The sequence below is a fragment of the Streptomyces sp. NPDC058525 genome (assembly GCF_042719495.1).
In the GTDB taxonomy this organism is placed as follows: domain Bacteria; phylum Actinomycetota; class Actinomycetes; order Streptomycetales; family Streptomycetaceae; genus Streptomyces.
The window spans coordinates 1-113,581 of sequence record NZ_JBHXNP010000011.1 but is presented as its reverse complement, the minus strand read 5'-3'; the positions used below and the strand labels follow the sequence as shown (position 1 = coordinate 113,581).

Annotated in this window: 97 protein-coding genes and 1 tRNA gene (1 of these 98 cut by a window edge); 57 read left to right on the top strand and 41 right to left on the bottom strand. The window is 73.8% G+C overall.

All coding sequences use genetic code 11. The annotated features are described in order from the left end of the window. Nucleotides 1-967, top strand: the 3' portion of a protein-coding gene (locus ACFWP3_RS09015) for a TolB family protein (RefSeq protein WP_384217838.1). Its footprint begins 62 nt before the window's first position; only the last 967 of its 1,029 coding nucleotides appear in the window; its start codon lies off the left edge, out of view; its stop codon occupies nt 965-967. Between the two features lie 66 nt (nt 968-1,033). Here ACFWP3_RS09015 and ACFWP3_RS09010 read toward each other — a convergent pair whose 3' ends face one another. Next, a complete protein-coding gene (locus ACFWP3_RS09010; RefSeq protein ID WP_384217836.1) occupies nt 1,034-1,720 on the bottom strand; it encodes a GNAT family N-acetyltransferase in 687 nt (228 codons plus the stop codon). A 140-nt stretch (nt 1,721-1,860) separates the two neighbouring features. Between ACFWP3_RS09010 and ACFWP3_RS09005 the strand changes: the two genes are divergently transcribed. From ACFWP3_RS09005 to ACFWP3_RS08995, 3 genes are read left to right on the top strand one after another with little or no spacing between them, the layout of a single operon-like run. Beyond that, complete coding sequence (locus ACFWP3_RS09005; protein ID WP_384217834.1) at nt 1,861-2,661, top strand: alpha/beta fold hydrolase; 801 nt, start codon at nt 1,861-1,863, stop codon at nt 2,659-2,661. 56 nt (nt 2,662-2,717) lie between these two features. After that, nucleotides 2,718-3,275 (top strand): hypothetical protein, encoded by a 558-nt coding sequence (locus tag ACFWP3_RS09000; protein ID WP_384217832.1) that lies wholly within the window; start codon nt 2,718-2,720, stop codon nt 3,273-3,275. A gap of 50 nt (nt 3,276-3,325) precedes the next feature. Continuing rightward, entirely contained in the window at nt 3,326-3,997 is a 672-nt protein-coding gene (locus ACFWP3_RS08995) for a (2Fe-2S)-binding protein (protein WP_384217830.1), read from the top strand. Nucleotides 3,998-4,069: 72 nt separating this feature from the next. Here the strand turns inward: ACFWP3_RS08995 and ACFWP3_RS08990 are convergent, their stop codons facing one another. Further along, entirely contained in the window at nt 4,070-5,845 is a 1,776-nt protein-coding gene (locus ACFWP3_RS08990; RefSeq protein WP_384217828.1) for a S8 family serine peptidase, read from the bottom strand. Nucleotides 5,846-6,110: 265 nt separating this feature from the next. Beyond that, nucleotides 6,111-7,541, bottom strand: a complete 1,431-nt coding sequence (locus tag ACFWP3_RS08985) for a cation:dicarboxylate symporter family transporter (RefSeq protein ID WP_384217825.1) — start codon at nt 7,539-7,541, stop codon at nt 6,111-6,113. A 31-nt stretch (nt 7,542-7,572) separates the two neighbouring features. On the opposite strand from ACFWP3_RS08985, the gene ACFWP3_RS08980 reads away from it, so the two are divergent. Both ACFWP3_RS08980 and ACFWP3_RS08975 read left to right on the top strand, forming a co-directional pair. Then, entirely contained in the window at nt 7,573-9,273 is a 1,701-nt protein-coding gene (locus tag ACFWP3_RS08980) for an ATP-binding protein (RefSeq protein ID WP_384217823.1), read from the top strand. Then, nucleotides 9,270-9,974 carry a response regulator gene (locus ACFWP3_RS08975; RefSeq protein WP_384217820.1) on the top strand — a complete coding sequence of 235 codons (705 nt, stop codon included), beginning with the start codon at nt 9,270-9,272 and terminating at the stop codon, nt 9,972-9,974. Before ACFWP3_RS08980 ends, ACFWP3_RS08975 begins: the two co-directional genes overlap by 4 nt. Here the strand turns inward: ACFWP3_RS08975 and ACFWP3_RS08970 are convergent. Beyond that, nucleotides 9,929-10,777, bottom strand: a complete 849-nt coding sequence (locus ACFWP3_RS08970) for a tyrosinase family protein (RefSeq protein ID WP_384217818.1) — start codon at nt 10,775-10,777, stop codon at nt 9,929-9,931. The two genes, ACFWP3_RS08975 and ACFWP3_RS08970, sit on opposite strands and share 46 nt — an antisense overlap. Further along, nucleotides 10,774-11,166, bottom strand: coding sequence for a tyrosinase cofactor (locus tag ACFWP3_RS08965; RefSeq protein WP_384217870.1), 393 nt, complete (start codon nt 11,164-11,166; stop codon nt 10,774-10,776). The genes ACFWP3_RS08970 and ACFWP3_RS08965 overlap by 4 nt, the downstream gene beginning before the upstream one ends. A 263-nt stretch (nt 11,167-11,429) precedes the next feature. Here ACFWP3_RS08965 and ACFWP3_RS08960 point away from each other — a divergent pair, with 263 nt between their 5' ends. After that, a complete protein-coding gene (locus ACFWP3_RS08960) occupies nt 11,430-12,821 on the top strand; it encodes a glutamate decarboxylase (protein WP_384217815.1) in 1,392 nt (463 codons plus the stop codon). Between the two features lie 19 nt (nt 12,822-12,840). Here ACFWP3_RS08960 and ACFWP3_RS08955 read toward each other — a convergent pair whose 3' ends face one another. Further along, nucleotides 12,841-15,297 (bottom strand): Helicase associated domain protein, encoded by a 2,457-nt coding sequence (locus tag ACFWP3_RS08955; protein ID WP_384217813.1) that lies wholly within the window; start codon nt 15,295-15,297, stop codon nt 12,841-12,843. Nucleotides 15,298-15,430: 133 nt separating this feature from the next. On the opposite strand from ACFWP3_RS08955, the gene ACFWP3_RS08950 reads away from it, so the two are divergent. Then, nucleotides 15,431-16,285, top strand: a complete 855-nt coding sequence (locus tag ACFWP3_RS08950; protein WP_384217810.1) for an RNA polymerase sigma-70 factor — start codon at nt 15,431-15,433, stop codon at nt 16,283-16,285. 33 nt (nt 16,286-16,318) lie between these two features. Here the strand turns inward: ACFWP3_RS08950 and ACFWP3_RS08945 are convergent, their stop codons facing one another. The 5 genes from ACFWP3_RS08945 to ACFWP3_RS08925 form a co-directional block, all read right to left on the bottom strand. After that, on the bottom strand, nt 16,319-17,974 hold the full coding sequence (locus tag ACFWP3_RS08945; RefSeq protein WP_384217809.1) for a sigma-70 family RNA polymerase sigma factor: 1,656 nt from the start codon (nt 17,972-17,974) through the stop codon (nt 16,319-16,321). Nucleotides 17,975-18,214: 240 nt separating this feature from the next. After that, nucleotides 18,215-19,096 carry an aldo/keto reductase gene (locus ACFWP3_RS08940; protein ID WP_384217807.1) on the bottom strand — a complete coding sequence of 294 codons (882 nt, stop codon included), beginning with the start codon at nt 19,094-19,096 and terminating at the stop codon, nt 18,215-18,217. Further along, nucleotides 19,093-20,292: a serpin family protein gene (locus ACFWP3_RS08935; protein WP_384217804.1), complete on the bottom strand. Its 1,200-nt coding sequence runs from the start codon at nt 20,290-20,292 to the stop codon at nt 19,093-19,095. The genes ACFWP3_RS08940 and ACFWP3_RS08935 overlap by 4 nt, the downstream gene beginning before the upstream one ends. Before the next feature lie 107 nt (nt 20,293-20,399). Further along, a complete protein-coding gene (locus tag ACFWP3_RS08930; protein ID WP_384217802.1) occupies nt 20,400-21,734 on the bottom strand; it encodes a glycoside hydrolase family 18 protein in 1,335 nt (444 codons plus the stop codon). 287 nt (nt 21,735-22,021) lie between these two features. Beyond that, complete coding sequence (locus ACFWP3_RS08925) at nt 22,022-22,546, bottom strand: DUF4352 domain-containing protein (protein ID WP_384217799.1); 525 nt, start codon at nt 22,544-22,546, stop codon at nt 22,022-22,024. Nucleotides 22,547-22,649: 103 nt separating this feature from the next. Here ACFWP3_RS08925 and ACFWP3_RS08920 point away from each other — a divergent pair. After that, nucleotides 22,650-22,726, top strand: a tRNA-Trp gene (locus ACFWP3_RS08920). 58 nt (nt 22,727-22,784) lie between these two features. Here ACFWP3_RS08920 and ACFWP3_RS08915 read toward each other — a convergent pair. From ACFWP3_RS08915 to ACFWP3_RS08900, 4 genes are all read right to left on the bottom strand, one after another. Then, on the bottom strand, nt 22,785-23,216 hold the full coding sequence (locus ACFWP3_RS08915) for a VOC family protein (protein WP_384217796.1): 432 nt from the start codon (nt 23,214-23,216) through the stop codon (nt 22,785-22,787). Between the two features lie 296 nt (nt 23,217-23,512). After that, a complete protein-coding gene (locus ACFWP3_RS08910) occupies nt 23,513-24,358 on the bottom strand; it encodes a sugar phosphate isomerase/epimerase family protein (RefSeq protein ID WP_384217794.1) in 846 nt (281 codons plus the stop codon). Then, nucleotides 24,355-25,512, bottom strand: a complete 1,158-nt coding sequence (locus tag ACFWP3_RS08905; protein WP_384217791.1) for a dihydrodipicolinate synthase family protein — start codon at nt 25,510-25,512, stop codon at nt 24,355-24,357. Before ACFWP3_RS08905 ends, ACFWP3_RS08910 begins: the two co-directional genes overlap by 4 nt. Beyond that, on the bottom strand, nt 25,509-26,633 hold the full coding sequence (locus tag ACFWP3_RS08900; protein ID WP_384217868.1) for a Gfo/Idh/MocA family protein: 1,125 nt from the start codon (nt 26,631-26,633) through the stop codon (nt 25,509-25,511). The genes ACFWP3_RS08905 and ACFWP3_RS08900 overlap by 4 nt, the downstream gene beginning before the upstream one ends. 266 nt (nt 26,634-26,899) lie before the next feature. On the opposite strand from ACFWP3_RS08900, the gene ACFWP3_RS08895 reads away from it, so the two are divergent. Both ACFWP3_RS08895 and ACFWP3_RS08890 read left to right on the top strand, forming a co-directional pair. After that, nucleotides 26,900-27,988, top strand: a complete 1,089-nt coding sequence (locus ACFWP3_RS08895; protein WP_384217790.1) for a LacI family DNA-binding transcriptional regulator — start codon at nt 26,900-26,902, stop codon at nt 27,986-27,988. Continuing rightward, nucleotides 27,985-28,803 (top strand): sugar phosphate isomerase/epimerase family protein, encoded by an 819-nt coding sequence (locus tag ACFWP3_RS08890; protein ID WP_384217787.1) that lies wholly within the window; start codon nt 27,985-27,987, stop codon nt 28,801-28,803. The genes ACFWP3_RS08895 and ACFWP3_RS08890 overlap by 4 nt, the downstream gene beginning before the upstream one ends. Nucleotides 28,804-29,041: 238 nt before the next feature. On the opposite strand, the gene ACFWP3_RS08885 is transcribed toward ACFWP3_RS08890, so the two are convergent. Further along, entirely contained in the window at nt 29,042-30,193 is a 1,152-nt protein-coding gene (locus tag ACFWP3_RS08885) for a substrate-binding domain-containing protein (RefSeq protein ID WP_384217783.1), read from the bottom strand. A 168-nt stretch (nt 30,194-30,361) separates the two neighbouring features. On the opposite strand from ACFWP3_RS08885, the gene ACFWP3_RS08880 reads away from it, so the two are divergent. From ACFWP3_RS08880 to ACFWP3_RS08860, 5 genes are all read left to right on the top strand, one after another. Next, entirely contained in the window at nt 30,362-32,176 is a 1,815-nt protein-coding gene (locus tag ACFWP3_RS08880) for a beta-galactosidase family protein (protein ID WP_384217781.1), read from the top strand. 14 nt (nt 32,177-32,190) lie between these two features. Continuing rightward, nucleotides 32,191-33,234 (top strand): galactose-1-phosphate uridylyltransferase, encoded by a 1,044-nt coding sequence (gene galT / locus ACFWP3_RS08875; RefSeq protein ID WP_384217778.1) that lies wholly within the window; start codon nt 32,191-32,193, stop codon nt 33,232-33,234. Continuing rightward, entirely contained in the window at nt 33,231-34,388 is a 1,158-nt protein-coding gene (gene galK, locus ACFWP3_RS08870; RefSeq protein ID WP_384217775.1) for a galactokinase, read from the top strand. The genes galT and galK overlap by 4 nt, the downstream gene beginning before the upstream one ends. Nucleotides 34,389-34,518: 130 nt before the next feature. Next, entirely contained in the window at nt 34,519-35,469 is a 951-nt protein-coding gene (locus ACFWP3_RS08865) for an aldo/keto reductase (protein WP_384217773.1), read from the top strand. Next, entirely contained in the window at nt 35,466-36,431 is a 966-nt protein-coding gene (locus ACFWP3_RS08860; RefSeq protein WP_384217770.1) for a D-2-hydroxyacid dehydrogenase family protein, read from the top strand. Before ACFWP3_RS08865 ends, ACFWP3_RS08860 begins: the two co-directional genes overlap by 4 nt. A 25-nt stretch (nt 36,432-36,456) precedes the next feature. Here ACFWP3_RS08860 and ACFWP3_RS08855 read toward each other — a convergent pair whose 3' ends face one another. Continuing rightward, nucleotides 36,457-37,320 (bottom strand): ABC transporter permease, encoded by an 864-nt coding sequence (locus ACFWP3_RS08855; RefSeq protein WP_384217768.1) that lies wholly within the window; start codon nt 37,318-37,320, stop codon nt 36,457-36,459. Then, nucleotides 37,317-40,043 carry an alpha/beta fold hydrolase gene (locus ACFWP3_RS08850; RefSeq protein WP_384217766.1) on the bottom strand — a complete coding sequence of 909 codons (2,727 nt, stop codon included), beginning with the start codon at nt 40,041-40,043 and terminating at the stop codon, nt 37,317-37,319. Before ACFWP3_RS08850 ends, ACFWP3_RS08855 begins: the two co-directional genes overlap by 4 nt. A 162-nt stretch (nt 40,044-40,205) precedes the next feature. Here ACFWP3_RS08850 and ACFWP3_RS08845 point away from each other — a divergent pair, with 162 nt between their 5' ends. The 5 genes from ACFWP3_RS08845 to ACFWP3_RS08825 all read left to right on the top strand — a co-directional run bounded on the left by ACFWP3_RS08845 (nt 40,206) and on the right by ACFWP3_RS08825 (nt 44,264). After that, nucleotides 40,206-41,741, top strand: a complete 1,536-nt coding sequence (locus ACFWP3_RS08845) for an ATP-dependent DNA ligase (RefSeq protein ID WP_384217763.1) — start codon at nt 40,206-40,208, stop codon at nt 41,739-41,741. A gap of 81 nt (nt 41,742-41,822) precedes the next feature. Beyond that, nucleotides 41,823-42,446, top strand: a complete 624-nt coding sequence (locus tag ACFWP3_RS08840; protein WP_384217761.1) for a helix-turn-helix domain-containing protein — start codon at nt 41,823-41,825, stop codon at nt 42,444-42,446. Nucleotides 42,447-42,462: 16 nt separating this feature from the next. After that, a complete protein-coding gene (locus ACFWP3_RS08835) occupies nt 42,463-42,621 on the top strand; it encodes a DUF6126 family protein (protein WP_362301633.1) in 159 nt (52 codons plus the stop codon). A gap of 84 nt (nt 42,622-42,705) precedes the next feature. Continuing rightward, nucleotides 42,706-43,788, top strand: coding sequence for a dihydrodipicolinate reductase (locus ACFWP3_RS08830; protein ID WP_384217758.1), 1,083 nt, complete (start codon nt 42,706-42,708; stop codon nt 43,786-43,788). Beyond that, entirely contained in the window at nt 43,785-44,264 is a 480-nt protein-coding gene (locus ACFWP3_RS08825; RefSeq protein ID WP_384217755.1) for a carboxymuconolactone decarboxylase family protein, read from the top strand. The genes ACFWP3_RS08830 and ACFWP3_RS08825 overlap by 4 nt, the downstream gene beginning before the upstream one ends. 61 nt (nt 44,265-44,325) lie before the next feature. Here ACFWP3_RS08825 and ACFWP3_RS08820 read toward each other — a convergent pair whose 3' ends face one another. From ACFWP3_RS08820 to ACFWP3_RS08805, 4 genes are all read right to left on the bottom strand, one after another. Beyond that, entirely contained in the window at nt 44,326-45,984 is a 1,659-nt protein-coding gene (locus ACFWP3_RS08820; protein WP_384217753.1) for a GMC oxidoreductase, read from the bottom strand. Nucleotides 45,985-46,074: 90 nt separating this feature from the next. Then, nucleotides 46,075-46,719 (bottom strand): DUF6629 family protein, encoded by a 645-nt coding sequence (locus ACFWP3_RS08815; RefSeq protein ID WP_384217750.1) that lies wholly within the window; start codon nt 46,717-46,719, stop codon nt 46,075-46,077. A gap of 9 nt (nt 46,720-46,728) precedes the next feature. After that, on the bottom strand, nt 46,729-47,937 hold the full coding sequence (locus ACFWP3_RS08810; protein ID WP_384217748.1) for an agmatine/peptidylarginine deiminase: 1,209 nt from the start codon (nt 47,935-47,937) through the stop codon (nt 46,729-46,731). Nucleotides 47,938-48,000: 63 nt separating this feature from the next. Next, entirely contained in the window at nt 48,001-49,500 is a 1,500-nt protein-coding gene (locus ACFWP3_RS08805; RefSeq protein WP_384217745.1) for an MFS transporter, read from the bottom strand. A 192-nt stretch (nt 49,501-49,692) separates the two neighbouring features. Between ACFWP3_RS08805 and ACFWP3_RS08800 the strand changes: the two genes are divergently transcribed. The 3 genes from ACFWP3_RS08800 to ACFWP3_RS08790 all read left to right on the top strand — a co-directional run bounded on the left by ACFWP3_RS08800 (nt 49,693) and on the right by ACFWP3_RS08790 (nt 55,196). Beyond that, nucleotides 49,693-53,253 (top strand): S8 family serine peptidase, encoded by a 3,561-nt coding sequence (locus ACFWP3_RS08800; RefSeq protein WP_384217743.1) that lies wholly within the window; start codon nt 49,693-49,695, stop codon nt 53,251-53,253. A gap of 126 nt (nt 53,254-53,379) precedes the next feature. After that, nucleotides 53,380-54,123: a hypothetical protein gene (locus ACFWP3_RS08795; protein ID WP_384217741.1), complete on the top strand. Its 744-nt coding sequence runs from the start codon at nt 53,380-53,382 to the stop codon at nt 54,121-54,123. 86 nt (nt 54,124-54,209) lie between these two features. After that, nucleotides 54,210-55,196 (top strand): hypothetical protein, encoded by a 987-nt coding sequence (locus ACFWP3_RS08790; protein ID WP_384217739.1) that lies wholly within the window; start codon nt 54,210-54,212, stop codon nt 55,194-55,196. A 70-nt stretch (nt 55,197-55,266) separates the two neighbouring features. Here the strand turns inward: ACFWP3_RS08790 and ACFWP3_RS08785 are convergent, their stop codons facing one another. Further along, nucleotides 55,267-56,664, bottom strand: a complete 1,398-nt coding sequence (locus ACFWP3_RS08785) for a gluconate:H+ symporter (RefSeq protein WP_384217737.1) — start codon at nt 56,662-56,664, stop codon at nt 55,267-55,269. Between the two features lie 34 nt (nt 56,665-56,698). After that, nucleotides 56,699-57,247, bottom strand: a complete 549-nt coding sequence (locus tag ACFWP3_RS08780; RefSeq protein WP_384217735.1) for a gluconokinase — start codon at nt 57,245-57,247, stop codon at nt 56,699-56,701. Between the two features lie 108 nt (nt 57,248-57,355). On the opposite strand from ACFWP3_RS08780, the gene ACFWP3_RS08775 reads away from it, so the two are divergent. Beyond that, the gene (locus ACFWP3_RS08775) at nt 57,356-58,072 is read left to right on the top strand and encodes a FadR/GntR family transcriptional regulator (protein WP_384217732.1); all 717 of its coding nucleotides are present in this window, start codon (nt 57,356-57,358) and stop codon (nt 58,070-58,072) included. Nucleotides 58,073-58,129: 57 nt separating this feature from the next. On the opposite strand, the gene ACFWP3_RS08770 is transcribed toward ACFWP3_RS08775, so the two are convergent. After that, nucleotides 58,130-59,014 (bottom strand): sigma-70 family RNA polymerase sigma factor, encoded by an 885-nt coding sequence (locus ACFWP3_RS08770; protein ID WP_384217730.1) that lies wholly within the window; start codon nt 59,012-59,014, stop codon nt 58,130-58,132. Nucleotides 59,015-59,152: 138 nt separating this feature from the next. On the opposite strand from ACFWP3_RS08770, the gene ACFWP3_RS08765 reads away from it, so the two are divergent. After that, nucleotides 59,153-59,500 carry a hypothetical protein gene (locus ACFWP3_RS08765; protein ID WP_384217728.1) on the top strand — a complete coding sequence of 116 codons (348 nt, stop codon included), beginning with the start codon at nt 59,153-59,155 and terminating at the stop codon, nt 59,498-59,500. 29 nt (nt 59,501-59,529) lie between these two features. Here the strand turns inward: ACFWP3_RS08765 and ACFWP3_RS08760 are convergent, their stop codons facing one another. Beyond that, on the bottom strand, nt 59,530-59,907 hold the full coding sequence (locus ACFWP3_RS08760; RefSeq protein ID WP_384217726.1) for a VOC family protein: 378 nt from the start codon (nt 59,905-59,907) through the stop codon (nt 59,530-59,532). Nucleotides 59,908-59,914: 7 nt separating this feature from the next. Next, nucleotides 59,915-61,828 carry an ABC transporter ATP-binding protein gene (locus tag ACFWP3_RS08755; RefSeq protein WP_384217723.1) on the bottom strand — a complete coding sequence of 638 codons (1,914 nt, stop codon included), beginning with the start codon at nt 61,826-61,828 and terminating at the stop codon, nt 59,915-59,917. Between the two features lie 137 nt (nt 61,829-61,965). Here ACFWP3_RS08755 and ACFWP3_RS08750 point away from each other — a divergent pair, with 137 nt between their 5' ends. Beyond that, entirely contained in the window at nt 61,966-63,996 is a 2,031-nt protein-coding gene (locus tag ACFWP3_RS08750; RefSeq protein WP_384217721.1) for an AMP-binding protein, read from the top strand. Between the two features lie 67 nt (nt 63,997-64,063). Here the strand turns inward: ACFWP3_RS08750 and ACFWP3_RS08745 are convergent, their stop codons facing one another. Continuing rightward, complete coding sequence (locus ACFWP3_RS08745; RefSeq protein ID WP_384217719.1) at nt 64,064-65,827, bottom strand: GNAT family N-acetyltransferase; 1,764 nt, start codon at nt 65,825-65,827, stop codon at nt 64,064-64,066. A 95-nt stretch (nt 65,828-65,922) separates the two neighbouring features. On the opposite strand from ACFWP3_RS08745, the gene ACFWP3_RS08740 reads away from it, so the two are divergent. Beyond that, nucleotides 65,923-66,345 carry a DUF350 domain-containing protein gene (locus tag ACFWP3_RS08740; protein ID WP_384217716.1) on the top strand — a complete coding sequence of 141 codons (423 nt, stop codon included), beginning with the start codon at nt 65,923-65,925 and terminating at the stop codon, nt 66,343-66,345. Nucleotides 66,346-66,440: 95 nt separating this feature from the next. On the opposite strand, the gene ACFWP3_RS08735 is transcribed toward ACFWP3_RS08740, so the two are convergent. From ACFWP3_RS08735 to ACFWP3_RS08720, 4 genes are all read right to left on the bottom strand, one after another. Then, on the bottom strand, nt 66,441-67,679 hold the full coding sequence (locus tag ACFWP3_RS08735; protein WP_384217714.1) for an acyltransferase: 1,239 nt from the start codon (nt 67,677-67,679) through the stop codon (nt 66,441-66,443). Continuing rightward, nucleotides 67,676-68,719 carry an alpha/beta hydrolase gene (locus tag ACFWP3_RS08730; protein ID WP_384217713.1) on the bottom strand — a complete coding sequence of 348 codons (1,044 nt, stop codon included), beginning with the start codon at nt 68,717-68,719 and terminating at the stop codon, nt 67,676-67,678. Before ACFWP3_RS08730 ends, ACFWP3_RS08735 begins: the two co-directional genes overlap by 4 nt. 122 nt (nt 68,720-68,841) lie before the next feature. Continuing rightward, the gene (locus tag ACFWP3_RS08725; protein WP_384217710.1) at nt 68,842-69,522 is read right to left on the bottom strand and encodes a response regulator; all 681 of its coding nucleotides are present in this window, start codon (nt 69,520-69,522) and stop codon (nt 68,842-68,844) included. Further along, complete coding sequence (locus ACFWP3_RS08720) at nt 69,519-70,880, bottom strand: histidine kinase (RefSeq protein WP_384217708.1); 1,362 nt, start codon at nt 70,878-70,880, stop codon at nt 69,519-69,521. The genes ACFWP3_RS08725 and ACFWP3_RS08720 overlap by 4 nt, the downstream gene beginning before the upstream one ends. A gap of 80 nt (nt 70,881-70,960) precedes the next feature. Between ACFWP3_RS08720 and ACFWP3_RS08715 the strand changes: the two genes are divergently transcribed. Then, entirely contained in the window at nt 70,961-71,905 is a 945-nt protein-coding gene (locus ACFWP3_RS08715; RefSeq protein ID WP_384217705.1) for an AEC family transporter, read from the top strand. A 25-nt stretch (nt 71,906-71,930) separates the two neighbouring features. Further along, nucleotides 71,931-72,323 (top strand): hypothetical protein, encoded by a 393-nt coding sequence (locus tag ACFWP3_RS08710; protein WP_384217703.1) that lies wholly within the window; start codon nt 71,931-71,933, stop codon nt 72,321-72,323. Here the strand turns inward: ACFWP3_RS08710 and ACFWP3_RS08705 are convergent. The 5 genes from ACFWP3_RS08705 to ACFWP3_RS08685 all read right to left on the bottom strand — a co-directional run bounded on the left by ACFWP3_RS08705 (nt 72,277) and on the right by ACFWP3_RS08685 (nt 78,689). Then, the gene (locus ACFWP3_RS08705; RefSeq protein WP_384217700.1) at nt 72,277-73,287 is read right to left on the bottom strand and encodes a trypsin-like peptidase domain-containing protein; all 1,011 of its coding nucleotides are present in this window, start codon (nt 73,285-73,287) and stop codon (nt 72,277-72,279) included. The genes ACFWP3_RS08710 and ACFWP3_RS08705 overlap by 47 nt on opposite strands. A gap of 8 nt (nt 73,288-73,295) precedes the next feature. Then, nucleotides 73,296-74,807: an FAD-binding oxidoreductase gene (locus tag ACFWP3_RS08700; RefSeq protein ID WP_384217698.1), complete on the bottom strand. Its 1,512-nt coding sequence runs from the start codon at nt 74,805-74,807 to the stop codon at nt 73,296-73,298. A 240-nt stretch (nt 74,808-75,047) separates the two neighbouring features. Then, nucleotides 75,048-76,499, bottom strand: coding sequence for an argininosuccinate synthase (gene argG, locus ACFWP3_RS08695; RefSeq protein ID WP_384217695.1), 1,452 nt, complete (start codon nt 76,497-76,499; stop codon nt 75,048-75,050). 96 nt (nt 76,500-76,595) lie between these two features. After that, a complete protein-coding gene (locus tag ACFWP3_RS08690; protein WP_384217693.1) occupies nt 76,596-77,117 on the bottom strand; it encodes a class I SAM-dependent methyltransferase in 522 nt (173 codons plus the stop codon). Between the two features lie 33 nt (nt 77,118-77,150). After that, complete coding sequence (locus ACFWP3_RS08685; RefSeq protein ID WP_384217691.1) at nt 77,151-78,689, bottom strand: IucA/IucC family protein; 1,539 nt, start codon at nt 78,687-78,689, stop codon at nt 77,151-77,153. A gap of 117 nt (nt 78,690-78,806) precedes the next feature. On the opposite strand from ACFWP3_RS08685, the gene ACFWP3_RS08680 reads away from it, so the two are divergent. Together ACFWP3_RS08680 and ACFWP3_RS08675 are read left to right on the top strand one after the other, a co-directional pair. Further along, nucleotides 78,807-80,459 (top strand): IucA/IucC family protein, encoded by a 1,653-nt coding sequence (locus ACFWP3_RS08680; RefSeq protein ID WP_384217689.1) that lies wholly within the window; start codon nt 78,807-78,809, stop codon nt 80,457-80,459. Nucleotides 80,460-80,573: 114 nt separating this feature from the next. Continuing rightward, complete coding sequence (locus ACFWP3_RS08675) at nt 80,574-81,398, top strand: GntR family transcriptional regulator (protein WP_384217687.1); 825 nt, start codon at nt 80,574-80,576, stop codon at nt 81,396-81,398. On the opposite strand, the gene ACFWP3_RS08670 is transcribed toward ACFWP3_RS08675, so the two are convergent. After that, entirely contained in the window at nt 81,391-81,780 is a 390-nt protein-coding gene (locus tag ACFWP3_RS08670) for a MarR family transcriptional regulator (protein ID WP_384217684.1), read from the bottom strand. The two genes, ACFWP3_RS08675 and ACFWP3_RS08670, sit on opposite strands and share 8 nt — an antisense overlap. Nucleotides 81,781-81,926: 146 nt before the next feature. Here ACFWP3_RS08670 and ACFWP3_RS08665 point away from each other — a divergent pair, with 146 nt between their 5' ends. The 22 genes from ACFWP3_RS08665 (at nt 81,927) to ACFWP3_RS08560 (ending at nt 106,673) form a co-directional block, all read left to right on the top strand. Next, the gene (locus ACFWP3_RS08665; RefSeq protein ID WP_384217682.1) at nt 81,927-82,919 is read left to right on the top strand and encodes a SigB/SigF/SigG family RNA polymerase sigma factor; all 993 of its coding nucleotides are present in this window, start codon (nt 81,927-81,929) and stop codon (nt 82,917-82,919) included. A gap of 177 nt (nt 82,920-83,096) precedes the next feature. After that, nucleotides 83,097-84,158: a glycine betaine/L-proline ABC transporter ATP-binding protein gene (locus ACFWP3_RS08660; protein WP_384217680.1), complete on the top strand. Its 1,062-nt coding sequence runs from the start codon at nt 83,097-83,099 to the stop codon at nt 84,156-84,158. Beyond that, nucleotides 84,158-85,951 (top strand): ABC transporter permease/substrate binding protein, encoded by a 1,794-nt coding sequence (locus ACFWP3_RS08655; RefSeq protein WP_384217678.1) that lies wholly within the window; start codon nt 84,158-84,160, stop codon nt 85,949-85,951. Before ACFWP3_RS08660 ends, ACFWP3_RS08655 begins: the two co-directional genes overlap by 1 nt. A gap of 293 nt (nt 85,952-86,244) precedes the next feature. Then, the gene (locus ACFWP3_RS08650; RefSeq protein ID WP_384217676.1) at nt 86,245-86,451 is read left to right on the top strand and encodes a hypothetical protein; all 207 of its coding nucleotides are present in this window, start codon (nt 86,245-86,247) and stop codon (nt 86,449-86,451) included. A 278-nt stretch (nt 86,452-86,729) separates the two neighbouring features. Then, on the top strand, nt 86,730-89,909 hold the full coding sequence (locus ACFWP3_RS08645) for a TIM-barrel domain-containing protein (protein ID WP_384217673.1): 3,180 nt from the start codon (nt 86,730-86,732) through the stop codon (nt 89,907-89,909). Between the two features lie 261 nt (nt 89,910-90,170). Continuing rightward, nucleotides 90,171-91,076 carry a LysR substrate-binding domain-containing protein gene (locus ACFWP3_RS08640; protein ID WP_384217671.1) on the top strand — a complete coding sequence of 302 codons (906 nt, stop codon included), beginning with the start codon at nt 90,171-90,173 and terminating at the stop codon, nt 91,074-91,076. 196 nt (nt 91,077-91,272) lie between these two features. After that, a complete protein-coding gene (locus ACFWP3_RS08635) occupies nt 91,273-93,042 on the top strand; it encodes an enoyl-CoA hydratase-related protein (protein WP_384217669.1) in 1,770 nt (589 codons plus the stop codon). Between the two features lie 73 nt (nt 93,043-93,115). After that, nucleotides 93,116-94,171: a hydrogenase expression protein HypE gene (locus ACFWP3_RS08630; protein WP_384217666.1), complete on the top strand. Its 1,056-nt coding sequence runs from the start codon at nt 93,116-93,118 to the stop codon at nt 94,169-94,171. Nucleotides 94,172-94,244: 73 nt separating this feature from the next. Continuing rightward, nucleotides 94,245-96,029 (top strand): nickel-dependent hydrogenase large subunit, encoded by a 1,785-nt coding sequence (locus ACFWP3_RS08625; RefSeq protein WP_384217664.1) that lies wholly within the window; start codon nt 94,245-94,247, stop codon nt 96,027-96,029. Then, nucleotides 96,026-96,547 carry a hypothetical protein gene (locus tag ACFWP3_RS08620; protein ID WP_384217662.1) on the top strand — a complete coding sequence of 174 codons (522 nt, stop codon included), beginning with the start codon at nt 96,026-96,028 and terminating at the stop codon, nt 96,545-96,547. The genes ACFWP3_RS08625 and ACFWP3_RS08620 overlap by 4 nt, the downstream gene beginning before the upstream one ends. Beyond that, nucleotides 96,544-97,203 (top strand): DUF5947 family protein, encoded by a 660-nt coding sequence (locus ACFWP3_RS08615; RefSeq protein ID WP_384217660.1) that lies wholly within the window; start codon nt 96,544-96,546, stop codon nt 97,201-97,203. The genes ACFWP3_RS08620 and ACFWP3_RS08615 overlap by 4 nt, the downstream gene beginning before the upstream one ends. Beyond that, nucleotides 97,200-97,898, top strand: coding sequence for a DUF6084 family protein (locus tag ACFWP3_RS08610; RefSeq protein WP_384217657.1), 699 nt, complete (start codon nt 97,200-97,202; stop codon nt 97,896-97,898). Before ACFWP3_RS08615 ends, ACFWP3_RS08610 begins: the two co-directional genes overlap by 4 nt. Continuing rightward, complete coding sequence (locus ACFWP3_RS08605) at nt 97,895-99,325, top strand: hypothetical protein (RefSeq protein WP_384217655.1); 1,431 nt, start codon at nt 97,895-97,897, stop codon at nt 99,323-99,325. The genes ACFWP3_RS08610 and ACFWP3_RS08605 overlap by 4 nt, the downstream gene beginning before the upstream one ends. Next, on the top strand, nt 99,322-99,837 hold the full coding sequence (locus ACFWP3_RS08600; RefSeq protein ID WP_384217652.1) for a hydrogenase maturation protease: 516 nt from the start codon (nt 99,322-99,324) through the stop codon (nt 99,835-99,837). Before ACFWP3_RS08605 ends, ACFWP3_RS08600 begins: the two co-directional genes overlap by 4 nt. After that, complete coding sequence (locus ACFWP3_RS08595; RefSeq protein WP_384217651.1) at nt 99,834-99,938, top strand: DUF6893 family small protein; 105 nt, start codon at nt 99,834-99,836, stop codon at nt 99,936-99,938. The genes ACFWP3_RS08600 and ACFWP3_RS08595 overlap by 4 nt, the downstream gene beginning before the upstream one ends. A 161-nt stretch (nt 99,939-100,099) precedes the next feature. Beyond that, a complete protein-coding gene (locus tag ACFWP3_RS08590) occupies nt 100,100-100,501 on the top strand; it encodes a hydrogenase maturation nickel metallochaperone HypA (RefSeq protein WP_384217648.1) in 402 nt (133 codons plus the stop codon). Between the two features lie 3 nt (nt 100,502-100,504). Beyond that, nucleotides 100,505-101,362 (top strand): hydrogenase nickel incorporation protein HypB, encoded by an 858-nt coding sequence (hypB, locus tag ACFWP3_RS08585; protein WP_384217646.1) that lies wholly within the window; start codon nt 100,505-100,507, stop codon nt 101,360-101,362. Then, on the top strand, nt 101,362-103,719 hold the full coding sequence (hypF, locus tag ACFWP3_RS08580; protein ID WP_384217644.1) for a carbamoyltransferase HypF: 2,358 nt from the start codon (nt 101,362-101,364) through the stop codon (nt 103,717-103,719). Before hypB ends, hypF begins: the two co-directional genes overlap by 1 nt. Before the next feature lie 13 nt (nt 103,720-103,732). Next, a complete protein-coding gene (gene hypC, locus ACFWP3_RS08575) occupies nt 103,733-104,068 on the top strand; it encodes a HypC/HybG/HupF family hydrogenase formation chaperone (protein WP_384217641.1) in 336 nt (111 codons plus the stop codon). Beyond that, nucleotides 104,065-105,201 carry a hydrogenase formation protein HypD gene (gene hypD / locus ACFWP3_RS08570; RefSeq protein ID WP_384217639.1) on the top strand — a complete coding sequence of 379 codons (1,137 nt, stop codon included), beginning with the start codon at nt 104,065-104,067 and terminating at the stop codon, nt 105,199-105,201. The genes hypC and hypD overlap by 4 nt, the downstream gene beginning before the upstream one ends. 148 nt (nt 105,202-105,349) lie before the next feature. Next, a complete protein-coding gene (gene hypE, locus ACFWP3_RS08565) occupies nt 105,350-106,339 on the top strand; it encodes a hydrogenase expression/formation protein HypE (RefSeq protein ID WP_384217866.1) in 990 nt (329 codons plus the stop codon). 79 nt (nt 106,340-106,418) lie between these two features. Beyond that, entirely contained in the window at nt 106,419-106,673 is a 255-nt protein-coding gene (locus tag ACFWP3_RS08560) for a DUF6158 family protein (RefSeq protein WP_384217637.1), read from the top strand. Between the two features lie 179 nt (nt 106,674-106,852). On the opposite strand, the gene ACFWP3_RS08555 is transcribed toward ACFWP3_RS08560, so the two are convergent. Beyond that, nucleotides 106,853-107,353 (bottom strand): DUF6328 family protein, encoded by a 501-nt coding sequence (locus ACFWP3_RS08555; protein WP_384217635.1) that lies wholly within the window; start codon nt 107,351-107,353, stop codon nt 106,853-106,855. 180 nt (nt 107,354-107,533) lie between these two features. On the opposite strand from ACFWP3_RS08555, the gene ACFWP3_RS08550 reads away from it, so the two are divergent. Further along, nucleotides 107,534-108,100 (top strand): TetR/AcrR family transcriptional regulator, encoded by a 567-nt coding sequence (locus ACFWP3_RS08550; protein WP_384217632.1) that lies wholly within the window; start codon nt 107,534-107,536, stop codon nt 108,098-108,100. 44 nt (nt 108,101-108,144) lie between these two features. Next, the gene (locus tag ACFWP3_RS08545) at nt 108,145-109,668 is read left to right on the top strand and encodes an MFS transporter (protein ID WP_384217630.1); all 1,524 of its coding nucleotides are present in this window, start codon (nt 108,145-108,147) and stop codon (nt 109,666-109,668) included. Here ACFWP3_RS08545 and ACFWP3_RS08540 read toward each other — a convergent pair. Continuing rightward, entirely contained in the window at nt 109,631-111,010 is a 1,380-nt protein-coding gene (locus ACFWP3_RS08540; protein WP_384217628.1) for a tetratricopeptide repeat protein, read from the bottom strand. The two genes, ACFWP3_RS08545 and ACFWP3_RS08540, sit on opposite strands and share 38 nt — an antisense overlap. A gap of 151 nt (nt 111,011-111,161) precedes the next feature. Between ACFWP3_RS08540 and ACFWP3_RS08535 the strand changes: the two genes are divergently transcribed. After that, nucleotides 111,162-112,520: a M64 family metallopeptidase gene (locus ACFWP3_RS08535; protein ID WP_384217625.1), complete on the top strand. Its 1,359-nt coding sequence runs from the start codon at nt 111,162-111,164 to the stop codon at nt 112,518-112,520. An 18-nt stretch (nt 112,521-112,538) separates the two neighbouring features. On the opposite strand, the gene ACFWP3_RS08530 is transcribed toward ACFWP3_RS08535, so the two are convergent. Continuing rightward, a complete protein-coding gene (locus ACFWP3_RS08530; RefSeq protein WP_384217623.1) occupies nt 112,539-113,381 on the bottom strand; it encodes a DUF1206 domain-containing protein in 843 nt (280 codons plus the stop codon). Nucleotides 113,382-113,581: the final 200 nt, after the last annotated feature.

Genomic DNA, 113,581 nt, shown 5'->3' with positions numbered 1-113,581 from the left:
CGTGACGGCCCTCGTCCGGGCCTCCTCCGCGGCCGACGAGAAGAACCGGCCACAGGCCGAGGGCCCTCGGACCACCCGGGGCGCGGTCTCCCTGGACCCGGCCGACGGCGGTCCGCGCATCGTGTTCCGGAACATGGCCTGGGGCCCGCACCGCGACGAGCTCGCCACCGTCCGGGCCGCCGCGCCGGACGGGGACCGTACCGCCTCCGGCGTCTCCTGCCTGCGCTTCCACGCAGCGGCGGGCACCGGGATCTGCCTCCAGGCCGAGAAGGGCGGGGTCCCGGACCGCTACCGGGCCGTCCTGCTCGACGCCCGCCTCCAGGAGGTCGCCGCGCACGCCGTGACCGGCATCCCCACCCGCGCCCGGGTCTCACCGGGCGGCCGGCTCGCGGCCTGGACGGTCTTCGTCGGCGGGGACTCGTACGCCGGAACCGACTTCTCCACCCGGACCTCGGTGCTCGACCTGCGCACCGGCAGGCTCGAGGCCTCGCTGGAGGAGTTCACGGTCCTCAAGGACGGCAAGCCGTACCGCAGCGCCGACGTGAACTTCTGGGGCGTGACCTTCACCGCCGACGAACGGACCTTCTACGCCACGCTGGGCACCGCGGGCCGCACCCACCTGGTCCGCGGGGACCTGGCGGCGCGGACCGTGACCACACTGCGCGAGAACGTCGAGTGCCCGTCCCTGTCGCCCGACGGGACCCGGGTGGTGTTCAAGAAGCGGGTGCCGGGCCTGCCGGCCGAGGCGCCGTGGCGGCTGCACGTCCTGGACCTGGCCTCCGGCACGGAGACCCCGCTCGCGGAGGAGCGGAGCGTGGACGACCAGGTGGTGTGGACGGACGACCGCACGGTCGTCTACTCGCTGCCGGGGGACTTCGGAGCCGACCTGCACTCCGTACCGGCCGACGGGAGCGGCGCCCCCGCCCGGCTCATGGCATCGGCCCTCGCCCCGGCCTTCCTCGGATGAGCCGACGGATCGACGCGTCCGGAGAAGCCGGGGGAGGGCCGGTGCAGGAGCGTTACGCCAGGCGGGCTAGGCGGGGATCAGCGTGCGGCGGCGCCGCTTGCGCTGCGCACCGGCCGACAGCCTCAGCTCGATGATCGACCGCACGGCCGGCCACTCCTCGTCGAGGATCGAGTAGAAGGCCGTACTGCGGACCGCCCCGTCGAGCCCCCGCGAATGCGCCCGGCGGACGCCCTCGCAGGTGAAGCCGAGACGTTCCATCGCGGCCCGCGAGCGGCCGTTGCGGGCGTCCGCCCGCAGCGAGATCCGCCGCACCCCCCAGGTCTCGAAGGCATGGCGGAGCATGAGCAGCTTCGCCTCGGTGTTGATGCCGGTCCCCTGGGCGCCCGGGGACAGCCAGGTATTGCCGATCTCGGCGGCATCGGGGATCGCCGTCGCCGGATCGCCGAACGGAACGCCGGGTACTGCGGGCCACACCAGCGGCCCCTGCCAGTAGTCGAGTTCCAGGAACCGGGTCGAACCGACGACCCGCCCGTCCTTGGCTCTGATGACCGCGAACGGGAGCGATCGGCCCGCCGCCTGATCGGCGAGGGCACGGTCGATGTACTCGTGGGACGCCTGAACCCCATGGGGTACGGGGGTGAAGGCGTAAGTCGTACGATCCTCGGCACCGGCCACGGCCAGGGCCTCGGTGTGGTGGGGTGCGAGGGGCTCGAGCCGCACGGTGCGGCCGGCGAGGAGTACGGGTACGGGCACGGAGCCTTCGGTCCTTCTGGGCGGTGGGGTGGTTGCACAGTCTGCGTCCCTGACGTCGCCCCCAGTGCAAAACACGGGTGAAAGGCAACGGGCTGTCAGGTGAACGCGAGTGGCTCAATGTAGCCCCTTAAAGTCCTCTCATGAACCCCCAATTTGGCAATGGCGTGAACCTCTTTTTCGATGACTTGGGTCCCCGGGGCGGAGCGCCCGTAATCCTGATCCACGGACATCCGTTCAACCGCACCATGTGGGCCCCCCAGACGGCCGCGCTGACGTCCGCCGGATACCGGGTTATCGCCCCTGACCTGCGAGGATACGGAGAGAGCCCGGTGCTCCCGGGCAAGGCGCTGCTTGCCGATTTCGCCGATGACCTCGCCGGTCTCCTGGCCCGCCTGGGAATCGAACAAGTGGTCGTCGGGGGTGTGTCCATGGGCGGGCAGATCGCCATGGAGATGCGGCTGCGCCACCCGGGTCTGGTGAGGGCCCTCGTCCTGTCCGACACGACCGCCTTTCCGGAGACCGCGGAGGCGCGCAAGGCCCGTCTCGAGACCGCCGACCGGCTGGTCGCCGAGGGGATGGGGCCGTACGCGGAAAGCGTCATCGACAAGATGCTGGCGCCCTACAACGTGACCGGCATGCCGGAGGCCGCCGCGCGGGTGACCGCCATGATGCGCGCGACGGATCCGCAGGGCGCCGCGGCCGCCCTGCGCGGCCGCGCCGAGTGCCCCGACTACCGGCCCGTGCTCGCGCGGACCGCCGAGCCCTGCCTGGTCGTGGTCGGCGCCGACGACGTGTACACCCCGGTCGCGGCGGCCGAGGCCCTGCACGCGCTGCTGCCGGACTCGGTGCTCGCGGTCATCGAGCGCGCCGGGCACCTGCCGGGTGTGGAGCAGCCGGAGGCCTTCAACCGGGCGCTGCTGGAGTTCCTCGCCCGCCTCTGACCGGGGGTACGGCGCCCGCCGGCGGCCCGGCGGGCGCAGCGGCCGAAGAGGGGTCTATGTCCGGATCCCGCATCACCTTCCTCCAGGGCCAGGCCGGCCAGGGCGCGGCCCTCGCCCGGATCGCCGCCCGCGTCCGGGCGCGCGGTGCCCGCTGCGTCGCCTCCGACGGTGTGGCCGCCGGAGCCTCCCGCGCCTCGGCCGAGGAGGGCGCGCTGCTGCTGCGCGAGGTGGTCCGGATGACGGCCGCCGCCTCGGCGACCCGCAACTACCTGCACGGCGAGATGGAGTCGGCGGGCAACACCCTGCACCTCGTGTACGGCGACGGCCGCGAGCTCGAGCCGGCCCGCTCCCTGGCCGGCGCGGGCCATCTGACGCTGCTGATCACCACGGCGGAGACGGAGCCCGCCGAGAACCTGTACACGGTCCGGCTGCCGCGCTGCGCCGACGCGGTCCGCGTCGTGCTGGAGACGGTGGTCCTCCAGGAACTCGTGGCCCGGCTCAGCGCGGAAGGGGGCGTGCCGATCGAGTCCTTCGTCTTCGCGAACGACGACACGAAGGAGGGCGGGCTCGACATGTCCGACTTCGAGGTGGCCGCCTCCACTCCGTCGGGCTGATCCGCCCACCGCCCTCCGTGCCCGGCCCGGCGGCCGATACGGTGACCGACGTGGACGACGTATTGAGGCAACTGGGATCCGTGGGGCCCTTCTTCACCGTGGCCTATGGGAAGGAGCCGCCGCCCGGGCCCGGGTTCCGGCCGCTGACCGTGCTGTACGGGGAGCAGCTCGCGCCGTACGTCGCGGAGGTGGGGCGGCGCAACCGCAGCGGGCCGGGGCGGGTGGCGGCCTCGACCGCCCAGTTCGGCATCGCCGCCAGGCTCTGGTCGATCGGGCTGGGCTGCGCGGCGCTGGCCGGCCGGGTGCCGGACCTCGCCGCCGACCGGCTGTGGTGGCGGCTGCCGGGCGCGGGATCGCTGGAGCTGTGGCTGCCCGAGGCCGAGGAGCTGCCGGCCGGGGAGCTCGGCGAGAACGTGCTCGGCCATCTGGAGCTGCTCGACTCCGCGGTGCGCGAGCGGTTCGGGGTGTCGCCCAAGGTGCTGCGGGGCAACACCGCGTCGGGGCTGGTCGGGGCCCTGCGGGTACTGCTGGACCGGGTGCCCGGCAGCACGGCCGTGGAACTGGCGGCCGCGCTGCTCGCCGACGGCGGCGCCCTCGCCGGGACCGGCACCTTCGTCCACGAGGAAGGGCTCGGGGTGGCCTTCGTACGGCGCAGCTGCTGCCTCTACTACCGGGTGCCGGGCGGCGGCTACTGCGGGGACTGCGTGCTGCGGACCCGGTGAACGGCGAGGGCCCCCGGGAGCACGTGCTCCCGGGGGCCCCGCGGTGTTCCGGAACAGTCGGAACCACCGGAACTAGAAGGTGAGGTTCCAGGCGTCGATCTTGCCGGTGTCGCCGCCGGCGTTGTCGTTCACCCGGAGCTTCCAGGTGCCGTTCGCGACCTCCGAGGAGGCGTTGACGGTGTACGTCTGGTTGATGTTGTCGGTGCTGCCGCCGGTCCGGTTGTGCAGGCTGTACACGGTGCCGTCGGGGGCGATCAGGTCGACCTTCAGGTCACCGATGTAGGTGTGCACGATGTTCACGCCCACCTTGAGGGTGGCCGGGGCGTTGCCGGTGACCCCGGTGACGGTGACCGGGCTCTCCACGGTGGTGTTGTCGCCGATGGCGAAGTCACCGGTGTTCTCGAAGTACTTGCCGGGCGGCGGGGTGCTGCCGACGGCCTTGAGCGCGTCGACCTGGCCCTCGCCGAAGAAGCCGTTCTTCGTCGTGGTGCCCTTGCAGCGGCTGTCCGACGGGCAGGCGACGTCGTTGGCCTGGGTGGCCAGCTTGTCGCGCAGCTGCGCCGGGGTGATGCCCGGGTTGGTGCTCGCCAGCAGCGCGGCCACGCCGGCCACGTGCGGGGAGGCCATCGAGGTGCCGCTCATGCTGCCGTACTTGCCGCCCGGCAGCGTGCTGTAGATGCCGGTCGCGTCGCCGCCCGGGGCCGTCACGTCGATGACGTTCAGGCCGTAGTTGGAGTACGAGGCCTTCGCGGTGGTGCCCATCGCCGAGACCGTGACCACGCCCGGGAGCTCGGTCGGGATGTCCAGGCAGGCGTTGGTGATGGTGCGGGTGACCGGCGTCGAGTCGTTCGGGCTCTCGGTGTCGGTCGTCTTGTTGGCCAGGTCCAGGTTGGAGTTCCCGGCCGCCGCGACCTGGAGCGAGCCCTTGCCCTCCGCGTACTCCTGGGCGCGCTTGACGCCCTCGATGATCGCGGCCTGGTCGGCGTTGTCCGGGCAGTTGAACTGCCACGGGTCCGTGTAGTAGCTGTTGTTGGTGACCTTGAAGCCGTGGTCACCGGCCCACATGAACCCGCAGACGGTGTTCTCGGGGAAGAAGAGCGAGGTGTTCGGCTCGGCGATGCGCACCGAGGAGATCTTCACGCCCGGGGCCACGCCGATGACGCCCTTGCCGTTCTTGGCGGCGGCGACCGTACCGGCCACGTGTGTGCCGTGGGTGCCGACATCGCGCCAGGCGCCGGCGCGGGTGTCCGCCTTGCCGTAGGCGCAGGACGCGGAGTCCGCCGCGTTGAAGTTCGGCGCCAGGTCCTGGTGCTGGTCGTCCACACCGGTGTCCAGGATGCCGACCTTGACGGTGGCGGAGCCGGTGGTGACGGCCCACGCCTGGTCGGCCTTGATCTGGGTCATGTCGGCGCGGACCGGCTCGCCCGCCGGGGTGGTGGACTGGGCCGGGTTGGCGGGGAGCGCCGGGTTGTAGGCGTCCGCCGGGATGTCCGAGGTGCGGGTGGCGCCGACCTGCTGGACCCCGCTCACACCGCGCATGGTGGCGGCGAAGGTGCCGGAGGCGGAGTGGGCGACGATGACGCCGATGGCGTCGTACGAAGCGAAGACCGAGCCGCCGTTGGAGGCGATGGCGGTGCGGACCGCGGAGGTGTCACCGGGGGTGGTGATCACGAAGTAGGCACGGGTGCCGGCAACCCAGGTCGCACTCTGGGAAGTCGGGGCCGCGGCCTGCGGAGCCGCCGCGGCCGCCGGAGCGGACGCGGGGCCGGACGGGCCCACGGGGTCGGTGCCGGCGAGCGCGGCAGGAGTCCCGAAAGCCAGTGCGGCGCCGAGGGTGGCGGCCAGCACGAGGGTACGTCGAGGTCGGCTGGATATGTGGGGTATCAATGCGTCCTCCGATGACCCGGCGGTGCGGATGACACCTACCGGGCCGTACGAAACGAGTGGTGGACGCAAGATGTCAGACGCGTGCCCCGATATGGAAGTACCTTTTACCGCACGCATGTTCTCCGGCCCATGGCCGAAAATCGCCCCTACCGGGAGTAGTCGGGACCGACCGGGCTGGGCACCGTGGGGGCGAGCCCTGCCCGGCCGGCCCGAGCGGGCCCGCCGGCTACACCGGCACGCCGTCCTTGGCGGCTTCGGGCTGGGGCGGTACGGCGCCGGCAGGCTCGTGCGGCGCGTCGTCGACCAGGGTGGTCTCGTCGAACGGCAGCCGTCCGGCGAGCACCTCGCCGGCCCGTTCGCGGTCGAACTCCTTGGTCCACGTGCCGATGAGCACCGTGGCGACGGCGTTGCCCGCGAAGTTGGTCAGCGCCCGGGCCTCGCTCATGAACCGGTCGATGCCGACGATCAGGCCGACCCCGTCCACCAGCTCCGGCCGGTGGGACTGGAGTCCGCCGGCGAGCGTGGCCAGACCGGCGCCGGTGACCCCGGCCGCGCCCTTCGAGGCGATGACCATGAACAGCAGCAGCGAGATCTGCTCGCCCAGCGCGAGCGGCTGGCCCATCGCCTCCGCGACGAACAGGGAGGCCATCGTCAGGTAGATCGCGGTCCCGTCCAGGTTGAAGGAGTAGCCGGTCGGCACCGTGATGCCGGTGACGGGCCGCGAGACGCCCAGGTGCTCCATCTTCGCGATGAGCCGCGGCAGCGCCGACTCCGAGGAGGAGGTGGACAGGATCAGCAGGAACTCCCGCCCGAGGTAGCGCAGCAGGGCGAACACGCTGACCCCGGTGCACACCCGCAGCAGCGTGCCGAGCACCAGGAAGACGAAGATCAGACAGGTCGCGTAGAAGCCGATCATGATGACGGCGAGTGACTTGAGCGCGTCGATGCCGGTCGCCCCGACCACCGCGGCGATCGCCCCGAAGGCGCCCACCGGGGCCGCCCACATGATCATCGCCAGGATCCGGAACACCAGCTTCTGTAGGTGCCCGATCCCGCGCAGCACCGGTTCGCCCGCCGCGCCCATCGCCTGCAGCGCGAACCCGCACAGCAGCGCCACCAGCAGCGTCTGGAGCACCTCGCCGCCGGTGAAGGCGGAGACCAGGGTGGTGGGGATGATCCCCAGCAGGAACTCCGGCGTGCTCTCGGCCCCGCCCGCCTTGGCCTGCGCCTCGCCGGCCTGCTTGGCCGCCTCGGTCAGGTGCAGGCCGCTGCCCGGCTCCAGCAGGTTGCCCACGAGCAGGCCGATGGCGAGGGCCACGGTGGACATCACCATGAAGTAGCCGAGGGCGAGCCCGCCCACCGCCCCCACCTTGGCAGCCTTGCGGACCGAGCCGATGCCCAGCACGATCGTGCAAAAGATCACGGGCGAGATCATCATCTTGATGAGGTTCACGAAGCCGGTGCCCAGCGGCTTGAGCTCCACGGCCACGCCGGGTGCGGCGAAGCCGACGGCGATGCCGAGGAGCACCGCGGCGATCACCGCGATGTAGAGATAGTGCGTTCTGTCGCGCGTGGCGGCCACGATGCCTCCTGGTGGTGAATACGTTCCGGGAGGACCATGGCCCGGCGATGTGACCCCGGTCACCCTTGCGTTCATTGAGTTCACGAGCCGGTGCACACTGAGCGCCATGTTCCGTTTGCCCCGTCCGCCGCGCAGCCTCGCCGGCCAGCTCTTCGCCATGCAGGTGCTGCTGGTCGCCGTGGTCGTGGCCGGGTGCGCCGTCTTCGCGTACGCCACCGCCCGCGGCCAGGCCGAGGACGCGGCCCGCCGGCAGGCCGGTGCGGTGGCCCGCGCGGTCGCCGACTCCCCGTCGGTGCTGGAAGCCGTACGGGAGGGCCTGCGCGGCGGGGACCCCGCGGCCCGGCTCCAGCCGTACGCCGAGCGGGTGCGCGTCGACTCGGGCGTGGACTTCGTGACGATCATGGACCCGGCCGGCCGGCGCTGGACCCACCCCGACCCGCGCCGGATCGGCGAGCCCTTCCTGGGCAACACCGCCGCGGCCCTGCGCGGCCAGACCTTCAGCGAGACCTACACCGGCACCCTCGGACCCTCGATCCGGGTGGTCACCCCGCTCGTGGACGACGGCCGCGTGGTCGGCCTGGTCAGCGCCGGCATCACCGTCCGCGCGATCAGCGCGCGCCTCGCCGAGCAGCTCGCCGCCCTCCTGTGGGTCGCGGCCGCGGCCCTGGCCCTCGGCGGAGCGGGCACCTACATCGCCAACGCCCGGCTGCGCCGCCACACCCACGGGATGAACGCGGCCGAGCTCAGCCGGATGTACGACTACCACCAGGCGGCCCTGCACGGCGTGCGCGAGGGCCTGCTGATGCTCGACGGCCAACGCCGGATCACGCTGATCAACGACGCGGGACGCGAGCTGCTGGGACTGCGGGGCGCGGTCACCGGCACCGGTGTCGCCGACCTGGGGCTGCCCGCGCCGCTCACCGGAGCGCTGCTCGCCGACCGGCCCCGGGTGGACGAGGTGCACCTGGCCGCCGACCGGGTGCTCGTCGTCAACAGCTCACCCGTTGCGGGCGGCGGCCGCCGGGGCACCGTGGTCACCCTGCGCGACCACACCGAACTCCAGGTGCTGGCGGGGGAGTTGGACCACGAACGCGGATTCACCCAGGCCCTGCGGTCCCAGGCGCACGAGGCGGCGAACCGGCTGCACACGGTGGTCTCGCTCATCGAGCTCGGCCGGGCGGACGAGGCGGTGGAGTTCGCCACCGCCGAACTGGAGCTGGCGCAGGCCCTCACCGACGAGGTGGTCACCGCGGTCGGCGAGCCGGTGCTCGTGGCGCTGCTCCTCGGCAAGGCCGCGCAGGCCCACGAGCGGGGCGTCGAGCTGGTGGTCACCCCCGACAGCTCGGCCATCGACGGCGTGCCGGGGACCCCGCCGGCCCGGGACCTGGTCACCGTGGTCGGCAATCTCGTGGACAACGCCATGGACGCGCTCACCGGCGTCCCGGGCGGCCGGATCGCGGTCACCGTGCGCGGCGACGGGGAAGGGATCCTGCTGCGGGTGGCGGACAGCGGGCCCGGGCTCCCGGAGGGGGTGGACGTGTTCCGGCGCGGCTGGTCGGGCAAGGGCGAGGACCGCGGGCTGGGCCTGGCCCTCGTACGGCAGGTGGCGCAGCGGCACGGCGGCACCGCGGAGGCCGCCTCGGGCCCGTCCGGCGGAGCCGAGTTCACCGTACGGCTGCCGGCGCCCGTGCGGCCGGCGCTGGAAGGGCCATCGTCGGAAGGGCCATCGTCGGAAGGGTCGGCGTCTGACGGACCCGCGCTCGGCGGACCCGCGCTCGGCGGACCCGCGCTCGGAGGGTCGGCGTGAGCGGGCCCGAGGTGCGGGTCCTGATCGTCGAGGACGACCCGGTCGCCGCCGACGCGCACGCCCTCTACGTCGGCCGCGTCCCCGGATTCACCGCCGTCGGCACCGTGCACTCACTCGCGGAGGCCACCCGGGCCCTGGAGCGGACCCACGTCGACCTGCTGCTGCTCGACCTGACCCTGCCCGACGGGCACGGCCTGCGCTTCGCGCGCGGGCTGCGGGCGGCCGGGCACCCCGTCGACGTGATCGTGGTGACCTCGGCACGGGACCTGGCCGTGGTCCGCGAGAGCGTCTCGCTCGGCGTGGTCCAGTACGTGCTGAAGCCCTTCGCCTTCCCCACCCTGCGCGAACGGCTCCTGCGGTACGCCGAGTTCCGCGCGACGGCGGGGGAGGCGGCCGGCCAGGACGACGTGGACCGGGCGATGGCCGCCCTGCGCGCCCCGCGCCCGGCGGAACTCCCCAAGGGGCTGAGCGCGCCGACCCTGGACCGGGTCGCCGTGCTGCTGCGGTCGGCCCCCGAGGGGCTGACCGCAGCGGGGGCGGCCGAGGCGGCGGGGATCTCGCGGATCACCGCCCGCCGCTACCTGGAACACCTGGTGGACACCGGCCGGGCGGACCGCACCCCCCGGTACGGCCAGGTCGGCCGCCCCGAACTGCACTACCGCTGGCTGGCGGCGGCGACCGGCTCGGTGTCGAACGTGTAGAACTTCCGGTGGTCCAGCATGTCCGCCGGGGTCACGTCGTTCCACGGCCGCATGGTGTCGTGCAGGTCCACGACGTTCGCGGTGCCGGCCGCCGGCAGGTAGCCGGACTGCGGGTGGCGGGCCTGCCAGTCGGCCCACAGCTTGTCCACGAAGGCGTGGTGCATCCAGAACACCGGGTCGTTCGGCGAGACCCCGGTGGCCATCTGGCCGCCGACCCACACGTGCACCCGGTTGTGCAGGTTGGCGCCCCGCCAGCCCTCCAGGTTGTTGCGGAAGCCGCTGGAGGAGCTGTTCCAGGGGGCAGCGTCGTACACCGGCATGGCGAGTACGGCGTCCACCTCGGCCTTGGTCGGCAGTTCGGCGACGCTCTGGCCGAGCGCCCGGCGCAGGTACGCGCGCCCGTCGACCCGTACGCCTATGTTCCACTTGCCCGTCGCGTAGGCGAAGGGCCCGTCGAGGACCTGCCCGTCGCGGGCCCGGCCGGTGCCGCCGAGGAAGTCGGCGGCCCAGAGGGAGGAGCGGGCGGTGCGGTCGGCGGTCCAGTCCCAGTACGGGAGCGTGACGTTCGCGTCCACCTCCTGGAGAGCAGCCTCGAACTCCAGGAGAAACCGGCGGTGCCAGGGCAGGAAGGAGGGGGAGCGGTGGCCCACCCGGTCGCCCGAGTCGGTGTCGGCCATGATGAAGCCGTTGTGGGTGGTGACGAAGCGGTCGTACCGGCCGGTGCGCTTCAGCTCCAGCAGCGCGTTGGTGAAGGCGCGCTTCTCCTCGGGAGTGAGCGCGGCCTGGTTCTTGCGGACGGTCATGCCGTGCCTCCCATCGGGGCGAACGGGGCGAGCACGGCGCCCTGGAGCTCGCGCACGGCGGCGCGGGCCAGCGAGGTCGGGTCTGCGAAGGTTTCGTAGTGGTTGACCACGCTGATCCAGGTGCCGTCGGCGTTCCGCATCACGTGCAGTTCGCGGCCGTCTATCCGGACGGTGGGCATGCCGGGGGAGTGGTGGCCGCCGTGGTGGCCGCCCTGGCCGGGGGTTATCTGGATGCGTCGGCCCTTGTACACCTCGTCGACCGTGCCGGCGGGGGTGGCGGCGGCCCGGGAGTCGGTGGAGGCGGCGCGCGCGGTGGCGCCCGCCAGTCCGAGGACGGTGAGTGCACCGGCAGTGGTGCCCAAGGCCTGCCGGCGGGTGATCTTGTTCATGACCGAAGAAGTATCAGGGGTGCGCGGGTAGTTGACCGGTATCCGGACATCGGTGGATAAGTTGCGCATAAAACGAATTGCACGATCTTTCGATTCGGGCCGGCCTGCACGGCGTCGGCGGGAAGATCTGCGGCCCTCATGCTACTCGGCAGTAATTTCTTCGGTCCACCCCGGCGGCTATGGAGGGGGTCACACTGTGGAGTCGGCCGGAAGTGTGGCGTGACATCGGGGGGATATATCCCTTATTCACCTATAGTGCCGACATGGCTCTTCATGAGACGAAGGACGCACACGCCCCCGACGCCGACACGGACGTGTTCGCGTCCGCGCTGAGCGGCCAGATCCTCCCCAAGTACCGGATGCCGCAAGACTCCGCGCCCACCGAGGTCGTCTACGAACTCATCCACAACGAACTCCTGTTGGACGGGAACGCGGCGCAGAACCTGGCCACCTTCTGCACCACCTGGTCCGACGACGGCGTCCACCGCCTGATGAACGAGTGCCTCGACAAGAACATGATCGACAAGGACGAGTACCCGCAGACCGCCGAGATCGAGGAACGCTGCGTCAACATCCTGGCCGACCTGTGGAACGCCCCCGCCGGCGCCACCGCGGCCGGCTGCTCCACCACCGGTTCCAGCGAGGCCGCCATGCTCGGCGGACTCGCCCTCAAATGGCGCTGGCGCGCCCGCCGCCAGGCCCAGGGACTCCCCGCGGATCGCCCCAACCTGGTCTGCGGCCCCGTCCAGATCTGCTGGGAGAAGTTCGCCCGCTACTTCGACGTCGAGCTGCGCCAGGTCCCCCTGGAGCCCGGCGCCACCGGCCTGACGCCCCACCAGCTCGCCGCGTACGTCGACGAGAACACCATCGGCGTCGTCGCCATCCTCGGCGTCACCTACACCTGCGACTACGAGCCCGTCGCCGAGATCGCCGCCGAACTCGACCGCATCCAGGCCGAGCACGGCTGGGACGTCCCCATCCACGTCGACGGCGCGAGCGGCGCCTTCGTCGCGCCCTTCCTCCACCCCGACGTGGTCTGGGACTTCCGGCTGCCCCGGGTCGCCTCCGTCAACACCTCGGGCCACAAGTACGGCCTCGCGCCCCTCGGCGTCGGCTGGATCGTCTGGCGCACCGCCGACCTGCTCCCCGCGGACCTCGTCTTCGACGTGGACTACCTGGGCGGCGACATGCCGACCTTCGCCCTCAACTTCTCCCGCCCCGGCGGCGAGGTCGTCGCCCAGTACTACCTGTTCCTGCGCCTGGGCCGGGGCGGCTACCGGCGCGTACAGCAGGCCTGCGCCGACACCGCCCAGTACCTGGCCGCCGAGATCGCCGCGATGGGCCCGTTCACCCTCCTCTACGACGGCCGCGGCGCCCTGCCCGCCGTCTCCTACACCCTCGCCGACCCGGCCGGAGCGGGCTTCACCCTCTACGACCTCTCCGACCGGCTGCGGATGCGCGGCTGGCAGGTGCCCTCGTACCCGCTGCCCGCCGACCGGCAGGACACCGTCATCCAGCGGGTCCTCGTCCGGCACGGGGTGACCCGCGATCAGATCGCCCTGCTCGTCTCCGACCTGCGCCGCGCGGTGGAGCACCTCCAGGCCGCACCGCCCCCCGCGCCCGCGACCGAACCGCGGTCCGGCTTCCACCACTAGGCCCTTCGCCGGGCGTTGTCTACCAGCGCATGCCCAGCGCTTCGAGTGCCTCCACCCGGTCGTGGGTGAGGGAGTCCGCGCGGGAGCGCTGGTTGGCGATCCAGGAGCCCAGGCGCAGCTCCCGGTCCCCGACGCGCTCCACGTGCGTACGGGGGACCTTGAGATGGCCCTCGCGGTCCCGGAACCGCCGGGCCGCCTCCAGCTGCTCCGCCCAGGCGGCCGCGTGGCTGCGGCGCGGCGGCGGACGCTCCGCCGCCGTCGCCGGGGTCACCCCGAGCGCGTGCTCCAGGAGCCAGCGCTGGGCCCACGACAGCCCCTCCTGGCTGAGCCGCTGGCCGCGGACCCACCCGCCCAGGTCCTCGCCCTGGACCACCAGCTCGCCGGGGGAGAGCGGCAGCCGGCCGCCCGCGTCCAGATGCACCCGCGTCAGGTGGAAGGCACGCTGCCAGGAGATCTCCCACGCGGGACACCAGGACGGGTCCAGCGCCTCCAGCGCCTCGCGCCGCTCCTCCGACAGGGCCCCCGGACCCTCGCGGCGGGCCGCCGCCCGCTGGTTCTTGACCCACACCCCGACCGGCGCCCCGCGCCACGTGGCGTCCACCGGCGGCAGCAGGTGGCCGTGTTCCGCCGCCCAGCCGGCCGCCGCCGCCAGGCCCTCCTCGAAGGCCACGTCGAAGTGGCTCCACACCATGCCGAGCGCGTCGAGCGCGGCCACGCGCTCCCGGCCGAGCGCGCCCCGGCGGTACGTGCGCCGCGCGTCCGCGATCCACTGGCCGAGCGGGAACCGGGCCAGCCCCGGCGGCCACGCCGCGTCGCCCGCCGGCACCTTGAAGCCGAACGGCACCTTGAGGTCCCGGGCCGTGGCGGCGTAGACCCGGGCGGCCTCCACCCCGCGCCGCCAGTGCGCGTGCTCCGGATGCAGCACGCGCAGCCGTACGAATGCGGCCAGCAGCGCGGGATCCCGGGGGGTGGAGAAGCTCAGCAGCTCCTGCGCGCCCGAGGCCGCCGCCGGGGCCGCGGTCCGGCTCGCCGCCTGCGGCTGGGCCAGCGACTCCACCAGCCGCGCGTCGTGCGCCCGCAGCGCCTCCAGCAGCCGCGCGAGGTCCCCGTACGCCCGGGAGGTGAGCATCGCCTCCGGAGTCTCACCCGGCTCCAGCAGCACGGGCACCACCAGGGAGGCGACCTTCCCCTCCCCGGGGTGGATCCGCAGGGCCCGCCCGACTGCCTGGACCAGGTCGGGCATGGACCCCCGTACGTCGGCCCAGTAGACGGAGTCGCACTCCTTGGTGTCCACGCCCTCGCCGAGGACCCGCACACTGCCGAGGAAGGCCTTCTCCGCGATCCGGTCGTCCGCGAAGGCGGACAGTACCCGCCGGCGGTGCGCCGCGGAATGCTGCCCCGCCAGCCAGTCCGCCCAGACGGTACGGGGATACGCCGGCCCGCTGCTGCGGCTGCTGCGGCTCCCGCTCCCGCTGCCCGCACTGGCCCGCAGGCGCCGCGCGACGGCCGGGAGGCCCGCCGAGAAGGCCTCGGCCTCCTTGGTCAGGTGGTGGAACACGAGCGTCCGCCGGAACCCCTCCTGGGCGGCCGCCTTCACCAGCGCGGTCTGCAGCGCCGCCATCCGGGCCCCGCGCACCGCGTCCGAGCGCCCGTCGCGGCCCACCAGCACGGCCGCCCGGAACTGCGGATCGGTGACGTCCACGCACACCACCCGGTACGGGGCGCAGATCCCGCGGTCGATGGCCTCGGACAGGGTGAGTGTGTAGCAGCGCGCGCCGAACGGGCCGTGCGGGTCGTCCTCCATGGACGCGACCAGCTCCCCCCGCCCCCGCGGCCCGCCCGCGCGCCCCGCCTCAGCCGTCTCAGCCGCCTCACCGGCCGCTCCGCCCTCCCCTTCCTCGCCGTCCTGCCAGACCCGGGGCGTGGCCGTCAGGTACAGCCGCCGCACGGCGGGGATCCGGGTGTTGTCGTGCGCCACCGCCCAGGGCTTCCCGATCCGCCCGGAGGTCCGGTGCGCCTCGTCGACCACGACCAGGTCCCAGCCGGGGAGGCCGGCGAGGTGCGCGCGCTCGATGGTGCCCAGGCCCAGCGAGGCGTAGGTGGCGAACACCGTGGCCCGGCCCGCGGACTCGCCTCCCCAGCGGGCCAGTTCGGCCGGGTCGGTGGTGGTCCGCATGCCCGCGTCCTCGGCGCGCAGGGAGCACACGGCCAGCGACCGTCCGGCGCGGCCGCCCTCCCGCCAGGCGTCGGCGGTCTGCACCAGCAGGTCCAGGGAGGGCACGAGCACCAGGACCCGCCCGGCCCGCAGTTCCTCCGCCGAGCGGACGGCGACCAGGGACTTCCCCGAGCCGGTGGCCATGATCACCTGGGTGCGCAGCCCGCGCTCGGGCACCCGGCCCCCGGCGGGCACCTCCAGCGCCCGCACCACGGCATCGACGGCCTCGCGCTGGTGCGGACGAAGGTCCTTCCTCGCCATCTGTTCCGCTCCACCCTTGTGATCAGCAGATTCTTCTCCAGCTCCTATCCTGCCCCTCCTTTGAGGCAAACGCGTGCGGCTCGCCGAAGGGCCGATCTTGATCGACTGCCATGCGGATGCGACGGTGGGACCCATGACCGACACGTTCGAGGACAACCGGCGACTGCTGTTCGGCACCGCCTACCGGATGCTCGGCAGCGTGGCCGACGCCGAGGACATCGTGCAGGACGCCTGGCTCGCCTGGAACCGGACGGACCGGGCGTCCGTCGAGCACCCCAAGGCCTATCTGGTGCGCACCGTCACCAACCTGAGCCTGAACCGGCTGACGTCGGCCCAAGCCGTCCGCGAGGCGTACGTCGGCCCGTGGCTCCCCGAGCCGCTCCTGACCTCGCCCGACGTCGCCGAGGAGGCCGAACTGGCCGACACCGTCTCGATGGCGGTCCTGGTGGTGCTGGAGACCCTCACTCCGGTCGAACGCGCGGTGTTCCTGCTCCGCGAGGTGTTCGGGTACGCGTACGCGGAGATCGCCGAGGTCGTCGGCAAGTCGGAGGCCGCCGTCCGCCAGTCCGCGCACCGGGCCCGCGAGCACGTACGGGCCCGCCGCCCCCGGTTCACCGCCGACGCGTCCGAACAGCGCGAGATCGCCGAGAAGTTCCTTGCGGCGTGCGCGGGCGGCGACCTGCGCGAGGTCCTCGCGCTCCTCGCCCCCGACGTCGTCTCCTGGTCGGACGGCGGCGGCGTCGTCACGGCCGCCCGCCGCCCCCTGCACGGACCCGACCACGTCGCCCGCTGGCTCCTGGGCGTCCTGGCCAAACCCGAGGTGCAGGGCGTGGAGATGCGCATCACCGAGATCAACGGCGAGCCCGGACTGCTCATGGACCTCGACGGCGAACACGTCGGCGCGGTCACCTTCGAGGCGGTCGAAGGCCGGATCACCGCGCTGCGCTTCGTCGTCAACCCGCAGAAGCTGCGCGGCGTCCGGCCCTGAACCGTCCGAGCCCGGACCGGCCCCTCCCGTCGGCTACTTCGCCCCGAAGTTCTGCGTCCACCAGGGACCGCCCGCACCCTGGTGGATGCCGACGCCGATGTCCTTGAAGGAGCAGTTGAGGATGTTCGCGCGGTGCCCCGGGCTCTTCATCCAGGCGTCCATGACCGACTGGGCCGTCTGCTGGCCCTTCGCGATGTTCTCCCCGTACGTCGACCAGCGGTAGCCCGCGGCGGTGGTCCGCTGGCCCGGGTCCGTCCCGTCCGGGCTGGTGTGCGCGAAGAAGTCCCGCCGCGCCATGTCGTCGGAGTGGTTCTGGGCGGCCGTGCGCAGCTGGGCGTCCTCCTTCAGCGGACCGCAGCCCGCCGCCGCCCGCTCGGAGTTGACCAGGGCCACGACCTGGCCGGCCATGCCCGGCGGGGCGGGCGCCGGCGCCGGGGGCTTCGGGCTCGGGGAACTGCTGCGGCTCGGCGTCGGGGTCGGGCTCGGGGCCGCGCTCGGCGATGCGGACGCCGAGGGCGACGGGGACGCGGAGGGCGAGGGGGACGCGGAGGCGGACGGCGAGGCCGGCTGGGAGGGGAGGGCGGACTCGGAGGCCGAGAGCGCGGCCAGCGGGGCCGGGGCGGCGGCCTCGGCCGGCTTCGTCCCCTCGGAGCCGGGGAGCGTGCCGAGGTACACCAGGCCGCCGCCCGCCACACAGGCGGCGAGGACCGCGCCTCCGATCACCCGGCGGCGGTTCTGCCGGCGCTTGCGCAGCGCGCCGCGGCCCCCGCCCGCCGCCTCCACGTCCGGGGCCAGGTGCGCGTGGGCCGCCGTGTCCTCGAAGCCCGAGCCCGAGCCTGAGCCCGTGCCCGTGCCTTCTCCGAAGGCGGAGGCGGACGCCACGAGGTCGAAGTCGGCCGCACCGGCCGCGCGGACCCCTGCCAGCAGGGCCGCCGAGACGGGTACCAGGGCCAGACCGGCCAGCAGTCCCTCCGCAGGCACCAGGCCGCTCCACAGGCCGGAGCACCGTACGCATTCGCGCGCGTGGCGGGCTATTCGCTTGCGCCACAGCGCCGAGGGCCGGCCGTCCCAGCCCGCCGTCAGCGTCCGCAGCTCCTCGCACACCGGCCGGGCTTCCAGGGCGCGCTCCACCACCCGGGCCGCCTCCAACTGCGCCTTCATCCGCTGCACCCGTACCGCCGTGTGCTGCGGGGACAGCTCCAGCGCGGTCGCCACCTCGGCCCGGGTGAGCTCCCCGGCGCACTCCAGCCACCAGAGCGACAGCAGCGCCCGGTCGTCGGGCTCCAGCCAGCGGGTGGCGCGGGCCGTCTCGCGCCGCTGACCCGCCAGGTTGAGGCGGGCCACGGTCAGGTCGACGAAGTCGGCCCCCGGGTCGGCGACCTCGCCCGCCGCCTCCAGGGTGCTCTCGCCGTAGCCGCTCTGCCGGGCCTGCCAGTACGCCCGCACCCGGTTCATCGCGATCGCCACCAGCCAGGACCGGAAGCTCTCGTCGGCGCGCAGGCCGCCCAGCCCGTCGAGGGCCCGCAGCATCGTGTCCTGCACCACGTCGTCCACGTCACAGGACCCGTTGAGGGCCCGGCCCACGATGTTGTAGACGAGCGGCAGGTGGGTCCCGACGAGTTCGTCCTGCGCGCGGGGATCGCCCGCGCGGGCCGCTGCCACCAGCGCTGCCGTGTGCTGAGTGCTCATGTGATGTTCCCTGTCCGTACCGGCGGTCGATGATGCCCAATGACTGGGAGACCGTCGAGAGGGGTCTCGATAACACTTATCCGAAGGATGATTTCCCGGCATCCGCCGCGGGCGAAAGGGGGCGGTGCCGCGACGGGGCGTGTTCCGGCCGGACCGCCGCGCCGCAGCGAGCATCGCATCCCCCGGTCCGGCGTCCGACACCACCCGGCACGACCCTGCTCCGCCCTGCCCGCCGCGGGCTCACAGGGAGTCCAGGAGCGCGGCCTCCTCGGGGGTGAGGCGCAGGGATCCCGCTTCGATGTTCTCGACGAGGTGGTCCGGATTGCCCGTGCCCGGGATCGCCAGGACGTGCGGGCCGCGGTTCAGCGTCCACGCCAGGCGCAGCTGGGCCGCCGACACCCCGTGGGCCTCGGCCACGGCGCGCACCCCGGGGCTGTCCTCGGCCGTCGCGCCCGACTCCTTGCCTGCGCCGGCGATCGCGAAGAACGGCACGAAGGCGATGCCCTGCTTCCCGCACTCGTCCAGGAACGCGTGGTCCTCGGCCGGGGAGCCGATCCCGTACGGGTTCTGCACGCAGACCACCGGAGCGATGGCCCGCGCCTCCGCCAGGTGGTCGGGGCGGGCGTTGGAGATGCCCAGGTGGCGGATCAGGCCGGCGGTGCGGAGCTCGGCGAGCGCCCCGAAGTGCTCGGCCACCGACCCGGTCGTCTCCCGGCGCGGGACGCGGAGGTTGACCACGTCGAGGTGGTCGCGGCCCAGCTGGCGCAGGTTCTCCTCCACCTGGCCGCGCAACTGCCCGGGCTCCGCCCACCACCACTGCCCGGCGGCGTCGCGGCCCGGCCCGACCTTGGTGGTGATGACCAGGTCGTCGGCGTACGGGGCCAGCGCCCGGTTGATGAGCTCGTTGGCGGAGCGCAGCGGGGAGAAGTAGAAGGCGGCGGTGTCGATGTGGTTCACGCCGAGCTCCACGGCCCGGCGCAGTACACCGGTCACCCGCTCCCGGTTGCTGGGGGAGCCGTCGGCCAGGTGGGTGAGCCGCATCGCGCCGAAGCCGAGCCGGTTGACGGTGAGGTCGCCCAGGCGCCAGGTGCCCGCCGAGGACGCAGTGATCGCTTCTGTCATTCGGAGACCGTACCGGGCTCGCTGATCCAGCCTGCCGCCAGGACCAGCCGGGAGGCGCGGTGAACGGCGAGGAAGCCGAAGGGCCGGTCGAAGCGGACCTCCGCCCACCGGACCCGGTACCGAAGAGCAGGCGGGGCGCTGCCGGCCACGGCCATGAGGGCGGTGACGGCGGCGGCCTCGAAGCCCTCGGCGCCGAAACGGGCCAGCGCCGCCTGGCGGGCCGAGCCGATGGCCAGCGGTTCGGCGCTGATGCCGGGGAAGTGCCCGCGGCTGCTGTCGGACGCGGACTCCAGCCCGAACAGCCGCGCCTGCTCCAGCAGATCGTGCTCCGCGCGGACGTCGAACGCGACGGTCCGGGCCGTCAGCCGGGGGCGGCGGGACACGGCCGGCACGGTCGTGACGGACAGCCCCGGACCGGGCTTGCCTTCGGGGAGCAGGTCCGCGCCCGTGGCCGGCAGGGCCCTGGTGACCACGTCGATCCCGGCGCCCAGGGTCTCGCCGGCCGGCGCGTCGGGCTCGCCCAGCACGAGGTGGACGTCCACCCCGGTGTCCCCGACCACCTCCAGCAGGGTGACCGGACCGGCCGGACCGTGTGCGACCCGGACCCGGTCGAGGAGGGAGGTGCTGCGGACCAGCAGGGGCAGGAGCCGATCGGCCCAGGGTCCCTCCGCGACATGGCCGGGCTCCTCATAGAACGGACGGATCCACTTCAGGCGCAGCGCGAGCGCGGAGGCCAGGACGAACCGGGTGTCCTCCTGAAGGCTCACCGGCATCCGCTCGATCAGCCCGCCGGTACGGTCCGACGCCCACGCGTCCAGGACCGCGGTTTCGGCGCCCGCATCGCCGGTCAGCGTTCCCAGGGCGCCGGCCGGGAGCTTCGCACGCCACGCCTCCTCCAGCGGGAGGGCGTCCCGGGCCCAGAGCCCGGTCGCCGTCCGAAGACCCCGTACCCCGGCCAGCGCGGCCAGCAGCTCCCGCGCGGCCCCGGCCGCGGCCCCGGCCGCGGCCCCGGCGGGTATGCCCACGGCCCGGGCCAGCTCCTCGCGGGCGGCGCCGCCTGCGCCGTCCGCCAGCAGGGCGAGCAGCGGCCAGACTCCGGCGGCGGTGAACACCGTGCCGGTGCCCCCGTCCGGGGGTTGCGCCGCGGCCCAGCGCTTCGTGAGGCGGTTGACCGCCCGTACGGTCGAGATCGTCATGCGCGGGAGCGTACGTGGTGGGACGCCGCCGGGCCGGAGCATTTTCCGCGGCCCGGCGGCGCCGGTCAGGAGGGTCCCGCGGGCGCGGGGGGTCCCGCGGGCGCGGGTCAGCGGCCGCGCAGGCCCCGGTCCACGGCCGTCATCAGCTCGCCGTCGGACGTGTCCGCGTCCAGGGACCAGAACATCGCGCCGCCGAGGCCGTGTTCGCGGATGTAGCCGGTCTTGGCGCGCAGCACCTGCGGGTCGTCGTACGTCCACAGGGTCGTGCCGTCGAAGAGCCAGGCGTGCCCGCCGCGCCGGTCCCGGTGGACCTGGTAGGTGCCGGAGTCGGCCAGCTTCTTCAGCGCCTTGTAGTCCTCGTACCCCGCCGCCCAGGTGGCCGGAGCCGGCCCGGTGGCGGGCTGGCCCATGCCGTCCCCGCCGCCGCTGACGCCCGTCCAGCCCTGCCCGTAGAACGGCATGCCCATCACCAGCTTGTGCGCGGGCGCGCCGCGCTCGCGCCATGCGTCGACCGTGCCGTGCACGCTGAAGTCGCCCCGGGCGTAGAGCGCCGACTGCTGGGCCGTCGTGGACTCGCCGGAGACGTGGAAGTCGTAGCCCTGGAGGGTCACGAAGTCGAGGTCGCGCATGATCCGGCGGACGTCGAAGCCCGCGTCGATCTTGGCGGGCGCGGTCGGGACGAAGGCCGTCAGCTCGTACGGCGACTTCCGCTTCTGGCTGCGCCCGTACGCGTCGAGCTGCGTGCGGAACTCCTTCACCAGCTCCGTGAAGTTGCGCTTGTCCTCGGGCCGGAACTTCGTGTCCGTGTCACCGGCGGAGCCCGGCCACTCCCAGTCGAGGTCGATCCCGTCGAACACCCCGGCCGCCGCGCCCGCGCCGCCGCGGGTGCCGTCCTGCGGCAGGTTGCCCTTGATGTAGAGGTCGATGCACGACTGGACGAACGCCTTGCGGGAGGCGGGGGTCAGCGCGGCGTCCGAGAAGTGCGTGGACCAGCTCCAACCGCCGAGCGAGATCATCACCTTGAGACCGGGGTGCTTGGCCTTGAGCTCGCGGAGCTGGTTGAAGTTGCCGGCGAGCGGCTGGTCCCAGGTGTCGGCGACCCCGTCCACGGAGTTCTCGGCGTCGAGCGGGCGGGCGTAGTCGGCCCAGGCGTCGGCCTCGCCGGGCACGTTTCCGGTGAAGCACTTGCCCTCGGCGCTGACGTTGCCGAAGGCGTAGTTGATGTGGGTGAGCTTGTCGGCGGAGCCGTTCGCCTCCAGGTCCTGGACCTGGAAGTCCCGTCCGTAGACGCCCCATTGGGTGAAGTAGCCGACCTTCTTGTACGAGCGGTGGTGGCCGCCTGCCGCCTCGCCTTGCGCGGCGCCGGCGGCGGGCGCGAAGGCGGCCAGCAGGGAGAGGGAACAGGCGGCGACGGCCAGTCTGCCGAGCATGCTGCGGCGCATGGGCTTCCTTTGCGGATGCGGGAGCGGGGCGTGAGCGCGTGCGCGGTGCATGCCGGAAACTATTGGTCTGGACCAGGCCGGTCAAGGGGGCGGCGGAAACTCGCGCACCGCGGGCCGTGCCATGAGCCGTGTCACGGGTGGCGTCGGGCGCGTGGCACCACTGGTCTCGCGGCCGGTCCCAGGGCCGGTCTCACGGCCGGGGTTCGCGGTCGGTCCCACGGCCGGTCCCATGGCCGGGGTTCGCGGTCGGTCCCACGGCCGGTCCCACGATCGGCCTCACGGTCGGGTTACGGGAGGCTCCACTGGCCGACGTCGTCGGCGAGGCCGCCGTTCAGCGCGAACTGGACCGCCGCCGGGGTGGCGTCCTGCGGCAGCCGGAAGGTGACGAAGCCCTCGGCCGAGCCGCCGGGGTCCAGGGTGACGGTGTCCGGGAAGGACTCCCCGGCCGTCGTCGGGCTGTTGAGGCCGGAGAACCGCTTCCCGGCGGTGTCCAGCAGGTGCGCGGCCGGAGCGGGGGAGTCCTTGTACACGGCCGTCCCGGTGTTCTCCAGGCGGAACCGGACCGCCAGCAGCCGCGTCGAGGCGTCGGGCGCCGGACCTTGTGCATCGGCCGGGCTCGCCGGGTCCACCACCTGGACCAGGGTGACGTCGAGCCGCTGGCCGGGCTCGCTCCCGGCGAGGGAGACGGTCTCGCCCGAGCCACCGGGCGCCGCGCCGAGCAGCGCCGGGCCGAACACCGCGAGCACGAGCGCGGCCGCAGCGCCGCGCAGACGGCGCCGGGCCAGCGGGGCACGCGCTGATCCACCGATCACCCTCTCCACGATCCTCCCCGGCCCAGGGTCCCGCCACCTGCACGGTAGGCCCGGTAATTCGATGGAGCCCGGGGCAGGGCCCATGACATGTTTGGTCCACCGAAGGGGCGTAGCTCAGCCGGCCAGAGCAACGGTCTCCAAAACCGTCTGTCGCAGGTTCGAATCCTGCCGCCCCTGCCACCGGTCCCCGCGGACCTGCGTCGGGCCGGACCTCTCAGGGGTCCGGCCCGACGGCATGTCAGGCCTGGTCCGCGCCCGGCCCGTCCGAGGTCTGGGCGGCCCCGTCCTCCTGGTACCCGTACGGGCGGGTGATGATCTCCATCCAGTGCCCGGCCGGGTCCGCGAAGTACACGCCGCGGCCCCCGTCGTTGTGGTTGATCTCGCCGGGGTGCTTCCGGTGCGGATCGGCGTAGTACGCGACCCCCGCCGCCCGGATCTTCTCGAAGGCGGGGTCGAACTCCTCCTCGGAGAGGAGGAACGCGTAGTGCTGCGGGGTGATGGACTCAGCGGGGATGGTCGCGAAGTCCAGGGTGACGCCGTTGGCGGTCTCAACCGGGATGAAGGGGCCCGCCTCGGCCCCGACGCGCAGACCGAGGACGTGCGCCAGGAATTCCGCGGACTCCCGGTTGTCACGGGAGTGGACGATCGTGTGATTCAGTGCGACGGACATGGGTGAATGCCTCCGAAAGGCACTTCGCGGCGACCTCCATGCCTCACCCAGCCGGTGACCGACACGCGATGCCGCGCTCACGATGCTAGACAGCCCTCCCTCTCCAAGTCCACCCGGCCCCGGCTCCGCCCCCGGCCCCGGCCCCGGCCCCCGGACCCGGCTCCACCCGACGGCGGTCGCCTCCACGCAGCTCCACCCGGCCCCGGCCCCGGCCCCCGTACCCGGCTCCGCCCGGCGCCGGCCGCCTCCACGCAGCTCCACCCGGCCCCGGTCGGGGCCGCCCGCTGCCTCGCTCTTCAGTCGACGTGCTCGCGGTAGCGGTCGATCACCTCCCGTAGGACCTCCGCGCCGTCCCGGGCCCACAGGCCCGGGCTGAATATCTCCACCTCGACCGGGCCCCGGTATCCGGCCGCGTCCGCCATCCGGCGAAAGCCCCGCAGGTCGATGGAGCCGTCGCCCAGCTGTCCGCGCCCCAGCAGCACGCCTTCGGGGAGCGGAGTCACCCAGTCGGCCACCTGGACGGACACGATCTGCCCGCCCTCGCCCGCCCGGAGCAGATCCGCCGGCAGTCGCTCGTCCCACCACAGGTGGTACGAGTCGGCCACCACCCCCACCTGCTCCGCGGGGAACTGCTCGGCCAGGTCCAGGGCCTGCCCGAGCGTGGAGACCACGCACCGGTCCGAGGCGAACATCGGGTGCAGCGGTTCGATCCCCAGCCGTATCCCGTGCGCGGCGGCCCACGGCGCCAGCTCGCCGAGGATCCCGGCGATCCGCCCACGCGCCCCCACCAGGTCCCGGTCGCCCGCGGGCAGGCTGCCCGAGACCAGGACCAGTGTGTCCGCGCCCAGTTCGGCCGCCTCCTCCACGGCCCGGCGGTTGTCCTCGAGCGCGGCGGCCCGACCGGCGGGGTCAGCCGCGGTGAAGAAGCCGCCCCGGCAGAGCGAGCTGACCCGCAGCCCCGCACCGGCGACCAGCTTCGCCGTCTCCCGCACCCCGAACGCCCGCACCGGATCCCGCCACAGCCCGACCGCGCCCACCCCCGCCGCCGTGCACCCGGCGACCAGCTCCGGCAGCGACCACTGGCGGATCGTCTCCTGGTTGAGGCTCAGCCGCGCCGGAGCCGGCGCCGCCACGGGCCTCACGACGCCACCCCGTGCACCGCGAGCAGTCCCCGCATCCGGTCCTCGGCACGCTCCGGATCCGGGAACAGCCCCAGCCCGTCGGCCAGTTCGTACGCGGTCGCCAGATGGGCCAGGGGCCGCGCCGTCTCCAGCCCGCCGACCATCCTGAACTCCTCCTGGTACCCGGCCAGCCAGGCCAGCAGCACCACACCCGTCTTGTAGAACCGGGTCGGAGGGGCGAAGAGATGTCTCGACAGGGGGACCGTCGGATCCAGCAGCTCCCGGAAGCCCGCGGCATCCCCCCGGTCCAGGGCCAGCGCCGCCCGGGCCGCTATCGGGGCGATCGGGTCGAAGATGCCCAGCAGCGCGTCGCTGGCCAGCTCCCCGTCCCCCGCTATCAGTTGCGGGTAGTGGTAGTCGTCCCCCGTGTAGCAGCGCACGCCCGCCGGCAGCCGCCGACGGATGTCCACCTCACGCTCGGCGTCCAGCAGCGAGACCTTGATCCCGTCCACCTTCTCCGGACAGTCGGCGATGACCTTCAGGAAGACTTCCGTGGCCGCGTCGAGGTCGTCGTGGCCCCAGTAGCCGGCCAGCGCCGGGTCGAACATCGGCCCCAGCCAGTGCAGTACGACCGGCCGCGCGCTCTGCCGCAGCAGCCGCCCGTACACCTCCAGGTAGTCCTCGGGACCGCGGGCCGAGGCCGCCAGCGCCCGCGAGGCCATCAGGACGGAGCCCGCCCCGCAGGCCTCGACGTGCGCGAGCTGCTCTTCGTACGCGGCGGTGATGGCCGTCAGCGGGTGCGCCCCGTCCGGGGAGAGCTGGTCGGTGCCCGCCCCGCAGACGATCCGGCCGCCGACGGCTCTGGCCTCGGCCGCCGCGCGCCGGATCAGCTCCGCCGCGGCCGGCCAGTCCAGGCCCATGCCGCGCTGCGCCGTGTCCATGGCCTCGGCGACCCCGAGGCCCTGCGACCACAGCCGGTGGCGGAAGGCTAGCGTCGCGTCCCAGTCCACCCCGGGCCCTGCCGCGCCCGGCGGGGTCCGGGGATCGGCGACCACGTGCGCGGCCGAGTAGAACCGCCGGCTGTGCGCCGGGTCGCTGCGCAGCTGTGCGAAGGGATCGGTTTTCGGCGTGTGCAGGCGGTACCCGCCGTCCGCCGAGGGGAGTCGGATGCTCACAGGGTCACCTCCGGCACCGTCAGCCGCCGGCCCTCCGCCGAGGAGCGCAGGCCGAGATCGGCGAGCTGGACCCCGCGGGCCCCGGCCAGCAGGTCCCACCGCCAGGGGTCGCCGAGGACGACATGGCGCAGGAAGAGCTCCCACTGGGCTTTGAAGCCGTTGTCGGCGGGGGCGTTGTCCGGTACCTCCTGCCATTGGGAGCGGAAGGGCTCGGTCTGCGGCAGGTCCGGATTCCACACGGGCCTCGGCGTCGCCCCGCGGTGCTGGATGCGGCAGCTCCGCAGCCCGGCGACGGCCGACCCGTGCGTACCGTCCACCTGGAACTCCACCAGCTCGTCGCGGTGCACCCGCACCGCCCAGGAGGAGTTGACCTGGGCGACCGCGCCGCCCTCCAGCTCGAATATTCCGTACGCGGAGTCATCGGCCGTCGCCTCGTACGGCTTGCCGTCCTCGTCCCATCTGCGGCCGATGTGCGTGCGGGTGAGGGCCTGCACCGTACGGACCCGGCCGAACAGCTCGTGCAGCAGGTACTCCCAGTGCGGGAACATGTCGGCGACGATGCCCCCGCCGTCCTGCGCGCGGTAGTTCCACGAGGGCCGCTGGGCGGGCTGCCAGTCCCCCTCGAAGACCCAGTACCCGAACTCCCCGCGCACGGAGAGGATCTCGCCGAAGAACCCGCCCTCGATCAGCCGCCTCAGCTTGAGCAGCCCGGGCAGGAAGAGCTTGTCCTGCACCACGCCGTGCTTGACCCCGGCGGCCGCGGCCAGCCGAGCCAGCTCGAGCGAGGACTCGAAGGTCAGGGAGGTCGGCTTCTCGCAGTAGACGTGCTTTCCGGCCGCTATGGCCTGCCGGACCGCCGTCTCGCGGGCGCTGGTGACCTGGGCGTCGAAGTAGATCTCCACCTCGGGATCGGCCAGGACCGCCGCCAGGTCGGTGCTGACGTGCTCCAGGCCGTGCCGTTCGGCGATCTCCCGCAGGGCCGGCTCCCGGCGCCCCACGAGCACCGGCTCAGGCCACAGCACCGTGCCGTCCCCCAGCGGAAGGCCGCCCTGCTCGCGCAGGGCCAGCAGTGACCTGACCAGGTGCTGCCGGTAGCCCATGCGCCCGGTCACGCCGTTCATCGCGATCTTGATCGTCCTGCGGTCCACGGTGTCCTCCCCGTTCGATATCGTTCGGTGCCGTTCGATGGAAAGCGATAGAAAGCGCTTTCACTCCATTCAGGCTAGAGCCGCGATCGTCTCCAGTGCAAGACACGAACGAGTGATAGAAAGCGCTTGCCGAATCAGGCACCATGGAGATCCACGCACCGGATGAGACGATGATCCGGGAGCAGCAGACACAGCCCGGAGCAGAAGACCGGGAGACAGCAGGAAGGGGGCGGTGCGCCATGGCGGTGACCCTGGCCGAGGTCGCGGTGCGGGCGGGGGTGTCGCCCGCCACGGTCTCGCGCGTGCTCAACGGCGGATATCCGGTGGCGGGCGGCACCCGCACCAGGGTGGAGCGAGCCGTGGAAGAGCTCGGCTACATCGCCAACGGGCCGGCCCGCGCCCTCGCGGCCGCGACCTCCGACCTCGTCGGCGTGCTCGTCCACGATGTCGCGGACAGCTTCTTCGGGATCCTCGCCGGGTCCCTCCAGGGCGCCCTCGCGCCCACCGGCCGCGGTGACGCCCGCCGCCTCGCGGTCGTCTGCAACACCGAAGGGGACCCCGCGGCCGAACTGGCCTACCTGGCCCTGCTGGAAGGCCAGCGGGCCGGCGGGGTCGTCCTCACCGGCGGCGCCGTCGAGGAGCCCGAGCACACCGCCGCGCTCGCCGCCCGCGTGGCCCGGATCGCCGCGACCGGCGCGCCCGTGGTCCTGTGCGGGCGGCCCCCGCTGCCCCTGCCCGCCGACGCCCCGGCCGGACTGCCCGTCGCCACCGTGACGTTCGACGACCACGGCGGCGCCTTCCGTCTCGCCGGGCATCTGCTGGCACTGGGGCACCGGCGCATCGCCTCCGTCGCGGGCCCGCCCGGTCTGAGCTCCACCCGCGAGCGCCTCGCCGGACACCGCGACGCCCTGCTGCGGCACGACCCCGGTCTCGCAGCAGCCTGCGCCGACCTCACCGTGCACGCCCCCTTCACCCGCTCCGCGGGCTACGACGCCACCCGCGAACTGCTGCGCCGCGGCGCCCCCTTCACCGCCGTCACCGCGGCCAACGACACCGTCGCCACCGGAGTCGCCGCAGCCCTGCGCGAGGCCGGTCTGCGCATTCCCGAGGACGTGTCCGTCGCAGGATTCGACGACCTGCCGTTCTGTGTGGACACCGCCCCTGCCCTCACCACCGTCCGCGTGCCCCTGCGCGAGGCGGGCGCGCTCGCCGCCCACCTGGTCACCGGCCGCAGACCGCTGCCCCCGGGCGGGATCACCACCCTGCCCACCGAGCTGATGGTCCGCGCCTCCACCGGTCCCGCCCCCGCCGAGAGGAGCGGCCCGTGAAGTACGCCTTCTCCACCCTCGGCCTGCCCGGGACCGGCCTCGACCGGAGCGCGGCCCTCGCGGCCCACCACGGGTTCGACGGCTTGGAGCTGCGCGCGCATCCCGAGGAGCCCCTGCACCCGGGCAGCCCGCCGGCCGAGCGCACCGCCGGCCGTCGCACCCTCACCGCCGCCGGGGTCCGCGTCCTCGGAGTCGCGGGCTACGCCAAGGTGGCCGCGGCCGGCGCCGACGAGCCGGTCCTCGCCGAATTGCGCGCGCTGGTCCGGCTCGCCGCCGACCTCGAAGCCCCCTACATACGGGTCTTCCCGGGCGGCCGGGACCTGCCCGAGGCGGCCGCCGACGCCAACGCCGTGCGCAGGCTGCGGGCCGCGGCCCCGTTCGCCGAGCGGCACGGCGTGCGGATCCTGCTGGAGACGCACGACTCCCACCGCACCGGGGCGGCCGCCGCCCGGGTCCTGGACCGGGTCGGGCATCCCGGCGCGGGCGCGCTGTGGGACGTACTGCACACCTGGCTCGGTGGCGAGACCCCCGAGCGGTCACGGCAGGCCCTGGCCGCGCACCTCGGCTACGTCCAGGTGAAGGACGTGGCCTCGGCGCAGGAGCTCACCCCGCTCGGGCTCGGCGCCGGAGTGCTGCCGCTGGCCGAGGCGGTGGCCCAGGCCGTGGCCGCGACGGCCGGCGAGGGCTGGCTCTGCTGGGAGTACGAGAAACGCTGGTACCCCGAGGCGGCCGAGCTGCCCGGCCGCCTCGCCCGGGGGCGCGAGCAGCTGGGGCTGCTGGTGGCGGCCGCAGCCCCGGGAGGCCGGCCGGGGTAGGCAGCCCGGGGTAGGCCGGCTGCTCCCGTACGCGACGGCGGCTGGTGGCGGCCGCAGCCCCGGGAGGCCGGCCGGGGTAGGCAGGCCGGGGTAGGCAGGCCGGGGTGGGCAGGCGGCTCCCGTACGCGACGGCCCGCGGACCGGACGGGACCTGACCGAGGCGCGACCAAGATCGAATGTGCAATCCGATCGAAGTAATCAGTTCGGGGCGAGATCCGCGGACCGACCCGGGGTTCCGCTAGGTGCGGATGGTCAGCCGCGGCAGCAGTTCCAGGTGCTGGCGGGGGCTGCCCTGCGGGTTCTCGCCCGACAGGCGTTCCAGCAGCCGGTCCAGCAGCAGGTCCGCCGCACGGGCGCCGACCTCGCGCTTGGCCGGTGCCACCGCCGACAGGGGTACGTCGGCCAGGCCCGCGACCTCGTCGTCGTACGTGATCAGGGCCAGGTCCTCGGGAACCCGCACCCCCCGTGCCTGGAGCCGAGGGATCAGCATGATCGCGTCGGTGTCGCTGTGGATCAGGGCCGCGGTCACCCCGCCCGCCGTCACCGCGTCGCACAGGTACTCCAGCGTCCGGGCGAAGGTGTCCGCGTCCGAGAGCGGGCCCGGCCCGGCGGGCGGCCACGGCGGCGCGGGTTCCAGCCCGAGCGCGGCCACGGCCGCCTCGTACCCGGCCCGCAGCCGCGCCGTGGTCGGCGTGGTCCGGCTGGCCAGCGCGATCCGCCGGTGCCCCAGCCCCACCAGGTGCTGCACCGCCCGGGCCGCGCCGTGCGCATGGTCGGAGGCCACCCGGTCCAGCGCCGCCGCCGGATGTCCCGGCGGCGCCCACCGCTCCACCAGCACGGTCGGAACGGGCAGCTCCACCGTCCAGGCCCCCTCCCCGGGCCCGGGCGACCCGGCCTCCCAGTTCGGGGTCAGCAGCAGCCCGTGCGCCCCGGTGGACAGCAGCCGGTCCGCCTGGGTCCGGTCCTCGCCCGGCAGGTACCGGGTCAGCCCCACCGTCAGCCGCGCACCGCGCGCCTCCACGGCCGCGCGGGCCCCGCGTACGACATCGGCGTAGTAGTACTCGGTGGTCGGCACCACCATCCCGATCACCAGCCCCTCGCCGGCACCGGCCGGAGCCCCCTGCCCGGCGGCGGTGGACAGGGCCGCGGCCGAGGCGCCGGCCTCACCCGCGCCCGCCCGGCCGCCCGCCGGCGCCGATCCCGGCTCCACCCGGCTGATCACCCCGTGCATCCGCTGGATCTCACCCCGCGCCGCCATCGCCTCGATGTCCCGCCGCAGGGTGACGGGGGAGATGCCCAGCTCCTGGGCCAGCTCCGCGACGCGCACACTGCCCCGCGCCCGGACGAGTGCGAGCACCTGGGCCTGACGCTGGTCTACGTGTGGTCTCAAGGGGTCCCCCTGCGGTCTGCCGCTGCCGTCAGCGCCATCATAGACATTCGAACCGATCGATTCGATCGATTCCGATCAACTTGTCATTGACGGCGTGGTCAGAGCGTTCATATATTCGGCGGCGTCCCGCATCTCACGGCCTCACGACCCTCTCTCGGGAGTCAGCGCATGCTCACGCACGACCAGGACGGATTCCGGCGCGCAGACCGCCCCCACCGCATCGTCTCGGGGGCCCTCCACTACTTCCGGGTCCACCCGGACCTGTGGGAGGACCGGCTGAAGCGGCTGCGCGCGATGGGCGCGAACACCGTGGACACCTACGTCCCCTGGAACTTCCACGAGACCGCCCCCGGCAAGGCCGACTTCTCCGGCCCGCGCGACCTCGCCCGCTTCCTGCGCACCGCCCAGGACCTCGGCCTCGACGCCATCGTCCGCCCCGGCCCGTACATCTGCGCCGAATGGGACTTCGGCGGCCTGCCCGCCCGCCTCCTCGCCGTCGACGGCCTCCACCTGCGCTGCTCCGACCCCCGGTTCGAGGCCGAGGTGGACGGCTGGTTCGACCTGGTCGTCCCCGAGCTGCTGCCCCTCCTCGCGAGCCGCGGCGGCCCGGTCGTCGCCGTCCAGATCGAGAACGAGTACGGCTCGTACGGCAACGACAGCCGCTACCGCGCCCACGTCGAGCAGGCGCTGGTCGAACGCGGCGTGGACTGCCTGCTGTTCACCGCCGACGGCCCCGAGGACGCCATGCTCCAGGGCGGCATGCTCCCCGGCCGGCTCGCCACCGCCACCTTCGGAGCCCGGCCCGCCGAACGGCTCGAGGCCCTGCGCCGCTACCAGAAGACCGGCCCGCTCGCCGCGATGGAGTTCTGGATCGGCTGGTTCGACCACTGGGGCGAGGACCACCACGTCCGCTCCGTCGAAGACGCCGCCGCCTCGCTCGACGAACTCCTCGCCACCGGCGCCTCCGTCAACCTCTACATGGCCCACGGCGGCACCAACTTCGGCTTCTGGGCCGGCGCCAACCACACCGGATCCCGCCCGGGGGAGGCCGGCTACCAGCCCACCGTCACCAGCTACGACTACGACGCGCCCATCGGCGAAGCCGGCGAACTCACCGCCAAGTTCCACGCGTTCCGCGAGGTCATAGGCAAGTACGTCCCGCTGCCCGACGTCCCGCTGCCCGAGCCGCCGCCGCGGATCACCCCCGCCCTCGCCAGCCCCGCGGGCACCGCCCCGCTGCTCACCTCCCTCGACCCGCTCGCCGGCCCGCCGGTGCTGCGCCCGGCTCCCGAGTCCATGGAGCGCCTCGGCCAGAGCCACGGCATGATCCACTACCGCACCACCATCACCGGCCCGCGCCCCGTCATGCCCGTGAAGATCGACGGCCTCGGCGACCGCGCGTACGTCTTCGCCGACGGAGTGCCGCTGGGCGTGCTCGACCGCAACGCCCCCGACGAGGGACTGGACCTGCCCGTCGGCGAGGCCGGAGTGGTCCTCGACGTCCTGGTCAGGGCGCAGGGCCGGGTCAACTACGGTCCGCTGCTCGACGACCGCAAGGGCATCTGGCGGGGCGTGCGCCACGGCCACCAGCAGCTGTTCGAGTGGGAGATCCGCCCGCTGCCGCTCACGGACCTCACCGGACTCGACTTCGACGCCCCGGCGCCGAGCGCCGCCGCGGAACCCGGCGCCGCCGAAGAGGGCCGGCCCGTCTTCCACCGCTTCACCCACGACCTCGCCGGCGCACCGGCCGACGCCTTCGTGGACATGTCCGACTGGGGGACCGGCCTGGTCTGGCTGAACGGCTTCCTCCTCGGCCACCACGACACCCCGCGCGGCCCGCAGCGCACGCTCTACGCCCCCGGCCCCCTGTGGCGCACGGGACACAACGAGATCATCGTCCTCGAACTGCAGCGCCCCGGCGCCGGACTGCCGCTGCGCGACCGGCCCGACCTGGGCCGCCAGACCGTCGTCACCCTCCAGTGAGAGAGGATCCCCACGTGAAGCGCACGAGCACCCGCCTGGCCGACGGCCGCGAGATCCTCTACTACGACACCGGCGACGGCGCGGCCCGCGCCTTCCCCGACACCCGTCCGCTCGGAGCGCGGGCCACCGCGAGCACCTCCGAGGTCCGCCGCGATCCGCTGCTCGGCGACAGCGTCGTCATCGCCTCCCACCGGCAGGACCGCACCTACCACCCGCCCGCCGACGACTGCCCGCTGTGCCCCTCCACCGAAGGGCGCGCCGGCGAGATCCCGGCCCCCGACTACGAAGTGGCCGTCTTCGAGAACCGGTTCCCCTCCCTCGCCGGAGAGACCGGCCGCTGCGAGGTCATCTGCTTCACCCCAGACCACCGGACCTCCTTCGCCCAGCTCGACGAGGAGCGGGCTGCGCTGGTGCTGGCCGCCTGGACGGACCGCACCGCCGAACTCTCCGCCCGCGACGGAGTCCGGCAGGTCTACTGCTTCGAGAACCGGGGCACCGAGATCGGCGTCACCCTCGCGCACCCGCACGGCCAGATCTACGCCTTCCCCTTCGTCACCCCGCGCACCACCCGGATGCTCGCCACGGTCGCCGCCCACCGGACGCGCACCGGCGGCAACCTCTTCGAGGAGGTGCTGGCCGCCGAACGCGCCGACGGCTCGCGGATCGTCCTGACCGGGGAGCACTGGACCGCCTTCGTGCCCTACGCGGCGCGCTGGCCGTACGAGGTCCACCTCTACCCGCACCAGCGGGTCCCCGACCTGCCCGCCCTGGGCGACGCGGCCCGCGCCGAGTTCCCCCGGATCTACCTCGAACTGCTGCGCCGCTTCGACCGGCTCTTCGGCCGGACCGACCCCACCCCTTACATCTCCGCCTGGCACCAGGCCCCGCTCGGCGCAGGGCGCGAGGACTTCGCGCTGCACCTGGAGCTGTTCACGGTCCGGCGCACCGCGGACAAGCTGAAGTACCTCGCCGGGACCGAATCGGGCATGGAGGCCTATATGAACGACGTCCGGCCCGAGGACGCGGCCGCGCGCCTGCGGGAGGTGGCGACCCCGTGACCGGGACCGCCGAGGAGTTCCGGGAGCTGTACGGCAGCCCGCCCGAGGGGGTCTGGGCGGCGCCGGGGCGGGTCAACCTGATCGGCGAACACACCGACTACAACGACGGCTTCGCCCTGCCCTTCGCGCTCCCGCAGCGCACCGAGGTGGCCGCGGCCCCGCGCACTGACGGGATCATCAGGCTCCACTCCGCCAACACCCGGGCCGGCGTGGTGACCCTCGACCTCGCCGCGCTCGACCCGGCGCACCCTCCGCAGGGCGCGGACAGCTGGGCCGCGTACCCGGCCGGGGTCTTCTGGGCCCTGCTGGATGCTGAGCTTCCGGTCAGGGGAGCCGATCTGCACGTACGGTCCGACGTGCCGACCGGAGCCGGGCTGTCCTCCTCCGCCGCCCTGGAGGTGGCCACCGCACTGGCCCTCGCCGACCTGTACGGGCTCCCGCTCACCCGGCCCGAACTGGCCGCGCTCGCCCGGCGCGCCGAGAACGCGTACGTCGGCGTCCCCTGCGGGGTGATGGACCAGATGGCCTCGGCGTGCGCGACCGAAGGCCACGCCCTCCACCTGGACACCCGCAGCCTCGAACAGCGGCACATCCCCTTCGACTGCGAGGCGGCGGGCCTGCGCCTCCTCGTCATCGACACCCGCGTCAAGCACGCCCTGGCGGACGGGGCCTACGCCCAGCGCCTGGCCTCCTGCCACCGGGCAGCCGAGGCACTCGGCGTACCGGCCCTGCGCGACCTCCCGTACGAGGACCTCGAGGCCGCGCTGGCCCGCCTCGCCGATCCGGTGGTGCGCCGCCGCGTCCGGCACGTGGTCACGGAGAACGAGCGGGTGCTGCGGACCGAGGAGTTGCTGCGGGCCGGGCGGCTGCGGGAGACGGGCCCGCTGCTCACCGAGGGGCACGCCTCGCTGCGCGACGACTACGAGGTCTCCTGCCCGGAACTCGACCTGGCGGTGGCCACGGCCGACGCGGCCGGGGCCCACGGGTCCCGGATGACCGGCGGCGGCTTCGGCGGCTCGGCCCTGGCCCTGATCGACGCGGCCGCCGAACCCACGGTGAGACGAGCCGTCACGGACGCCTTCCGCCGGGCGGGCCACACGCCGCCCCGCATCACCTCGGCGTCCCCTTCGGCGGGAGCCACCCGCCTGGCATAGACCCCGCCCTCGCGCCCTGTACCGCGGACGAGGCCCGGGGCATCGGGGCATCGGGGAGCGGCTCGTCGGCCTCTTCTAGACTGGGCCGACGGCCGGTCAGGCATCGCACGAGTGCGGAGGCACCAATCGCATGCGCTATCTCTCCCTGGGCAGTTCGGGTCTTCAGGTCTCCGCCGTCGGGCTCGGCTGCAACAACTTCGGCGGCCGGCTCGACGCCCAGGCCACCCGCGCCGTCGTCGACGCCGCGCTCGACGCGGGCATCACCCTCCTCGACACCGCCGACATCTACGGCGACCTCGGCGGCTCCGAGAACCACCTCGGGCAGGCCCTCAAGGGCCGCCGGGACCAGGTCGTCCTCGCCACCAAGTTCGGCTACGCGGGCATGGACATGAAGTACGGGCCCGCCGCCGGGTCACGTGGCGGCCGCGCCTACATCCGCAGGGCCCTCGAGGAGTCGCTGCGCCGCCTGCGCACCGACCACATCGACCTGTACCAGCTGCACAGCCCCGACCCGGCCACCCCGATCGCGGAGACCCTCGCCGCGCTCACCGAACTCGTCGCCGAGGGCAAGATCCGCTACATCGGCCACTCGAACCTCACCGGCTGGCAGCTCGCCGAAGCCGCCCACGCCGCCCGCGAGACCGGCTCGGTGCCCTTCGTCTCCGCGCAGAACCAGTGGTCGCTACTGGAGCGCTCGGCCGAGCGCGAACTCGTCCCGGCGGCCCGGCACTACGGCGTCGGCGTGCTCCCGTACTTCCCGCTGGCCAACGGCCTGCTCACCGGCAAGATCCGCCGGGGCGCACCCGTCCCGGCCGGCTCCCGCCTCGAAGGCCGCGACTCCTACCTCACCGACGAGCGCCTCGACGTGGTCGAGGCCCTAGCCGCCCTCGCCGAGAAGCACGACCGCACCGTCCTCGAACTCGCCGTCGGCTGGCTCTCCGCCCAGCCCGGCTGCGCCTCCGTCATTGCCGGAGCCACCTCTCCCGAGCAGGTCCGCGCCAATGCGGCCGTGGCCGACCGCCCGCTGGACGCCGCACTGCTCGCCGAGATCGACGCCGTGGCGCCGGGCGTCCCGGCGTGAAGGGCGTGCTGCGCTGCGCGGTCCTCGACGACTACCAGGAGGCCGCGACCTCGCTCGCCGACTGGTCGCCGGTCGCGGACCGGGTGGAGGTGGTCACGTACTCCGACCACCTCTCCCACGAGGATTGGCTCGCGGCCCGCCTGGCCGACTTCGACATCGTCGTCACCCTGCGCGAACGCCTGGCCTTCCCGGCCTCGCTGCTCGACCGGCTGCCGCGCCTCAAGCTCCTCGTCGCCAGCGGCATGCGCAATTCGGTGATCGACTACGCCGCCGCCGCGCGCAACGGCGTCACCGTCTGCGGCACCGCCAGCTCCTCCACCCCGCCCGTCGAGCTGACCTGGGCCCTGCTGCTGGGCCTGGCCCGCGGGATCGTCCAGGAGAACAACGCCCTGCGCGCGTACGGCCCCTGGCAGAGCACGGTCGGCGCCGACCTCCACGGCCGCCGGCTGGGCCTGCTCGGCCTCGGCAAGATCGGCGGCCGCGTCGCCCGGATCGGGCTCGCCTTCGGCATGGAGGTGGTGGCCTGGAGCCAGAACCTCACCAAGGAGCGGGCCGCGGAGGCCGGCGTCGAGCTCGCCGCCTCCAAGGAGGAACTGATGGCGCGCAGCGACTTCGTCTCCGTCCACCTGGCCCTCGGCGAACGCACCCGCGGCCTGATCGGCGCCGCCGAACTGGCGCTGATGAAGCAGAGCGCCTACCTCGTCAACACCTCCCGCGCGGCCATCGTCGACCAGGACGCGCTCCTCGCGGCCCTGCGCGCGGGCCGCATCGCGGGCGCCGCCCTGGACGTCTTCGACACCGAACCGCTGCCGGGGGACCATCCGCTGCGCACCGCCCCGAGGCTCCTGGCGACCCCGCACCTCGGCTACGTCACCCGGGCCAACTACGCCACGTACTACGGCGAAGCCGTCGAGGACATCCAAGCGTTCCTCGACGGCTCACCCGTACGCGTACTGCCGTAGGCCGGCGCCTCCGTGGTTCTTCCGCTCAGGACGTGATGTCCTTGCGGGAGAACCCCCGGAAGGCGAGGGCGAAGAGCACCAGCGCGTACGACACCGACACCGCCGCCCCCTTGACCATCCCGCCCCACTCCAGCTGCGGCTGCAGGGCGTCCGCCCACGCGAACTGCCAGTGCGCCGGCAGGAACTCGCGCCAGGACCCGAGGGCCGTCACCGCGTCCAGCACGTTGCCGACGATCGTCAGACCGACCGCACCGCCCACCGCGCCCAGCGGCGCGTCCGTCCGCGTGGACAGCCAGAACGCGAGCCCCGCCGTGACCAGCTGCGACACGAAGACGAAGGCAACCGCCAGCGCCAGCCGCGGCACGGTGTCCCCGGCGGCCAGCGCCCCGCCCGTCGGGATCTTCAGCGGCCCCCACCCGTACGCGACCGTGCCCGCCGCCAGCGCCACCACCGGCAGCAGCACCATCGCCGCGAGACTGAAGCCGAGCGCCACCACCAGCTTGCTCCACAGCAGCCGCGCCCGCGGCACCGGTGAGGCCAGCAGATAGCGCAGCGAGGACCAGCTCGCCTCCGAGGCCACCGTGTCCCCGCAGAACAGCGCCACCGGCACCACCAGCAGGAAGCCCGCCGAGACGAACAGGCAGGTCGCCGCGAAGTTCGCGCCGGAGGCCGTCGCGGTGTCGATCAGCGTGATCCGGCCGTTGCCCCCGTCGGGGCCGTCCGGTCCGCCGCCCACCGCGAAGGCGATGAGCATGATGAACGGCAGTGCGGCCAGCACCCCGAACATCACCAGCGTCCGCCGCCTGCGCCACTGCCGCAGCGCCTCCACGCGCAGCGGCAGCGTCCGCCCGGCCTGGTAGCCGGGGGCCACCTCTTGTACGGCGCTCATGCCGAACCTCCGATCAGGGTGAGGAACGCGTCCTCGAGCCGCCGGTGCGGACCCACTCCGCTCACCGGCACCTCCAGCCGCACGAGTTCGGCGATCAGCCCGGCGGCCGTCGCGCCTTCGAGCCGTACGAGGAGCCCGTCGTCGGCGGCCACCACGGAACCCACTCCCTCCAGCGCCGCCACCTTCTCGACGGCCATGTCGTCGACCGGCCCCGCGAGCGACACCAGCAGGGTGTGCCCGCCGCCGGTGATCTCGGCGACCTCTCCGGCCTGCACCAGCCTGCCGCGGTCCATGACCACCAGGTGCGTGCAGGACTGCTCCACCTCGGACAGCAGGTGGCTGGAGACGATGACCGTCCGCCCGCCCGCCGCGTAGCGGATCATCACGTCCCGCATCTCGCGGATCTGCGGCGGGTCCAGACCGTTCGTCGGCTCGTCGAGGATCAGCAGGTCCGGCATGCCGAGCATGGCCTGGGCGATCGCCAGGCGCTGCCGCATGCCCTGCGAGTACGTGCGCACCGCGCGCTCCAGCGCGTCGCCGAGCCCGGCGATCTCCAGGGCCTCCGCCAGGTGCGCGTCCTCGGCCGGGCGGCCGGTGGCCTGCCAGTACAGCTCCAGGTTCGCGCGGCCCGTCAGGTGCGGCAGGAAGCCCGCGCCCTCCACGAAGGCCCCGACCCGCGACAGCACCGGCGCACCGGCCCGCACCGCGTGCCCGAACACCCGGATCTCCCCGGCGTCCGGCGAGATCAGGCCCATCAGCATCCGCAGCGTGGTGGTCTTCCCGGCCCCGTTGGGTCCGAGGAGCCCCAGCACCTGCCCCTTCTCCACCCGGAACGACAGGTCCCGGACCGCGTACCGGTCCTCCGCCTTCGCGTACCGCTTCGTCAGACCGGTGATCTCCAGCGGTACGTCGGCCAGCGCGGGGTCCGGCTGCGCTCCCCGGCCGCCCGTGCCCGCACCGCCCCGGCCGGTCCTGCGGATCCCCAGCAGGGCCGCGGCCAGCGCCGCCGCGCCGAGCGGCAGCCCCCAGGTCCAGGCGGGCAGGCCGGCGGTGGCGGTCCGGACCTCCAGGGCGACGGGCACGGCCAGCGGGCCCTGCGCCGAGACCGTGTAGACGGCCGGGGCCGCCGGGCTCGCGTAGCCCAGGTCGGTCGCGGCGACCACCAGCCGCAGCCGGTGCCCGGCCTCGACGGCGTGGTCGATCGCCGGCAGCCGCAGCTCGACCGAGGTCTCCTGCTGCGCGTTCTCCACCCGGAACGGGGCCACCAGCTGACTCGGCAGCACCTGCGTGCGGCCGTCCGGGCCGACGTCGTACACCTTGCCGAAGAGCACGGCCGAACCGTCCGCGGCCGTCGACCTCACCTTCAGGTTGACGGTCGGCGCCCCGGTGATCCGTACCTCCTCGGCCAGCGGCTGCGATTCGAAGCGGGCGTTCTGCCCGGGGAAGTCCAGTGAGAGCCCGGCTCCGAAGGAGGCGAGCTGCCCGCCGATGCCCGGCAGCGAGGACAGCGCGGGAGGCGCGCCGCCCGCCGGATTGGCGAAGCTCTGCTCGGGGCCGGCCAGGGCGAACTCCCGCGGGTCCGAAGCGAGCCCCGGGTACCGGTCGCCGGTGGCGCCGCGCAGCTGCACCTGGCCGTCGGTCGAGTCGATGCCGCCGGAGCGCGAGACGCGGAAGGCCGGCCCGGTGTCGGCGCCTTCGTCGTCCTTGAGGTGGCGGTCGAACCAGGCCGCCGTCCGGGCCGCCGTCCGGTCGGCCTCGCGCGTGCCGCCGTCGTGTCCGCCCGACGCCCAGTCCACGGAGACGGGCGCGCCGTTCGCCGCGATGGCCTTGGCCATGGAATCGGCCTGGTCCAGCGGGAAGAGGGAGTCGTCCTGGCCCTGCACGATGAGGGTCGGCACCTTGATCCGGGCGCCGACGGCCGACGGGCTGCGCTGCTCCAGCAGCGCCCGGGCTTCGGCATCGGGCTTCCCGGCCACCGCGACCCGCTCGTACATGGCGCACAGCTCGGGCTGGAAGCGCCCGCAGCCGGGGGCGGCGGGCGGTTCGGCCGCCTGCGGGCCCTGCTGCGCGGGCCGCATGCCGCCCGCGGAGCCCGTGGTGAAGAACATCCCGGCCCAGAGCTTCTTGAAGACGCCGTTCGGGAAGAGGGAGTCGGCCAGGTTCCAGTAGGTGATCTGCGGGGCGATGGCGTCCACCCGCCGGTCGTACCCGGCGGCGAGCAGGGCGACCGCCCCGCCGTAGGAGGCGCCGGCCACGCCGACGTGCGGGTCGCCCTCCGCGTCGAGCCGCACCTCGGGCCGGGTGGCGAGCCAGTCGATGAGCCGGGACACGTCCTTGACCTCGTACTCGGGGTCGTTCAGCCCGATCCGGCCGCCGGAGCGGCCGAAGCCGCGGGCCGACCAGGTCAGCACGGCGTACCCGTCGCGGGCCAGCTGCTCGGCCTGGGCGCGCACGTCCTCCTTGCTGCCGCCGAATCCGTGGCCGAGGAGCACAGCGGGACGTTTCTTCGCCCCGCTTCCGCCGTCGCCGGAGCCCTCCGCCGTGAAGTAGGAGGTGTCGATCGCGGCGCCTGGCATGTCCACCACGCGGTCCTCGCGGTGCACGGCAGCGGTGTCGCCGGACGCGGCCGACACGAGCCAGGGCCCGGCTCCCGCGACGACGGCGAGGGCGGCGGCGCCGGCGAACAGGCGGACCCGGCGGCGCCTGGGCAGTCGGAGCTTCATACGGGAACCCTAAACGCACGCCGCCCCGCACCCGAGCCTCCCCAGGGGGATGTCCCCACCTTCCGAAGGAGTACGCCGGCCGCCGCGCATACCGCGTCTGCGGTATGCGGGGTGACCGGATCCCGACCTGCGGGGCGCGCGCCGGGGCGGGAGGATGGCCGCATGCTGCTGGCCGAGGTCGCGCGCGTGTCCCGGGAGGTCGCCGAGACCTCCGCCCGCTCCGGGAAGACCGCCCTGCTCGCGGAGCTGTTCGCCGCCGCGCCCCCGGAGGAGGCCGCGCTGGTGATCTCGTACCTCGCCGGGCGCCTCCCGCAGGGCCGGCCGGGCATCGGCTGGCGCGCGCTGGGGCAGGACGTGGCGCCCGCCCCGGATCCCACCCTGACCGTCCGGGCCGTGGACGCCGCGGTCACCGAGCTGGCCGCCGTCGCGGGCGCGGGATCGCAGGCGGGGCGCCGCCGCATCCTCCAGGACCTGCTGGGCGCGGCCACCGAACCCGAGCAGCGGTTCCTGCGCAGCCTGCTGTCGGGGGAGGTGCGCCAGGGCGCGCTGGACGCGGTGGCCCTGGAGGGCGTGGCCGCGGCCGCCGCGGTGCCGGCCGCGGACCTGCGCCGGGCGGTGATGCTGGACGGCTCGCTGCCCCGGGTCGCGGCGGCCGTGCTGGCCGGGGGCGCGGCGGCGCTCGGCGGGTTCACCCTGCGCGTCGGACAGCCGGTGCAGCCCATGCTGGCGAGCACCGCGAAGTCCGTCGCAGAGGCACTGGCCGCGCTCGGGCCCTGCGCGGTGGAGGAGAAGCTCGACGGGATCCGGGTGCAGGTCCACCGGGAGGGGGACGAGGTACGGGTGTACACGCGCTCCCTCGACGAGATCACCGACCGGCTGCCGGAGGTGGCCGAGCTGGCCCGGTCGCTGCCGGGGGAGCGGTTCATCCTCGACGGAGAGGTCATCGGCCGGTCCGCGGACGGCCGCCCGGTGCCCTTCCAGGAGATCGCGAGCCGGGTCGGCTCCCGCGTGGACGTCGAGGCGGCCCGGCGGACGCTGCCCGTGGCCGCGTACTTCTTCGACGTGCTGGCCGCCGGACCGGACGTGCTGCTCGACCGTCCGGTCCGCGAGCGGTACGAGACCCTCGCCGCCCTGGTGCCCGAGAGCGCCCGGGTACGGCGCCTGGTGGTCGAGGATCCGGCGGCGCAGGGCGCGCAGGCGCAGGAGTTCTGGGCCGAGACCCTGCGCCGCGGCCACGAGGGGGTGATGGCCAAGGGCCTCGACTCGGCCTACGCGGCGGGCCGGCGCGGCAAGAACTGGCTCAAGGTGAAACCGGTGCACACCCTGGACCTGGTCGTCCTCGCCGCCGAATGGGGCCACGGGCGGCGCACCGGGCTGCTGTCGAACCTGCACCTGGGCGCCCGGGCCGCCGACGGCGGCTACGCGATGCTCGGCAAGACCTTCAAGGGGCTCACCGACGAGATGCTGCGCTGGCAGACCCGCGCGCTGACCGCCCTCGCCACCTCGGACGACGGCTTCACCGTGCGGGTGCGGCCCGAACTCGTGGTGGAGATCGCCTACGACGGCCTGCAGCGCTCCTCCCGCTATCCCGCCGGGGTCGCGCTGCGCTTCGCACGGGTGCTCAGGCACCGCCCGGACAAGAGCGCGGGGCAGGCCGACACGGTGGACACGGTGCTCGCGGGCGGCAGCGCGGGCTAGGAGAGCGGGCCGGAGGAGGGGGGTTTTGCCTCAGAGGCAACACGGATTGCCTTGTAGGCAAGTCTCTGGCTCAATCGTGGCATGAACCCCGGTCCTGCCCCCGAGGAAGCGGGCGACGAGCTGCCCGCCGTGGCCCCGCAACTGCGTGACCTGCGCCGCCGCGCCGGACTCACCCTGGAAGCGGCCGCCGCGCGGGCCAGACTCTCGCCCGCCCACCTGTCCCGCCTGGAGACCGGCCGGCGCCAGCCCTCGCTGCCGTTGCTGCTCGCGCTCGCCCGCACCTACGGTACGACGGTCTCCGAGCTGCTCGGCGAGACCCCGGCCGTCGCCGACCCCATCGTACGGGCCGGCGGTCCCGGGGCCCGCGAGGCCGACGGCTGGACGTACTGGCAGGCGGGCGGCTCCGGGCGCGGGATGCAGGCCCTGCGCGTGCACGTCCCGCAGGGCCGCGGCCCGGGCGAGCTGGTGCGCGTACATCCCGGCGAGGAGTGGCTGTACGTGCTCGGCGGCCGGCTGCGGCTGCACCTGGGGGAGGCCGAGCACCTCCTGGACCCCGGTGACAGCGCCCACTTCGACTCGCTGACCCCGCACCGCATCGCGGGGGCCGACCCCGGCGGCGCGGACCTGCTGTTCGTCCACACCCTGCTGCAGAGCAGCCTCGCCGGGCTGTGCCTGGGCGGCGCGGCCACCACACACCACCGATAGCCGAGGAGACGCATCCATGTCAGAGGGACAGGAGCCCGTCACCACCGTGCGGGCGCGCATCGAGAGCAAGTTCCCGCGCGGTCTGGTGATCCGGCTGATCGCCTACTTGTTCGTGGGCCATCTTTTCGCCTTCTTCGTCTACCTGCTCTTCGTCCTGGGCGCCGAGAACCAGTGACGCCGCCGGGCGCCGGGGCCCGGGCCGTACGACTGCGGCCGCACGACTATGGAAACGTCCAGGTCCTGTGGCTACCCTCCGCGCATGATTTCCACGGTTGTCTGGGGTACCGGCAACGTCGGCCGTTTGGCCATCCGCGCCGTCGAGGCCCATCCAGCGCTGAAACTCTCCGCAGTCATCGTCCACAATCCAGCCAAGGTCGGCCGCGACGCGGGTGAACTCGGCGGACTCGACCACCTGTCGGGGGTCAAGGCCACCGACGACATCGACGCCGTCCTGGCCGCCCGGCCCCGGGCCGTGGTGTACGCCGCGTCCGGCGACGTCCGGCCCGACGACGCCCTCGCCGACATCACCCGCGCGATCCGGGCCGGCGCGGTCGTCGTCAGCCCGGCGCTCTACCCGCTGTACGACCACCGCAGCGCCCCGCCCGAGTTCCGCGATCCCGTCCTGGCGGCCATCGCGGAGGGCGGCGGCTCGCTCTTCGCCTCCGGCGTCGACCCCGGCTGGGGCAACGACGTCCTCCCGCTCCTGCTCAGCGGCCTGGGCACGACGATCGACGCCATCCGCTGCCAGGAGATCTTCGACTACTCCACCTACGACCAGCCGGACTCCGTCCGCTACCTCGTCGGCATGGGCCAGCCCATGGACTACGAGCCGATGATGCTCATGCCCTCGATCCCGACCATGGTGTGGGGCGGGCAGATACGCATGATGGCCCGCGCCCTCGGCGTGGAACTGGACGAGATCCGCGAGACGGTGGACCGGCGCGCCCTCGACACCACCGTCACCACCCGCACGATGGGCGCGTTCGAGGCCGGCACCCAGGGAGCCATCCGCTTCGAGGTGCAGGGCATCGTCGAGGGCGAACCGCGCATCGTCATCGAGCACGTCACCCGCATCCACGCCTCGTGCGCCCCGGACTGGCCCACCCCGCCCGACGGCGGCGACGGCGCCCACCGGGTCGTCATCGAGGGCCGCCCGCGCATCGAGGTCACCGTCGAGGCCGCGGACGAGGGGGAGAACCGCTCGGCGGGCGGCAACGCCACCGCCGTCGGACGCCTGGTGGGCGCCATCGACTGGCTCACCGAGGCGGAACCCGGGCTCTACGACGCCCTGGACGTCCCGCTGCGCCCTGCCATCGGCAAACTCGGAAGGAAGCAGTCATGAGGATCGACATTCCCGAAGGCCAGCACGCGATCGAGTACGTGTGGGGCGACCTGGTCCCCGGCATCGGCATGGCCGCCGCCAACTTCTCGCTGTCCGTGTACGCCCACACCACCCTGGGGCTGCGCGAGTTCGAGGCCGCCCGGCTGCGGGTCGCGCAGATCAACGGCTGCGTCTTCTGCCTGGACTGGCGCACGGAGCTGAAGGGGGAGAAGGTCGAGGAGGAGTTCTCCGACGCCGTCACCGAGTGGCGGACCACGGACCGCTTCGACGAGCGCACCCGGATGTCGGCGGAGTACGCCGAGCGGTTCACCTTGGACCACCACGGGCTCGACGACGAGTTCTGGGAGCGGATGAACGCGCACTACACGCAGCTCGAGATCGTGGAGCTGACGATGAGCATCGGGTCCTGGCTGGTCTTCGGCCGGCTCAACCACGTGCTCGGCCTCGACAGCGTCTGTATGCTGCCGGGTCACTGACATGGGTCCGGGGTCGATCGGATCATCCGATCGGCCCCGGCTGTCGTGCGTGCGGACCTGGCTACAGGTCGGTGGCGATGATCTTCTCGATGTTCCGTTCGGCGAGTGCCGTGATGGTGACGAACGGGTTGACGGTGGTGTTGCCGGGGATCAGCGCGCCGTCGATGACGTACAGGCCGCTGTAGCCGTGCAGGCGGCCGTAGTTGTCGGTGGCCTTGTTCAGGACCGCGCCGCCGAGCGGGTGGTAGGTGAGGTGGTCGCCCCAGATCTTGTTGGTGCCGAACAGGTCGGTCCGGTAGATCGTCCCCTCCTTCGAGTTGATCTTGTCGAAGATGGTCTTGGCCATGTCGATGGACGGCTGCTTCCAGGCCGTCTGCCAGTTGAGGTCGACCTTGCCCGCGGCCGCGTTCCAGGAGAACTGGGCGCGGTGCGGGTTCTTGGTGATCGAGAGGTAGAAGGAGGCGTACGTCTCGATGCCGGTCGGGAGCGGGGCCACCTCGGCGAACGCACCGCCCGCGTCCCAGTTGTCGATGCCGCCGCAGGGGATGGCCGCCTGCACCTTGCCGGTCGCGTCCCACATGTGGTTGGCGCGGCCGCACATGACGTTGCCGTTCTCGCCCCAGCCCTTGCCGATCTCGTCGTTCAGGTTCGGCAGGACGCCGGTGGCCTTGAGCCTGACGAGGAGCTTGCTGGTGCCGACGCTGCCGGCGGCGAAGAAGACCCGGTCGGAGGTCACGGTCTTGGTGGCGGTGACGCTGCCGTCGGTGGACAGCTGGTTGATGGTGACGGTGTAGCCGCCGCCGGAGGCCGGGGCGACCGAGGTGACCTGGTGCAGGGGGGAGATGGAGACCTTGCCCGTGGCCTTGGCGGCCGCGATGTAGGTCTGCTGGAGCGACTTCTTGCCGTGGTTGTTGCCGTAGAGGATCTCGCCGTCTACCGCGGACTTGGGGACGGTGCCGGCCGCTTCCTGCTTCATGTAGTCCCAGTCATACACGTCGGGGACGAAGACGAAGGGGAATCCGGAGCGCTGGGCGTGCTTGCGGCCGACGCGGGCGTACTGGTAGCAGGCGACGGTGTCGAACCAGGCCGGGTCGATCAGGCCCACGCCGAGCCCCGCGTTGGCGCGGGGGTAGTAGGTGTCGTACATCTCGTCGGCGTTCACCGACGGCAGGACGGAGCTGAAGTTCGCCCGCTTGGGGGTGACGGCCATGCCTCCGTTGACGAGCGAGCCACCGCCGACCCCGCGGCCCTGGTAGACGATGATGCCGCCCATTTCCTCGGCGTCGAGGATGCCCGTGTACTTGGGGACGTTCTTGTCGATCGGGAATCCGAGGAAATTGCTGAGCGGCGCCTTGGTCTTGGTGCGCAGCCAGTAGGAGCGGTAGTCGGGTTTGGTGGTGTGGGCGAAGATCTTGCCGTCGGTGCCCGGGGTGTCCCAGGCCATGCCCATCTCGATCATGTGGACGTCGACACCGGCCTGGGCCAGGCGCAGGGCGGCGACGGATCCGCCGTATCCGGTGCCGATGATCAGGACCGGGACGCGGGCCCCGTCGCCGATGGCGGCGGCTGTGGTGGCGGAGGTGTGCGCCGCATGAGCGGAAGTGACTTGTGCAGAGAGGGCCACGGCCCCCAAAATAGAACCTGTTCTCGCAAGGAATCCGCGACGGGAAAATCCGTCGGAGCCGTTGGAACCGTTTCTGGGCACGCCATTGTCACTCATGTGACGTTCCTCACTCTCGGCTGAATGAGAACGAGTTCTACTGCTAGGTGCGTGTGAAGTCACTAGATACCTCGGGGTAACTTCGTAACTTCAAGCCGGTCGTGTCACAGAAGTCGCGGCCTCGGGGCGCCGTACCCAGCCCAGGACCAGCAAGGATGCGACCGCGGCGAACGCGCACCAGGTGGAGGCGAATTCCAGCCTCCACAGCGCCGCGCAGACCACGGCGCCCGCGCCCAGCACGGCCCCGAGCAGCCGCAGCCGCCGGTCGCCGGCGAGCAGCAGGGCGCCGAGCGTCGCGAACAGATAGCCCGCCACGACGAGCGGGGCGTAGGGGACGTCCACGCCGTAGCCGACCGTGCGACCGCGGATCTCCGCGGTCACCGGCCGGGTCGCGAGGCCGTACGCGAGGACCGCACCGGTGGCGAGGCCGACCGCCACCGGCCCCCACAGGCGGCGCCGGGACCCAGGCGCGGCCGCGAGCAGTACCCCGAGCGGCACCCAGACGGCCAGCAGCGGGAAGGCGACCACGGCCCAGGCGGTGGCCGCCGGTGAACAGCCGCCGCCCGAACTCCAGACGGCGGCCTCGATCAGCTGGTGTGCGCCCAGCAGCAGCGGGAGCGCGGCGACGGGCAGGTCGCGGGCCCGCCCGGCGCGTGCGGTGCGCGCCACGCACACGACGCCCGCGGCGGCGATGACCGTGCCCGCCGTCAGATCGGCCGTCGCGCTCCAGCACATGGCGTCACATCACGGGGCGGCCGGCTGCTGCATGGTCGAGCAGTGGATGCCCCCGCCGCCGCCCATCAGGCGGTCCACGTCGAGCTGGACGACGGTGCGGCCCGGGAAGGCCGCGGCCAGGGCCTGCCGGGCCCCCGCGTCCGTGGCCTGGTCCCCGAACTGGGAGGTGATCACCGCGCCGTTGACGAGGTGGAAGTTCAGGTACGAGTCCACGAAGTCGGGGTTGTCGGAGCGCAGGGTCCGCGGCCCGTCCACCCGGATGACCTGGAGCCGGCGGCCCTTGGCGTCGGTGGCGGCGGAGAGGATGGCGAGCTGCTGGCGGGCGTCCTTCGCCCAGATGTCGGTGCGGTCCGCGGGCGGCACCTGGACCATCACCACGCCGGGCCGCACGAACCGGGAGGTGACGTCGATGTGGTCGTCGGTGATGTCCTGCCCCTTGATGCCGGGCGCCCAGATCATCTTGTCGGCGCCGTAGGCGGCGAGCACCTTGGCCTCGACCTGGGCCCGGCTCAGTCCGGGATTGCGGTTCTTGTTGACCAGGCTGCTCTCGGTGGCCATCACGGTCCCGTCGCCGTCGGTCTCCACCGCGCCGCCCTCGCCCACGAAGTCGGCGACGGTGAAGGGCAGGGACTCGTGTGCGGCGAGCAGCCGGGCCACCTTGGCGTCCTTGCGGTGGGTCTGCTTGCCGCCCCAGCCGTTGAAGTTCAGGCCGATCGCGTCCATGGCCCCGGCTCCGTCGAGGCGGAACACGGCGGCGGAGTCCCGCATCCAGAGGTCGTCGACCGGTATCGAGGAGATGACGGTGACGGCGGAGCCGCACCGGGCCCGCGCGGTGGCGGCCGCGCTCTCGTCCGCCGCGCACATCAGCACCGGCTCGTAGCGGGCGGCGGTGCGGGCGATCAGGGCGATGTCCTGCTGGATGCCGGCGAGGTCGCGCCCCCAGATCGTGCGGCTGGAGGGCCAGGCCATCCAGGTGCGGACGTGCCGTACGTCGTCGAGCGGCACGCGCATCCGCCCGGCGACGCTCGCGGCGGACTGAGCGGACTGAGCGGACTGAGCGGACTGAGCGGACTGAGCGGACTGAGCGGACTGAGCGAACTGAGCGGACTGGGCGGGCTGAGCGGCGTGGGCGGCCTGCCCGCCGGCGAGGGTTCCGAGGGCGAGTCCGGCCGCCCCGGCGCCCGCCGATCGCAGCACGGTTCTACGGCTTGGGTTCATGCGAACCTCCGAAGGAGGGATGGATGAGAGGCAGCGGCACTGTGGCATTGACTGAAAATTCAGTCAAGCCTCCCGGGGTCCGGACTCCGCCCTCCGCGGAGGCTCCAGGGGCGGCGCGCCCACCGCGCACTGGGTGCGGCACTGCGGGTGCGCCGCGCCGGGCGCGGGGGTCCGTACGGTCGCCCACGCCACCGCCGCCCCGACCACCAGCACCCCCGCGCACCAGGGCATGGCCCGCCCGAAGGCCGCGTCGAACTGCTCCGCCGAGCGGTACGCCTCGGGTCCCATTGCGGCCAGCAGCGGGAGCGCGGCCACCGCGAGCAGCCCGGCCGCCCGCGCCGCGGCGTTGTTGATGCCGCTCGCCAGCCCCGCCCGGCCCGGGTCCACCGAGGCCAGCACGGTCGCCGTGAGCGGGGCCACCAGGATCACCATGCCCGCGCCCATCACCAGCATCGCGGGCAGCACGTCCGCCGCGTACGAGGCGTCCGGCCCCACCCGCAGCATCAGCAGCGTCCCGGCCGCGCACATCAGAGGCCCCACGGTGAGCGGGATGCGCGGCCCGATCCGCTCCCCGATCTCCCCGGAGCGGGCGGACAGCAGCAGCATCAGCACGGTCGTCGGCAGCAGCGCGGCGCCGGCTGCCAGCGCGGAGTACCCGGACACCACCTGGAGCTGGAGCACGACGAGGAAGAAGAACCCGCCGAAGGCCGCGTACACGCACAGGGTGACCAGGTTGACGGCGGTGAACTGCCGGGAGGCGAACATCTCCGGCGGCACCATCGGATCGGCCCGCCGCCGCTCCACGTACACGAACGATCCGGCCAGCAGTACGCCGCCCACCGCCGCGGCGATCACCGGCGCGGAGGCGGTCCGGGCCTCGATCAGCGCGTAGGTGAGCAGGGCGAGGGAGGCCGCGCCCAGCAGCGCGCCGGCCACGTCGAACCGCCCGTGCGCCTGCGGATCGCGCGATTCCGGTACGTGCCGCAGTGCCACCGGGACGCACAGCGCGGCCAGCGGCACGTTCAGCAGGAACACCCAGCGCCAGCCGGGCCCGTCCACCAGCCAGCCGCCGAGGAACGGCCCCACGGCCGCCCCCACCCCGCCCAGCCCCGACCACAGGCCCACCGCCCGGGCCCGGTCCTCCGAGCGGATCGAGCCCTGGATCAGGGCGAGCGAACCGGGTGTCAGGAGGGCCCCGCCGATGCCCTGCAGGGCCCGGGAGGCCACCAGCACCCCGGCGTTGGGCGCGATGCCGCACAGCAGCGAGCCCACCGCGAACCACACCACGCCGAGGACGAAGATCCGCCGGCGCCCGAAGCGGTCGCCGAGCGCCCCGCCGACCAGGATCAGCCCCGCCAGGGTCAGCAGATAGGCGTTGACCGTCCACTGGAGGACGGCGAGATCGGCGTCGAGGTCCTCGCCGATCCGGGGGAGGGCGACGTTGACCACGGTCGAGTCGAGCATGGCCATGCTCGACCCGAGCACCGTGGTGAGCAGGATCCAGCGGCCCCGCGCGGACGCGAGCGGGACACCGGGCTCGGCCGGCCGGGCGGGTGTGCTCATGACTCAAGGCTGGCCCTGGCGGAAGCCGGGGGCCACCGGGCGGGGACCGGCGCCAAGGTGCGGCGCCACGGTACGGCTCAATAGGCACTCTTGTAATGGACATGCCGTTGATTCACCATGACCCGCGCACATCACGCACATCACGCACCCTCTTCCCGCACAACCTGCACACGGCGTACGAGGAGACAACACGTGGCTCAACGCAACAGGCGTTCCTTACGCGCGGCGCTCGCCGCCCTCACCTCGATCCTGCTCTTACCCCTCGGCGCGGGCGTCGCCGCGGCCGCGCCCGAACCCGGTCCCACCCCCGGCGCGGCCGAACGCAAGATCGAACCCAAGCTCCGCGCCCAGCTCGACGGCTCCGACAAGGCCGCCTTCTGGGTCTACCTCGACAGCGCCGCCGACCTCACCGCCGCGGCCAGGCAGCAGACCCGCGCCGCCAAGGCCGAGACCGTGCTCCGGACCAAGCAGGAGCACGCCGCGCGCAGCCAGGCCGACGTGGTCAAGGCCCTCGAAGGCGCGAAGGCCGAGTACACCTCGTACTGGATCGTGAACGCCGTCCGCGTCGTCGGCACCCAGAAGCTCGCCGGGGCCCTCGCGCAGCGCCCCGAGGTGTCCCGGATCGCCGCCGACGACAAGATCGAGCTGCCCAAGCCCGCCGAGGGCAAGCGGGAGCAGGCCCTCGCCGACGCCGTCGAATGGAACATCGACCGCATCAAGGCCCCGCAGTTCTGGGAGCAGGCCGGAGTGCGCGGCGAGGGCATCGTCGTCGCCAACATCGACAGCGGCGTGGACTACACCCACCCCGCCGTGAACGGCCAGTACCGCGGCAAGAACGCCGACGGCAGCTACAGCCACGCCTACAACTGGTTCGACCCCGCCGGGATCTGCGCCGCGGCCGCGCCGTGCGACAACAACGACCACGGCACCCACACGATGGGCACGATGGTCGGCGACGACGGCGGCGCCAACAAGATCGGTGTCGCCCCGGGCGCCAAGTGGATCGCCGCCAAGGGCTGCGAGTCCAACTCCTGCTCCGAGGCCTCCCTGCTCGCCTCCGGCCAGTGGATCGTCGCCCCGACCGACGCGAACGGCCAGAACCCGCGGCCCGACCTCGCCCCGCACGTCGTCAACAACTCCTGGGGCGGCCCGGGCGGCGACACCTGGTACCAGGAGATCGTCGACACCTGGCGGGCGGCCGGCATCTTCCCGGCCTTCTCCAACGGCAACTCCGGACCCGGCTGCTCCACCAGCGGCTCACCCGGTGACTACGCGAGCTCCTACAGCTCCGGCGCCTTCGACATCAACAACGCGATCGCCTCGTTCTCCTCGCGCGGCGCCGCCGCCGGCGGCCTCGTCAAGCCGAACATCGCCGCCCCGGGCGTGAACGTGCGCTCCTCCGTCCCCGGCGGCGCCTACGAGGCCTTCTCCGGCACCTCCATGGCCTCGCCGCACACCGCGGCCACCGTGGCCCTGCTCTGGTCCGCCGCGCCCGCCCTCGAAGGCGACATCGCGCAGACCGAGGCACTGCTCGACGGCACCGCCCAGGACACCGACAGCGCCCAGTGCGGCGGCACCGCCGCCGACAACAACGTCTTCGGCGAGGGCAGGCTCGACGCCCTCGCGGCCCTGAACGCCGCCCCGCGCGGCGCGATCGGCGCGCTCGCCGGCACCGTCCGCTCCGACGGCGCGCCGGTCGCGGGCGCAACGGTCACCGCCGACGGGCCGATCGACCGTACGACGACCACCGCCGCCGACGGCACCTACCGGTTCACCGCCCTCTCGGTGGGCGACTACAGCCTGACCGCCGCCAAGTTCGGCTACGGACCGCAGACCGCCACGGCCACGGTCACCGAGAACTCCACGGCCACCGGCGACTTCACCCTCGTCCAGGCCGCCTCCGGCAAGCTCACCGGCACGGTCACCGCCGCCTCCGGACCCGCGGCGGGCGCCTCCGTCACCATCGCGGACACCCCCGTGACCGCGACCACCGACGCACAGGGCCGCTTCGAGGTCACCCTGCCGCACGGCAGCTACGACGTGCGGGCCACCCACCCGTCCCGCTGCGTCACCGGCGGCTCCGCCCGGGCCACCGTCGCGGGTGACACCACCGTCACGGTGAACCTGCCCGAACGCACCGACGGCTACGGCTACGCCTGCGCCACCACGACCGACCGCCCGTACACCCCGGGCAGCCGGCAGCTCGCGCTGACCGGCGACAACACCACCGAGCGCGTCGACCTGCCCTTCCCGCTGCCGCTGTACGGCAAGACGTACGGGCAGGCCTGGATCGGCACCAACGGCACCGTCAGCTTCGGCGGCAACAACACCGCCGACATCAACGGCGACCTGCCGAGCACCGCCACCCCGAACGCCGCCCTCTACCCCTTCTGGGACGACCTGGTCGTCGGCGCGGCGGGCAGTGGATCCGGTGTCTTCACCGCCGTCACGGGCACCGCCCCGCACCGCAGCTACGTCATCGAGTGGCGCGAGGTGTCCCACTGGTCCGCCCAGGCCGACAAGTTCTCCTTCTCGGCGTCCATCGGCGAGGACGGCAGCGTCTCCTACGCCTACAAGGGCACCGGCGGCACCGGCATCAAGGGCGGCTCCACGGCCACGGTCGGCGTGGAGAACGCCACCGGCACCGACGCCTTCAAGTACTCCTTCAACACGGCGGTCATCACCGACGGCCTGGGCATCGCCTTCCGCACCACCAAGAGCGGCGTGGTCGCGGGCCGCGTCCTCGACGCCAACGACGGCAACGGAGTCGCGGGCGCCACGGTGACCGTCGGCACCGGCGACTCGGCCGTCTCCGCCACCACGGCGGCGGACGGCGGCTACGTGGTCCAGAGCCCGTCGGGCTCGCGGGCCGTCGCCCTGTCCGCGCCGCAGTACGAGTCCGGGCAGGCGACCGTCGACGTCAAGGCGGCCGACGTGACCACGGTGACGCAGTCCCTGCGCACCGGCCGGGTGACGCCGTCCAAGCCCGCCGTGGAGGTGGTCCTCCAGGCGAACCAGCAGCGGACCCGGACCCTGGACCTGACCAACCCGGGCCTCGGCACGGCCTTCACGGCCACCGAGGACGCGGCCTGGCTGACGGCCACGCCGGGGACCGGGAACCTCCCGACGGGCGCCAAGGCCCCGATCACCCTCGCGGTGGACACGAAGGGACTGACCCCCGGGACGGTCCTGACCGCCGACCTGAAGATCACCTCGGCCAGCGGCCGGACCCCGGTCCTGACCGTCCCGGTCAAGGTCGTCGTACCGCGCTACCAGGTCGCCCTGGACGCGGGCTCCGACTCCGCGGGCACGGACGTCCTCGGCGACGCCTGGTCCCCGGACCGCAAGTACACCGCGGGATCGTACGGCTACCAGGGCAACAGCTCCGCCCGCAGCACCAGCCGCACCATCGCCGGCACGCAGGATCAGCGGCTCTTCCGCAACGCCCGTGAGGGCATGTACGAGTACCGCTTCGACAACGTGCCGAACGGCACCTACACCGTGGAGCTGGGCTTCGCCGAGCTCTCCTCCACCCGGCCCAACAAGCGCGTCTTCGACGTCCTGGCCGAGGGCCAGCAGGTCCTGCCCTCCCTGGACATCGCGCTGGAGGCGGGCACGTACACGGCCCTGACCCGTACCTACACGGTCAAGGTGACGGACGGGGTGCTCAACCTCCGCTTCGTCACGCACAGCGGATTCGGCAAGCCGCTGCTCAACAGCCTGCGGGTGACCGACCGGCCCGACCAGAGCTGACCGCACCACGCGCGGGGCGGGGCGCTCCAGGGCGCCCCGCCCTCCGCGGCGCATTCGGGTGGGCGGCACCCGACTCCGCACCGACGCGCCGGAGAAGCCGCAGCGCCCTCGCTAGCCTGAACGACCATGCAGCTCCTGAGCGACCAGGCCGACGACATCCGGGCCCTCGTGGGCTCCGCGGACCCCGGGGCGGTCTGGGCCGTCGGCGGTCCCGGCGGCGTCCACGCGGCTTCGCACACCTGCGACGGCACGGCCTTCGACGTCGGCGCACTCGCCGCCGTCCTCGCCCTCTGGCCCGCCCTCGGCAGCCTCGTCGAGGAAGGCGCGCTCCGGCTGCACACGCCGCTCTCCGCCTACGGGGACGAGGCCGCAGCCGGGACACCCGCCGGCACCACCGCCCACCACCTGCTCACCCACGCCGACGGGGCCGCCGTCCTCACCCGTCTCGCCGAGCACCTCTCGGGCAGCCCCCTCGCCGAACTCGCCGCGGCCCGGGTCTGGCACCCGCTGGGCATGACCCGCACCCGGTTCGCCGAAGGCGCCGCCCTGCACGCGCCGCTCACCGACCTCGTCCGCTTCCTGAGCCACCTGGCGGCCCCCGCGGACACGGACGGCCCGACGGGCATCACCCGCGCCTGGACGGCCGAGTCCCTGCGCATCCGCACCGGCGAACTGACCCCCGCCCGCGGACTCCTGTGGCACCCAGCCCCGCACGGCGTCTGGGCCCACACCGCCCCCGCGGCCACCGGCCCGGCCCTGTGGGTCTGCCCGGGCCGCCACCGCTGGGCACTGCTCCTGCCGACCCTCCCGCCCGGACGGCCCACCACCCTGCGCTCCACCTTCCGGGACGCGGCCTTCGCCCTGCCCTAGGACCTCTCCGGCGCTCGGAGCGCGGGGTCCGCGGGAGCGACGTACGGTGAAGCCGATGTCACCGCCGCTGACCACGCGAGGACCCCATGCCCGACGCCGTGACCTCCACGCTCGACGCCACGGATGTCGACCTGCTCGACGACCTGTGCCGCGAACTCGCCGAGGCCGCCGACGCGGTCGGTGAGGCCGCCGGCTACGCCTCCGGGCTGGCCCTCGGCGCCCGCCTGCCCGCCACGGCCCTCACCCGGGGCGGTCCGCGCCGGCACGGCTGGCGCACACTGCTGCGGACCCTCAGCGACCCGGCCGGCCTCGGCTGGGCGCCGCGCGGCCGGGGCGTCGCAGCACGGGCCGGGCGGCTGGCGGGGGCGCTGACGGGCCGTGAGAGCCTCGCCGTCAGTGTCGCCGTCTGCGGGCTCAGGGCCCGGATCCGCGCCACGAAGGCCCGCCGCCCCGAACTCCTGCGGGACCCCGCCGCCGCGGCGGTACTCGCGGCCGTCGCGGCGGGCCGCCAGGCCGAGGCCGTCGGCCTCTTCCGGCGGATCGTGCGCGACCGGGGCGCCGAGCACGCCTTCGCCCTGCTGACCCCGGCCTTCGCCGACATCCTGGCCTGGCACGCCCTGACCGACGCCAACCCGTTCAACGACCATGCGGGCTGGCAGGTCGCCACGGGCCGGGCCGTGCCCGCCGCACCGCTCCTCGGACTGGGCGCGGCCTTCCTGGCCTTCTGCGACCGGGGCCCCGGCCTGCCCCCCGGCGGGGCCCGCGAAGCGGCGGCCGACGGGGACATGGCGGAGCCGCCGGGGCCGGCGCCCCGACGGCTGCGCGCGGTCCAGCCGATCGGACCGGACCCGTACCGGCACCCGTACCGGCCCGGCAGCCTGCGCGGCCACGCCGCCGCGCTCCGCTCCCACGCGGTGCGGCTGCGCACGGCGACGGCCGCACCCGCCTGGCGGGTCCCGGACGACGACGCCCTGCGGGCCGAGGTCGCCACCCTCGCCGGCCGCTGCGCCACCGCGGCGAACGGCTTCACGCTGGCGGCGGCCCAGCTCGGCGAGGAGCGCGCGCCGGGCTGAACCGCCGGGCTGAACCGCCGTGCTGGACCGCCGTGCTGGACCGCCGGGCCGCCGGCGCGCCGCGCGGCGGCTAGAGCACCAGGGACAGCAGCAGGACGAAGCCCAGGCCGACCACCGAGATGATGGTCTCCATCACCGACCAGGTCTTCAGGGTCTGCCCGACGGTCATCCCGAAGTACTCCTTGACCAGCCAGAACCCGGCGTCGTTGACATGGCTGAAGAACAGCGAGCCCGCCCCGATCGCCAGGACCAGCAGCGCGGTCTCGGTGGTGGACATGCCCGCGGCGAGCGGGGCCACCAGCCCGGCGGCCGAGATCGTCGCCACCGTCGCGGAGCCCGTGGCGAGGCGGATGGCCACGGCGATCAGCCAGGCCAGCAGGAGGGTCGGGATGGCCCAGTTCTTCGACAGGTCCAGGATCATCTGGCCCACGCCCACGTCGATCAGCGTCTGCTTGAAGCCGCCGCCCGCGCCGACGATCAGCAGGATGCCGGCGATCGGAGCCAGCGACTTCTCGACCGTGGAAGACAGCCGCTCCCTGGTGAACCCGGCCGCCCGGCCCAGGGTGAACATGCCCACCAGCACCGCCGCGAGCAGGGCGATCAGCGGGGAGCCCGCGACGTCGGTGACGCGCTGCACGGCGTTCGCCGGGTCGTTGACCACGATGTCGACCAGGGCCTTGACCAGCATCAGCGCCACCGGCAGCAGTACGGTGAAGACGGTCGCACCGAACCGCGGCCGGTGTTCCAGATCGGCCGAGGGCCGCTGCGGAATCATGTGCTCCGGCGCCGGGATGTCCACCCACCGCGCCGCGTACCGGGCGAACAGCGGCCCGGCGATGATCACGGTGGGTATGGCCACGAGGACACCGAGGCCGAGGGTGACGCCCAGGTTCGCGTGCAGCGCGTCGATGGCGACGAGCGGCCCGGGGTGCGGCGGGATCAGCCCGTGCATCACGGACAGGCCGGCCAGCGCCGGAATGCCGATCCGCATCAGGGAGTAGTTGCCCCGCTTGGCCACCAGCAGCACCACAGGGATCAGCAGCACGATGCCGACCTCGAAGAAGAGCGGCAGCCCGATCACCGAGGCGATCAGCACCATGGCCCAGGGCATGGCCCGGCCCTTGGCCTTGGCCAGGATCGTGTCGACGATCTCGTCCGCGCCGCCCGAGTCCGCCAGCAGTTTGCCGAGGATCGCGCCGAGGGCGATGAGGACGCCCACGCCCGCGACCGTCGAGCCGAGCCCGGCGGTGAAGCTGGTGATCGTCTTGCCCAACGGCGCGCCCGCGAACACCCCGAGGGCGAGCGAGCCGACCGTCAGCGCCAGGAAGGCGTGCAGCTTGAGGCGGGTGATGAGCAGGACGATGACGGCGATGCCCGCGAGCACGGCGATGCCCAGCTGGGTGTTCCCGGCCGAGGTGATCGGTCCGGTGCCTGCCGCCGCCAGTGTCTCGACGCTGAGACCGGTCACGGTGACGTTCCTTCGTTAGTTCTCGGGTGTTTCGTCAGTTCTCGGGCGTGGGGAGCCGGCGCAGGGCGGCCAGTGCCCGTTCGGTGATCTCTTCGGGGGAGCCGGACACGTCGACGGCGAGGCCGAGTTCGTCCTCCTGGAGGGGCTCCAGGGTGGCGAACTGCGAATCCAGCAGCACGGGCGGCATGAAGTGGCCGGTGCGGGCCGCCATCCGGCGCTCGATCAGCGGGCGCTCGCCGGTCAGGTGGACGAAGACCGCCCCGGGAGCCGCGGCGCGCAGCCGGTCGCGGTAGGAGCGCTTGAGCGCCGAGGCCGCGACGAGGCCCCCGTCGAGCCCGGCCCGGGCGCCGATCCAGTCGCCGATGGCGTCGAGCCACGGCCAGCGGTCGGCGTCGTCCAGCGGGGTGCCGGCCGACATCTTGGCGACGTTGGCCGGGGGATGGAACGCGTCGCCCTCCGCGTACGGAAGGGCCAGGGCCTCCGCGAGCAGCCGACCCACGGTCGTCTTGCCCGTACCGGCCACGCCCATCACCACAATGACGCGCTGGGAGCTCACGTCGTACCTCGCTGTCCTCGTCGACATCGGTCCGTGCGGGCACCACTGAAGCCTATTAAGTAGTACTTATTCAAGAGGCGGCCGGTAAAACATCGCATCTTTTGTTCGCCGGGGCGTCACCGTACGCTTACGCCCATGACCACCGAAGGCAGTCCTGGACCGGGACAGGGGCTCCACTCCCACGTACTGGACACCCTCGGGCTCGCGATCACGGCGGGGGAGTACCCGCCCGGCAGCGTGCTGCGCACGGACGAGATCGCCGGGCGTTTCGACGCCTCCCGCACCGTGGTGCGCGAGGTCGTCCGGGTACTGGAGTCCATGAGCCTGGTCGAGTCCCGCCGCAGGGTCGGCGTCACGGTGCGTCCCACCGAGGAGTGGAACGTCTACGACCCCCGGGTCATCCGCTGGCGGCTGGCCGGCACCGACCGGCCCCGGCAGCTGCGCTCCCTCACCGTGCTGCGGTCCGCGATCGAGCCGGTCGCCGCCGGGCTCGCGGCGGCCCGGGCCACGCCCGAGCAGTGCGCCGAGCTGACCGAGGCGGCCCTCGGCATGGTCCGCACCTCGCGCGGCCACCAGCTCGACGGCTACCTGCGCCACGACATCGCCTTCCATCGCGTCGTGCTGAACGCCTCCGGCAACGAGATGTTCGCCCGCCTCGGCGACGTCGTGGCCGAGGTGCTGACCGGGCGCACCGAGCACGCGGTGATGTTCCACGATCCCGATCCGGCGGCCGTCACCCTGCACGTACAGGTGGCCGAGGCGGTCCGGGAGGGCGACGCGGCGCGCGCCGAGGCCCTGACCCGGCAGATCGCCGTCGGCGCCCTCGAAGAGCTGGACGTACTCGCCCCGTAGGGCGCCGCGGCGGACTCACGGATACGACGGGTCGTGCGGGTCGTGCGCGTCGCGCGGTCAGGCGTCGAGCACGGCCAGGTCGAGCTCGCGCAGCCGCTCCGGTTCGGCGACCACGTCGATCTCCGTGATCAGGCCGTCCTCGATGGTGAAGCCGAGGACCAGGAACAGCCGTCCCAGCGGGGCCATCACCAGGCCGGCCGCGCCGCCCACCAGGGCCGGCTGCGTGGCCCGCGCCCGCTGCATGGCCGCCATCGCGCCCCGCGCGACGGTGACCGCGCCGCTGATGAGGACCGGGGCGGGGCTGGGTATGACGGCCTTGTCGGCGCGGAGCACCACGTCGGGGTGGAGCAGCGCGACCAGCGCCTCGAAGTCCCCGCCGCGGGTGGCGGCGAGGAAGGCGTCCACCACGTGGCGCCGGCGGGACGGATCGGCTCCGGCTTGCGGCGCAGCGCCCTTGACCCGGCGGCGGGCGCGGCTCGCGAGCTGCCGGGTGGCGGCCGCGGACCGGTCGAGCATCGGGGCTATGTCCTCGAAGGGCACGGCGAACAGGTCGTGCAGCACGAACGCGAGCCGCTCGGCCGGAGTCAGCCGGTCGAGCACCACCAGCAGCGCCAGCCCGACCGAGTCGGCCAGTACGGCCTCCTGTTCGGGGTCGACCGCCTCCTCGCGGCCGGCCGACGGGTCGGCGGAGTACGTCTCCAGGGAGTCCTCGCGCCGGGTCTCGCGCGTACGCAGCATGTTGAGGCAGATGCGCGCCACGACGGTCGTCAGCCACCCGCCGAGGTTCTCGACCTCACGGGTGTCGGCCCGGTTCAGGCGCAGCCACGCCTCCTGCACCGCGTCCTCGGCCTCGCTGAGCGAGCCGAGCATCCGGTAGGACACCGCTCTGAGATGGGAGCGGTGCTCTTCGAATCGCTCCGTCAGCCGGGACGCGTCGTCCACGGGGCGGGTTCCTTCCTCACGGACGGCCGGCAACGCGGATCAACGGGAAACGCCGCTGCTGGATAATGGCGCTGAGCAGCATAGGCACATGGAGACGCCGGGCACACGTGGTGGTCCGGCAGGAGAGACGGAGCACCGATGGACGTGCAGCACTTCGAGCGGATCACCGCCTTCATCGAGGCGCGGCTCACCCCGCTGTTCGACGCGGAGACGGGCAGCGAGTACGGCTTCGGGATGGACGACACCTCCCGCGCCCTGCGCGCGCTGCGCAACTCCGTGCTCGAAGCCTCCGCCGTCAAGGGCCTCATCGCACAGCGGGAGTCGGCCGAGGCTGCCACGCGGCGCGTCATCGACCAGTCGGTGGAGCACAACTGGGACGTGCTGCGCGGCATCGCCCGCCAGTGGGAGGACCACGCCGACTTCCGCCACGAGTTCAAGCACCACGCGTGGGAACTCGACCACCACCCCGTCGCCGTGGAGAACTGACCGCGCAGGGACCAGGGACGCCCGCAGGACTACTCCGCCGTCTTGCGCGGAACCGTCTGCTGGACCGCCCAGCCGTTGCCGTCGGGGTCGGAGAAGTAGACGAACGAGCCCCAGGGCAGGTCCTGGATCTCCGTGACCTCGATACCGCGGCCGCGCAGGTCCTCGTACGCCTCCTCGATGTCGGTGACGACGACCTGCATGTTGTCCAGGGAGCCCGGGGTCATCCGGGTCAGGCCCTTGCCGATCGCGATCGAACAGGCCGAGCCGGGCGGGGTCAGCTGTACGAAGCGGACGTCGTCGCTGACGGTGTGGTCGTGGTCGGCGTTGAAGCCGATCTTCTCGTAGAAGGCTTTGGCCCGGTCGACATCGGTGACGGGCACGGCGACCAGCTCAAGTTTGATGTCCATACCGGCATCATGCTCCAGAGGGGGTCGTCGCGCCGTCCGTAGCCACGTCGGCGGGCGTGTCCGAGGTCGCGAACTGGGTGCGGTACAGCTCCTCGTACCGGCCGCCCGCCGCCAGCAGTTCGGTGTGCGTGCCGCGTTCCACGACCCGGCCGCCCTCGACCACCAGGATCAGATCGGCGGCCTGCACCGTCGACAGCCGGTGCGCGATCACCACCGCGGTCCGGCCCGCCAGGGCCTCGCCCAGCGCCTCCTGCACCGCCGCCTCCGAGGTCGAGTCCAGGTGCGCGGTCGCCTCGTCGAGGATCACCACCCGCTGCCGGGCCAGCAGCAGCCGTGCGATGGTCAGCCGTTGCCGCTCCCCGCCCGACAGGCGGTAGCCGCGCTCCCCGACGACCGTGTCCAGCCCGTCCGGCAGCGAGGCGACGAGGCCGTCCAGACGGGAGCGGCGCAGCGCCTCCCAGACCTCCTCCTCGGAGGCTTCCGGCCGGGCCAGCAGCAGGTTGGCGCGCACCGACTCGTGGAAGAGGTGCCCGTCCTGGGTGACCATGCCGAGCGTCTCGCGGATCGAGTCCGCCGTCAGGTCCCGTACGTCGACCCCGCCGATGCGGACCGCGCCCGCGTCGGCGTCGTACAGCCGCGGCAGCAGCTGCGCGATCGTCGACTTGCCGGCGCCCGAGGAGCCGACCAGGGCGATCATGCGGCCGGGTTCGGCGCGGAACGAGACCTCGTGCAGGACCCGCGTACCGCCCCGGGCGTCGAGGGTGGCGACCTCCTCCAGGGAGGCGAGCGAGACCTTGTCGGGGGAGGGGTAGGCGAAGGAGACCTTGTCGAACTCCACGGCCACCGGCCCGTCCGGCACCGTACGGGCGTCCGGCTTCTGCGCGATGAGCGGCTTCAGGTCGAGGATCTCGAAGACCCGCTCGAAGCTCACCAGCGCGCTCATCACCTCGACGCGGGCCCCGGCGAGCGAGGTCAGCGGCGCGTACAGCCGGGTCAGCAGCAGGGCGAGGGCCACGACGGAACCGGCGTCCAGGCTCCCGCGCAGGGCGTAGTACCCGCCCAGCCCATAGACGAGGGCGAGGGCCAGGGCCGAGACCAGGGTGAGGGCGGTGATGAAGGCGGACTGGGCCATCGCCGTGCGGATCCCGATGTCCCGCACCCGCGCGGCCCGGGCCGCGAACTCCGCGGACTCGTCGGCGGGCCGCCCGAACAGCTTGACCAGCGTCGCGCCGGGCGCGGAGAACCGCTCGGTCATCTGCGTGCCCATCGCCGCGTCCAGCGTCGCGGCCTCCCGCTGCATGGCCGCCATCCGCACGCCCATCCGGCGGGCCGGCAGCACGAACACCGGCAGCAGTACGAGCGCCAGCAGGGTGATCTGCCAGGAGATGCTCAGCATCACCACGAGGGTCAGCAGCAGGGTCACGGTGTTGGAGACGACCCCGGACAGGGTGTTGCTGAACGCCCGCTGGGCGCCGATCACATCGTTGTTGAGCCGGCTGACCAGGGCCCCGGTGCGGGTCCGGGTGAAGAAGGCGACCGGCATCCGCTGCACGTGGTCGAAGACCGCCGTCCGCAGATCGAGGATGAGCCCCTCGCCGAGGGTGGCGGAGAGCCGGCGGGTCAGCAGCGCCAGGCCCGCCTCGGCCACCGCGATCAGCGCGATGAGCAGGGCGAGCCGGGTGACGGTACCGCTGTCCCGGCCGCCGACGATGGCGTCGACGATCCGGCTGGCGAGCACCGGGGTCGCCACCGCGAGCAGCGCCGTGACGATGCTGAGCAGCAGGAAGAGGATGAGCCCGCGGCGGTGCGGGCGGGCGAAGGATGCGACCCGGCGCAGGCTCGCCCGGGATACCGGGCGGCGGTCCTGCTGGGCGTTGATCGCACTGTGCAGCGAGGTCCAGGCGGTGACTTCCATGTCCATGTCCGGAACGTTATGACCTCAACCTAAGTCGAGGTCAAGCATGCCGGCCCTGCGCTCCGACGGGCGTCAACTCCGGCTCGAGCGGCGGAATTTCACGACCTCCGGCCGCTGTCGGTGCCCGGTGTCATCATCGGTCCATGACGCAGGGACCCGAGTCCGTACGCTTCGGCACACATCCCACCGACACCGTCCTGCACCGCTTCGAGCGCTGGGCCCGGGACACCCCCGACGCCCCCGCCCTCGTCGCGGGCCCGGACAGCCTCACCTACGGGCAGCTGGACGCGCGGGCCGGCCGGCTCGCCCGCCGCCTGCTCGCCGAGGGCCTGGCCCCCGGCGCCCGCGTGGCCGTCGGCACCGTCCGCCAGGCCGAGCTGGTCACCGCCCTCCTCGCCGTCCTCAAGGCCGGCGGTGTCTACGCCGTCGTCGACGCCGAGGACCCGCGCACCGGGCGGCGCCAGCTCGCCCGCACCGAGCCCGACCTCCTGCTCACCCGCGCCGCCCACCGGGCAGCCCTCGACGGCGGAACCGGCCTGCGGGTGGTCCGGTTCGGCGCGGAGGAGGCCGACGCGGGCGACGAGCGGTCCGAGGGGGCGCCCGGGCTCCCGGGGGCCGGGCTCGCCGCGCCCGGCCGTACCGCGGCGGTCCTGTTCACCGGGGCCGCCGAGCCGCGCGCCGTCCCCGTGGGCCACGGCCTGCTGCTCGCCGCGTACGAGGCCTGGGCGGAGGCCGTCCGGCCGACCCCGCGCGACCGGCACCTGATCACGGCCCGTACGGACGTCACCGCCTTCGCCGCGGGCTGGACCAGGGCCCTGTGCTCGGGCGGCGCGCTCGTCCTGCCCGCACGCGCGCCCTGGAAGGGCGAGGAGCTCACGGAGACGGTCCGGGCCGAGCAGGTCACCGTGCTCCACGCGGGCCCCGCCGACGTCGTCCACCTGCTGGCCCCGCCGGAGACGCCGCCGCGCCCGTCCGTCCCGCAGCCCCGCCGGGCGCGGGGCGCGGACCTCCCGTCGCTGCGGCTGCTCGCCGTCTCCGGAGACCGGCTCCACCTCGACGACATGGCCGCCCTGCAGACCGTGCTCCGGCCCGGCGTGCGCGTGCTGAACGTGTACGGCACCACCGAGACCGCCGGCACCGGCACCCGGTTCGAACTCCCGCAGCTGCCGGGCCCGCTCGACGGCCCCGAGGAGCGCTCCCTGCTCGGCATCCCCTTCCGCGGCTGCCGGGCCGAGCTGCGGAACGGGGAGATACACCTCACGCCGCCCGGCGGCGGGGACCCGGTGCCCACCGGGGACCTCGGACTGCTCCGCGAGGACGGACTGCTGGAGTTCCGGGGCCGGCTCCGCGACCGGATCGCCCTGCCCGGCCGTTCGCTCGACCCGCACCCCGTCGAATCCGCGATCCGCGGCCACGAGGGCATCGGCGCGGTGATCGTCAACGGCGTGGACGGGGCCCGCGGCCCGCGCAGGCTCGTCGCCTACGCGGCACCGCGGCCCGGAGCACCCGAGTGGCCCCCGGGCCGAGGGCTCCCGGACGTCGAGGAGCTGCGCGAGCACCTGGCGGGGAAAGTGCCCCGGGAGGACATCCCGCTGCGGGTGGTCTCGGTGCGCGCCCTGCCGCGCACCCGGGGCGGGCAGGAGGACCGGGCCGCCCTGCCCCTGCCGATCCTGAGCGCCCCCGCGGCGCGGCCCGCCGGGAGCAAGTCCGTCCGGCCGGCGGCCGGTCCGACCGGTCCGTTCCCCGGCTTCTGGGCCGCGGGCTGCGGGGGCCTGGCGGTGGGCTTGGCCGGCCTGATCCTGACGAAGGTCTTCTGGCCGGGATCGACGGACCTCACCGGCGTACCGCAGCCCTGGGCGTTCCTCTTCTTCCTGCTCTACCTCTTCGAGTGCGTGTCCTTCGGCATCGGCCTGGTCTTCCTGCTCGGCGGCCGCGCCCGGATGCCGCGCCGGGGCCGCGGCCGCAGGCTCACCTCCGCCGCGCATCTGGCGGTGGCGTACCTGCTGATGGCGTGGTGGCCGCAGGACAACTTCTACCGGCTCGCGGCCAAACAGGACTGGCCGCGGCAGGCCGCGCTCGTCTACACCTTCAACATCCCCCTGATGATCGCGGCGGCCGTCGTCGCCGCCTACGTCGTCGCCAAACCGCCGAACCCCTTCGACTTCGACGACTGACCGTGCGCCCGGGCCGCGAACGGCCCGGGCCGCCTACGGGCTCGGCCCGCCGGCGACCCGGTACCGCCTACGGGCTCGGCTCGGGCGGGCCGAACAGCTCGCCGCCCGCCCGGGCCCCGGCCCGGACCAGCGCCTCGGCCGCGTCCAGCGTCCCCGCGTCGTGCGCGGCGACCAGGAAGCCCAGCCACGGCGCGGGTTCGAAGGCGGCCGTCGGGATCGCCGGGACGAACACCGCGCCCAGCGCGGCGCACTCCCGCGCCAGCCCCGCGCACAGCTCGTCCAGCTGGGGCTCGGGCAGCCGCATGCCGAGCTCCACCCGGTCGGCGATCCGTACGAGGTGCCCGGCGCCCCGCAGCTCGTCGAGCCGGGCCGCCACCATGAAGGCGACGGACGGCCCGGTCAGGCGCAGGTTGGCCTCGGTCGGCGCGAGCCGCCCCTCGCCGGCGGTCACGAAGTCCACGTCGAACCAGCCCCGGTAGCCGCCGGCCGCCAGCTCCCGGCCCACCGCCGCTCCGAAGGCGCCGAGCGGCTTCTCCGCCCAGGCGGGCACCACCCCGGGCCCCACCGTGGCCCCCGCGTAGCAGCCGTCCCGTACGTCCATCACCGCCCCGCCGACCTCGTGCACCCGGCCGTCGGCGGCCACGAACCCGTCGTACGTGAGGTCGCGCGGCCCCTCGTCCCCCGCCGGGCCGTGCACGTACTCCTCCACCAGCAGCGGCCCGCGCGGCAGCCGCCGCAGCAGGGCCCGCGACCCGCCCGCCGCCCGGAGCTGCCCGGGACTGACCACCGTGGTGCCCGAACCCCCGACCCCGTGCTCCGACTTGAGCACGCTGCTCTCGCCCGCCCCGGCCCGGGCGGACAGCAGCCGGGCCGCCGCCCACCGGGTGGCGGGCCGCCACTGCGCGGGGAGCACGATGTCCGGATGCCCGCCCTCCGCCAGGATCCGGCCGAACAGCCCGTGCGCCGCCGACTTCGACTCGTACCGCAGCTCCGCGGGCTCCCACGGCCGCCCGGCCAGCCGCCCGAACGGCCGGGTCAGCCCCCACGGTACGAGCGGCAGCCCGGCCCCCGTCAGCCGCGCGGCGAGCGCCGGCCGCTCCCGTACGCGGTCCAGCAGCCCCGGACCCCGCTCGACCAGCCCGTCGTACACCTCCACCCCGGTCCAGCCGAGCTGGCGGCAGACCAGCTCGGTCCAGCCCCGCGGCACCGGCCGGGGCAGCACCAGGGCAGCCGGGCGGGGACTGTAGAAGGCGGCCAGGCAGGCGTAGTGGTGCGCGGCCGCCTGCTCCCGGTCCAGCGTGGCGTCGGCGAACTGGGCGTTGAACTCGGCCACGTTGCCCAGGTGCACGGCCTTGCCGCCCCCGGTCCAGGCTCGTGCCCAGGCGGCGAGCGGGGCGGGGGACACCTCGAAGCGCACCAGCCCGTCGGGGCCACCCGGCGCGGCCACCGCCCCCATCGCCCGGTAGAAGCCGGCCGCGTGCGGATCGGAGTCGATCACCAGCCGGCGCACCCCCAGCTCCGCCGCCCGGCGCAGTACGTCCCGGTACAGCAGCTGCCCCACGCCCCGCCCGATGGCCCGCGGCTCCACGAACAGCAGCCCCAGCGAGGCGTGCGGGGCGGTCCCGTCCAGGGAGGCCAGCCCGAGCACCGTCCCCGCGTCGTCCTCGGCCACGGCGATCCGGCAGGACGCCACGTCAGCGGGCCGGATCCGCAGTTCCCCGGCCCAGGCGGCGAGGGCCTCCGGCCGGTACCCCCAGTACGCCTTCGACCGCATCACCAGCCCCGTCAGAGCCTCCGCCTCGGCCGCCCGCGCGCCCCTGACCTTTGCCAATTGCCGACCTCCCCATGGTCCGCGACAGGGCCGTGCGATAGATTCGGCCAGCCCACGGCACATCATTTCCCACCTACGCGGAGACAGGCTTCTCAATGAGCGACATCATCAACGGACTTGGCCGCACCAGCGCGTACGGCGCCCTCGGCCTCGTGCTGCTGATCCTCGGCATAGTCCTCGTGGACGTGCTGACGCCCGGGAAGCTCCCCAAGCAGATCTGGGAGGAGCGCAACCGGAACGCGGCCCTCTTCCTCAGCTCCGCGCTCCTCGGCATCGGCGGGATCGTGTTCACCTCGATCTGGACCACCTACGAGGACTTCGGCAAGGGCCTGCTGTCGACCGCGGCCTTCGGCCTGCTCGGCCTGATCCTGATGGCCGTGGCCTTCCTGGTGCTCGACCTGGTGACCCCGGGCAAGCTCGGCGCCATCGTCGTCGACCCGGAGCCCCACCCGGCGGTCTGGGTCTCCTCGGCCTGCAACCTGGCCGTGGCCGCGATCGTGGCGGCCTCGATCGCCTGACACCGGCACGAAAGAGAGCGCCGCTCCCCACCGGGAGCGGCGCTCTCTTCCGTGATCGGCGAGGCACGGCTCGGCGCGGCAGGGCACGGCACCCTCTACGCCAGCCCCAGCGCGAACACCGCGAACCCCGCCGCCAGCAGCCCCGCCACGGTCCTGCGCACCGCCGGAGCCGTGCGCCCCTCCCGCGCCGGACCCTCGAACCGCTTCGCGTAGCGGGCGATGACGACCAGCAGCACCGCGAACACCGGCATCCACGCCAGCCGCCCCGCGATCCAGCCCAGGCTGTCCGGCGCCGTCGTCAGCCCCGTCACCCCCGCCACCCCGCCCAGGAACGAACCGGGAACGGCCGCGGCCAGCATGGCCGTCTGGTGCCAGCACAGGATCGTCATCGCGCACAGGTTGACCACGACCACCGGCGCCCACAGGGCGGGCCGCGCCAGCAGCCTCGCCAGCCGGTCGCGCAGCAGGATCGCGGCGCCCGACTGGGCCGCCGCCAGGGCCAGTACGAGCAGCGACGGCGGATGCGAGTTGGTCCGCGCCTCACCCGGCACGCCGACCATCGACGCCGGGTAGTGGAAGACCACGAGCAGCGCCGTGAACAGCAGCGTCCCGCCGACCAGCAGCAGCCGGCCCCCGCGCCGCCCGATCCGCCCCTCACCCCAGCCGACACCCAGCTGGTAGGCGAACAGCCAGCCCGGCAGGATGTTGAGCAGCGACACCCAGCCCGGCACCGAGCCGGCGAGCGGCCCGTAGCGCAGGAAGTCCACCACGGCGACCGAGGCGAGCAGCGGAGCCGCCGCCCAGCCGCCGAGCCGGCCCGCGGCCCGCACGCAGTACGGGGTCAGCGCGGTGATCACCACATACACCCCGACGAACCACAACGGCTGGATCACCAGAGTCGCCCCGGTCCGCAGCGTCGCCTCCGGCACCCCGGCCGCGTACAGCACGGGCGCGGCCAGCGCCCACACCGCCGTGACCCCGAGCACCGGCCGCCCCAGCCGGACGACCCGACCCTTCAGCCACGCACCGGCCGAGCCCGTGCGGCGCCGGAAGGACAGCGCCGAGGCGTAGCCGCCGACCAGGAAGAAGATGCCGAGCATCTGGAGCACCCAGCTCGCCGGGGCCAGTGCGCCGAACTCCGACAGCGGACTGGCGTTGTGCAGGCCGCCGTCGGCGTCGAGGGTGAACCCGCCGAGCAGCCAGTGGCCCGTCGGCACGGCCAGCAGCGCCAGGGCGCGCAGCCCGTCGACCGCCCGGTCGCGATGGGCCGGTGTCCGCCGCTCGATCCGCTCCGCGCCCTGCTTCAGCAGGGTGAGCGTGCCCGTCGCCGTCATCGGACCTCTCCCGCCGCGATCGCGGCGAACGCCGCCAGGGACTGGGTGCCCGGTGCGAAGTAGCCGGTGTGGCCCCGCACATCGGAGGCGGGCACCCGGCGGGCGCCGAAGGCCGCTGAGGTGGGGTCGGCGCCGTGGCCGATCCCGGCGAGCTCGACGTTCGGCACGTCGGCGATCCAGTCGGAGGGTCCGCGGGCCGCCCATACCCGGGCGCCGGTGTGCAGTCCGGCCGCGGTGGCGGCGCGCATGCCGGGCGAGCCGAAGGCCACGATGTCGGCGGCGTCCGTGTGCCGGGCCGCCAGCCCGCAGACCACGGAGCCGTAGCTGTGGCAGAACAGCACCGGGTCGGGTGCGCCGACCGCGTCCAGCCCCGCCGTGAACCGGGCCAGGCGGACCGCCCCGGCCTCGGCCAGCCGGCCGTCGGCCGCGTCCAGGCCGACCCCGACCGGGGTGGTGTATCCGGTCCACGCGATGACCGCGGTGGATGCGCCGGCCGCCGTGCGCAGCGCCCGGGCCATCCCGGCCGGGCCGCTGGCGGCCCCGCGCCGGGCGTCGTGGCGGGTGGCGTCGTTGTCCGACCCCGGCACGATCACCGAGACGTGCGCCGCCCGCTCCAGGTCCCCGAACACCTCGGCGACCTGGCCCCGGCCGCGCGGGTCGAAGGCCAGGATCTGCCGGTCCGGCGCGCCGAGCGAGGCGTAGCGGGCCTCACCCATCGCGGCGATCGCGATGCGATTGGCCTCGTACCGCAGGGGGAGCGGAGCCCCGTCCAGGTTCCCGACCACCAGCGGGTGGGACCGTACGAGCTCCCGCCGCGCGGCCCCGTCCAGCCCGGCGAAGAACCGGGCCACCTCGTACGGGGTCGCGGTCGCCGGATCGGGCAGCGCCCGGCCGGACACCGTGTCGGCCCGCCAGGCGGCGGCGCCGGGCGGCGGCCCGGTGACCGCCCGCTGACTGTCGCCGGAGGCCCACCCCGCGGTCCCCCCGACGACGGCGACCGCCAGCGCGGCCGCGACCATCGTCCTTCCGAAGCGGCGCATGCCCCTTCTCCTCTCCTCGTGACGAGGTGGAAGGTAGGAAGGAGGTACCGGACCGTACGTCGGACCGTGGAGCCAAGTCGGATGTCATACCCCGGTAGGGGGTGGAGGAGAAGCCGCCGTGCTCAGCCGGAGTCGCCCGGCCGCACCACGCCCGCCTCGTACGCGAAGATCACCGCCTGCGCCCGGTCGCGCAGGTCGAGCTTGGCCAGCACCCGCCCGATGTGCGTCTTGACCGTCTGCTCCGCGAGCACCAGATGGCCCGCGATCTCCTGGTTCGACAGCCCGCGCGCGATGAGCTCCAGCACCTCGGTCTCCCGGGGAGTGAGGCCGTTCAGCCGCAGCGCCGGATCCTTGCGCGGCGCAGGACGCTGCTGCACGAAGTCGGCGATCAGCCGCCGCGTCACCGAGGGCGCCAGCAGCGCCTCGCCCGAGGCGACGACCCGTACGGCGGCGATCAGGTCGGCCGGGGGCGCGTCCTTGAGCAGGAACCCGGAGGCGCCGGCGCGCAGCGCCTCGTACACGTAGTCGTCGATGTCGAAGGTGGTCAGCATCAGCACCTTCGGCCGGTGCACCACCCCGGGCGGCGGGTCGAGGAGCTCCCGGGCCGCCGTGAGCCCGTCCATCTCCGGCATCCGCACGTCCATCAGCACCACGTCGGGGTGCGTGGAGCGGGAGACCTGCACTCCCTGCCGGCCGTCGGGCGCCTCGCCCACCACGTCGATGTCGGCCTGCGCCGACAGCAGTGCGGCGAAACCGGCCCGCACCATGGCCTGGTCGTCGACGATGATCACGCGGATGGTCAACTCAAGTCCTCGTCAGGGGTGTTCAGGGGCAGGCGGGCGGCGACCCGGAAGCCGCCGTCGGGCAGCGGACCGGTGTCCAGCGTCCCGCCGGTCAACCGTACGCGCTCCCGCATCCCCACCAGGCCGTGCCCGGTGCCCGAACTCTCCAGCGCCACCACGGCGTCCGGGGCCGGGCCGTTGACCACGAGCACCAGTACCTCGTCCTCGTCCACGGTCACCGAGACCCGGGCCGCGGCCCCGGGCGCGTGCCGGACCACATTGGCGAGCGCCTCCTGCACGATCCGGTACGCCGACAGGTCCACGGCGGGCGGGGCCGCCTCGGCCGCGCCGGTCGCCAGCGACAACTCCACCGGCTGCCCGGCCCGTACGGTCGCCTCCACCAGCTGCTGGATCCGGCCGATCCCCGGCTGCGGGGCCTTCTCGCCCTCGGCCCGCTCCGTACCGTCCCCGCGCAGCACGGTCAGCAGCCGGCGCATTTCGCCCAGCGACTCCCGGGCACTGGCCGCGATCGCCTCGAACTCCTCCCGTACCGGCTCCGGCATGCCCGGCAGCCGGTACGGCGCGGAATCGGCCTGCACGGTGATCACCGACATGTGGTGGGCCACCACGTCGTGCAACTCCCGGGCGATGCGGGTCCGTTCCTCCAGCAGCGTCCGCCGGGCCCGCTCCGCGTCGCTGATGCTCTCCTGCTCGGCGATCCGCTGCTGCGCGTCGCCCAGCCCGCGCAGCGCGCCCGTCAGCGCCAGCACGACCCCGCCGAGCACGAACATCAGCGCGGCGGTGTTCATCGAGCCCGTCGGCTGGAAGAAGCCCAGCACCGCCCCGACCGCGCCGGTGGCCAGCCACACCCCGACCAGGGTCCGGATGGACTCGCGCAGCCCCAGGCACGCCATCAGCAGCAGATAGCCGACGATGACCATCGGCGGCCACGGCCAGACCTGCGACCCCACCCGTTCGGCGTGGGTCAGCAGCATCGCGCCGATGGTGTCGGCGAGCAGGATCACGGCCCAGGCGTGCACGGGCCGGGTCACGGCGAGCAGCAGCGGCACGGTCTGCGCCACGCCCAGCGCGCCCGCCCAGCCGCCGCTCAGCCCGTAGTCGTTGGACAGCACGGTGATGGTCACCGGCAGCAGGGTGACCACGAAGATGCCGACCACGGCGAACGGCAGCATCCGCTGCCAGGCCCTGGGCGCCCGCGCGAACAGGGGCTGGGCCGCCCCGGCGGGCGAGCGCAGCACCACGGCCAGCTGCGCCAGCGCCCCGGGCACCCGGGGCCGGGGCCCGGGGGAGGACGGCGGGACGGTACGGCCGCGTTCGCGGGTCCGGCGCGGCAGCCGGAAACGGGCTTTGTCGCTCATGATCGGGCCAGCCTATGCGCAACGGAACGGGGGGATAGGCTGCTCGCCGGACGATCACGGGGGACGGGGAGCCGGTACGGATGGGTGGGGCGGCCGCGCTGGAGAAGCTGGTCCCGGTGCTGCTGGCCTTCGGCGGCGGGGTCCTGCTGGCCCGCCGAAAGGCCGTTCCGGCCGAGGCCTCCAAGGCGTTCTCCGACTACGCCTTCCTGTTCGCCGTGCCCTGCTACCTCTTCGGCAACATCTACGCCGGCGACCTGGCGGCCCTGTTCGACTGGCGGGCGATCGGCGGCTACGCCGGGGCGGCCGCCCTCGCGGTGGCGGCGGTCGCGGCGACGGCCGTGGCCCACGGGATCCGGGAACCCAGGGCCGTGGCCCTGCGCGTCATGGCGGGGGTCCAGGTGAACACCGCGTACTTCGCCGTCCCCGTCTTCATCACCGTGTTCGGGACGGCGGCCCCGATCTTCCCGATCCTGCTGTTCCAGGTGTGCGTGCTGTCCCTGTCGGTCATCTGCGTGATGGAGCTGGGCCGGGCGGGCGCCGCCGCGGGCGGCCCGGGACGGCGCCTGGCCCGCGCCGTCGGCGCCTCGCTCGCCACCCCGCTGGTCCTCGCCTGCAACGCGGGCATCGTGCTCAACCTGCTGTCCGTGCACGTCCCGGCCGTGGTCCTGGACGGTGCCGCCTTCGTCGGCGACAGCGCCTCCCCGGTGGCCCTGTTCGCCCTAGGCCTCCACCTCGGCGGCCTCGGCCTGCACCTGCGGGGCACCACCCGCGAGGAACTGTCCCTGATCGCCTTCAAATGCCTGGCCTTCCCCCTGCTGACCTGGGTGGTGTGCGGGGCGCTGGTCGGCTTACGGGGCGAGTGGCTCGCGTACCTCGTCCTGCTGGCCGCGATGCCGACCCCGCAGAACCTGTTCATCTTCGCCCAGCGCTACGACGTGGGCGTCGAACTCTCCGCGTCAATAGTGATCAAAACCTCCCTGGCCTCCCTCCTCCTGCTCCCCTTGTGGCTCCACACCGTGGCCTGACGGCGACCCCGGTCGTTGAGGCGGTATGGAACTGCCGACCATCGCGGCGCCGGGCGTCGGGGAACGGGCCGATGCCGTGGCCGATGCCGCGTGCCACCTCTACGACACCGTCGCGCCCTGGCGGACCGGTGCGCCGGGAGGGTGGAGCCGGACCGCCGCCGAGGATGCCGCCGAGGCCATCGAGACCACCGCGCACGCCCTCGCGCACATCGACCCGGAGGCCGAGGTGGTGCTCGCGCCGGTCCATGCCGCGCTCGCCGACCTGCGTCGCAGGCTCGGACTCGCGCCCGCCGACCCGCTGACCGCCGCCGGACTCCCGGCGACCCCGCGCACCGTCGGCAATCCGCGCCGGACGCGGTGGGTCCGGGTGCTCACCCCGCCTTTGCCCCGGCAACCGCCTTCGCGTACAACTTCCTGATGTCGGCGCCGAAGTAGGAGCTGTACGAGGTGTCGGCGGTGTCCCCGCCCGTCTTCCAGCCGCCGATCACCCCGATCACGTCACCGGTCCTGGTGCGGGCGTCGTAGCGGATCAGGAACGGGCCGCCGCTGGTCCCGCCGGGATAGCCCGTGCAGTGGATCCGCAGGAACGAGCCCGGGATCCGGGCGTCCTTGCTGGTGAACTTCGTCGTGCGGTTGACGCACCGGCGCGGGCGGGCCGCCGAGGACGGGTGGCCGATCAGCGTGACCTGCGGATGTGCGTAAGCGGCCCCGGTGACCAGGCGGTTCCCGCCGACCACGCTCTGCACCGGCACTCCGCGGGCGTTCGGCCCCACCTGCGCGAAGGCCACGTCCAGCGCCGCCGCGCGGTCGGGGCCCTGCGACCGGTAGCGCGGGTCGATCCAGATCCGGGAGCGCCCGGCGGCGTCCCGCAGGACGGGGAACATCCCGTACGGCTGGGGTTTCGCGCGCGTGTAGCGCGGTACGAACGCCACCCGCTGGGCGTCCGCGCCGAGCAGGCAGTGTGCCGCGCTGAGGACCAGGTTGCGGCCCGGGGAGGCGACCACGCTCGCGGTGCAGAAGTACCGCCCGGCGCCCTTGACCACGAACATCCGGCCGACGACCGGGATGCCGTCGAAGTTCTGGCCGACGCCGGGCGCCGCGGCGGCCGGCCTCCGGACAGGAGGAGGGGTGGGGGGAGGGGTGGGCGGGGTGGGCGTTGACGGGGGTGCGGGGGCCGGTGGGGTTCCGGTCGTCGGCACGGCGGCCGGCGGGGCCGGCTCCGGCGGGGGCAGCGGGGCGGCCGATGCCATCCGCTCGGGGGTCCAGTAGGCCTGCGCCTCCCGGGCCGACCACCCGCCCGCCGCCGCCTCGGCGCCGGGCAGCGGCCCGGCCGGCAGCAGCAGGGCGGCGACCGCCGCCGCCATCGTCAACGTACGTCGCATGCGGTCTCCTAGAGCGCCTGGGGGAAGCGGAACAACCGGTCGGGGTCGTAGGCACGGCGGACGTCTTGCAGCCGGGAGAGGTTCGGCCCGTAGTAGGCCCCGCGCCAGCCGTCGAGCCGCGGATCGGTGTAGTTCTGGTACGCCCGGCCGCTCGCCCAGGGGCGCAGGTCCTGCCAGAGCCCGTCGAGCCAGGCCCGGTGCCGGTCCACGTCGGCGGCCGTCGCGGACCGCGGCCAGTAGGCGAGGTACTGGGCGAGGAAGGCGCTGTCGCGGTGGACGAAGGCGGTGTCGGAGGGCGCGACCCGGTTCAGGGCGCCGCCGCAGACCCCGTCGAACTGCACCACTCCCATGCCGCCGTGGGGAACCGCGGAGCCGTACCGCCGGACGGCGGCCAGCACCGCGCCGATCGCGGCGTCCGGCAGCCCGGCTCCCGTCCAGAAGTCGGAGCGCGCCGCGTACGAGTCCCGGCCCAGCAGGCCCCGCGGGTCGCGGCCGGGCAGGGTGCCCGGCAGCCGGCACTGCTCGGCGCTGCGCTCCAGGCAGCCGGACAGGGTCCGTACGGTGTCCCCGTAGCTCCGTACGACGCTCCGGCCGTCCCGCACCGGCCGGCCGACCAGGTCCGACAGACGGGTCAGCTGCCGGTCCAGCTCGGCGCGCCCGTCGAGGCAGACCACCCGCACCGCCGGGGGCGGCGCCGCGGATCCGGCCTCGACCGTGAACTCGACCTGGCTCCAGAACGGGTCCGGGAGTCCGGACAGCCAGCGCTGCCAGCCGCGCAGGACCGCCGCCGAGTCCCCGTCGGGCCAGTGGAGTTCCGCGAAGGCGCAGTCGCCCGCCGGGTGGGTGCGCAGCCGGAATTCGGTGACCACCCCGAAGTTGCCGCCCCCGCCGCCCCGCAGGGCCCAGAACAGGTCCGGGTCGCGGTCCCCGGACACCTCGCGGACGGCCCCGTCGGGGGTGACCACCCGGGCGGCGGTGAGCCGGTCGCAGGTGGCCCCGTACGCCCGCGAGGCCAGTCCCAGGCCGCCGCCGAGGGTGAGTCCGGCGATGCCGACGGAGGGGCAGAGCCCGGTCGGGACGGCGAGCCCGCGCCCGGCGAGGGCGGCGTTCACGTCCCCGAGCCGGGCCCCCGCGCCGATCCGTACGCCGTCCCCGTCGACCCCGACCGCGGCCATCGCCCCGACGTCGAGGACCAGCCCGCCGGCGCGGGTCGACCAGCCCGCATAGCCGTGCCCGCCGCCCCGGGCGACCACGGGCGCGGCCGTGCGCCGGGCGAAGTCCAGGCAGGCGGCCACGTCGTCGGCGTGCGCGGGATAGGCCACCGCGGCCGGGGCCACGGAGTCGTACCGGGGCTGGAACAGCTGCCGGGCCTCGGGGTAGTCCGGGTCGCCGGGGAGCACCAGCCGCCCGTCGATGCCGCGTGCGAGCGCGGCGTAGTCGGGGCCGCGGCCGGCCGCGCCCACGGAGGCGAGTGCGGCCGCGGCCGCACTGCCCAGCACCTGGCGCCGACGGAGGCTCATGCCCCCTTCCTGCCACCGCCCGCACCGATCGGCGTGAAGGCGGGCCCCCACACACCGGGCTGACCCCCGAACGGCCCACGGCCGGCCGACGAGGGTCGGCCGGCCGTGGGACCGGTCGGTTCCGGCGAGCCGGCGAGCGGGCGAGCCGGCCGTGGGGCGGGTGGCTGCCGCTGGGTGCCGGTGGCTGCCGGTCGGGCCGGTGCGGGCCGGTGCGGGCCGGTCGGCCCGTGCGGGCTGCGGTCAGTCGGTGCCGAACTCCATCGCGGCGCGGTCGAGCATCTGCTCGTCGTCGCCCTCGGCCTGCCCGCGGGAGGCGATGACCTCGGCGCCGCCCTCCGGCATCGCACCGATCAGCCCCGTGGACGCGGCCTGGGCCGCGCCGATGAGGGTCTCGTGGGTGTTGCCGACGATGCCGAGAGCCGCGTACTGCTCCAGCTTGGCGCGGGAGTCGGCGATGTCGAGGTTGCGCATGGTGAGCTGGCCGATCCGGTCGACCGGGCCGAACGCCGAGTCCTCGGTGCGCTCCATGGACAGCTTGTCCGGGTGGTAGCTGAACGAGGGGCCGGTGGTGTCGAGGATCGAGTAGTCCTCGCCGCGACGCAGCCGCAGGGTGACCTCGCCGGTGACGGCCGCGCCGACCCAGCGCTGGAGCGACTCGCGGATCATCAGGGCCTGCGGGTCGAGCCAGCGGCCCTCGTACATGAGCCGGCCGAGGCGGCGGCCCTCGTTGTGGTACTGGGCGAGGGTGTCCTCGTTGTGGATCGCGTTGACGAGGCGCTCGTACGCGGCGTGCAGCAGGGCCATGCCCGGGGCCTCGTAGATGCCGCGGCTCTTGGCCTCGATGATCCGGTTCTCGATCTGGTCCGACATGCCCAGGCCGTGGCGGCCGCCGACGGCGTTGGCCTCCATGACCAGCTCGACGGGGGAGGCGAACTCCTTGCCGTTGATGGTCACGGGGCGGCCCTGGTCGAAGCCGATGGTCACGTCCTCGGCCGGGATTTCGACCGAGGGGTCCCAGAACCGCACGCCCATGATCGGCTCGACGGTCTCCACGCCGGTGTCCAGGTGCTCCAGGGTCTTGGCCTCGTGGGTGGCGCCCCAGATGTTGGCGTCGGTGGAGTACGCCTTCTCGGTGCTGTCGCGGTAGGGGAGGTCGTGGGCGAGCAGCCACTCCGACATCTCCTTGCGGCCGCCGAGCTCGGTGACGAAGTCCGCGTCGAGCCACGGCTTGTAGATGCGCAGGTGCGGGTTGGCGAGCAGGCCGTAGCGGTAGAACCGCTCGATGTCGTTGCCCTTGAAGGTGGAGCCGTCGCCCCAGATCTGCACGTCGTCCTCGAGCATCGCCCGGACCAGCAGGGTGCCGGTGACGGCGCGGCCGAGCGGCGTGGTGTTGAAGTACGCGCGCCCGCCGGACCGGATGTGGAACGCGCCGCAGGTGAGCGCCGCCAGGCCCTCCTCGACCAGCGCGGCACGGCAGTCGACCAGGCGCGCGATCTCGGCGCCGTACGCCGTCGCGCGGCCGGGCACCGACGCGATGTCGGGCTCGTCGTACTGGCCGATGTCGGCGGTGTAGGTGCACGGGACGGCACCCTTGTCGCGCATCCACGCGACCGCGACGGAGGTGTCGAGTCCGCCGGAGAAGGCGATGCCGACGCGCTCGCCGGTGGGCAGGGAGGTGAGAACCTTAGACATAGGAAGAGTATGCGTCATCCTGCATGATCATGCAACGTGGCTCGGCTGTGGCTCAGTCGTGGCTCTCCCGCGGCTCTGCCGAACCTCTTCCCCGGATCACGGCTTGCGTGCCAGCACGAAGCCCTGCGGGCACTCCTCGTCCCCGTCAGGCTCGCGGACCATGCGGGCCACCTCGGCCAGTCCGGCCCGGGCCAGCCGCTCGGCGACCAGGCCCGGCGGCGTCCGGTGGACGTCGGTCCTGGCGCCGGGCGGCCAGCAGGCGAGGACCCCGCCGAGCACGCCGTCCGCGATGTCGAGCGCCGGCATGGAACCCACCTCGAAGCGCAGCCCCGGATAGGTCCGGCGGGCCACCGCCACCATCGCGGGGGACAGGTCGACGCCGAAGGCCCGTACGCCCAGTGCGTCGAGGTGCGCCGTCACGCGGCCCGGACCGCAGCCGAGGTCCGCGACCGCGCGGCCGCCGCCGCCCGCCTCGCCGCGCACGTGCTCGGCGAACGCGGCCAGCATGGCCCGGTCCAGCGGTCTGCGGGACAGCTCCGTGCCGAACCGCCGCGCGTAGTCGAGGGCTACGGCGTCATAGGCGGCCCGCACGGCACTCAGGTTCGAGGTGTCTGTCATGCTCCCGGACGGTAGCCCGATCGGGTGCGCGGCTCACCCCCTGGCCAGCGGATTGGGCAGCTCCGTCCACTGGTCGCCCGGCACGCCGGGACTCAGCCGCATCAGCGTGAGCGCCTTGGTGGGCAGCCCGCCGGTCAGCAGGGCCTCGGTGTCGGCGGTGGCCGGCAGTCCGGCCGTCCCGGCGGCGAAGGCCTCGGCGAAGGCGTCGGCCGAGCCCGCCGTGGCACCGACCGCCCCCGTCAGCACGGAACCGAAGAGCTTGCGCCGCAGCACGGCCACGTCGTCGGTGACCAGCCGCCCGGACAGGGGCGGTACCGGCAGCCCGTGCCGGACCAGCCGGGCCGGGCTGATCCGGATGTCGGCGAGATCGCGGTAGACCAGCCGTACCGGGGCGCCCGTGGCCGACAGGACGACGAGGAGGTTCTGGCCGTGGGCCTCCAGGGCCACGCCGAGCTCCAGTACGCGCAAGGACACCGACAGCACGAGACGGGCGAACCCGGCCAGCCAGTCCGCCGAGCGCGCCGGCGGGAACCCGGCCAGCGCGGCCACCGGCAGCACCCGCTCGCCCGCCGCGGTGTCCGCGTACGCCTCGGGCGGCTCGCGCAGCACGGCCGCGAGGTCCGGGCTGTGGGCGGTGACCGCGCCCAGCGTGCGGGTGACGTGCAGTCGTCCGTCGAGCCGCTCCGACAGGGCCTGGGCGAAGGCGGACACGGCCGCCGCCGTCTCGATCGAGTAGCCGGAGATGTCCCGTACGGAGGAGGTCAGCCGGGTGCTGAGCGCCGTCTTGACGTGCGCCCCGCCCGCCACCGGGGCGAGCGTCCGCAGCGCCATCAGGGGGTGCGCCGCGAACCCGTCCCGTACGCGCTCGTGCGCCAGCACGTGCTCCGCCTGCCACGGATGCACCGGGACCAGGATCGACCCCCCGTCCCGCAGTTCCGCCGGCCAGTCGCCGGTGACCAGGCACTCCTCGGTCCGTACGGCGATCAGCCCGAGATCGACGACCGGCCGGTGCTCGGGCGCGTACGCCAGCTCCTCGGCCACCGAGAAGCCCGGCCGGGAACGGCAGTTCGGGTGGTAGGGATGCCCGTCGACCACCCGCTGCTCCCACTCCCGGGTGGTCCGCGGGGCGGGCTCCACGGCGTCCGGGGCCGCGTCCGGGGCCGCGGCAGGCTGTCCGGCCCGGGAGAGCGCCAGGGAGGCCGTGCTGCCGTCCAGCTCGGCGGCGAACTCCGCGCCGTGCGGCACCCCCAGAGCCTCCATCAGCCGGGCCGCCTGCCGGTGGGGCTTGCCGTCGAGCAGCAGCTCCCGCACGTACGGGGTGGTGGCGTAGGCGTCCGGCGGCGGGCCCTCCAGGCGGCCGCCCCCGGCCAGCAGCAGCGTCAGCCCGTCGGCGCCGCGCTCCCGGCCGAGCACCCACGGCAGCGGTTCGAAGGCCAGGGCCCGCCACAGCCGGGTCAGTACGGCGGACCGTGCCCCGCCGAGTGCGTCCGTGTACGCCGGTTCGAGCGCGGGGCGCACCGAGACCAGCTCTGCTGCGACTGCCTCTTCGGCGGGGGAAGCGGGAAAATACATGCTGGGAGCTCCGCACCTCGGGATCGCTTTTCAGGATGATCACGTCATCATCGCGGATACTGATGATCACGGCCGGTGGGCGCTTCCGCCGCCCCCCGGCGCACCGGACAGGACCGAATGGAACCAGTGGACATCAACGCCGCCGCCGACGCCTACGCGGCCACCCCACTCCTGAACTGTCTGCTCCGGGAGGCCGCCGAACCGGCCGCGGACCACGGCGCCGGGGTCCACCGGCTCCTCGGCAGCGGCCGTCTGCTCCGGGTACGGGGCGTCCGCCGGCCCGAGCGCCCCGAACTGCGCACGGCGGACGGCTGGCATCGGCTCGGCCACACCGAACTGGTCAAACTCACCTCCGACGAGCTGGGCCGGTACACCGGCGTCCCGAACGACGAACTGCCCGTCGAGATCAACGACAGCCGGGACGCCGTCGCTGCGCTGCTGGCCGCCCGATCGGCCGCCGAGCCGCCGGCCGATCCGTACCTCCTCTCCGAGCAGGCCCTGGTGATGGGTCATCCGCACCACCCGGCGCCCAAGGCGCGGGGCGGGGCGCCGGCGGCGAGCTGGCTGCGGTACGCGCCGGAGGCCCGTGCCCGCTTCCCGCTGGCCTTCCTGGGGCTGCGCGAGGACCAGGCCGTCGAGGAGGGCGGGGAGGCGGCGGCCGCGGCGATCGACTCCCTCGCCGACGCCCTCGGCGGGCCGCGCCCGCCCGCCGGATACCGGCTGCTGCCGGCCCACCCCTGGCAGCTGGACCTGGTCGGCTCCCGGCCGCCGGTGCGCGAGGCCCTCGCCGACGGGCGGCTGCTGCGGCTCGGCGAGAGCCGGCTGCCGGCCTGGCCCACCGCCTCGATCCGCACCCTGTACGCACCGGCGCCCGCGGCCGACCTCTTCGTGAAGTTCAGCCTCGACGTCCGGATCACCAACGACGTGCGCCGGCTGTGGCGCCACGACCTGCTGAAGCTGCGGCGCACCGACGCGGCGGTCGAAGCGGGCTTCGCCGCGCTGCACCGGGCGGGTTCGGCCGCGGCCTGGCTCGCCGACCGCGGCTACCGCACCGCCGGCTTCGCCTTCGAGGAGCTCGCCGTCCTGGTCCGCGACGGCTTCGGCGCCCGCGACGGGCAGGGTCAGGGGCTCGGGGACGCGCACCCAGAGCAACACGGGCACGCACAGGGACACGGGCACGCACAGGGGCACGCGCACGCACAGGGGCACCCGCACCTGCACCTCGTGCCCGGGGCCGCTCCGCTGCTGGCCGCGGCCCTCGCCGAGGGCTACGCCGGGAGTCCACTGGACCTCGCCGCCGACCCGGCCGCGTGGTGGCGGGCGTATCTGCGTCAGGTCGTGCCCCCGGTGCTGGAGTTGTTCGCCCGGCACGGCGTCGTGCTGGAGGCGCACTTGCAGAACACCGTGATCGCCGTGGACGCGGCGGGCATGCCGGTCCAGGCCCTGTTCCGCGACGCGGAGGGGGTCAAACTGCTGTCCGACCTCGAGCGCCGGGCGGCCTGGCAGCGGCTGGTCTACTGCCTGGTCGTCAACAACCTGGTGGAGATCGCCGGGGCGCTGGGCGAACGGCATCCGGACATCTCCCCGCTCGTGTGGCCGGCCGCCCGGGAGGAGTTCCTGCGCTACGACGCCGAGCGCGGCCTCCCCGAGATCGCGGAACTGCTCGCCGCCCCCGCGCTGCCGGCCAAGACCAACCTGCTGCTCCGCTGGACCCGGGCGGACGGCGCGGACGCCCGCTACCTGCCCCTTCCGAACCCGCTGCGGGGGTAGGGAACCGGCCAACGTGTGCTCGTTCCGCGAACTCCCTTCACCCAAAGGTATAGACCAATGCTAGGTTGGTCGGGCAGACCGCGCAGTCCTTGACCACCCGTCAGAGGAGAAGCCATGCCCTCCCCTTCGCGGGGCGGCGGCCCGGCCGCCATGCCCAAGTACCAGCGGATCGCCGCAGCGCTGCGGGACGAACTCGAACGCGCCGCGCAGGCCCCCGGCGGCAGACTGCCCTCGGAGCGCACGCTGGCCGCGCGCTACCAGGTGAACCGGCAGACCATCCGGGCCGCGCTCCAGCACCTGCGCGAGGACGGCCTCGTCGTGACCGGCCGCCGCGGCACGCGCGCCGTCGCGGCGGGCGCGGCCGCGGTGCCCGCACCGCCCGCAACCAGGTCCGCGCCCGTATCCGTACCCGTCCGTACGCAGAGCTGGCTCACGCTGGTCACCGTTCCGCCCTCGCTCGCCGACCCGCTCGGCATGTGCGGAGGTGAGCGGACCCTCGTGCACCACCTGCGCGAACGCGGCCCGGCGGGGGAGGCCCTGCGGCACGCCGTCACCTACTTCAGCCGGGACGCCGTGGCCCGCAGCCCCGAGCTCTCCCGCTACCGCGAGCGGCCGACGGCCGTCCGCGACGAGGACCTGGGTCCCCTGCACCGCTGGCTCGAGCGGGCCGAGGCGGACGGCCGGGTCGCCGAGACTCTGACCATGACCCGCATCACCCATCCGCCGTCCGCCGCGCAGACCTGCGGCCTGACGGTGCGCCGCACCCTGCACGACACCTCGGGCCGGCTGCTGGCCCTCACCGACCTGGCCTTTCCCACCTGGGACCGGCTGACCTTCCACCGCGACCGGCCCGATCGCGGCGATCACGGCGATCGGCGCGACGGCCGTGACCGCCGTGATCACAGCGACCGTCCGGTCACCGGCTTCCGCGTCACGTAGAGGGGTCGAGGGCCGGGGCGATGCCCAGGAGCTCGTTGGCCCGCGGGCCGGTCCGGTCCGCGGCCGGCGGCGGGGCGGCCGGATCGGCGGCGGCGCCGGTCAGCAGGGCGAGCAGGCCGGCCACCTGGACACCAGCCTCGGCCGGGTGGCGGAAGACCGCGCCGGGGGAGATCTCGTACCGGTTGCGCCGCCCGTCGCGGACGCGCCGCAGGTATCCGTCCGTCTCCAGGTCGGTGACGATCGTCTGGACGGTGCGCTCGGTCAGTCCGCACACGGCGGCGACGTCCCTGAGCCGTACGGCCGGGTCCCGGGCGATGGTCACCAGGACGCGGGCGTGATTGGTCAGGAACGTCCAGTTGTTCCGCTGAGACATGCTCCCCATAGCAGTCATGATGCGATGAGCGATTCACGTGACGCAAGACGTGAAAAGCATTTCCGGTAATTCTTGACGGGAGAGGAGAAGAGGGCCACCATCTACGGCAGTCAAGGTCCCGCGCCGCAAGCCGACCAGCCCAAGGAGCGAACCCCATGCCGGTCCCTGCCCAGTACTCCCATACCGGCGCCGTCTCTGGCGGCGCCCCCGCCCCCGCCGCGCACGCCACCGCAGCTCCGGCCACCGTCCCGAGCCCGCGCCGCAGCGCCGATTCGGCGGCCCGCAGTGCCGGGGTGCCGCGCGTCGACGACCCCCGGGAGATGGCCCCCGCCGACGCGAGGGAGCTCTCGAAGGTCTTCTTCCGGCGGCTGCGCTCGCTGACCGAGGGCACCGCGGAGTACCAGTACGTCCGCAACACCCTCATTGAGATGAACGCCTCACTCGTCCAGTTCGCCGTGCGCCGCTTCCGCAACCGGGGCGAGGGCTGTGACATGGACGACATCGTCCAGGTGGGCACCATCGGCCTGATCAAGGCCATCGACCGGTTCGACCCGGCCCGCGAGAACGAGTTCTCCACGCTCGCCATGCCGTACATCACAGGCGAGATCAAGCGGCACTTCCGCGACACCTCCTGGGCCGTCCGCGTCCCGCGCCGGCTCCAGGAGCTGCGCATCGACATCGCGAAGGCGAAGGAGTCCCTGACGAGCGAGCTCGACCGGTCGCCGACCGTCGCGGACCTCGCCGACCACCTCGACCTCTCCGAGGAAGAGGTGATCGAGGGGCTCTTCGCCGCCAACGGCCACACGAGCGGCTCCCTCGACGCCCCGCAGGCGGCCTCGTACGAGTACGGCGGCGGCCAGGCCGAGGGGCACACGCTCGCCGAGGTCATCGGCGAGGACGAGCCCGCCATGGAGCTGGTCGAGGACATTCAGACGCTGGCTCCGCTGCTGGAGCGGCTCAGCGAGCGCGAGCGGCGGATGCTGCGGATGCGCTTCGGCGAGGAGCTGACCCAGGCTCAGATCGGCACCGTGCTCGGCATCTCGCAGATGCAGGTCTCGCGGCTGCTGAACCGGATCCTCGGGCACCTGCGCGAGTCCATGCTGGAGGACGAACCGGAGGCGGCGGACCGGACCGCGGTCGTGAGGTAGATCACCTTTGCGTTTGCGCAGGTGAATGCCGGGAACCAGCGGGGCTGGAGTGGAACCATCCACGCCGGCGTGTCCCGCCGGAGTGAGTGGCGCACGCGGGCAGATCCCGCCCCGCTCCGCGGCCCGCCGGCCGAGAGACCGGCGCGCGCCGTACCCGGTACGACCCGCGAGGTATATGTGTCCACGCTCCAAGCCGAGCACGTCTACAAGGTGTTCGGGAGGCGCCCCGACAGAGAGGCGGCGGGGGTCCGCGCGCTCCGCGACGGCGCCGACCGCGAGGACCTGCGTGCCGACGGCACGACGGCCGCGGTCATCGACGCCTCCTTCAGCGTCGAGCCCGGCCAGATCTTCGTCGTCATGGGTCTGTCGGGATCCGGCAAGTCCACGCTGCTGCGCATGCTCAACGGCCTGCTGGAGCCCACCGCGGGACGCATCCTCTTCGACGGGGAGGACCTCACCGCGCTCGGCGCGCGCGAGCTGCGCCGGGTGCGCTCCACCAAGATCAGCATGGTCTTCCAGCACTTCGCGCTGTTCCCGCACCGCGATGTCCTCGAGAACGCCGCGTACGGACTGGAGGTCCAGGGTGTCCCCCCGGCCGAGCGCGAGCGGCGGGCCGCCGAGGCCCTGGAGCTGTGCGGGCTCGGCGGCTGGGAGAAGTCCTGGCCCGACGAGCTCTCCGGCGGCATGCAGCAGCGCGTGGGCCTGGCCCGCGCCCTGGCCACCGACGCCGACCTGCTGCTGATGGACGAGTCCTTCAGCGCCCTCGACCCGCTGATCCGCCGCGATATGCAGGACCAGCTCCTCGAACTCCAGCGGCGGCTGAAGAAGACCATCGTCTTCATCACCCACGACCTCAACGAGGCCATGCGCCTGGGCGACGGCATCGCCGTCATGCGCGACGGGCGCATCGTCCAGCAGGGCACCGCCGAGGACATCCTCACCCGCCCCGCCGACGACTACGTCGCCTCCTTCATCCAGGACGTCGACCGCTCGCGCGTCCTCACGGCCGACGCCGTCATGGACGAGGCCCCGGCCGGCGCGGACGCCTGCGCCTGCCCCACCGTCTCCGCCGGCACCCCGCTCGCCGACCTGTGCGCCGTCAGCGCACGCGTCCCGCACCCGGTCGCCGTGACCGACGCGGACGGCACGGTCATCGGCAGCGTCCCGCAGGACCGCCTCATCGCCTTCATCGGCGACGAACCGCGGCCCCCGATGGCCTGCGCGGAGGTGGCCGCCTGATGCCCCGCCTGCACCTCGGCGCCTGGGTCGACAGCGGTGTCGACTTCCTCCAGAGCCACCTGTCCTGGCTGTTCGACGCCATCAGTGCGGTCGTCACCGGCCTCTACGACGGCATCGACGCCGTCCTGTCCGCCCCCGCCCCCCTGCTGTTCGCGGGCATCCTCGCCGTCGGCGCCTGGTGGCTGCGCGGACTCCTCGCCGGCCTGCTGGCCTTCGCGGGCTTCGCGCTCGTCGACTCCGTCGGCCTGTGGTCCGAGGCCATGTCCACGCTGTCCCTGGTCCTGGTCGCCACCCTCGTGACGCTGGTCTTCGCCGTCCCGCTCGGCATCTGGGCCTCGCGCTCGGACCGGGTCAGCGCCGTCCTGCGGCCCGTCCTGGACTTCATGCAGACCATGCCGGCCATGGTCTACCTGATCCCCGGCATCATCTTCTTCGGGGTCGGCGTGGTGCCCGGCATCATCGCGACCATCATCTTCTCGCTGCCCCCGGGCGTACGGATGACCGAGCTCGGCATCCGCCAGGTGGACCCGGAACTGGTCGAGGCGGCCGACGCCTTCGGCACCGCACCGCGCGACACCCTCGTCCGCGTCCAGCTGCCGCTGGCCCTGCCGACGATCATGGCCGGCGTCAACCAGGTCATCATGCTGGGCCTGTCCATGGTCGTCATCGCGGGCATGGTCGGCGGCGGCGGCCTCGGCGGCGCCGTCTACCGGGCCATCGGCAACGTGGACATCGGCCTCGGGTTCGAGGCCGGCATCTCGATCGTCATCCTCGCCATGTACCTCGACCGGATGACCGGGGCGCTCGGCCGCCAGGTCTCCCCGCTCGGCCGGCGCGCCCTCACCAAGGCGCGGTCCGCCGCCACCGGCGCGGCCAAGGTGTGGAACCACCGCCCCCAGCCCGCCTACGCCATCGCCGGGGCCGTGGTCCTCGCCCTCGTCGCCGGAGGCCTCGGCACCTTCGGCGGCTCGGCCTCCGAGGACGGGCCGGCCGGCGCCGACGACATCGGCAAGGGCCGCACGCTCTCCGTCGGCTACATCCCCTGGGACGAGGGCATCGCCTCCACCTTCCTGTGGAAGGAGCTCCTGGAACGGCGCGGCTTCAAGGTCGACGCCCGCCAGCTCGAAGCCGGCGCGCTCTACACCGGCCTGGCCGGCGGCCAGCTGGACTTCCAGACCGACTCCTGGCTGCCCGTCACCCACGCCCAGTACTGGGAGAAGTACGGGAACAAGCTGGAGGACCTCGGCTCCTGGTACGGCCCCACCTCGCTGGAGCTGTCCGTGCCCTCGTACGTGAAGGACGTGCGCTCGCTCGCCGACCTGAAGGGCAAGTCAGCGCAGTTCAAGGGCCGCATCATCGGCATCGAGCCGAGCGCGGGCGTCATGTCGATCCTGAAGGACAAGGTCCTCAAGGAGTACGGCCTCGAAGGCGAGTACCAGGTCGTCGACGGCTCCACGCCCGGCATGCTCGCCGAGCTCAAGCGGGCCTACGACAAGAAGGAGCCCGTGGTGACCGTGCTGTGGTCCCCGCACTGGGCGTACTCCTCGTACGAGCTGACCAAGCTGGAGGACCCGAAGGGGGTCTGGGGCACGGGCGACGGCATCCACACCCTGGCCCGCAAGGGCTTCGCCGCCGACGAGCCCGAGGTGGCGCGCTGGCTGAGCTCCTTCAAGCTCACCGAGCAGCAGCTGACCAGCCTGGAGGCGAAGATCCAGGACACCGGCAAGGGCAAGGAGCAGCAGGCGGTCCGCGCCTGGCTGGCCGAGAACCCCGAGGTCGACAAGCTGGCCTGATACGACGAGGCGCGCCCCGGGATCCACGCCGCGTGGATCCCGGGGCGCGCTGTGGCGTATCGGGCCTGATGGGCGGCCACGAGCGGCCGGTGATCGGTCGCTGAGTGGCCGCTGACCGGCCCGTGAGCGGCCGGCGGTGCGTGCGGTTGGTCACCAAGTGCCCCCAAGAGGACCGGAATCCTCCTGGTGACCACACCTCTGACCAGCCAAAACACTGGACGATTCGCCCGTGCGGACCAGGGCCTCTCCATGGCACAGTGCGATCAGTCCAACCGCACGACCAGGGAGCCTCCATGCGCGATCCGCACGCCACGCCGCTCGCGGCCGCACCCGAGTGCCCTCCAGATCCCGGTCCGCTGCCGTGCTGCCCGGTCTGCGAGGGCGCGCCGGAACGCATCTCCTGGCGCCAGCGGCCCGGCCGTCCGGTGGTGCTGGTCTTCGACCCCTGCGGCCACCAGTGGTCCTCCCCGGCTCCGCCGGTGCTGGCCGTCACCCTCTGAGGGAGGCCGGCGACCGGCCGACTGCCGGCCCGTGCGCGCACCCGACTGCCGAATCCATGCTCAAAGATGCGTGGTGGGGAGAGATTTCGAGCATCATCCTTCAGTGGGGCCGTCTCGGGCGCTATCTTGCCAGGTGCATGCCAAAGCGGTGTGTCCGCGATCCGGACCGCACGAGGAGCTGCCCCATGAGACTGCCAGGCATCCGCAGGACCAGGACCAGGGCCGGGACCACGACGAGGACCAGGGCAGGTACCGGGGCCGGGACCAGAGCCGGGGCCATGCCCGCCGCCCGGTCCCGGCTGCGGCGCACCAGGGCGGCCCTGTTCGCGGGCCTGCTCGCCGTCGCGGGGCTGGCCGCCGCAGGGCCGGCGGCCCCGCCCGCCGCCGCGGCCCCCGCCGGCGCCACGGCCACGGCCGGCAACGTCACCGGCTTCGGCCAGACCGGCAACACCTTCACCGTCACGGCCTCCAGCGGGGCCAAGGCCCGCGTGGTCGTCGCCCGGGCCGACATCTTCCGGCTCTGGCTCTCGCCCGACGGCGCCTTCACCAACGACCCGGCCGGCGCCGACCTCGCGCCCACCACCGACTTCGGCCCCGTCACCACGAGCTGGACCGACGCGGGCGCCTACTACCGGATCACCACCGGAGCCCTGTCCATCCGGGTCTACAAGTCCCCCCTCCGCTTCGCCGCCTACCGGGCCGACGACACCACCCTCGTCTGGCAGGAGACCCAGCCCACCAGCTGGACCGGCAGCCGGACCACCCAGTACTTGGCCCGGGGCGCGGACGAGCAGTTCTACGGCACCGGGCTGCGCCTGGGCGAATGGGCGCTGCGCGGCAAGACCGTGCCCGTCGCGGTCGACAACAGGTGGCGCGAGAACGACAACGCCAGCCCGGCCCCCTTCTACATGTCGACCAACGGCTACGGCGTCATGCGCAACACCTGGGCCCCCGGCTCCTACGCCTTCGACGCGCCCACCGCCCTCTCCCACGACGAGAGCCGCTTCGACGCCTGGTACTTCACCGGCACCTCCCTCAAGTCGGTGCTGGACGCGTACACCGACGTCAGCGGCAAACCGTTCCTGGCCCCGATGTGGGGCTTCGAGCTGGGCAACGCGGACTGTTTCAACGCCTCCAACCCCGACTACCAGGGCGACCACGGCCGCCTGCGCCACCAGACCACCCCGGACGTCGTCGGGTACGCGGCCGACGCGCGGGCCGCCGACATGCCCTCGGGCTGGTTCCTGCCCAACGACGGCTACGGCTGCGGCTACACCGCGCCCCTCAAGTCCACCGTGGACGCGCTGCGGGCCAAGGGCTTCCAGACCGGGCTGTGGACCTCCACGGGCCTCGGCTCCATCGCCGACGAGGTCGGCAACGCCGGCAGCCGGGGTGTGAAGACGGATGTGGCCTGGATCGGCAGCGGCTACAAGTACGCCTTCGACGGGGTGAAGCAGGCCGTCGAAGGGATCGAGAAGAACTCCGACGCCCGGCGCTACGTCTGGACCGTCGACGGCTGGGCCGGAACCCAGCGCAACGCCGTCGTCTGGACCGGTGACACCCACGGCACCTGGGACGACATGCGCTGGCACGTCCCCGCCATCACCGGCGCGGGCCTGTCCGCCCTGAACTACGCCTCCGGCGACGTCGACGGCATCTTCGGCGGCAGCCCCAAGACGTTCACCCGCGACCTCCAGTGGAAGGCCTTCACTCCCGCCTTCATGACCATGTCCGGCTGGGGCGCGACCGGCCCCTCGGCCGGCTACCAGGACAAGCAGCCCTGGCGCTTCGCGGAGCCGTACCTCTCCATCAACCGCAAGTACCTCCAGCTCAAGATGCGGCTGATGCCGTACCTCTACACGATGAGCCGGACCGCGCACGAGACCGGCGTGCCCAGCACCCGCGCGATGGTGCTCGAATACCCCGACGACCCGGTGGCCCGGGGCAATCTCACCAGCGGCCAGTTCATGGCCGGCGACTCCCTCCTCGTCGCGCCCGTCGTCTCCGACACCTCCGTACGCGACGGGATCTACCTGCCCGCCGGCACCTGGACCGACTACTGGACGGGGCGCACCTACGCGGGCCCGGGCTGGCTGAACGGCTACCAGGCCCCGCTGGACACCCTGCCGCTCTTCGTCAAGGGCGGCGCCATCGTGCCGATGTGGCCGCAGATGAACTACTCGGGCGAGAAGCCTGTCTCCACCCTCACCTACGACATCCACCCGCGCGGCAACTCCTCCTTCAGCCTCTACGAGGACGACGGCCGCACCCGCGCCCACCAGTCCGGGGCCTACGCCCGCCAGCAGGTCGACGTCACCGCCCCGGCCTCGGGCTCCGGCACGGTCACCGTCTCCGTCGGGGCCCCCACCGGCAGCTACACCGGCAAGCCGGCCTCCCGGGGGTACGAGTTCACCCTCCACGTGGCGTCCGCCCCCACCGCCCTCACGGCGGACGGGGCCGCCCTGCCCCGCCTGACCTCCAAGGCCGCCTACGACGCGGCCGCCTCGGGCTGGTTCTTCGACCCGGCGGACCGCTCCGGAGTCCTGTGGATCAAGACGGGTACGAAGTCGGGCGCCTTCAGCGTCTCGGCCTCGGGCACCACCGTCCCGGCGGCCGGGCCCCTGCCCTCGTCCGGCCCCATCGCGCAGTCGGGCTGGTCCCTGGTCTCGGCCGACAGCCAGGAGACCGCCGCCGAGAACGGCGCCGCCGTGCGCGCCTTCGACGGCAACCCGGCCACGCAGTGGCACACCGCCTGGTCCACCGGCACCCCGGCCGCGCTCCCGCACGAGATCCAGCTCGACCTCGGAGCCCGCTACGCCGTGGACGGCCTCGGCTACCTGCCCCGCCAGGACGGCGGGGTCAACGGCCGGATCGGCGGATACGAGGTCTACGTCTCCGACACCACCGCCGACTGGGGCTCACCCGTGGCGACCGGCTCCTTCGCCGACACCGCGGCCGCCAAGAGCGCCGCCCTGTCCGTGAAGAGCGGCCGCTACCTGAAGCTGAAGGCCCTCACCGAGGCCGGCGGCCGCGGCCCGTGGACCAGCGCCGCCGAGATCACCCTCACCGGGCGCCCGGCCCCGCTGCCGTCCGCGGCCACCCTCGTCAACGCGGCCTCGGCGAGCTGTCTGGACCTGCCGCACAGCGCCACCACCCCCGGCACCGAGCCCACCCTCTACACCTGCCACGGAGGCCCGAACCAACGCTGGACCCTGCAGGGCGACGGCCGCCTCACCGGCCTGGCCGGCGTCTGCCTGGACGGCTCCGACGCCGCCCGCGTGACGATCCGTACCTGTGACGGCAGCGCCGGCCAGACCTGGCAGGCGGGCCCCCAGAGCACCCTGCGCACCTCCGGCCAATGCCTCACCCCGGCCGGGTCCGGCACCGCCAACGGCACCCGCCTCACCCGCGCCGCCTGTACCGACACCCCCGCCCAAAGCTGGACCTTCACCCCCTGACCACCCGTCGGCCGCCGAGCCGGCCCGGCACTCCCGCCGAGCCGGCCCGGCACTCCCGCCGGGCCGGCCCGCTCGGCGGCCCGCGGCCGGCAGGGCGGTGGGTGGGTCGGCACCCGTCTTCCGTCCGCGCCTGGGGTCCGGACCCCGTGGCGAAGACGCGGGACGGGTTGCCGCCCGGGCCCTGCACCGATCCTGATGGCGCCTCACATCCAAGTCAATCCTCCGATTTTCTCCCTGCACCCAAGCGATAGCTTGTACCTCATGACCCTCGACGACCTCCGCGTGTTCGTGGCCGTCTGCCGCGCCGGGAGCCTCAGCGCCGTGGCCCGCGACCTCGGCCGCACCCAGTCCGCCGTCAGCCAGCACGTCCGCCGCCTGGAGAAGCAGACCGGCGCGAGCCTGCTGGAGCGCCATGCCCGCGGGGTGGTGCCCACCGAGGCCGGCCGGATCCTCCAGGCGGCAGCCGCCGACGGCATCGCCGGCCTCGACGGCGCCCTGCGCCGCCTGGACGACCTCGTACGGGGCGGGGGCGGCTCGGTGCGCGTCACCACCGGGGCGACCACCGTCCGGCACTTCATGTCCGAGGCCGTCGTCACCTTCCGCCGCCGCAACCCCGGGGTGAGCCTGGAGTTCCAGACCGAGAACTCCAGCCGCAGCTGCTTCGACGCGCTCGCCGCCGACGACCTCGACCTCGCCTGGATCACCATCGGCGCCCCGGTCCGCGGCATCGAGCAGCGTCCCGTGATGGAGCTGCCCTGGGTGCTCGCGGTCGGCGCCGACGACCCCCTCGCCGCCCGCCCGCACATCGAGCTCGCCGACCTCTCCGGAGTCCGCCACGTCCGGCTGCCGGAGAACTCCGCCTCCCGCGCCCGCCTCGACGCCGCCTTCGCCGAAGCCGGGATCCGGGTCCGCTCCGACACCAGCGTCGCGGACTGGGACACCGCCCTGCTCCTCGCCGAACTGGGCCTGGGCCACGCCGTCGTACCGGCGCTGCCCGGCTGGCGGGTCCCCGGCACCGACGGCCCGCTGCGCCTGGTCCCGATCCCCGGCCTGCCGCCCCTCGCCGTCGGCTGGGCCGTCCGCCGCTGGTCGGCGCTCGCCCCGCCGGCCCGGGCCTTCGCCGCCGAGGTGGCCCGCAGCTGCACGGCCCGCGCCGCCGCCCGCTGACCCGGGGCGGTGCGCTCAGGGCCGAGTGGCCCCCGCGGGCCGCGCTTTCGGGTGACCCCACCGCTCGGCGCCCGGCGGCGGGCCGTCGGCGTGCCCGAGCATCTCAGGCGGCCGGTCATGACGTTCGCGTCGGCTTCCGGCCACGATCAGCCGAGGCGCTCGGGCGCCGCGGATCCGGCCCCCGCGGGGAGATCACGTGCACGTCCTGCTCGTCGCGAGCGCGTTCAACAGCCTCACCCAGCGGGTCCACGCCGAGCTGCGCGACCACGGCCACAGCGTGGCGGTCGAACTCGCCCTGCCGCACGTGCCCCTGGCCGCCGCCGTGCACCGCCACAAGCCCGACCTCGTCATCGCGCCGATGCTGCGGACCGCCCTCCCCGAGGAGGTCTGGGCCGCCTACACCTGTCTGATCGTCCACCCAGGACCGGTCGGCGACCGCGGCCCCTCCTCGCTCGACTGGGCGCTCCACGACGAGGCCGTCCGCTGGGGCGTCACCGTCCTGCAGGCCGAGGCCGAGATGGACGCCGGAGCGGTCTGGGCCCACGTCGAATGCCCCGTACCGCCCGTGGGCAAGAGCGACCTCTACCGCGGCGAGATCGCCGACGCCGCCCTGGAGGCCGTCCTCCTCGCCGTCCGCCGCTTCGCCTCGGGCACCCACACCCCGCGGCCGCAGACCGGCGGACACGCGCGTCCCGCGATGCGCCAGGAGCACCGGCGGATCGACTGGCGGACGGACTCCACCGCACGCGTCCTGCGCATGCTGCGCGCCGCCGACTCACAGCCCGGCGTACGGGACGAACTGCTCGGCGCCGAGTGGTTCCTGCACGGGGGCCACGCCGAGGACCGGCTGCGCGGCCGTCCCGGCGAGCTGCTCGCCACCCGGGCGGGAGCCGTGTGCCGAGCCACCGCCGACGGCGCCGTCTGGATCCCCGAACTCCGCGCCCGCCGCGCCCCGGGCGGGCCCGCCGCCCCGAAACTGCCCGCCACCGCGGCCCTCGCCGGCCGGCTGCCCGCGCTGCCCGAACACCCGGCCCCGCCGCACGCCGACGCGGGCCGGCGGACCTGGTCCGACATCGGCTACCGGGAGGAGGGGCAGACCGGCTTCCTGTCCTTCGCCTTCCCCGGCGGCGCGATGAGCACCGCCCACTGCCGCCGGCTGCTGGAGGCGTACCGGACCGCCTGTTCCCGCCCCACCACCGTGCTGGTCCTCGGCGGCGGCCGCGACTTCTTCTCCAACGGCATCCACCTGGGCGTCATCGAGGCGGCCGCCGACCCGGCCGCCGAGTCCCGGGCCAACATCGAGGCCATGGACGACCTGGTCGAGGCCGTGCTCACGACCACCGACCGCCTGGTCGTCTCCGCCCTCGGCGGGAACGCCGCCGCCGGCGGGGCCATGCTCGCCCTCGCCGCCGACGAGGTCTGGTGCCGCCGGGGCGTGGTCCTCAACCCGCACTACCGCCTGATGGGGCTGCACGGCTCCGAGTACTGGACGTACACCCTGCCGCGCCGCGTCGGCACCGGCGTGGCCGAGCGCCTCACCACCGAGGCCCTGCCGCTGAGCGCGGAGGCCGCGCTCCGGCTCGGGCTGGCCGACCGTACGGTGCCCTGCGCGCCCCAGGCCTTCGCCGACGAGACGGCCCGGCTCGCGACCCGGCTGGCCGCCCTGCCCGCCACCGCCTCCCGGATCGCCGCCAAGAAGGCGCGGCGCGACCGCGACGAGGCGGAGAAGCCGCTGGCCGCCTACCGGGAGGCCGAGCTGGCCCTGATGGGCCGGACCTTCGCCGACCCGGACGCCCCCTACCACGCCCTGCGCCGCGCCTTCGTACGCAAGGAGCCCGCGACGGCCACCCCGCCCCACCTGGCCCGCCCCGCGGCCGGGAGGCACACCGCGCCGCTGCCGTCCCGGCAGCGCCCGGTCACTGGACTGGCGGCACAAGACGAGGCACCCCGTACGTCCGGCTGTTAGCAAGAAAGACGAGGCCGTCCACGCCGCCTCGCCCCGCACACCGCCCCGAGCACCTCCCCGAGGAGGCATCCCCATGGATCCAGCGACGTCGGCACCGGTCGAAGACCCCCCGATCCACATCCTCTGGATCAACGCGGGGCTGAGCTGCGACGGCGACTCCGTATCCCTGACGGCCGCCATGCAGCCCAGCATCGAGGAGATCGTCACGGGCGTCCTGCCCGGGCTGCCCAAGATCGCGGTGCACTGGCCGCTGATCGACTTCGAATGCGGGCCCGTCGGCGGCGCCGACACATTCATCGAGTGGTTCTTCAAGGGCGAGCGGGGCGAGATCGACCCGTTCGTGCTCGTCGTCGAGGGCTCCATCCCCAACGAGAAGATCAAGCCCGAGGGCTACTGGTGCGGCTTCGGCGACGATCCCGAGACCGGCCAGCCCATCACCACCAGCGAGTGGATCGACCGGCTGGCCCCCAAGGCCCTCGCCGTCGTCGCCATCGGCACCTGCGCCACCTACGGCGGCATCCACGCCATGGAGGGCAACCCCACCGGGGCCATGGGCGTGCCCGACTACCTGGGCTGGGACTGGACCTCGAAGGCCGGCATCCCCATCGTGTGCGTGCCCGGCTGCCCGATCCAGCCGGACAACTTCTCGGAGACCCTGACCTACCTGCTCTACCAGGCGGCCGGTTCGGCGCCGATGATCCCGCTCGACGACAAGCTGCGCCCGACCTGGCTGTTCGGCGCCACCGTCCACGAGGGCTGCGACCGGGCGGGCTACTACGAGCAGGGCCAGTTCGCGAAGACCTACGACTCTCCCCAGTGCCTGGTGAAGCTGGGCTGCTGGGGCCCCGTCGTCAAGTGCAACGTCCCCAAGCGCGGCTGGATGAACGGCATCGGCGGCTGCCCCAACGTCGGCGGCATCTGCATCGCCTGCACGATGCCCGGCTTCCCCGACAAGTTCATGCCGTTCATGGACGAACCCCCCGGCGCCAAGGTGTCCAGCAAGACCAGCGGCGCCTACGGGGCGGTGGTCCGCAGGCTCCGCGCGATCACGGCGCACACCGTGGACCAGGAGCCCAAGTGGCGCCGGGCCGGCCAGAAGCTGACCACGGGCTACCGCCCGCCCTGGTGACCGACCCGCACGCCCCCCACTCCGATCACGAACTCCGCGCAGCACAGCAGCAGGAAGGGTCACGGCAGAGACGATGGCACCGAAGACGAAGGCGGCCGGTGACGGCAGCGGCCTGGTGGAGATGGCCTGGGATCCGATCACGCGGATCGTCGGCAGCCTCGGCATCCACACGAAGATCGACTTCAAGCAGAAGCGGGTCGCGGAGTGCTACAGCACCTCGTCGGTCTTCCGCGGCTACAGCGTCTTCATGCGCGGGAAGGACCCCCGGGACGCGCACTTCATCACCAGCCGCATCTGCGGCATCTGCGGCGACAACCACGCCACCTGCTCCGTGTACGCGCAGAACATGGCCTACGGGGTGAAGCCGCCCCACCTCGCCGAGTGGATCATCAACCTGGGCGAGTCGGCGGAGTACATGTTCGACCACAACATCTTCCAGGAGAACCTGGTCGGGGTCGACTACTGCGAGAAGATGGTCCGCGAGACCAACCCCGGCGTCCTGGAGCTGGCCGAGCGCACCCCCGCCCCGCACGCCGGCGACCACGGCTTCAAGACCATCGCCGACATCATGCGCTCCCTCAACCCCATCGAGGGCGAGTTCTACCGCGAGGCCCTCCAGGTCTCCCGCTACACGCGCGAGATGTTCTGCCTGATGGAGGGCCGCCACGTGCACCCCTCCACCCTCTACCCGGGCGGCGTCGGCACCATCGCCTCCGTCCAGCTCTTCACGGACTACATGAGCCGCCTCATGCGGTACTGCGAGTTCATGAAGCGCGTCGTCCCGCTCCACGACGACCTCTTCGACTTCTTCTACGAGGCCCTGCCCGGCTACGAGGAGGTCGGCCGCCGGCGCGTCCTGCTCGGCTGCTGGGGCGCCCTCAACGACCCCGAGTACTGCGACTTCACCTACGCCAACATGACCGACTGGGGACGGAAGATGTTCGTCACCCCGGGCGTGATCGTCGACGGCAAACTGGTCACCAACGACCTCACCGAGATCAACCTCGGCATCCGCATCCTGCTCGGCAGCTCGTACTACGACGACTGGCAGGGCCAGGAGCAGTTCGTCACCCACGACCCGCTCGGCAACCCGGTCGACCCCCGCCACCCGTGGAACCAGCACACCATCCCAGCCCCGCAGAAACGGAACTTCGACGACAAGTACAGCTGGGTGATGTCCCCCCGCTGGTTCGACGGCAAGGACCACCTCGCGCTCGACACCGGCGGCGGCCCCATCGCCCGCCTGTGGTCCACCGCGCTGTCCGGCCTCGTCCACACCGACTACGTGCAGGCCACCGGGCACAGCGTCGTCATCACGCTGCCGCGCACGATGACCAAGCCCGAGACCCGCTTCGAGTGGAAGATCCCGAAGTGGAGCAACGCGCTGGAACGCAACCGCGCGCGCACCTACTTCCAGGCCTACGCGGCCGCCATCGCCCTGCACTGCGCCGAGAAGGGCCTCGCCGAGGTCCGCGCCGGACGCACCCAGACCTGGGAGAAGTTCGAGGTGCCGGACGAGGGGCTCGGCGTCGGCTTCACCGAGGCCGTGCGCGGGGTGCTCTCGCACCACATGGTGATCCGCGACGGGAAGATCGCCAACTACCACCCGTACCCGCCGACCCCGTGGAACGCCAGCACCCGCGACACCTTCGGCACGCCCGGACCGTACGAGGACGCCGTCCAGAACACGCCGATCTTCGAGGAGAACACCCCGGAGAACTTCAAGGGGATCGACATCATGCGCGCCGTGCGCAGCTTCGACCCCTGTCTGCCGTGCGGAGTCCACATGTACGTGGGCGGCGGCAAGACCGTGAAGACCATGCACGTGCCCACCGGCCTGAGCGGACTGGGCGGATGAGCCCGGCCGCCGACACCCGGCAGACCGGCCACCGCGTCGAGGAGGTGCTCGACCGGCTCGCCGCCGGCGGCGACCGCGAGGCGTGCGCGGCCGCCGAGGAACTGGTGCGCGTCCTCATGGACTTCTACGGGGCGGGCCTCGCCCGGATCGTCGAAGGGCTCGGCGAGGCGCCGCTGCGCCCGCTGCTCGACGACGAACTCGTCGCGAGCCTGCTGGCCCTGCACGACCTCCACCCCGAGGACGTGCACACCCGCATCGCCCGCGCCCTGGCCGCCGCCGGGGACCCGGCGCAGGTGCTCGGCTTCGACGAGGCCACCGGGGTGCTGCGGCTGGGCCCCGAGTCCGGCGGCACCGGCACCGGCTGCGGCTGCGGCAGCGCCGGCGGGCAGCAGTCCGTCGAGGACACCCTGGCCTCCTTCGCACCCGAGGTCACCCGGGTCGAGAGGGAACAGGCGGCCCCGCAGCCCACCCTGCTGCAGATCTCGGCCCGCCCGCAGACCCCGGCACGGGTGCGGTGAACGGACACCCGGCGCGTACGGGCGCACCGCGCGGCCTGCGGCGGTTCGCGGGCCCGCGCCCGCCGCGCCCCGAAATTTGCGAACTGTGCGGGGTGGCGGTGCCCGAGGACGGCCACCGCCACCTCGTGGAGACCGAGAAGCGGGCCCTGGTCTGCGCCTGCACCGCCTGCGCCCTGCTCTTCGACCGGCCGGGCACCGCCACCGGCCGGTACCGCGCGGTCCCCGGCCGCTACCTCACCGACCCTGGCCATCCGCTCGACGAGGGAGCCTGGGAGCTGCTCCAGATCCCGGTCGGCGTCGCCTTCTTCTTCCGCAACGCCGCCCTCGACCGGCTCGTCGCCCTCTACCCGAGCCCGGCCGGAGCCACCGAGAGCGAGCTCGACCCGCAGACCTGGCAGAGCGTGCTCGGCGGCGGCCGGCTGGCCGCCCTGCTCGAACCCGACGTGGAGGCCCTCCTGCTGCGCCGCTCGGAGGGCCGCACCGACTGCTACCTCGTGCCCATCGACATCTGCTACGAACTCGTGGGCCGGATGAGGCTGCTGTGGCAGGGCTTCGACGGCGGCGCCGAGGCCCGCGCGGCCCTCGACGCCTTCTTCGCGCAGGTCGAACGCCGGGCCAAGGCGCCGGCCGACACCGCCGGGGCGGGCCCGAGATGACCGACCTCGCCTTCACCTGCACCGGGGTGCGCGCCGACGCCTACGCCGCCGGCCCCACCCTCGTCTTCCGGCTGCGGATCACCGCCGCCGGCAACGCCCGGGTGCACGCCCTCGCCCTGCGCTGCCAGATCCGCATCGAACCGGCCCGGCGCGGCTACGGCCCCGCCGAGGCCGAGGGCCTGGCCGACCTGTTCGGCGAGCGCGGCCGCTGGGGCACCACCCTCAAGCCCGTACAGTTCGCCCAGGTCGCGCTGATGGTGCCCGGCTTCACCGGGGAGACCGAGACCGACCTGGTCGTCCCCTGCACCTACGACATGGACATCGCGGCGACCCGCTACTTCCACGCCCTGACGGAGGGGGAGGCTCCGCTGCTGATGCTGTTCTCCGGCACCGCCTTCACCGGCGCCGGCGGCTTCCGCGTCGAGCCCGTCCCCTGGGACCGCGAAGCCTCGTACCGGCTGCCCGTACAGGTCTGGCGGGAGATGGTCGAGCAGCACTTCCCGGGCTGCGGCTGGCTGCGGCTGCCCCGCGACACGATGGCGGAGCTGCTCGCCTTCCGCTCACGGCACTCCCTCGCCTCCTGGGAGGCCACCGTGCGCGCCCTCCTCGACGCGGCCGCCGCGGCCGACCCGCCGCCCCCGCCCCGCCGGTTCGGCTCCGCACTGCCCCGTGCCACCGAGAGGACGGCGCCATGACCACCACGGCCGCGACGGACTCCCGCTTCGCCACCGCCCGGCAGGTGGCCGACGCCGTCCTCTTCGAGGGCTACGTGCTCTACCCCTACCGCGCCTCCGCGGCCAAGAACCGGCTGCGCTGGCAGTTCGGCGTACTGGTCCCGCCCGCGTGGGGCCCGGCGCACGAGGAGCACGCGCACCAGCAGACCGAGATCCTGATGGAGCCGAAGGGCGACGCGCGCCTCGCCGTCGAGCTGCGGTTCCTGCACGCGCAGCGCCGCACCGTCCAACAGGTGCTGCCCGACGGCACGTTCGAGGACGTCGCCGAGCTGCACCTGGCGGACCGGGTCCTCGTCCCCTGGGACGAGGGGACCGAGGAGCGGGTCGAGCTGTCGGCCGGCGTGGCCGAACTGGCCGGGGAGGGACTCACCCTGCCCTTCCGCCGCCCCGCCCGCGAGAGCACCGAGCCCGTCCTCGACGCCGACGGCCGGCACATCGGCCGCCTGGTACGGCGCACCGAGGAGGTCGAGGGCGTCGTACGGCTGCGCGCCACCGAACTCGAGGGCGCCTACAGGGTGTTCAAGCTCACCGCGGTCGTCGAGAACACCAGCCCGTGGACCCCGCCCGGCGCGGCGGCCGACCGCGACGCGGCCCTGCCCCGGTCCCTGGTCGCCGCGCACCTCCTGCTCGGCCTCGACGCCGGCTCCTTCCTCTCCATGACCGACCCGCCCGAGTGGGCCAAGGCCGCCGTCGCCACCTGCGCCAACCGCCACACCTGGCCCGTACTGGCCGGCGAACCAGGCCGAGCCGACGTGGTCCTGTCCTCCCCGATCATCCTGGAGGACCACCCGGCCATCGCCCCCGAGAGCCTCGGCGCGATGTACGACGCCACCGAGATCGACGAGATCCTCGCCCTGCGCACGGCGGCCCTCACCGACCGGGAGAAGCGCGAGGCACGCGGCACGGACGCCCGCGCCGCCGCAGTCATCGACCTGGCCGACACCATGCCCCCCGAGGTACTCGAGCGGCTGCACGGCGCGGTCCGAGCCCTGCGCGAGATCACCGACCCGGACGCGGCCCGCCCGGACCTACCGGAGCCCCTCACCGAACTTGCCGACGAGCAGGCGGTGTTCCGGCCCGAAACCCCCTGGTGGGACCCGGCCCGGGACGACACCGCCGACCCCGCGCGCGACCGGATCCTCGTCGACGGCGCCCCGGTGGGCGTCGGCAGCCGGGTCCTGCTGCGCCCGGGCCTGCGCCGCACCGACGCCCAGGACCTGTTCCTCCAGGGCATGGCCGCCAGGGTCGAGGCGGTCCTGCACGACGTCGACGGGGGAGTCCACCTCGCCGTGACCGTCGAGGGCGACCCGGGCGCGGACATCCGACGCGAACAGGGCCGGTTCCTCTACTTCCAGCCCGACGAGGTCACCCCCCTGGAGGACGCGTGAGCGGCAGAACGCTGGTCGCCGGCATCGGCAACGTCTTCCTCGGCGACGACGGCTTCGGCGTGGAGACCGTACGGGCCCTGTCCGCGCACCGGCTGCCCGAGACGGTGGAGGTGGTGGACTTCGGCGTACGCGGAGTCCACCTCGCCTACCAGCTCCTCGACGGCTACGACACGCTCGTGATGCTCGACGCCACCGCACGCGGCGGCGAGCCGGGCACGCTCTACCTGATCGAGGCCGACGGGAGCGCGGGCCCCGGCGGCGCCGTCCTCGACGGCCACCACATGTCCCCCGACGCGGTCCTCACCCTGCTGGACACCCTCTGCGCCGGCACCGGAACCACCCCGCCCCGCCGCACGCTCGTCGTCGGCTGCGAGCCGGCCTCGGTCGAGGAGGGCATCGGCCTGAGCCCGCCCGTGGCCGCGGCCGTACCGCTGGCCGCCCGCATGGTGCTGGACCTGCTCCGCGACGAGACCGCCGCGCCCGACCGCGCCGCACTGAGGAGAACCCCATGAAGAAGGCCGTCGTCTACGGGGCCGCCACCGCCGCGCTCGTCCTCGTACTGCGGGAGGTCCTCCCCGACATCCGGCGCTACCTGCGGCTGACCAGGATGTGAGCCGCCGCCCGCCCGGAGCCCGACCGGAGCCCGCCCCCGCGCCGCCCCCGCGCCCGAACGGCGTGCGCCCGAACGGCGTACGGGGCGTGTCGTACGTCGGCGTGCCCGCCCGCCCCGCCTCCGTCCTGCCGGTGTAATGAGCCCCGGCAGGACGGAGTCCGATGCACGAGATGTCGATCGCCATGGCCGTCGTCGGCCAGGTGGAGGAAGCGGCCGCAGCCGGCGGCGCGAGCGCGGTGACGGCCGTCCGGCTCGAGGTCGGAGAGCTGGCGGGCGTGGTCCCCGACGCCCTGGCCTTCTGCTTCGAACTGGCCTGCGCCGGAACCGTACTGGAAGGCGCCCGCCTGGTCACCGAGACGGTGGCGGCCCGCGCCCGGTGCGGTTCCTGCGGGCGGCAGTGGCCGACCGGCATGCCTCCCGAACTGTGCTGCCCCGGCTGCGCGCGGGCCACGGACGTCGAGCTGCTCGCCGGCCGCGAGCTGCGGATCCTCACCGTGGACTGGGAGGACGGTCCCGCTCCCGGCGCAGCCCGTACCCGCGAACCGATCTCCGAGGAGGGCTGAACCATGTGCCGAGTGGTCGATCTACGGCAGGCGGTGCTCGCCAAGAACGACGAGGCCGCGCACACCCTGCGCACCGAACTCACCGCGCGCGGAACCGTGGTCGTCAACCTGCTCTCCAGCCCGGGCAGCGGGAAGACGGAACTGCTGGAGCGGGAGCTGCTCCTGGCCCGGGAGCGGGGGGTGCCGGTGGCCGCGCTGACCGCCGACCTCGCCACCGAGAACGACGCACGGCGGCTGGCCCGTTCCGGAGTACCGGTCAAGCAGGTGCTCACCGACGGGCTCTGCCACCTGGAGGCCGGGATGCTGGGCCGGCACCTGGACGGATGGCTGCCCGAGGACACCCGGATCCTCTTCGTGGAGAACGTGGGCAACCTGGTCTGCCCCGCGTCCTACGACCTGGGGGAGTCCCTGCGCGTGGTGCTCGCCTCGGTCACCGAGGGCGAGGACAAGCCGCTGAAGTACCCGACCGCCTTCGGTCTGGCACAGCTGGTGGTGGTCACCAAGACGGACATCGCGGGGGCCGTGGCCTTCGACGAGGCCGCCTTCCGCGCCAACGTCCAGCGGGTCAACCCCGGCGTGGAGGTGGCGCTGACGTCCGCCCGCGCCGGTGAGGGCCTGGGCCTGCTGCTTGACCGGGCACTGGCGGTGGGCGCGGGCACCGCGGCGCACACGCCGGTCATGGCGGGTCAGCCGCACACGCACGGGCACGGGCACGGCCACAATCACAATCACGATCACGATCACGATCACGGGCATGACCACGATCACGATCACCACGATCACGATCACGACCACGGCGACCACGATCACGATCACGACCACACGCACGGCACGCCGCACACCGTGGTGCCGACGCGCTGATGGAGACGGTCGAGCGGCGCCGGGTCACCGTCCGGGGCGTGGTGCAGGGCGTCGGCTTCCGGCCGTACGTGTACACCCGCGCCACCGGCCTCGGCCTCGCCGGGCACGTCACCAACACCCCCGAGGGGGTCGTCGCCGAGGTCGAGGGCGCACCGGCCGCCGTCAGCGCCTTCTGCGACCGGCTCGCCGCGGACGCGCCCCCGCTGGCGGTGGTGGACGCCGTCGACCACCGCCGGGTGCCGGTCGCGGGCGGCACCGGATTCAGCATCGTCGCCTCCCGCACCGGCGGCCCCGCCCGCACGCTCGTCCCGCCGGACGTGGCCACCTGCGCGGACTGCCTCGCCGAACTGGCCGACCCGGCCGACCGCCGCCACCGCCACCCCTTCATCACCTGCACGCACTGCGGACCGCGCTTCACCATCGTCACCGGCCTGCCGTACGACCGGGCCCACACCACGATGGCCGCGTTCCCGATGTGCCCCGACTGCGCCCGCGAGTACGCCGATCCCGCCGACCGCCGGTTCCACGCCCAGCCCGTCGCCTGCCCCGCCTGCGGGCCCCGGCTGCGGCTGCTCGCCGGACACCCGCCCCACGAGGTGACCGGTACCGACCCGGTCGCCGAGGCCCGCAGGCTGCTGGCCGCCGGGGCGATCCTCGCCGTCAAGGGGATCGGCGGCTACCACCTGGCCTGCGACGCCTCCCGGCCCGGCGCGGTGGCCGAGCTGCGCCGCCGCAAGGCCCGCGGGGACAAACCCTTCGCCGTGATGGCCCGCGACCTCGCCGACCTCGACCGGCTCGTCCACATCGGGCCCGAGGAGCGCGCCCTGCTGACCGGGGCGGCCCGCCCGATCGTGCTGCTGCGCCGCCGGGCCGCCGCGCCCGGCGCAGTGGCCGCAGGGGTGGCCGACGAGGTCGCCCCGCGCTGTCCCGACCTCGGCGCGATGCTCCCGTACACGCCCGTGCACCACCTGCTGCTCGGACTGCCCGGCGACCCGCCGGGTCCCCGGCTGCTCGTCATGACCAGCGGGAACCTCTCCGGGGAGCCCATCGTCACCGACGACGAGGAGGCCCTGGACCGGCTCGCCGGCCTCGCCGACGCCTGGCTCACCCACGACCGCCCCATCCACGTGCCCTGCGACGACTCGGTGGTGCGCGTCTGCGACGGCGAGCCGCTGACCGTACGGCGCTCCCGCGGCTACGCCCCGCTGCCCGTCGCGCTCCCGCTGCCGGTCCCCGCGGTCCTCGCCGCCGGGGGAGACCTGAAGAACACCTTCTGCCTCGGCGAGGGGCGCCGGGCCTGGCTGTCCGCGCACATCGGCGACATGGACGACCTCGCCACCCAGTACGCCCGCGAACGCGCCGAACGGCAGCTGGAGTCCATCACCGGCGTCAGACCCGCCCTCCTCGCCGCCGACCTCCACCCCGGCTACCGCTCCGGACAGCGCGCCCGCCGCGACGCCGCCGGCCGGCCCCTGGTCCGCGTACAGCACCACCACGCCCACATCGCCTCCGCGATGGCCGAACACGGCCTGGACGGCAGCCGGCCGGTGATCGGCGTCGCCTTCGACGGCACCGGCTACGGCGACGACGGCGCGGTGTGGGGCGGGGAGTTCCTGCTGGCCGACTACGCCGGCTACACGCGCTTCGCCCACCTCTCCTACGTCCCGCTGCCGGGCGGCGACGCGGCCGTGCACCGCCCGTACCGCATGGCCCTGTCCCAGCTGCGGGCCGCGGGCATCGAATGGACCTCCGACCTGCCCTGCGTGGCGGTCTGTCCGCCCGACGAACTGCGGGTGCTGCGCGGTCAGCTGGAGCGGAACCTGAACTGCGCCCCCACCTCCAGCATGGGCCGCCTCTTCGACGCGGTGTCCTCGCTGGCGGGGGTCTGCCACCGCTCCGGGTACGAGGCGCAGGCCGCGATCGAGCTCGAGTCCGCGGCGCTCACCGCGCCCGCCGACGACGCACCCGCCCCGGGGTACGCCTTCGCGCTGCGCCCGCCCCCGGACGGCGCCGAGGGGCCGGTGGCCGCGGATCCGGCGCCGGTGCTGGCCGCCGTGGCGGCCGACGTGCGCGCGGGCACCGACCCGGCGCGGATCGCCCGCCGCTTCCACACGGCGGTGGCCGACCTCGTCGGCGCGCTGTGCGTCCTGGCCCGCGAACGGCACGGCCTGGACACGGTCGCGCTGACCGGCGGGGTCTTCGCCAACACCCTGCTCTCCTCGGCCTGTGCCCGCGTCCTGGACGAGCGGGAGTTCACCGTCCTGCGGCACGTCCGGATCCCGCCGAACGACGGGGGACTGTCGCTGGGCCAGCTCATGGTGGCGGCAGCGGTCCACGCCACGGATGACCATTCCTAGCGAAGGAGAACCCATGTGTCTGGCGGTACCGGGCCGAGTGCTCGACATCGGGGAGAAGGACGGCACCCGCATGGCGACCGTCGACTTCGGCGGCGTGCAGAAGGAGGTGTGCCTGGAGTACCTGCCGGACCTCCAGGTCGGTGAGTACGCCATCGTGCACGTGGGATTCGCCCTCCAGCGCCTCGACGAGGAGTCGGCCCGCCAGACCCTCGAACTCTTCGCGCAGCTCGGCATGTTGCAGGAGGAGTTCGGCGACCCCTGGGAGCAGGCCGCGGCCGAGGGCGGTGTCCCGTGGCCGTTCACCGACGACCCCGACGAAGCCGCAGCGCAGGAGGAAGCCCGCCAGTGAAGTACATCGACGAGTTCCAGAACCCCGAGCTCGCCCGCAGGCTGCTCGACGACATCCACGCCACCGTGACCCGCCCCTGGGCCCTGATGGAGGTCTGCGGCGGCCAGACGCACACCATCATCCGGCACGGCATCGACCAACTCCTACCGGAACAGGTCGAGTTGATCCATGGCCCGGGCTGTCCGGTGTGCGTCACCCCGCTGGAGGTCATCGACAAGGCCCTGGAGATCGCCTCCCGTCCGGATGTGGTCTTCTGCTCCTTCGGCGACATGCTGAGGGTGCCGGGCACCGGCCGCGACCTCTTCCAGGTGCGCAGCGAAGGGGGCGACGTACGGGTCGTGTACTCCCCGCTCGACGCGCTGCGGATCGCGCAGGAGAACCCGGGGCGGGAGGTCGTGTTCTTCGGCATCGGCTTCGAGACCACCGCGCCGCCCAACGCCATGACGGTGTACCAGGCCAGGAAGCTGGGCATCCGCAACTTCAGCCTGCTCGTCTCCCACGTCCGCGTCCCCCCGGCCATCGAGGCGATCATGCGGTCGCCGAGCTGCCGGGTCCAGGGCTTCCTCGCGGCCGGGCACGTGTGCAGCGTGATGGGCATGGGGGAGTACCCGGAGCTGGCGGCCCGCCACCGGGTCCCGATCGTGGTGACCGGCTTCGAGCCGCTGGACATCCTCGAAGGCGTACGGCGCGCCGTACGGCAGCTGGAGCGCGGCGAGCACACCGTCGACAACGCCTACGCGCGCGCGGTGCGCCCGGAGGGGAACCCGGCCGCCCTCGCCATGCTTGAGGACGTCTTCGAGGTGACCGACCGGGCCTGGCGGGGCATCGGGGTGATCCCGGACAGCGGCTGGCGGCTGTCGGAGCGCTACCGGGAGTTCGATGCCGAGCACCGCTTCTCGGTGACCGGCATCAACACCCGCGAGCCCGCCGAGTGCCGCAGCGGCGAAGTGCTCCAGGGGCTGCTCAAGCCGCACGAGTGCGAGGCCTTCGGCACCCTGTGCACCCCGCGCAGCCCGCTCGGCGCCACGATGGTGTCCAGCGAGGGCGCCTGCGCCGCGTACTACCTGTACCGCCGGCTGGAGCTCACTCCCGCCCGGACCGCCGTTTCGCCGGAGGCGAGCCCCGTTGCCTGAGACCGCGCAGCACACCACCGCGCAGCACACCCCCGCGCAGCACACCACCGCGCAGCACACGCCCGCGCAGCACACGCCCGCGCCGCCGGCGCTCGACGTCACCGGCTGGACCTGCCCTGCCCCCCTGCGCGACCGCCCCCGCGTGGTGATGGGCCACGGCGGGGGCGGCGCGCTCTCGGCCGAACTGGTCCAGCACCTGTTCGCCCCCGCCTTCGGCGGCGAGGTGCTGGCCCAGCTCGGGGACTCCGCCGCGGTCTGCCTGGGCGGGGTCCGGCTGGCCTTCTCCACCGATTCGTACGTCGTGCGGCCGCTGTTCTTCCCTGGCGGCGGCATCGGCGACCTGGCGGTCAACGGCACCGTCAACGACCTGGCCATGAGCGGGGCCCAAGCCGCCTACCTCTCCTGCGGGTTCATCCTCGAAGAGGGCGTCGAGATGTCGGTCGTGGCGCGGGTGGCCGAGGAGATCGGAGCCGCCGCGCGCGCCGCCGGGGTGGAGGTGGCGACCGGCGACACCAAGGTCGTCGAGGCGGGTCACGGTGACGGGGTGTACGTCAACACCGCGGGCATCGGGCTGATCCCCGCCGGGGTGGACCTGCGGCCCCAGCGGGTCGTGCCCGGTGACGTCGTGATCGTCAGCGGTGAGATCGGCCTGCACGGGGTGGCCATCCTGAGCGTCCGGGACGGGCTGGAGTTCGGCGTGGACATCGAGAGCGACTGCGCGCCGCTGAACGGTCTCGTCCGGGCCATGCTGGCCGTCACCCCGGACCTGCACGTGCTGCGCGACCCCACCCGCGGGGGTCTGGCGGCCGCCCTCAACGAGATCGCGGCCGCCTCCGGGACCGGTGTCGTCATCCAGGAGGGCCGCGTGCCGGTCCCCGCCGCCGTCGCCAACGCGTGCGCGATCCTCGGTCTCGACCCGCTGTACGTGGCCAACGAGGGCAAGCTGGTCGCGTTCGTCCCGCGCGAGCACGCGGACGCCGTCCTCGACGCCATGCGAGCCCACCCGCTGGGCCGGCACGCGGCCGTGATCGGCGAGGCGGTCGCCGACCACCCCGGCCTGGTCGTGGCGCGCACGGGCCTCGGCGGCACCCGGGTGGTCGACCTGCCCATCGGAGAGCAACTGCCACGCATCTGCTGACGCGGGCCGGGCAGGAGATGATGGAAGGGGAGGTCCGTTTCTGCGAGGCCGGACCGAGCGCGGAGGAGGTGTGCGTGCCATGACGGAGCACGACGGCGGTCCGTCGGCGCGGAATCTGGAGGAGGGCCGCCTGCTCAAGGAGCTGGAGGCCATCCACCGCACGCGACACGAGACGCTGCTGCACGGGTCGGACGACGCCCTGGTGACCCATACGCAGCGGATGAACGAGCTGGAGCACGAGTACGTGCGCCGGCACCCGCAGCGGGCCCAGACGGCCGGCCGCACCCGCTCGGGAGCGCGGGCCCGCGGCGCCGCGGAGCAGGGCGCGCCGTAGCCCGGAGCGGCGGCCCGCGGCCCGCCCTGCCCGGCCCCGAGGCCAGCACCCCCGGCCCCGAGGCCAGCACCCCCGGCCCCGAGGCCCGCACCCGCCCGGCCCCGAGGCCCGCACCCGCCCGGCCCCGAGGCCCGCACCCGCCCGGCCCCGGGGGCCGGGCGGCCGGGCGGCGGCCGGGGTCACTCCTTGTGCGTGTAGCGCACGCGCGCCCACAGCGGGAGGGCGAACCAGCACAGCAGGTACCAGGCCAGTACGCCGGCCACCAGCCAGGGCACGAACGCGTTGTGCGTGGCCGCCCGCAGCACCAGCAGGAGCGCGGCGGTGAGGGTGGCCAGCAGCAGCAGGATGCCCGCGAACGTCAGCCGTGAGGCCCAGGCGACCGTCTCGGGCTTCATCCGGCGGCCCGAGACGATGCGGTGGAAGGCGACGGGAGCGATGAGCGCCCCCGTGGACAGGGACCCCAGGACGACGGTGACGATGTAGATCGTCTTGTCGGTCTGGGGCAGGCCCTGGAAGTGCGGCGTGAAGACGACCGTCAGCAGGAAACCGAAGAGGATCTGCACGCCCGTCTGGGTGACCCGGATCTCCTGCACCAGCTCCTGCCACTGCCGGTCCGCGCGCTCTTCCTCGCTTTCGTCCCTGCCGTCGTTCCGTACGGCGTCGTCTGCCTCTGCGCCCATGCCGCCTCCCGGTGGGCGTCACCTCCGGGCCTGCTGGCCCCCGGTGGCGCTCTCGTTCCCGCGTTTCGTCCATGGTCACCCCGCGGTCGGCGATCGGCAGGTGCGGGAACCGGCCCGCAATGGGTCACGCTTGCCTCGGATGAGACATCTTTGTATCATTCGAGGCGAAGGAGGCTCATCATGGTGTCGGAAGAACAGCTGCTGGACAGCGCCGCGCGCGTCCTCGCCGGCGACCACAGCGCCTCGATGGTGCAGATCGCGGCAGGGACCGGCACCAGCCGTGCCACGCTCGGCCGCCGCTACGCCACCCGCGAGGCGCTGCTGAAAGCCGTCGCGGTCCGCACCATCCAGGTGGTCGACGAGTGCCTCGCCCCGGCCGGCCTGCCCGAGACCGCCGACGGCGCGGCCTTCGACCGCGCCCTGGAGGAGCTGGTCGTCGCCCTGCTGCCCGCCGCGCACCTGTACGGCTTCACCTCGCGGGACGCCACCGTCCTCGCCGACCCGCGGTTCCGGGCCGGCATCGACCGGCAGGACCAGCGGGCGCTGGCCTTCCTCGCCCACGGCCAGCGGCTGGGGCGGCTGCGCGCCGACCTGCCGCCGTACTGGATCTGGTACGCGCTGTGGGGACTGCTCGACGCCGCCGCCGAAGGCGTCCGCGACGGGCGCCTCGCCCCGCGCCAGACCGGCCGTCTGGTCCTCACGTCCTTCCTCGGCGGGATCCGGCCCCCCGGACAGCCGTCCGCGTAGCCGCCGGTCCGCCCCTCTCCGTGCACCGACCCGAACGGAACCCCATGCATCCCGCCGCGCTCGACCCCCGCCGGTGGATCGTCCTCGCGATCCTCTCCGGCAGCCTCCTGCTGATCTCCATGGACACCACGATCCTCAACGTGGCCTTCCCCTCCCTCGTCGGCGACCTCCAGCCCAGCGCCGTACAGCAGCTGTGGATCATCGACATCTACGCGCTCGCGCTGTCCGGCCTGCTGGTCACCGCCGGAGCGCTCGGAGACCGCTGGGGGCGCAAGCGGCTGCTCATGGTGGGCTTCGGCATCTTCTCGCTGGCCTCGCTCACGGCCGTCTTCGCCACCGAAGCCTGGCACGTCATCGCGGCCCGCGCGCTCCTCGGCATAGGCGGCGCGGCCATCATGCCCTCCACCCTGTCGATCCTGCGCAGCGTCTTCACCGACGCCAAGGAGCGGGCCTTCGCGCTCGCCGTCTGGGCGGCCGTGTTCGGCGGCGGCATGGCCTTCGGCCCGGTCGTCGGCGGGCTGCTCGTCCAGGACTACGGCTGGCACTCCGCCTTCCTCCTCAACCTGCCCGTCGCCGCCCTCATCGTCGCCGCGGGCCTGCGCTACCTGCCCGAGTCCCGCTCCCCGCGCAGCACCGGCGCCTGGGACTGGTGGGGCGTCGGCCAGTCCATCGTCGGCATGCTCGCCCTCGCGGGCGGCATCAAGCAGCTCGGCAAGAGCGGCGTCGGCGACCCGCTGCCGTGGGCCCTGCTGGCCGTGGCCGCCGTCGCGCTGACCGTCTTCGTACGCCGCCAGCTGCACCGGGACAATCCGCTGCTCCAGGTGCGGCTGTTCGCCAAGCCCGCCTTCAGCGTCGCGGCGACCGCGATCTTCCTGCCCATGGTCGGCATGGGCGCGATCCTCTTCCTGGTCACCCAGTGGTTCCAGTACGGCCAGGGCTACACCCCGCTGGAGGCCGGCCTGCGCCTGGTGCCCGCCCCGCTCGCGCTGATCTGCGCCTCGATGGTGGCCCCCGCCCTCATGCAGCGCTTCGCGATCCGGCACGTCCTGGGCGCGGGCCTGGTCGTCCTGGCCGTCGGCATGGCCCTGCCCTGGACCTTCCAGCAGTTCACCGACCTCGGATACCCGGCCTTCGCGGCAGCCCTGACCGTCATGGGCCTGGGCGCCGGCATCGCGACCACCGTCGCCTCGGTCACGCTGATCTCCTCCGCGCCCGCGGACGAGGTCTCCAGCGCCGCCGCCATCGAGGAGACCTGCTACGAACTGGGCTCGGCCATGGGCGTGGCCATCCTCGGCTCCACCGCGGCCGCGCTCTACCGGGGCAACCTGCCCGCCCTGGACCTCGACGGGCCGAGCGCCGCGGCCGTACGGGACTCCGTGGGCGAGGCCGCGCACATCGCCGAGACGCTCGGCGGCGCCGTCGGCCAGGCCCTGATCGACACCGCCTCGCAGGCCTACACCCTCGCGATCACCCCGGCGTTCCTCATGGCCGGCGGGCTCGCGATCGCCGCGGCGGCCACGACCTGGGCGCTCATTCCGCGCGACCTGCGGCCCACCGAGAACCACTGATCCGAACCGACCCGAACACGGGCGGGGCGGGCGCCGGCCCCAGGGTGGTGGTGCCCGGCGCCGCGCGGTGGCCCAGCCCCGTCCGGTACACGTCCAGGGCCGCCTCGGTCCGGCCCGTCCGGCGCAGCAGGTCGCCCAGCATCCGGCACAGGTCCGCGAGGTCGCCGCTGGCCCCGCTGCGCTCCAGCAGGGCCAGCGCCTGCACGTAGTGCTCCTCGGCCGTCTCCGGCTCACCGCGCTCCTCGGCCATCAGGCCGAGGAGCCGGTGCGCGCCCGCGGCGTGCACGGCCCCGTGGCTGTCGCCCAGCTCCAGCAGCGCCGAGAGCAGCTCGGCGGCCTCCCCCGACCGGCCGAGCCGGCGCAGCACGTCGGCCAGCTCCACCTCCACCTGCGCCGTGTACAGGGCCGCGCGCCGGGCGGCCAGCATCTCCCGGGCCGTGCGCAACTCGCGCTCCGCCGCTTCGAGTTCGCCGTTCTGCGCCTGGACGTACCCGCGCATCCAGTGGCAGTGCGCCAGATCGGTCCGCAGCCGCAGCTGCCCGTAGATCGCCTGGGCCTTGGCGAGCGAGGCGTCGGCGTCGGCCACCCGGCCCTCGGCCAGGAACGTCCGCGCCACCTGCCGGTGCATCCCCGCCACCAGCGCCGGATCGCTGACCTGCGGGGCCAGTGCGAGGGCGAGCTCGGCCGCGTGGGCGGCGCGGGCGTGGGCGCCCATGTCGATGTACGGCCCGATCACCGCGGCGTAGAGCAGGACCAGCGCCTCGGGATCGGCCAGCCCGCTCGTGCCCAGCTCGTCGATGGCGGACTCCAGCAGGTAGCAGGCGTAGCGCAGCTCTCCCGCGAGCAGGTGGGCGACGGCGCGGCCGCGGACCGGGCGGGCCCGGCGGGGCAGCGGCTCATCGGCCAGCAGGCGCTCGGCCGCCTCGAAGTGGCCGATCGCGTCCGGCAGTTCCCCCGACTCCAGGGCGCACTCGCCCAGCCCGAGCAGCGCCTCCGCCTGTTCCGGCACCAGCGCCAGCTCCCGCGCCTCGTCGAGCAGCCGCCGGTACCGTACGGCGGCCTCGTCGGCCGCGCCGGTGCCGAGCGTCTGCTGGGCGTCGGCGAGCGCCAGTCGCAGCTCGGTGGCCAGGTGGGCGGGGCGGCCGGTGGCCAGCTCCTCGTACGAGGTGCCCAGGCGCCCGGCGAGGAAGCGCAGCGCGGTCTCCGACGGGCGGACCCGGCCCGACTCCAGCGTCGAGATGTAGGCGGGCGTGTAGCTGGGCTCCGCCAGCTGCCGCTGGGTCAGGCCCAGTTCGGTGCGCAGCCGCTGAACCCTGCCGCCGATGCGGGCCGGTTCGTCCATGGAATCCCCCTGGTTGCTCGAACTCCCCAGTATTCAGGGGGATCAGGTCATTGCGCACGCCCCGCGTGCCACCTAGTTTAAGCAACCGATTCAGCAGGCTTAACTCCTTGCTTAACTGTCGGCTCAACCGCCTTTCCAGGGGGAGGACTTCATGCGTCCAGTCAGAGGCCGGGCCAGGGGGCCGGTGCTGCGCGCCGCCCTCGCGGCAGCCTGCGCCGCCGCGGTTCTGGTGACGGCGGCTCCGGCCGGGGCGGCCGGCCCGGCGCCGGCGGCGGGCGGGGTCGAGGTCGAGATACCGGGGCCGGAGCACGGCGGCGACGCCGGGTCCGGCCACATCCGCGTACCGGCCGCCGGGGCCCGGGCGAAGACCGCGGGCGGGCTCTCCGAGGCCGAGCGGGCCGCCGACGGCGAGGTCGCCAAGATGATCGACAACGGCCCCACGGGCGACCGCCTCGACGTGGTCGTCATCGGCGACGGCTACACCTCGGCCGAGCTGGAGCGGTTCCGCGCCGACGCCCGGCAGAAGTGGGACGAGGTGACGGCCGTCGAGCCGTACACCACCTACCGGAACCTCTTCAACGTGTGGACGGTCGACGCCGTCTCCCGCGAATCGGGCGTCTCCGGCGACCCCGCCCCGGCCACCGTCCGCGACACCGCACTCGGCTCGTACTTCTGGTGCGAGGAGATCGAGCGGCTGCTGTGCGTCGACCAGCCCAAGGTCGACGCGTACGTGGCGAAGGCCCCGGCGGCCGACCTGGTCATCGTGCTGGCCAACAGCGCCAAGTACGGCGGCGCCGGCTACAACGAGCGCAGCGACACCCTCGGCTACGAGGGGATATCGACCGCCTCGGCGGGCCACCCGAAGTCCGGCCAGGTGGCCATCCACGAGACCGGCCACTCGCTCGGCAAGCTCGCCGACGAGTACTTCTACGCCGGCGTCCCGGAGTACGAGGAGTACACCGGCCCCGAGCCCGCGGAGTCCAACAGCTCAGCCCTGCCCGCCGACCGGATGGCCGACCGGCAGGCCAAGTGGTACCGCTGGCTCGGCGAGACCTCCCCGGACGGCGGCACGGTCGGCGCGTACGAGGGCGGCGGGTACTACACCACCGGGCTGTACCGGCCCACCGACAACTCGATCATGCGGGTGCTGGGCAAGCCCTTCAACCTGCCCGGCGTCGAGGCGATGATCGGCGGCTTCCACCGGCACGCGCGGACCGTCACGCCCCTCACCCCGACCGACCGCACCCTGCGGCTGCGGCACACGGCGAAGGCGGCCGTGCCGAGGCTGGCCGGAGCGGACGGCCGCCAACTCGTGGTCAGGTGGTACCTCGACGGCAGGGAGCTGAAGAGGTTCGAGGGCCGCACCGAGGTGGCGGTGGCCGACCTGTGGCTCTTCGACCTGCGCACCCACCGGCTCACGGTCACGGCCGAGGACCGCAGCCCCTCCGTACGCGACCCGGCGATCGCCCGCACCCTGCGGTCCACGGCCGAGTGGAAGGTCCGCCTCTGAGCCCTGGCGCCGGGTCCCTCAGACCCGGCGCCAGGCGGCCATCGCCCAGGAGAACAGCCCGAACAGCATGAGCCCGGCGGCGACCAGCACCAGGAGCCAGGGTCCCGCCGGGGTCAGGGTGAAGGCGCGAAGGGTGTCGTCGACACCCTTCGCCTCCGACGGGTCGAAGCGCACCGCCGCGTATACGACGAAGGCGCCCGCCGCGGCGAAGACGGCGCCCCGGGCCACGCCGCCGGTGACACCGACGAATTCGACCGCCTTGCGGACCCCCTGCGGCATCCGGTCCGTCTTCAGGTGCTTGAGGAAGGTGCGCATCGCGGCCCGTACGGCGATCACGGCGCCCCCGACGGCGATCGCCGCCCCGGCCGCGCCGACCCACCACGGACCGCCCGGCAGCTCCATCACCCGGGCCGTCGTGTCACGCGACTGCTCGTCGCCGGACTGCCCGCCGCCGGACCCGGCCGCGAAGGACAGCACCGAGAACGCGACGGCTCCGTAGAACACCGCCCGCGCCGCCGACGCCAGCCGCTTGCCGGCCTTGTCGCCGTCGGGGCCCGCCGCGCCGAACACCGCCTCCGACAGCCGCCACAGCATCATGCACACCACGCCGATGCCGACGGCCCATACGAGGAAACCGCCGAGGGGCTGCCGGGTGAGCTCCTGGAGCGCGCCCGTGCGGTCCGCCTCCGGCCCGCCGCCCCCGAAGGCCACCCGGAGGGCGAGCAGCCCGACGAGCACGTACAGCACGCCGCGTGCCACCAGCCCGCACCGGGCCACCACTTCGCGGCCCGTGCCGCCCCGGGAGGCGGTACGTACACCCTCGCGCCTTGCGCTTTCGCGTGTCTTCCCGCCGCTTGTCATGACACGCGGCTACCCGGGCCGGGCCACTCCATGCCCCTGCGCCGCCGTACTACTGGTCGGGCCAGCCGGGCCCCAGGGGACGCGCAGCGGCCGGGGGGGGCCCCCCCCGGGGGGGCGGGGGGCCCCCCCCCGGCGTCGCCGCCCCCCCCCCCGGGCCGAAGCCAGGGCGGGGGGGATGGGCCTAGCCGCCGGGGTTTTTG

Excerpts from the sequence above, each read along its gene's own strand:
- ACFWP3_RS09005 (WP_384217834.1), top strand. The coding sequence starts at position 1,861 with ATGAACCCCCAATTTGGCAATGGCGTGAACCTCTTTTTCGATGACTTG.
- ACFWP3_RS09000 (WP_384217832.1), top strand. The coding sequence starts at position 2,718 with ATGTCCGGATCCCGCATCACCTTCCTCCAGGGCCAGGCCGGCCAGGGC.
- ACFWP3_RS08985 (WP_384217825.1), bottom strand. The coding sequence starts at position 7,541 with ATGAACGCAAGGGTGACCGGGGTCACATCGCCGGGCCATGGTCCTCCC.
- ACFWP3_RS08980 (WP_384217823.1), top strand. The coding sequence starts at position 7,573 with ATGTTCCGTTTGCCCCGTCCGCCGCGCAGCCTCGCCGGCCAGCTCTTC.
- ACFWP3_RS08970 (WP_384217818.1), bottom strand. The coding sequence starts at position 10,777 with ATGACCGTCCGCAAGAACCAGGCCGCGCTCACTCCCGAGGAGAAGCGC.
- ACFWP3_RS08965 (WP_384217870.1), bottom strand. The coding sequence starts at position 11,166 with ATGAACAAGATCACCCGCCGGCAGGCCTTGGGCACCACTGCCGGTGCA.
- ACFWP3_RS08960 (WP_384217815.1), top strand. The coding sequence starts at position 11,430 with ATGGCTCTTCATGAGACGAAGGACGCACACGCCCCCGACGCCGACACG.
- ACFWP3_RS08955 (WP_384217813.1), bottom strand. The coding sequence starts at position 15,297 with ATGGCGAGGAAGGACCTTCGTCCGCACCAGCGCGAGGCCGTCGATGCC.
- ACFWP3_RS08950 (WP_384217810.1), top strand. The coding sequence starts at position 15,431 with ATGACCGACACGTTCGAGGACAACCGGCGACTGCTGTTCGGCACCGCC.
- ACFWP3_RS08945 (WP_384217809.1), bottom strand. The coding sequence starts at position 17,974 with ATGAGCACTCAGCACACGGCAGCGCTGGTGGCAGCGGCCCGCGCGGGC.
- ACFWP3_RS08940 (WP_384217807.1), bottom strand. The coding sequence starts at position 19,096 with ATGACAGAAGCGATCACTGCGTCCTCGGCGGGCACCTGGCGCCTGGGC.
- ACFWP3_RS08935 (WP_384217804.1), bottom strand. The coding sequence starts at position 20,292 with ATGACGATCTCGACCGTACGGGCGGTCAACCGCCTCACGAAGCGCTGG.
- ACFWP3_RS08930 (WP_384217802.1), bottom strand. The coding sequence starts at position 21,734 with ATGCGCCGCAGCATGCTCGGCAGACTGGCCGTCGCCGCCTGTTCCCTC.
- ACFWP3_RS08915 (WP_384217796.1), bottom strand. The coding sequence starts at position 23,216 with ATGTCCGTCGCACTGAATCACACGATCGTCCACTCCCGTGACAACCGG.
- ACFWP3_RS08900 (WP_384217868.1), bottom strand. The coding sequence starts at position 26,633 with ATGAACGGCGTGACCGGGCGCATGGGCTACCGGCAGCACCTGGTCAGG.
- ACFWP3_RS08895 (WP_384217790.1), top strand. The coding sequence starts at position 26,900 with ATGGCGGTGACCCTGGCCGAGGTCGCGGTGCGGGCGGGGGTGTCGCCC.
- ACFWP3_RS08880 (WP_384217781.1), top strand. The coding sequence starts at position 30,362 with ATGCTCACGCACGACCAGGACGGATTCCGGCGCGCAGACCGCCCCCAC.
- ACFWP3_RS08865 (WP_384217773.1), top strand. The coding sequence starts at position 34,519 with ATGCGCTATCTCTCCCTGGGCAGTTCGGGTCTTCAGGTCTCCGCCGTC.
- ACFWP3_RS08855 (WP_384217768.1), bottom strand. The coding sequence starts at position 37,320 with ATGAGCGCCGTACAAGAGGTGGCCCCCGGCTACCAGGCCGGGCGGACG.
- ACFWP3_RS08850 (WP_384217766.1), bottom strand. The coding sequence starts at position 40,043 with ATGAAGCTCCGACTGCCCAGGCGCCGCCGGGTCCGCCTGTTCGCCGGC.
- ACFWP3_RS08845 (WP_384217763.1), top strand. The coding sequence starts at position 40,206 with ATGCTGCTGGCCGAGGTCGCGCGCGTGTCCCGGGAGGTCGCCGAGACC.
- ACFWP3_RS08840 (WP_384217761.1), top strand. The coding sequence starts at position 41,823 with ATGAACCCCGGTCCTGCCCCCGAGGAAGCGGGCGACGAGCTGCCCGCC.
- ACFWP3_RS08835 (WP_362301633.1), top strand. The coding sequence starts at position 42,463 with ATGTCAGAGGGACAGGAGCCCGTCACCACCGTGCGGGCGCGCATCGAG.
- ACFWP3_RS08830 (WP_384217758.1), top strand. The coding sequence starts at position 42,706 with ATGATTTCCACGGTTGTCTGGGGTACCGGCAACGTCGGCCGTTTGGCC.
- ACFWP3_RS08825 (WP_384217755.1), top strand. The coding sequence starts at position 43,785 with ATGAGGATCGACATTCCCGAAGGCCAGCACGCGATCGAGTACGTGTGG.
- ACFWP3_RS08820 (WP_384217753.1), bottom strand. The coding sequence starts at position 45,984 with ATGAGTGACAATGGCGTGCCCAGAAACGGTTCCAACGGCTCCGACGGA.
- ACFWP3_RS08815 (WP_384217750.1), bottom strand. The coding sequence starts at position 46,719 with ATGTGCTGGAGCGCGACGGCCGATCTGACGGCGGGCACGGTCATCGCC.
- ACFWP3_RS08810 (WP_384217748.1), bottom strand. The coding sequence starts at position 47,937 with ATGAACCCAAGCCGTAGAACCGTGCTGCGATCGGCGGGCGCCGGGGCG.
- ACFWP3_RS08805 (WP_384217745.1), bottom strand. The coding sequence starts at position 49,500 with ATGAGCACACCCGCCCGGCCGGCCGAGCCCGGTGTCCCGCTCGCGTCC.
- ACFWP3_RS08795 (WP_384217741.1), top strand. The coding sequence starts at position 53,380 with ATGCAGCTCCTGAGCGACCAGGCCGACGACATCCGGGCCCTCGTGGGC.
- ACFWP3_RS08790 (WP_384217739.1), top strand. The coding sequence starts at position 54,210 with ATGCCCGACGCCGTGACCTCCACGCTCGACGCCACGGATGTCGACCTG.
- ACFWP3_RS08780 (WP_384217735.1), bottom strand. The coding sequence starts at position 57,247 with ATGTCGACGAGGACAGCGAGGTACGACGTGAGCTCCCAGCGCGTCATT.
- ACFWP3_RS08775 (WP_384217732.1), top strand. The coding sequence starts at position 57,356 with ATGACCACCGAAGGCAGTCCTGGACCGGGACAGGGGCTCCACTCCCAC.
- ACFWP3_RS08765 (WP_384217728.1), top strand. The coding sequence starts at position 59,153 with ATGGACGTGCAGCACTTCGAGCGGATCACCGCCTTCATCGAGGCGCGG.
- ACFWP3_RS08760 (WP_384217726.1), bottom strand. The coding sequence starts at position 59,907 with ATGGACATCAAACTTGAGCTGGTCGCCGTGCCCGTCACCGATGTCGAC.
- ACFWP3_RS08755 (WP_384217723.1), bottom strand. The coding sequence starts at position 61,828 with ATGGACATGGAAGTCACCGCCTGGACCTCGCTGCACAGTGCGATCAAC.
- ACFWP3_RS08750 (WP_384217721.1), top strand. The coding sequence starts at position 61,966 with ATGACGCAGGGACCCGAGTCCGTACGCTTCGGCACACATCCCACCGAC.
- ACFWP3_RS08740 (WP_384217716.1), top strand. The coding sequence starts at position 65,923 with ATGAGCGACATCATCAACGGACTTGGCCGCACCAGCGCGTACGGCGCC.
- ACFWP3_RS08735 (WP_384217714.1), bottom strand. The coding sequence starts at position 67,679 with ATGACGGCGACGGGCACGCTCACCCTGCTGAAGCAGGGCGCGGAGCGG.
- ACFWP3_RS08730 (WP_384217713.1), bottom strand. The coding sequence starts at position 68,719 with ATGCGCCGCTTCGGAAGGACGATGGTCGCGGCCGCGCTGGCGGTCGCC.
- ACFWP3_RS08720 (WP_384217708.1), bottom strand. The coding sequence starts at position 70,880 with ATGAGCGACAAAGCCCGTTTCCGGCTGCCGCGCCGGACCCGCGAACGC.
- ACFWP3_RS08715 (WP_384217705.1), top strand. The coding sequence starts at position 70,961 with ATGGGTGGGGCGGCCGCGCTGGAGAAGCTGGTCCCGGTGCTGCTGGCC.
- ACFWP3_RS08710 (WP_384217703.1), top strand. The coding sequence starts at position 71,931 with ATGGAACTGCCGACCATCGCGGCGCCGGGCGTCGGGGAACGGGCCGAT.
- ACFWP3_RS08705 (WP_384217700.1), bottom strand. The coding sequence starts at position 73,287 with ATGCGACGTACGTTGACGATGGCGGCGGCGGTCGCCGCCCTGCTGCTG.
- ACFWP3_RS08700 (WP_384217698.1), bottom strand. The coding sequence starts at position 74,807 with ATGAGCCTCCGTCGGCGCCAGGTGCTGGGCAGTGCGGCCGCGGCCGCA.
- argG (WP_384217695.1), bottom strand. The coding sequence starts at position 76,499 with ATGTCTAAGGTTCTCACCTCCCTGCCCACCGGCGAGCGCGTCGGCATC.
- ACFWP3_RS08690 (WP_384217693.1), bottom strand. The coding sequence starts at position 77,117 with ATGACAGACACCTCGAACCTGAGTGCCGTGCGGGCCGCCTATGACGCC.
- ACFWP3_RS08685 (WP_384217691.1), bottom strand. The coding sequence starts at position 78,689 with ATGTATTTTCCCGCTTCCCCCGCCGAAGAGGCAGTCGCAGCAGAGCTG.
- ACFWP3_RS08680 (WP_384217689.1), top strand. The coding sequence starts at position 78,807 with ATGGAACCAGTGGACATCAACGCCGCCGCCGACGCCTACGCGGCCACC.
- ACFWP3_RS08675 (WP_384217687.1), top strand. The coding sequence starts at position 80,574 with ATGCCCTCCCCTTCGCGGGGCGGCGGCCCGGCCGCCATGCCCAAGTAC.
- ACFWP3_RS08670 (WP_384217684.1), bottom strand. The coding sequence starts at position 81,780 with ATGGGGAGCATGTCTCAGCGGAACAACTGGACGTTCCTGACCAATCAC.
- ACFWP3_RS08665 (WP_384217682.1), top strand. The coding sequence starts at position 81,927 with ATGCCGGTCCCTGCCCAGTACTCCCATACCGGCGCCGTCTCTGGCGGC.
- ACFWP3_RS08655 (WP_384217678.1), top strand. The coding sequence starts at position 84,158 with ATGCCCCGCCTGCACCTCGGCGCCTGGGTCGACAGCGGTGTCGACTTC.
- ACFWP3_RS08650 (WP_384217676.1), top strand. The coding sequence starts at position 86,245 with ATGCGCGATCCGCACGCCACGCCGCTCGCGGCCGCACCCGAGTGCCCT.
- ACFWP3_RS08645 (WP_384217673.1), top strand. The coding sequence starts at position 86,730 with ATGCCCGCCGCCCGGTCCCGGCTGCGGCGCACCAGGGCGGCCCTGTTC.
- ACFWP3_RS08640 (WP_384217671.1), top strand. The coding sequence starts at position 90,171 with ATGACCCTCGACGACCTCCGCGTGTTCGTGGCCGTCTGCCGCGCCGGG.
- ACFWP3_RS08630 (WP_384217666.1), top strand. The coding sequence starts at position 93,116 with ATGGATCCAGCGACGTCGGCACCGGTCGAAGACCCCCCGATCCACATC.
- ACFWP3_RS08625 (WP_384217664.1), top strand. The coding sequence starts at position 94,245 with ATGGCACCGAAGACGAAGGCGGCCGGTGACGGCAGCGGCCTGGTGGAG.
- ACFWP3_RS08620 (WP_384217662.1), top strand. The coding sequence starts at position 96,026 with ATGAGCCCGGCCGCCGACACCCGGCAGACCGGCCACCGCGTCGAGGAG.
- ACFWP3_RS08610 (WP_384217657.1), top strand. The coding sequence starts at position 97,200 with ATGACCGACCTCGCCTTCACCTGCACCGGGGTGCGCGCCGACGCCTAC.
- ACFWP3_RS08605 (WP_384217655.1), top strand. The coding sequence starts at position 97,895 with ATGACCACCACGGCCGCGACGGACTCCCGCTTCGCCACCGCCCGGCAG.
- ACFWP3_RS08595 (WP_384217651.1), top strand. The coding sequence starts at position 99,834 with ATGAAGAAGGCCGTCGTCTACGGGGCCGCCACCGCCGCGCTCGTCCTC.
- ACFWP3_RS08590 (WP_384217648.1), top strand. The coding sequence starts at position 100,100 with ATGCACGAGATGTCGATCGCCATGGCCGTCGTCGGCCAGGTGGAGGAA.
- hypB (WP_384217646.1), top strand. The coding sequence starts at position 100,505 with ATGTGCCGAGTGGTCGATCTACGGCAGGCGGTGCTCGCCAAGAACGAC.
- hypF (WP_384217644.1), top strand. The coding sequence starts at position 101,362 with ATGGAGACGGTCGAGCGGCGCCGGGTCACCGTCCGGGGCGTGGTGCAG.
- hypC (WP_384217641.1), top strand. The coding sequence starts at position 103,733 with ATGTGTCTGGCGGTACCGGGCCGAGTGCTCGACATCGGGGAGAAGGAC.
- hypE (WP_384217866.1), top strand. The coding sequence starts at position 105,350 with ATGGGCCACGGCGGGGGCGGCGCGCTCTCGGCCGAACTGGTCCAGCAC.
- ACFWP3_RS08560 (WP_384217637.1), top strand. The coding sequence starts at position 106,419 with ATGACGGAGCACGACGGCGGTCCGTCGGCGCGGAATCTGGAGGAGGGC.
- ACFWP3_RS08555 (WP_384217635.1), bottom strand. The coding sequence starts at position 107,353 with ATGGGCGCAGAGGCAGACGACGCCGTACGGAACGACGGCAGGGACGAA.
- ACFWP3_RS08550 (WP_384217632.1), top strand. The coding sequence starts at position 107,534 with ATGGTGTCGGAAGAACAGCTGCTGGACAGCGCCGCGCGCGTCCTCGCC.
- ACFWP3_RS08545 (WP_384217630.1), top strand. The coding sequence starts at position 108,145 with ATGCATCCCGCCGCGCTCGACCCCCGCCGGTGGATCGTCCTCGCGATC.
- ACFWP3_RS08540 (WP_384217628.1), bottom strand. The coding sequence starts at position 111,010 with ATGGACGAACCGGCCCGCATCGGCGGCAGGGTTCAGCGGCTGCGCACC.
- ACFWP3_RS08535 (WP_384217625.1), top strand. The coding sequence starts at position 111,162 with ATGCGTCCAGTCAGAGGCCGGGCCAGGGGGCCGGTGCTGCGCGCCGCC.
- ACFWP3_RS08530 (WP_384217623.1), bottom strand. The coding sequence starts at position 113,381 with ATGACAAGCGGCGGGAAGACACGCGAAAGCGCAAGGCGCGAGGGTGTA.